At 31.2% G+C, this 97,293-nt stretch carries 90 protein-coding genes and 1 pseudogene; 38 read left to right on the top strand and 53 right to left on the bottom strand.

The window, feature by feature from the left end; all coding sequences use genetic code 11:
* From ITB9_RS10535 to ITB9_RS10525, 3 genes are all read left to right on the top strand, one after another.
* Positions 1–1,610 (top strand): gliding motility-associated C-terminal domain-containing protein (locus ITB9_RS10535; protein WP_054852189.1); only part of this gene is annotated, 1,610 nt, incomplete at its 5' end.
* A 52-nt stretch (positions 1,611–1,662) separates the two neighbouring features.
* On the top strand, positions 1,663–2,607 hold the full coding sequence (locus ITB9_RS10530; protein WP_028290288.1) for a type IX secretion system membrane protein PorP/SprF: 945 nt from the start codon (positions 1,663–1,665) through the stop codon (positions 2,605–2,607).
* Between the two features lie 18 nt (positions 2,608–2,625).
* The gene (locus tag ITB9_RS10525) at positions 2,626–4,575 is read left to right on the top strand and encodes an OmpA family protein (protein ID WP_054852188.1); all 1,950 of its coding nucleotides are present in this window, start codon (positions 2,626–2,628) and stop codon (positions 4,573–4,575) included.
* Positions 4,576–4,640: 65 nt separating this feature from the next.
* Here the strand turns inward: ITB9_RS10525 and ITB9_RS10520 are convergent, their stop codons facing one another.
* Entirely contained in the window at positions 4,641–5,339 is a 699-nt protein-coding gene (locus tag ITB9_RS10520; RefSeq protein WP_054852187.1) for a hypothetical protein, read from the bottom strand.
* A gap of 291 nt (positions 5,340–5,630) precedes the next feature.
* On the opposite strand from ITB9_RS10520, the gene ITB9_RS10515 reads away from it, so the two are divergent.
* Complete coding sequence (locus tag ITB9_RS10515) at positions 5,631–6,098, top strand: CBS domain-containing protein (RefSeq protein ID WP_054852186.1); 468 nt, start codon at positions 5,631–5,633, stop codon at positions 6,096–6,098.
* Positions 6,099–6,100: 2 nt separating this feature from the next.
* Here the strand turns inward: ITB9_RS10515 and ITB9_RS10510 are convergent, their stop codons facing one another.
* The 5 genes from ITB9_RS10510 to ITB9_RS10490 are packed head-to-tail and all read right to left on the bottom strand — an operon-like array spanning position 6,101 to position 9,334.
* Complete coding sequence (locus ITB9_RS10510; RefSeq protein ID WP_054852185.1) at positions 6,101–6,781, bottom strand: hypothetical protein; 681 nt, start codon at positions 6,779–6,781, stop codon at positions 6,101–6,103.
* 55 nt (positions 6,782–6,836) lie between these two features.
* Entirely contained in the window at positions 6,837–7,955 is a 1,119-nt protein-coding gene (locus tag ITB9_RS10505; protein ID WP_054852184.1) for a DUF2891 domain-containing protein, read from the bottom strand.
* Positions 7,956–7,959: 4 nt separating this feature from the next.
* Complete coding sequence (locus ITB9_RS10500; protein WP_028608154.1) at positions 7,960–8,307, bottom strand: hypothetical protein; 348 nt, start codon at positions 8,305–8,307, stop codon at positions 7,960–7,962.
* Entirely contained in the window at positions 8,304–8,840 is a 537-nt protein-coding gene (locus ITB9_RS10495) for a GNAT family N-acetyltransferase (protein ID WP_054852183.1), read from the bottom strand. The genes ITB9_RS10500 and ITB9_RS10495 overlap by 4 nt, the downstream gene beginning before the upstream one ends.
* Positions 8,841–8,842: 2 nt before the next feature.
* The gene (locus ITB9_RS10490; protein WP_054852182.1) at positions 8,843–9,334 is read right to left on the bottom strand and encodes a DUF6265 family protein; all 492 of its coding nucleotides are present in this window, start codon (positions 9,332–9,334) and stop codon (positions 8,843–8,845) included.
* 167 nt (positions 9,335–9,501) lie between these two features.
* On the opposite strand from ITB9_RS10490, the gene ITB9_RS10485 reads away from it, so the two are divergent.
* Positions 9,502–9,834, top strand: a complete 333-nt coding sequence (locus tag ITB9_RS10485; protein ID WP_028608156.1) for a single-stranded DNA-binding protein — start codon at positions 9,502–9,504, stop codon at positions 9,832–9,834.
* A 68-nt stretch (positions 9,835–9,902) separates the two neighbouring features.
* Here ITB9_RS10485 and ITB9_RS15635 read toward each other — a convergent pair whose 3' ends face one another.
* From ITB9_RS15635 to ITB9_RS10440, 11 genes are all read right to left on the bottom strand, one after another.
* A complete protein-coding gene (locus tag ITB9_RS15635; RefSeq protein WP_187294265.1) occupies positions 9,903–10,043 on the bottom strand; it encodes a hypothetical protein in 141 nt (46 codons plus the stop codon).
* Positions 10,044–10,055: 12 nt separating this feature from the next.
* Positions 10,056–10,268, bottom strand: a complete 213-nt coding sequence (locus tag ITB9_RS10480; RefSeq protein ID WP_054852181.1) for a hypothetical protein — start codon at positions 10,266–10,268, stop codon at positions 10,056–10,058.
* A gap of 23 nt (positions 10,269–10,291) precedes the next feature.
* Entirely contained in the window at positions 10,292–10,750 is a 459-nt protein-coding gene (locus tag ITB9_RS10475) for a PA2169 family four-helix-bundle protein (RefSeq protein WP_028608157.1), read from the bottom strand.
* 32 nt (positions 10,751–10,782) lie between these two features.
* Positions 10,783–11,253, bottom strand: a complete 471-nt coding sequence (locus ITB9_RS10470; protein WP_028290276.1) for an outer membrane beta-barrel protein — start codon at positions 11,251–11,253, stop codon at positions 10,783–10,785.
* A 53-nt stretch (positions 11,254–11,306) separates the two neighbouring features.
* Positions 11,307–11,459 (bottom strand): lmo0937 family membrane protein, encoded by a 153-nt coding sequence (locus tag ITB9_RS15485; protein ID WP_116823882.1) that lies wholly within the window; start codon positions 11,457–11,459, stop codon positions 11,307–11,309.
* A 27-nt stretch (positions 11,460–11,486) separates the two neighbouring features.
* The gene (locus ITB9_RS10465) at positions 11,487–11,927 is read right to left on the bottom strand and encodes a hypothetical protein (RefSeq protein WP_054852180.1); all 441 of its coding nucleotides are present in this window, start codon (positions 11,925–11,927) and stop codon (positions 11,487–11,489) included.
* A gap of 12 nt (positions 11,928–11,939) precedes the next feature.
* Complete coding sequence (locus ITB9_RS10460) at positions 11,940–12,518, bottom strand: hypothetical protein (RefSeq protein ID WP_054852179.1); 579 nt, start codon at positions 12,516–12,518, stop codon at positions 11,940–11,942.
* Between the two features lie 248 nt (positions 12,519–12,766).
* Positions 12,767–14,551, bottom strand: coding sequence for a CHASE3 domain-containing protein (locus ITB9_RS10455; RefSeq protein ID WP_054852178.1), 1,785 nt, complete (start codon positions 14,549–14,551; stop codon positions 12,767–12,769).
* Positions 14,552–14,554: 3 nt separating this feature from the next.
* Complete coding sequence (locus ITB9_RS10450; RefSeq protein ID WP_054852177.1) at positions 14,555–15,001, bottom strand: response regulator; 447 nt, start codon at positions 14,999–15,001, stop codon at positions 14,555–14,557.
* Between the two features lie 4 nt (positions 15,002–15,005).
* Positions 15,006–15,569 (bottom strand): AraC family transcriptional regulator, encoded by a 564-nt coding sequence (locus ITB9_RS10445; RefSeq protein WP_028290271.1) that lies wholly within the window; start codon positions 15,567–15,569, stop codon positions 15,006–15,008.
* Positions 15,570–15,627: 58 nt separating this feature from the next.
* Positions 15,628–15,978 carry a hypothetical protein gene (locus tag ITB9_RS10440; RefSeq protein WP_148638429.1) on the bottom strand — a complete coding sequence of 117 codons (351 nt, stop codon included), beginning with the start codon at positions 15,976–15,978 and terminating at the stop codon, positions 15,628–15,630.
* Between the two features lie 240 nt (positions 15,979–16,218).
* Between ITB9_RS10440 and ITB9_RS10435 the strand changes: the two genes are divergently transcribed.
* Entirely contained in the window at positions 16,219–17,388 is a 1,170-nt protein-coding gene (locus ITB9_RS10435; RefSeq protein WP_054852175.1) for a DUF3095 domain-containing protein, read from the top strand.
* On the opposite strand, the gene ITB9_RS10430 is transcribed toward ITB9_RS10435, so the two are convergent.
* The gene (locus ITB9_RS10430) at positions 17,374–17,832 is read right to left on the bottom strand and encodes a hypothetical protein (protein ID WP_054852174.1); all 459 of its coding nucleotides are present in this window, start codon (positions 17,830–17,832) and stop codon (positions 17,374–17,376) included. The genes ITB9_RS10435 and ITB9_RS10430 overlap by 15 nt on opposite strands.
* 79 nt (positions 17,833–17,911) lie before the next feature.
* Complete coding sequence (locus tag ITB9_RS10425) at positions 17,912–18,883, bottom strand: endonuclease/exonuclease/phosphatase family protein (RefSeq protein WP_054852173.1); 972 nt, start codon at positions 18,881–18,883, stop codon at positions 17,912–17,914.
* Positions 18,884–18,957: 74 nt separating this feature from the next.
* Between ITB9_RS10425 and hflX the strand changes: the two genes are divergently transcribed.
* Positions 18,958–20,187: a GTPase HflX gene (gene hflX, locus ITB9_RS10420; RefSeq protein WP_028290265.1), complete on the top strand. Its 1,230-nt coding sequence runs from the start codon at positions 18,958–18,960 to the stop codon at positions 20,185–20,187.
* A gap of 214 nt (positions 20,188–20,401) precedes the next feature.
* Here hflX and ITB9_RS10415 read toward each other — a convergent pair whose 3' ends face one another.
* The 18 genes from ITB9_RS10415 to ITB9_RS10330 all read right to left on the bottom strand — a co-directional run bounded on the left by ITB9_RS10415 (position 20,402) and on the right by ITB9_RS10330 (position 37,251).
* Positions 20,402–21,340, bottom strand: a complete 939-nt coding sequence (locus tag ITB9_RS10415; protein ID WP_054852172.1) for a DUF3078 domain-containing protein — start codon at positions 21,338–21,340, stop codon at positions 20,402–20,404.
* A 116-nt stretch (positions 21,341–21,456) separates the two neighbouring features.
* Positions 21,457–21,960 carry a DUF2480 family protein gene (locus tag ITB9_RS10410; protein ID WP_054852171.1) on the bottom strand — a complete coding sequence of 168 codons (504 nt, stop codon included), beginning with the start codon at positions 21,958–21,960 and terminating at the stop codon, positions 21,457–21,459.
* 20 nt (positions 21,961–21,980) lie between these two features.
* Positions 21,981–23,816, bottom strand: coding sequence for an ABC transporter ATP-binding protein (locus ITB9_RS10405; protein ID WP_054852170.1), 1,836 nt, complete (start codon positions 23,814–23,816; stop codon positions 21,981–21,983).
* A 15-nt stretch (positions 23,817–23,831) separates the two neighbouring features.
* Positions 23,832–24,158 (bottom strand): DUF59 domain-containing protein, encoded by a 327-nt coding sequence (locus ITB9_RS10400; protein WP_028290261.1) that lies wholly within the window; start codon positions 24,156–24,158, stop codon positions 23,832–23,834.
* 36 nt (positions 24,159–24,194) lie between these two features.
* Positions 24,195–24,620, bottom strand: coding sequence for a SufE family protein (locus tag ITB9_RS10395; protein WP_028290260.1), 426 nt, complete (start codon positions 24,618–24,620; stop codon positions 24,195–24,197).
* Between the two features lie 83 nt (positions 24,621–24,703).
* Entirely contained in the window at positions 24,704–25,516 is an 813-nt protein-coding gene (locus tag ITB9_RS10390; RefSeq protein WP_054852169.1) for an META domain-containing protein, read from the bottom strand.
* Between the two features lie 54 nt (positions 25,517–25,570).
* Positions 25,571–26,785 carry an aminotransferase class V-fold PLP-dependent enzyme gene (locus tag ITB9_RS10385; protein WP_054852168.1) on the bottom strand — a complete coding sequence of 405 codons (1,215 nt, stop codon included), beginning with the start codon at positions 26,783–26,785 and terminating at the stop codon, positions 25,571–25,573.
* A 3-nt stretch (positions 26,786–26,788) separates the two neighbouring features.
* Positions 26,789–27,109: a hypothetical protein gene (locus ITB9_RS10380; RefSeq protein WP_028608167.1), complete on the bottom strand. Its 321-nt coding sequence runs from the start codon at positions 27,107–27,109 to the stop codon at positions 26,789–26,791.
* 5 nt (positions 27,110–27,114) lie between these two features.
* Positions 27,115–28,428, bottom strand: coding sequence for a Fe-S cluster assembly protein SufD (gene sufD / locus ITB9_RS10375; RefSeq protein ID WP_054852167.1), 1,314 nt, complete (start codon positions 28,426–28,428; stop codon positions 27,115–27,117).
* Positions 28,429–28,556: 128 nt separating this feature from the next.
* Positions 28,557–29,309, bottom strand: coding sequence for a Fe-S cluster assembly ATPase SufC (gene sufC / locus ITB9_RS10370; RefSeq protein WP_028290256.1), 753 nt, complete (start codon positions 29,307–29,309; stop codon positions 28,557–28,559).
* Positions 29,310–29,314: 5 nt separating this feature from the next.
* Complete coding sequence (locus tag ITB9_RS10365; RefSeq protein ID WP_054852166.1) at positions 29,315–29,662, bottom strand: hypothetical protein; 348 nt, start codon at positions 29,660–29,662, stop codon at positions 29,315–29,317.
* Between the two features lie 6 nt (positions 29,663–29,668).
* Complete coding sequence (locus tag ITB9_RS10360) at positions 29,669–30,541, bottom strand: N-acyl homoserine lactonase family protein (protein ID WP_028290254.1); 873 nt, start codon at positions 30,539–30,541, stop codon at positions 29,669–29,671.
* 17 nt (positions 30,542–30,558) lie between these two features.
* Positions 30,559–32,007 (bottom strand): Fe-S cluster assembly protein SufB, encoded by a 1,449-nt coding sequence (sufB, locus tag ITB9_RS10355; protein WP_054852165.1) that lies wholly within the window; start codon positions 32,005–32,007, stop codon positions 30,559–30,561.
* A gap of 19 nt (positions 32,008–32,026) precedes the next feature.
* Positions 32,027–32,356 (bottom strand): iron-sulfur cluster assembly accessory protein, encoded by a 330-nt coding sequence (locus ITB9_RS10350; protein WP_028290252.1) that lies wholly within the window; start codon positions 32,354–32,356, stop codon positions 32,027–32,029.
* A gap of 105 nt (positions 32,357–32,461) precedes the next feature.
* Complete coding sequence (locus ITB9_RS10345) at positions 32,462–33,535, bottom strand: cytochrome-c peroxidase (RefSeq protein ID WP_054852164.1); 1,074 nt, start codon at positions 33,533–33,535, stop codon at positions 32,462–32,464.
* A 2-nt stretch (positions 33,536–33,537) separates the two neighbouring features.
* Positions 33,538–34,302 (bottom strand): MbnP family protein, encoded by a 765-nt coding sequence (locus ITB9_RS10340; RefSeq protein ID WP_054852163.1) that lies wholly within the window; start codon positions 34,300–34,302, stop codon positions 33,538–33,540.
* Complete coding sequence (locus tag ITB9_RS10335) at positions 34,302–35,657, bottom strand: hypothetical protein (RefSeq protein WP_054852162.1); 1,356 nt, start codon at positions 35,655–35,657, stop codon at positions 34,302–34,304. Before ITB9_RS10335 ends, ITB9_RS10340 begins: the two co-directional genes overlap by 1 nt.
* Positions 35,658–35,697: 40 nt before the next feature.
* On the bottom strand, positions 35,698–37,251 hold the full coding sequence (locus ITB9_RS10330; protein ID WP_054852161.1) for a choice-of-anchor B family protein: 1,554 nt from the start codon (positions 37,249–37,251) through the stop codon (positions 35,698–35,700).
* A gap of 180 nt (positions 37,252–37,431) precedes the next feature.
* Here ITB9_RS10330 and thiL point away from each other — a divergent pair, with 180 nt between their 5' ends.
* Complete coding sequence (gene thiL / locus ITB9_RS10325) at positions 37,432–38,481, top strand: thiamine-phosphate kinase (protein WP_054852160.1); 1,050 nt, start codon at positions 37,432–37,434, stop codon at positions 38,479–38,481.
* On the opposite strand, the gene ITB9_RS10320 is transcribed toward thiL, so the two are convergent.
* Both ITB9_RS10320 and ITB9_RS10315 read right to left on the bottom strand, forming a co-directional pair.
* A complete protein-coding gene (locus ITB9_RS10320; protein ID WP_051431161.1) occupies positions 38,478–38,753 on the bottom strand; it encodes a hypothetical protein in 276 nt (91 codons plus the stop codon). The two genes, thiL and ITB9_RS10320, sit on opposite strands and share 4 nt — an antisense overlap.
* A 101-nt stretch (positions 38,754–38,854) precedes the next feature.
* Positions 38,855–39,628 (bottom strand): alpha/beta fold hydrolase, encoded by a 774-nt coding sequence (locus ITB9_RS10315; protein WP_054852159.1) that lies wholly within the window; start codon positions 39,626–39,628, stop codon positions 38,855–38,857.
* 96 nt (positions 39,629–39,724) lie between these two features.
* Here ITB9_RS10315 and ITB9_RS10310 point away from each other — a divergent pair, with 96 nt between their 5' ends.
* The 3 genes from ITB9_RS10310 to ITB9_RS10300 are packed head-to-tail and all read left to right on the top strand — an operon-like array spanning position 39,725 to position 42,970.
* Positions 39,725–41,272, top strand: a complete 1,548-nt coding sequence (locus ITB9_RS10310; protein ID WP_054852158.1) for a serine hydrolase — start codon at positions 39,725–39,727, stop codon at positions 41,270–41,272.
* A gap of 2 nt (positions 41,273–41,274) precedes the next feature.
* Entirely contained in the window at positions 41,275–42,561 is a 1,287-nt protein-coding gene (brnQ, locus tag ITB9_RS10305) for a branched-chain amino acid transport system II carrier protein (protein ID WP_054852157.1), read from the top strand.
* A gap of 55 nt (positions 42,562–42,616) precedes the next feature.
* On the top strand, positions 42,617–42,970 hold the full coding sequence (locus tag ITB9_RS10300; protein WP_054852156.1) for a hypothetical protein: 354 nt from the start codon (positions 42,617–42,619) through the stop codon (positions 42,968–42,970).
* On the opposite strand, the gene ITB9_RS10295 is transcribed toward ITB9_RS10300, so the two are convergent.
* Complete coding sequence (locus ITB9_RS10295; protein ID WP_028290242.1) at positions 42,971–43,627, bottom strand: hypothetical protein; 657 nt, start codon at positions 43,625–43,627, stop codon at positions 42,971–42,973.
* Between the two features lie 112 nt (positions 43,628–43,739).
* On the opposite strand from ITB9_RS10295, the gene ITB9_RS10290 reads away from it, so the two are divergent.
* Entirely contained in the window at positions 43,740–45,068 is a 1,329-nt protein-coding gene (locus tag ITB9_RS10290; RefSeq protein ID WP_054852155.1) for an aspartate kinase, read from the top strand.
* 55 nt (positions 45,069–45,123) lie between these two features.
* Here the strand turns inward: ITB9_RS10290 and ITB9_RS10285 are convergent, their stop codons facing one another.
* Together ITB9_RS10285 and ITB9_RS10280 are read right to left on the bottom strand one after the other, a co-directional pair.
* Positions 45,124–45,774, bottom strand: a complete 651-nt coding sequence (locus ITB9_RS10285; protein WP_054852154.1) for a peroxiredoxin-like family protein — start codon at positions 45,772–45,774, stop codon at positions 45,124–45,126.
* A 73-nt stretch (positions 45,775–45,847) separates the two neighbouring features.
* Positions 45,848–47,143, bottom strand: coding sequence for an aminopeptidase P family protein (locus tag ITB9_RS10280; RefSeq protein WP_054852153.1), 1,296 nt, complete (start codon positions 47,141–47,143; stop codon positions 45,848–45,850).
* Between the two features lie 218 nt (positions 47,144–47,361).
* On the opposite strand from ITB9_RS10280, the gene ITB9_RS10275 reads away from it, so the two are divergent.
* From ITB9_RS10275 to ITB9_RS10240, 8 genes and pseudogenes are all read left to right on the top strand, one after another.
* Entirely contained in the window at positions 47,362–50,169 is a 2,808-nt protein-coding gene (locus ITB9_RS10275) for a sialidase family protein (protein ID WP_054852152.1), read from the top strand.
* Positions 50,170–50,282: 113 nt separating this feature from the next.
* A complete protein-coding gene (locus tag ITB9_RS10270) occupies positions 50,283–51,542 on the top strand; it encodes a hypothetical protein (RefSeq protein ID WP_054852151.1) in 1,260 nt (419 codons plus the stop codon).
* 106 nt (positions 51,543–51,648) lie between these two features.
* Complete coding sequence (locus ITB9_RS10265; protein WP_054852150.1) at positions 51,649–52,323, top strand: succinate dehydrogenase cytochrome b subunit; 675 nt, start codon at positions 51,649–51,651, stop codon at positions 52,321–52,323.
* A gap of 16 nt (positions 52,324–52,339) precedes the next feature.
* The gene (locus ITB9_RS10260; protein WP_054852149.1) at positions 52,340–54,352 is read left to right on the top strand and encodes a fumarate reductase/succinate dehydrogenase flavoprotein subunit; all 2,013 of its coding nucleotides are present in this window, start codon (positions 52,340–52,342) and stop codon (positions 54,350–54,352) included.
* An 11-nt stretch (positions 54,353–54,363) separates the two neighbouring features.
* Positions 54,364–55,110 carry a succinate dehydrogenase/fumarate reductase iron-sulfur subunit gene (locus ITB9_RS10255; RefSeq protein WP_054852148.1) on the top strand — a complete coding sequence of 249 codons (747 nt, stop codon included), beginning with the start codon at positions 54,364–54,366 and terminating at the stop codon, positions 55,108–55,110.
* A gap of 88 nt (positions 55,111–55,198) precedes the next feature.
* Entirely contained in the window at positions 55,199–55,816 is a 618-nt protein-coding gene (locus ITB9_RS10250; RefSeq protein ID WP_054852147.1) for a TMEM175 family protein, read from the top strand.
* A 194-nt stretch (positions 55,817–56,010) separates the two neighbouring features.
* Positions 56,011–56,430 (top strand): annotated as a pseudogene (locus ITB9_RS15480) (succinate dehydrogenase/fumarate reductase iron-sulfur subunit); the annotation flags it as partial.
* Positions 56,431–56,542: 112 nt separating this feature from the next.
* On the top strand, positions 56,543–57,475 hold the full coding sequence (locus ITB9_RS10240; RefSeq protein ID WP_082396162.1) for a M20/M25/M40 family metallo-hydrolase: 933 nt from the start codon (positions 56,543–56,545) through the stop codon (positions 57,473–57,475).
* Between the two features lie 46 nt (positions 57,476–57,521).
* Here the strand turns inward: ITB9_RS10240 and ITB9_RS10235 are convergent, their stop codons facing one another.
* Entirely contained in the window at positions 57,522–58,727 is a 1,206-nt protein-coding gene (locus tag ITB9_RS10235; protein ID WP_317193483.1) for a vanadium-dependent haloperoxidase, read from the bottom strand.
* Positions 58,728–58,867: 140 nt separating this feature from the next.
* A complete protein-coding gene (locus ITB9_RS10230) occupies positions 58,868–62,122 on the bottom strand; it encodes a CRTAC1 family protein (RefSeq protein ID WP_054852145.1) in 3,255 nt (1,084 codons plus the stop codon).
* A 133-nt stretch (positions 62,123–62,255) separates the two neighbouring features.
* Between ITB9_RS10230 and ITB9_RS10225 the strand changes: the two genes are divergently transcribed.
* The gene (locus ITB9_RS10225) at positions 62,256–63,950 is read left to right on the top strand and encodes a DNA mismatch repair protein MutS (RefSeq protein WP_261975612.1); all 1,695 of its coding nucleotides are present in this window, start codon (positions 62,256–62,258) and stop codon (positions 63,948–63,950) included.
* On the opposite strand, the gene ITB9_RS10220 is transcribed toward ITB9_RS10225, so the two are convergent.
* On the bottom strand, positions 63,947–64,582 hold the full coding sequence (locus ITB9_RS10220; protein WP_054852143.1) for a hypothetical protein: 636 nt from the start codon (positions 64,580–64,582) through the stop codon (positions 63,947–63,949). The genes ITB9_RS10225 and ITB9_RS10220 overlap by 4 nt on opposite strands.
* A 319-nt stretch (positions 64,583–64,901) precedes the next feature.
* Complete coding sequence (locus ITB9_RS10215) at positions 64,902–65,795, bottom strand: thioredoxin family protein (RefSeq protein ID WP_028290232.1); 894 nt, start codon at positions 65,793–65,795, stop codon at positions 64,902–64,904.
* Positions 65,796–65,980: 185 nt separating this feature from the next.
* Here ITB9_RS10215 and ITB9_RS10210 point away from each other — a divergent pair, with 185 nt between their 5' ends.
* From ITB9_RS10210 to ITB9_RS10195, 4 genes are read left to right on the top strand one after another with little or no spacing between them, the layout of a single operon-like run.
* Positions 65,981–66,952, top strand: coding sequence for a sensor histidine kinase (locus ITB9_RS10210; RefSeq protein WP_028290231.1), 972 nt, complete (start codon positions 65,981–65,983; stop codon positions 66,950–66,952).
* Positions 66,949–67,635, top strand: a complete 687-nt coding sequence (locus tag ITB9_RS10205; RefSeq protein ID WP_028290230.1) for a LytTR family DNA-binding domain-containing protein — start codon at positions 66,949–66,951, stop codon at positions 67,633–67,635. The genes ITB9_RS10210 and ITB9_RS10205 overlap by 4 nt, the downstream gene beginning before the upstream one ends.
* Before the next feature lie 57 nt (positions 67,636–67,692).
* Positions 67,693–68,295 (top strand): hypothetical protein, encoded by a 603-nt coding sequence (locus ITB9_RS15630; protein ID WP_054852142.1) that lies wholly within the window; start codon positions 67,693–67,695, stop codon positions 68,293–68,295.
* 3 nt (positions 68,296–68,298) lie between these two features.
* Positions 68,299–69,078 (top strand): nitrilase family protein, encoded by a 780-nt coding sequence (locus tag ITB9_RS10195; protein ID WP_054852141.1) that lies wholly within the window; start codon positions 68,299–68,301, stop codon positions 69,076–69,078.
* Here ITB9_RS10195 and ITB9_RS10190 read toward each other — a convergent pair.
* Together ITB9_RS10190 and ITB9_RS10185 are read right to left on the bottom strand one after the other, a co-directional pair.
* A complete protein-coding gene (locus tag ITB9_RS10190; RefSeq protein WP_054852140.1) occupies positions 69,065–70,678 on the bottom strand; it encodes an Ig-like domain-containing protein in 1,614 nt (537 codons plus the stop codon). The two genes, ITB9_RS10195 and ITB9_RS10190, sit on opposite strands and share 14 nt — an antisense overlap.
* Before the next feature lie 57 nt (positions 70,679–70,735).
* Positions 70,736–71,422, bottom strand: coding sequence for a ComF family protein (locus ITB9_RS10185; protein ID WP_028608193.1), 687 nt, complete (start codon positions 71,420–71,422; stop codon positions 70,736–70,738).
* Between the two features lie 174 nt (positions 71,423–71,596).
* Here ITB9_RS10185 and ITB9_RS10180 point away from each other — a divergent pair, with 174 nt between their 5' ends.
* From ITB9_RS10180 to ITB9_RS10170, 3 genes are all read left to right on the top strand, one after another.
* Positions 71,597–72,544 (top strand): hypothetical protein, encoded by a 948-nt coding sequence (locus tag ITB9_RS10180; protein ID WP_187294264.1) that lies wholly within the window; start codon positions 71,597–71,599, stop codon positions 72,542–72,544.
* 113 nt (positions 72,545–72,657) lie between these two features.
* Positions 72,658–73,215 (top strand): class I SAM-dependent methyltransferase, encoded by a 558-nt coding sequence (locus ITB9_RS10175; RefSeq protein WP_028290225.1) that lies wholly within the window; start codon positions 72,658–72,660, stop codon positions 73,213–73,215.
* 48 nt (positions 73,216–73,263) lie between these two features.
* Positions 73,264–74,805, top strand: a complete 1,542-nt coding sequence (locus tag ITB9_RS10170) for a glycine--tRNA ligase (protein ID WP_054852138.1) — start codon at positions 73,264–73,266, stop codon at positions 74,803–74,805.
* Between the two features lie 65 nt (positions 74,806–74,870).
* On the opposite strand, the gene ITB9_RS10165 is transcribed toward ITB9_RS10170, so the two are convergent.
* Positions 74,871–78,314 carry a hypothetical protein gene (locus ITB9_RS10165; protein WP_054852137.1) on the bottom strand — a complete coding sequence of 1,148 codons (3,444 nt, stop codon included), beginning with the start codon at positions 78,312–78,314 and terminating at the stop codon, positions 74,871–74,873.
* A 174-nt stretch (positions 78,315–78,488) separates the two neighbouring features.
* Between ITB9_RS10165 and ITB9_RS10160 the strand changes: the two genes are divergently transcribed.
* From ITB9_RS10160 to ITB9_RS10135, 6 genes are all read left to right on the top strand, one after another.
* The gene (locus ITB9_RS10160) at positions 78,489–79,250 is read left to right on the top strand and encodes an exodeoxyribonuclease III (protein ID WP_054852136.1); all 762 of its coding nucleotides are present in this window, start codon (positions 78,489–78,491) and stop codon (positions 79,248–79,250) included.
* A gap of 17 nt (positions 79,251–79,267) precedes the next feature.
* Positions 79,268–80,221 carry an OmpA family protein gene (locus tag ITB9_RS10155; protein ID WP_054852135.1) on the top strand — a complete coding sequence of 318 codons (954 nt, stop codon included), beginning with the start codon at positions 79,268–79,270 and terminating at the stop codon, positions 80,219–80,221.
* 180 nt (positions 80,222–80,401) lie between these two features.
* On the top strand, positions 80,402–81,436 hold the full coding sequence (locus ITB9_RS10150; protein ID WP_054852134.1) for an NADP(H)-dependent aldo-keto reductase: 1,035 nt from the start codon (positions 80,402–80,404) through the stop codon (positions 81,434–81,436).
* 139 nt (positions 81,437–81,575) lie between these two features.
* Entirely contained in the window at positions 81,576–86,345 is a 4,770-nt protein-coding gene (locus ITB9_RS10145) for a gliding motility-associated C-terminal domain-containing protein (RefSeq protein ID WP_054852133.1), read from the top strand.
* Positions 86,346–86,372: 27 nt separating this feature from the next.
* Positions 86,373–87,278 carry a type IX secretion system membrane protein PorP/SprF gene (locus ITB9_RS10140; RefSeq protein ID WP_054852132.1) on the top strand — a complete coding sequence of 302 codons (906 nt, stop codon included), beginning with the start codon at positions 86,373–86,375 and terminating at the stop codon, positions 87,276–87,278.
* A 21-nt stretch (positions 87,279–87,299) separates the two neighbouring features.
* Entirely contained in the window at positions 87,300–89,207 is a 1,908-nt protein-coding gene (locus ITB9_RS10135) for an OmpA family protein (RefSeq protein WP_054852131.1), read from the top strand.
* Between the two features lie 226 nt (positions 89,208–89,433).
* Here ITB9_RS10135 and ITB9_RS10130 read toward each other — a convergent pair whose 3' ends face one another.
* Together ITB9_RS10130 and ITB9_RS10125 are read right to left on the bottom strand one after the other, a co-directional pair.
* The gene (locus tag ITB9_RS10130) at positions 89,434–90,978 is read right to left on the bottom strand and encodes an Rne/Rng family ribonuclease (protein WP_028290716.1); all 1,545 of its coding nucleotides are present in this window, start codon (positions 90,976–90,978) and stop codon (positions 89,434–89,436) included.
* Positions 90,979–91,322: 344 nt separating this feature from the next.
* Complete coding sequence (locus ITB9_RS10125; protein WP_028283181.1) at positions 91,323–91,613, bottom strand: HU family DNA-binding protein; 291 nt, start codon at positions 91,611–91,613, stop codon at positions 91,323–91,325.
* A 137-nt stretch (positions 91,614–91,750) separates the two neighbouring features.
* Between ITB9_RS10125 and mutY the strand changes: the two genes are divergently transcribed.
* The 4 genes from mutY to gldD all read left to right on the top strand — a co-directional run bounded on the left by mutY (position 91,751) and on the right by gldD (position 95,256).
* Positions 91,751–92,791 carry an A/G-specific adenine glycosylase gene (mutY, locus tag ITB9_RS10120; protein ID WP_054852130.1) on the top strand — a complete coding sequence of 347 codons (1,041 nt, stop codon included), beginning with the start codon at positions 91,751–91,753 and terminating at the stop codon, positions 92,789–92,791.
* A 92-nt stretch (positions 92,792–92,883) separates the two neighbouring features.
* Positions 92,884–93,327 (top strand): single-stranded DNA-binding protein, encoded by a 444-nt coding sequence (locus ITB9_RS10115; RefSeq protein WP_054852129.1) that lies wholly within the window; start codon positions 92,884–92,886, stop codon positions 93,325–93,327.
* Between the two features lie 9 nt (positions 93,328–93,336).
* On the top strand, positions 93,337–94,641 hold the full coding sequence (locus tag ITB9_RS10110; protein ID WP_054852128.1) for a gliding motility-associated protein GldE: 1,305 nt from the start codon (positions 93,337–93,339) through the stop codon (positions 94,639–94,641).
* Between the two features lie 36 nt (positions 94,642–94,677).
* Positions 94,678–95,256, top strand: a complete 579-nt coding sequence (gldD, locus tag ITB9_RS10105; protein WP_054852127.1) for a gliding motility lipoprotein GldD — start codon at positions 94,678–94,680, stop codon at positions 95,254–95,256.
* Positions 95,257–96,278: 1,022 nt separating this feature from the next.
* Here gldD and ITB9_RS10100 read toward each other — a convergent pair.
* Both ITB9_RS10100 and ITB9_RS10095 read right to left on the bottom strand, forming a co-directional pair.
* Positions 96,279–96,719 (bottom strand): hypothetical protein, encoded by a 441-nt coding sequence (locus tag ITB9_RS10100; RefSeq protein WP_054852126.1) that lies wholly within the window; start codon positions 96,717–96,719, stop codon positions 96,279–96,281.
* Between the two features lie 48 nt (positions 96,720–96,767).
* Positions 96,768–97,293 (bottom strand): IS3 family transposase (locus ITB9_RS10095; protein ID WP_148638427.1); only part of this gene is annotated, 526 nt, incomplete at its 5' end.

The following is a 97,293-nucleotide window of genomic DNA, read 5'->3' as shown; positions in this document are numbered from 1 at the left end:
CAGATCCGTGCGACTTTATCATTGCAGATGTAACAGGTAGTCAAGATGGTATTTGGTCAGACGCTGATTGTGATGGTGATGGTGTAACTAATGGAGATGAAATCTTAAGTGGTACAGACCCTAATGATGCTTGTGATTATTTGATTTCAATACAAGATGTTAATAATGTAAGTACTATGTGGCTGCTTATGGATTGTGATGGTGATGGTGTAACTAATGGAGACGAGATTTTAGACGGTACAAATCCTCAAGATTCATGTGACTATTTAGTCGCTAGTCAAGATTTAAGCATTGTGACGTCTTTATGGAATAATTCAGATTGTGATGGTGATGGTGTTATAAATGGTACAGAAATAATTGATGGAACTAATCCACTAGATCCATGTGATTTTGAACCAACAAGTCAAATAGGTTCAACTTCAGGAGATTGGTTGGTTGCAGACTGTGATGGTGATGGTGTAACTAACGAAGATGAATTGTTTGATGGTACTGATATAAACGATCCATGTGATTTTATTTTAGATAACCAAACAGTTTTGACATCTACAACTTGGAATATGCTTGATTGTGATGGTGATGGAGTTATAAACAATCAAGAAATATTAGACGGAACAGATCCATTAGATCCATGTGATTTTGATCCTGATAGTCAAAATATTGCCATAATTACAATGAATTTTGATGATTTAGATTGTGATGGAGATGGGGTTACAAATGGAGATGAAATAGATAATGGAACTAATCCTAATGATGCTTGTGATTTTGTATTAGAAAATCAAACAGAAACACCATCTACAGAATGGGATAATCTAGACTGTGATGGAGATGGAGTGATTAATTTAGATGAAGTTATAGATGGGACAAACCCACTAGATCCATGTAGTTTAATTGTATCCAGTCAAATAGTGACAACAAGTTCAATATTTAATGATTCCGATTGTGATGGAGATGGTGTTACAAATGGAGATGAGATTTTAGACGGTACTAATCCGTTTGATATCTGCGATTTTAATGTTAGCAGTCAAACTTCAGATTACACAGAAGAATGGGAAGATATTGATTGTGATGGAGATGGAGTAAATAACGGTCAAGAAATTGAAGATGGTACAGATCCAGCAAATGCATGTGATTATGATTATAATAGTCAAGATATTTCTATTGTCACAGATAATTGGTTAAATGCAGATTGTGATTGTGATGGCGAAGGTGATGGGTTTGTAAACGGAGATGAATTAGAAGATAGTAATGATAATGGAATACCAGATTATGCAGAGTGTAATAATGGAGAACCTTCAAATCCAAATGGTATTAATGTTTTTGATATTATGACACCAAATGGAGATGGACTTAACGATGTGTTTGTAATTAGTGGTATAGAACAATTTCCAACAAATACATTAAAGATTTATAACCGTTGGGGAGTTAAGGTATATGATGTAGACGGTTATGGATCTGAAGGAAGATTATTTAGAGGAACTTCTGAAGGACGAGTTACTGTTAAAAAAGACGAAAAACTTCCTGTAGGAACATATTATTACGTGTTGATCTATGTAAATAATTCAGGAGAGTCTATAGAGAAAGCTGGACCATTATACATTAACAGAAAATAAATTATCTAATATCAGTAACTCTTTAGAGTTACTGATTAAAATTCATACACAAATGAAAAACTATTTCATAATTATTTTAGGCTTACTAGGATTAGGATTTTATTCTAACCAAAGTTATGGTCAACAAGATGCTCAATACACCCAATACATGTATAACACTTTAAGTGTAAACCCTGCATATGCAGGATCAAGAGATGTATTAAGTTTTATTGGTTTGTATAGAACACAATGGGTTGGATTAGATGGTGCACCAGATACGTTTACAGCCTCATTGCATTCGCCAGTAGGTGAAAAGGTAGGATTAGGACTTAATATAACACAAGACGAGATTTTTATAACTAGCGAGACTTATATCGATTTGTCATTTAGTTATACCTTAAATTTAGGAGATGATTCTAAATTAGCTTTAGGAGTAAAAGGTGGAGGTCACTTTTTAAATATTGATACAAATAAACTAAACACAGGAGCTTTCAATCCTGGTGATTCAGAGTCAGAGATAAATATAGATAATAAGTTTTCACCTCAATTTGGTTTAGGCGTTTACTATTATACAGACAAGTTTTATTTAGGCTTGAGTGCACCAAATATATTAGAAACAGAACATTTTGATGAGAATGCAGCAAATAACAATTCTTTTGCTACAGCTACAGAGCGTGTTAATTTTTACATTATGGCAGGACGCACTTATGATTTAAATCCAGACTTAAAGTTTAAACCGTCAACATTAGTCAAGTTTGTAGATGGAGCACCATTACAAGTGGATTTGTCAGCTAATTTTTTAATAAAAGAGAAGTTAACATTAGGTGCTGCCTACCGTTGGAGTGCAGCATTAAGTGCTATGGCAGGATTTCAGGTTTCTGATCAGATAATGTTGGGAGTTGCTTATGATCGTGAGACAACAGAATTAAAACAGTATAATGATGGTTCTTATGAGGTGTTTTTAAGATTCGAATTATTTAAAAGAAATAACCGTATGATCTCTCCAAGATTCTTCTAATTCAAAAAAATAATTAACATGAAAAAAATAATTACAATAGTTATTAGCTTATTTTTTCTTTCAATAAATATTTTATTAGCCCAAGAGAAAAAGGCAGAAAAAGAAGGTAATAAAGAATTTGAAAATCTTGCATTTATAGAAGCTAGAGACTCTTATTTGAAAGCAGCTAATAATGGTTACAAATCCGATGAGTTATTAAAAAAATTAGGAGATTCTTATTATTTTAATGCCGACTATAAAAATGCTTCAAAGTGGTATGGTCAGTTATTTTACTCAGCAGATAGCATTCAGCCGGAATACATGTATCGCTATGCATTATCGTTAAAGAGTGATAAGCGTTATTTAGCTTCAGATGAAGTAATGGAAATGTTTTATGCAAGTAAAGGAGAAGACTATCGAGCTAATTTGTTTATAAACGAAAGAAATTACTTAGAGGAAATAGAGATGCAATCTGGTAGGTTTGAGATAATTAATGTGCCATTTAACTCTGCATTGTCAGACTTTGCACCTTCTTATTACCAAGGAAGTTTAATTTACTCATCAAACAGAGAAGAACGCGGAGCAACAAAACGTGTTCACGATTGGAATGAACAACCATTTTTGGAGCTTTATAAACTAAATAGTACAGAGGTTTTAAAGCCAACTAGTTCAAAGTTTAGTAGTAAAATTAATTCAATTTATCACGAGTCTACCGCTATCTTCACAAAAGATGCATTAACCATGTATTTTACTAGAAATAATTATACAAATGAAGATTATAAGCAGGATGATCAAGGCACAAACCGATTAAAGTTATACAGAGCAACACGAATAGACAGAGGTAGCACAGAATGGGATGTAGTTGAGTTACCGTTTAATAGTGATCAATACTCAGTAGCACATCCAGCACTTAGCCCTGATGAGAAGACCTTGTATTTTGCAAGTGACATGCCAGGAACAAAAGGATTGTCAGATTTATACAAAGTAGCTATAAAAGACAGTGTATTTGGACCAATAGAAAGTTTAGGTGATATTATAAATACAGAAGGAAGAGAAACTTTCCCTTTTGTAAGTGAGGATAATAAATTATACTTCTCTTCAGATGGACATGTAGGACTAGGCGGATTAGATGTTTTTGTATCAGAATTTAATGAAGATGAAACATTAGGAGACGTATTTAATTTAGGACGTCCAATAAATGGAACCGAAGATGATTTTACATTTATAATGGACAGTAAAACAGGTTTAGGTTATTTTGCTTCAAATAGAGAAGGTGGAGTAGGAGATGATGATATCTATAGTTTTAAGATGTACAAACCATTAATAAGTCGATGTCAACAAGCCATAACAGGCGTAGTGTTAGAAAAAAACAATGAGCTACCAATAGCAGAAGCAACGGTATATTTATTAGATGAAGAAAATAAAGTTATTGCAGAAAAATTATCAGGACCAGATGGTAGTTTTGAGTTTGATTTGGACTGTAGTCAAATTTATTCAATACGATCAACTAAAGCAAGTTATTCACCTGCAGAGAAGGTATTTAATACTCCAAGTAGAACAGGTACAGTAGAGAGAACATTACAAATGCGTCCATCCGAAGATATACCAGCTCCATTAGGAACAGATATTGCTCCTTTATTAGGAATAAATATTATTTACTTTGATTTAGATAAGTCATTTATCCGAAAAGATGCAGAGGTTGAGTTAAGAAAAGTAATAGACTTTATGAATGTGTATTCAAAAGTTAACATAGATGTACGTTCACACACAGATAGTCGTAATACTAGTGCTTACAATATAGATTTGTCAAACAGACGTGCAAAAGCAACAATAGACTATTTAGTAAATGTAGGAGGTATTAACAGGTCAAGATTAACAGGTGAAGGCTATGGAGAGACTCAATTACGAAACAGATGTAGTGATGGTGTAAAGTGTAGTGAGTCAGAACACCAATTAAACAGACGTAGTGAATTTATAATAGTCAAATAATTATGAAGTTTTAAATAAAAAAAGCTTCCAAATTTGGAAGGCTTTTTTATACTTTAAGCTAATGTTTAATTTTTAGTTTCGTTAGATTCTACAGGTTGCGACAATGCATTTTTAGCTATTAAAGCCATGTTAAATTGAGGTTCTATAGCTAACGCTTTATCTAAAATTGAAACTGCAGCTGCTTTATTAGTTTCTTTGTTTTCGTTAAATTTAATTAAAGCTTCTACATAATAAAAAGCTGCTTTTAAAGGTACTTTGTATGGTTGTTGTGTTTCGTAAAAAGTTTTTCCTTGATTATCCTTAACTGTTTTTAATCCTAAATCAACATATTTTTTTGCTTCTGTAAGATTTGTTAGATTTAAGTTTATTTCAGCTATTTCGTAAGCCACTTGAGCATTTTGGTATTTATCATGAAGTGCAACATAAAATGGAAGCGCAGCTTTTAGGTTACCAATAGTTTTTAATGCAACAGCTTTTACCTCTAAGGCAATATCAGAGTCGTTAGTTTTTTGTTCTATACCAATAGTATTAAGTGCTTGTGTAAACTTTCCATCATTAAGATAAATATAAGCTAAGGTATCTTTTCTTGCTTCAGATGGCTTTAAAACATTTAAATGTGTTAATGCATTAATAATCCCTTGAACGTCACCTTGCGCTTTCATTTGTTTATAATAGGCTTCGTAGTGAGAAGACAAAGCATCGTTATTTTGTGCTATTGCATTAAAGCTAATACTTAAAACAAGTATGTAAAATATGTTTTTCATTTTTATGATTTTAATTGGATCAAAATTATAAAAATATTTTGGTGTAAAATCTTAAAACATTAATAATTAATTATTTACTGAAACAGTAGTTTTTCTAGTTTCAAAAACGTTTTAAAATCATGATTTTAAAATAATATTTACACATTTATTTGTGGTTTAAAGAGAGTTGTTATTTATCAAAACATGATAATTTTAATTAAGGATAAGTATCTTGTTAATAATGATGTTATTAGTTTTTTTAGGATAACTAATTAAAAATCAGTAACTTTAAAATGGATAAAACAAACAACTATGGGAATTAAAAGTTTTGAAGGATCAAGAAAAGGACAACAACAAGTGATAAATAATCAATCTTTAAAAGTCAGTGATTATATGACTAAAGATTTAATTACCTTTAAAACCACGCAAAGTGTAGAAGAGGTTATTGATACTTTAATTAAACATAAAATTTCAGGTGGACCAGTCGTTAATGATAATTATGAGTTAATAGGTATTATATCCGAAGGCGATTGTATTAAGCAAATTAGCGAAAGTAGATATTATAATATGCCATCAGATAATAATAGTGTAGAAAAACACATGGTTAAAAATGTTGAAACTATTGATGGTAATCTTGATGTATTTGATGCAGCCAAAAAATTTTTAGACTCTAAACGTAGACGATTTCCAATAGTTAAAGACGGAAAATTAGTGGGTCAAATCAGTCAAAAAGATATCCTTAAAGCAGCTATGCAATTAAAAGGTCATAACTGGAAATAACATTAAACACGTCCATGTTTAGTTCTTAATGCATCTGGACTATCTGTAATTATAATTTTGTTTTTGTCTTTAGATGTCAACGACGCAATACTACTATAGTTGTAACCAGCAACAGGGTTTTCAAGCTTACTCCACTTAACTAGTCCAGCAACTGTTATACGTTCACCAACCTCTACAATAGCTTCTGTATAACGCAGTGATTTATTCATGCCAAAAATGCCTTCTGTTTCAATATTGTAAGATTCTAAAAGGGATCTAAATTTAGGTGAAGGATCATTAAAAGTACCACTATTAGCTTTGTTATCTATTACTAAGTAATCTTTATAGCTAGTAGGAAAAACAATTAGACGTTCACTTGATTGCTCGATAAAAAAATCTTGAATTTTAATCTCATTAACAACCGTTTTCCAATGCGAGTTTTTTCCATTGTTTACTTTTTTCTGGATAGTAATTTTATAAAATACACACTTACGTTTGCTTAGTGGTGCAATTAAAGGCGCATCAATATTTAAAGCTATACCTTCAATTTTAGCAAATTTGTTGTTTTGTAAACTTCCTATTTTGCTAAATGGCAATGCTTTTAATCGTCTTAAAATAATAGCTTTATGATTAAAAAAGTATATTAAAATGCCAATAGTTATGACAATACAAAGTATTACAATTATAATCATAGGTGGTTTCATAAAATTAAATTAATTTAAGGTTGTTAAAATATAAGTCTAACAACTTTAAAATACGTTACATGTTTTGCTGTCCTGTTTGTAAAGCATATAAGGCAAAAGAAGCTAACCAATGGGCTCCAGCATACTCACCAGAATCCATTTTAGAATAACTTGCATTAAAATGAGTATTAGCCAATGTCAACATTTTTTTGTTATTTAATGTTTGTCCTATTTGGTTTAAACACCAAGCACGACTAAAATTTAAACCATCCAAATGTGCCATTTTCCCATCTGTTTTATCAACAACTTCAACAGTACTTATATAGTTTGATGGTTGATCCCTAAAACCAGGCAAAAATTGGTCTAACCATGAAATATAGTCTGTTTTTGGTAGCACCTTAGCCATTAAAGAAGCTTCTTGTAAACAAGGTGATAAAAAGTCAAAACCACCAGGTTCCCAAGTAATAGGGCAACCCTTATCTTTTAAGTAAAATAATTTAGCCTGTTTAATTATAACTTGCTTCAATTTAGGGCTATATTTTTTAGCATAATCCAACGCAAAACTCATCCCAAAAGCAGTATTTGGATGTTCACCAACACGAATAGGGTAATTTAATTTATTAAAAAAATCAATGCATTTTTCTTCAATAAGTTGTGTTAATGGTTCTAGATTTTTGGCTAGAGTAGTACCTTCAGTAGTATTCCAATCTTTAAGACTTTCAGATAATTTAAGTAACCAAGCCCAACCGTAAGTACGTTCAAAAGTTTTGTTGTACTGATCATCAAAATATTCAATTTCTTTTAAAATATTAGACTCGGTAATACTTGTTTTAAGTTTTTTTAAAACGTCCTCGCGATGCTTAAACTCTGGAAACGATTTTAAAATATTTACCAAAGTCCAATGACCATGTACAGAGCTGTGCCAATCAAAGCAACCATAAAAAGCAGGATGTAACGCTTGAGGTGTTTTTAAATAACTACCATCACCAAGTACCTGATTAAGTTTGTTAGGATACTCTTGATCCACACAATTGTATGCAAAAGTGTATAAATAATTCGCTTTTTTTCCGTCAAGCGGAATAGGAGCCACTTGGATTGCAATGGTATCTTTTTTTACCGAAGCTTTGCCACTAGACTTGGTGTTTTTTGTACAACCCAAACTTAAGCCTATTAGTAGTAAATAAAAATATTTCATAATATTATTGTCGTTTTACAAGTGCATAAAAATCGTTATCCAAAGGTAAATATCCTTGGTCGTAAACAAAGTAATATATTGTACCAGCTTTTGTAGTGTAAATGCTTGTAAAATAATTAAAATCAAAACCTTTGGATTCTAATTTAGTCTTAGTTGTTTTGGTTTTTTGTTCAGGATTTAGACTTTCTAAAATTCGCCAATTTTTACGTAAGCGGTTATTAATATTTCTAATTAAGTTTTTTCCGTCTTTATTAACTTTATTGTTAAAGCTGTTGCGACAACCATCACTACAAAACTTTTTATCTATTCGACCAACTATTTTGTCTCCACATTCAGGACAAGTTTTATTCATAAATTAGGGTTTTTTAAGGCGTACCAACGTAAGTTTAATTGTTCTTGTTTAAAATAAAAGTCTTCAATATAATTTAAACCTATTTTTAAAAGCGCGTTATGTGACGCTTGATTGTAAACTTCAGTAGTTGCAAAAATTTCAGATAATTTCATAGTGTTAAAAGCATAATCTAGACTAGCTTTTCCAGACTCTGTAGCATAACCTTTGTTCCAAAAGCGCTCAATTAATCTGTAGCCAATGTCATAATACCTGGTAAAACCATTCATGTTATATTCTGTATTTAATCGTATGCCAGACCAACCTACAAAGTCTCCAGAAGCTTTTTCTATAACAGCAAATCTTCCAATACCACGATTTTGATATTGTTGTAAAATACTATCTAAAATTATTTTAGATTCTGCTTTTGTTTTAATAGGTTTATTACCTAAATATTTATGGACATTTGGGTTAGAATCTAACTCAAACATACCTTCTAAATCACTACTTCTAAGTTCGCGAAGCAGTAATCTTTCAGTTTCAATATTAATATTCATGTTTACTTTTTGTAGTTAAATTTAATCTCTTCAGTATTTCCGTTATCCTCTACAACTACATAAATATTGATTTCAGAATCACTTATTTTTTCAAAAGTAAACTGATCAAAATACACTCTGTTATCTTCAATTTTGACCAATTTAGCATCAACAGTTTCGTCCTTTTCTTCCCAACCCTTAAAATCATTACCAAAATGTTTTAACTGAAAAATTAATGTGTTATCTACTTCTCTTATTCCACCAAGTTCATAAAAAACAACTTTTCCATTACTAACTAATTTAAAACTAAACATCATAGAGTAACCAAGTGGTGGACTCCAGATTTCTTCTGTAATTCCGCCAAAAGCTTCACCTTTCCAGTGACCTTGGATCCAAGAAACTTGTGATAAATTGGCTTTAGGTGAAGATATAGTCTCATCAAATTTTATAGTATTATTCTGTGCAAAGCTTGTTAAATAAATAACTAATGCTAATAGTGTAAGTGATTGTTTCATAGCACGCTGGTTTAAGTTTTAAAGATACACTATTTCCGTTTACAAACGACAACAAACGTTTACAATCGACATTAAATGCGTAACAACCGACTAAAAGTTGGTTAATAAATCATCTTTGCAGTGTTGAATAGAACTAATGACATTCAATAATATAAAAAACTTATCTTATGAATACGTTAAGAAACAAAGTACAATTAATTGGAAATCTTGGACAAGATCCTGAAATTATTAATTTAGAATCTGGTAAAAAATTAGCTCGATTTACATTAGCTACAAACGAAAGTTATAAAAACTCTAAAGGCGAAAAAATTACAGATACACAATGGCATCAAGTTGTAGCTTGGGGAAAAACTGCTGATATTGTAGAAAAGTATGTTTTAAAAGGAAAGGAAATTGCTGTAGAGGGAAAGCTTACGACTAGAAGATGGGAAGATAAAGATGGTATGAAGCGTTATACTACCGAAGTGGTTTGCAATGAGTTGTTAATGCTTGGAAAGTAGACAGTACTTTATAAAAATAAAAAGGCTCGCAAATAATTGCGAGCCTTTTTTGTGTAAAAAAATTGTAATTAATCAACCGCATCTTCAACATCATCTGCAGCGCTCTCTACAGCGTCTTCTACTTTTTTTCCTGTGGTTTCTTCTCTACATCCTGTTAACGTAATTGCTAAACAGAACATAATAATACCTGTATATGCTATTTTTCTCATGGTTTTTTGGTTTTAAGATTTGTCTTTAATTTTAATTTCGTCGTCAGTAATTTTAACTTTTTTAGTTTCGGTTTCCAACTTTACTTTATCGTCTTTAACTTGTATTTTTGCACCATCATCTTTCATGTCTTGTATAACTTCTTTTTTGTTGTTATCTTCTCTACAAGCAATAAAAGTAGTGGTTAAAACGGTTAAGGCTAAAACTGTAAATATTATCTTTTTCATAGTAATTTTTATTAAGTTTTAGATTAGCCTATGATGTCTTCTAGTCTTTTAACAGTGTTTAGAGCTGATTTTACAGTGGTTAATTGTGATTGTACGATAGTCTGAATTTCTGTATCAGTATTAAAATTTTTTAATTGGTCTTCATATTCTTTAATACTAGCTTTTTCACCTCTAATGCATTCTTCCATTAAAGCTTCATCTGTATCTGCAGATAATGTAGATTTAATATTAATCCAACCTCTGTGTAAATCTCCTTTGATTGTTCCAGATGCTTTAGGCTCTGCGTTATGTTTTCTAATTTGATAATCTAGTTCTGTAGCAAAAGTGTTACGTTGTAATGCTTTTTGTTGTAACCAGTTTTTTAATGGTTCGTTATCTGTTTTAGTCATAACTTGTTTATAACCTGCTTCTGCATCGTAATTTTTTTGTAATAAATCTTGTAATGAGCTTACTACTTCTTGGTTTGATTGTGTCGTTTTCATAGTGTGTTTTTTAGTGGTTTGTAATTGTTTTTTTAGAATCTGTAACGTATACCTAATGCAATGTCAAAATCGACATCGTCACTGTAATCGTCATCAAATCCAATTTCTGGTCTAAAATCTAGAGATAGTTGCAAAGGGATATCAAAATTATATTCGATACCAATATCACCTGCAAGTAAAGCAAATGTTCCGTCAACTTCATTGGCATCATAAGATCCAAATCCTGCTCCAGCACCAACGTACCAGTTAAAATTATTGTCAATTGGCATAACCCATTGGTAAAGTCCCACGATTTTAACTACGTCAAAATTATTTGAGTCTCTCCAACCTAGGTCAAACTCTAGTCTATTGTTATCGTTAAGATGTCTTTGGTAAGATATTTCGGCTCCAAGTCCATCATTATCACCTAATCTTAATCCTAGTGCATTTTTTGAAATGTCTTGTGCATTTACGCTAAATGCTGTAATGGTAATAGCTACAATTGATAATATTAATCTTTTCATGTTGGGTTTTAGTTTGTTTATTTTGTTTTTGTTGATGTTATGAGTCTAAATAATTAGACGCCTTTTCCTCCAATTAATCTTAATAATATTGCAATTACTGCAATGACTAATAATATGTGTATTAATCCACTTGCGCTGTAGACAAAAAATCCTAATGCCCAACCTATTACAAGTATTACTGCTATAATATAAAGTAGTCCTCTCATGGTGTTTTGTTTTTTATTGGTTAATAATTATTTGGTTGTTTTAAATGATTCGATAATCTTAGATTTTGGTACTTCTAGATTACCCATAAGTTTTACCATTTGTTTTGCTTGGTTTAATGTTTTTGATACTCCTGTAGCGTAACCACGATCTGTAACAACTCCCCAAGTATAAATACGCTCTCTTCCTTTGGCGTTACTTAAGTTGATGTTTGAAATCTTTTTCTCAATAATTTGAGACGATTTAGTTACCATTGCTATTTGTTGATTAGCTTCAGATAAATTATCTGCTGTACCAGTAAATACTCCTGATGTTGTTTTTACTGTCCATTGGTAAACTTGTTGTTTCACTTTGTTGTCAATAACCTCTGTTGGGTTGCTGTCAAAAAGTTGACTGTCTATGATGTCAAGTTCTGCTGCACTTGATAATGTTATAGTTGTTGCAAATAGTAAGGTGAATATAGTTTTCATAATATGTTTTTTTTAACTGTTAGTATTCAGGTTATTTAATATGTTATCAGCTTTATTCAAGCTTTTATTGATTTTAGAGTCTGTTTCTGACAAAATGTTTTGAAAGTCTTTGCTATTAGTTGTTTTTGACAGTTTTTCTAGCAAATACAATTGATTATCAATTTTAGCTCTAAGCTTTTTTAATGTTTGTATTTTGTAATTCAAATTATCTTGATCAATGGTTTGTTGCATTGTAACCTCAGTATAATTTGGTATTGAAATTAGTTTGTCACTTGCAACTTCGCTAAATTCTTTTGCAATGTTAATGTGAGTCTTTTCAATGGTTTTAACTAAGTCTGCAATACTATCTTTTGTAATTATTTGTTGTAAGGTTTTACTAAGTTTAATAACTTCATGATTATCTTTAGATAGCATTAATAAAAGCTTAGCTTCGTTTTTATTATTTGTTATTGATTTATTTTTTTGTTCTTGCTCTTGCTTTTCTTTATCCTTATTTTTAATTAATTCGTCACAAGAATTAAAACTTAAACCTATTGTTGTAATTACTAACAAGATTACAATTGTAAATCTTCTAGTTTTTAAATATTTCATTGTAAATAATTTGATGTTACAAAGATGCAACCGTTACTAAACTTTTGTGTTACATCATTTTTTGTATTGTTTATAGAATTTTCATACCTGTTTTAGTTTCTATTTAAATACAATGCAAAGTTGCGACATAACTACAGGTTTTGTGTTACATCATTTTTTTGTTTAGTTATATGATTTCTACTTAAGGAAAGTTTTTTGTATAAAAAAACCTTACGATAGTAAGGTTTTAGAAGTGTATTTGTATTTATTTAATCTATTGGTAAGTAAATTATAAAGGTTGCACCTATACCAGGTTTGCCTTTAGCAATTATATGTCCTTTATGATTTTCTATTATTTTTTTACATATAGATAATCCAATACCTGTTCCTGAATACTCGTCCTTGTTATGTAACCTGCTAAATAAAACAAATATTTGATCTGCGTACTCGTTATCAAATCCAATCCCATTATCTGTAAAAGTTATTTTATGATAAAAAGGTTTGGTTGGTTTTGTAATTTGAGGATCGTTATCTGCTTCTATTACTTGATGTGTAATATTAATTACAGGAGATCTTTTTTCTGACTTATATTTTATTGCATTACCAAGAAGGTTGACAAATAACTGCTGTATTTGAAATGGTATTACTGTCATGGAAGGAAATGCGTCTGAAGTAATAACTGCATCTTCGGCTGAAATGACTTCTGCCAAATCTTGTTTAGCTGCTTCTAGCAGTAAGTTTATATTAGACTCTTCAAATACTTTGTCTGCTTTATTAGACCTTGAAAACTGAAGTAAATCGTCTATTAATAATCGCATTCTAGTGGCTGCGTTTTGTATACGATCTATGTATCTAGTACCACGTTCTGATAATTTTTCGGCTTCTTCATCTTCTAGTCTAGATAAAAAAGTTTGAATTTTTCTTAATGGTTCTTGTAAATCATGACTAGCAACATAGTTAAAGGATGACAATTCTTGATTGTTTCTTTCTAACTCAAGGTTACGTTCTTCTAATGCTCTAAAACTTATTATTTCGTCTGTAATATCTGCTGTTGTACCAAGTAAAACGGTTTCTTCTTCATCATTTATTATAGATTTACCGTAGGCCTTAAGGTGTTTAATATTTCCGTTTTTATGTACTACACGATAATATATATAGGGAAGTTCGACATTTTTTTTCATGTCTTCTACCTGTTGACTTAACTGTTCTACATCTTCTGGATGTACATATTGCATGAAATTTTGGATGGTAGGCTCAAAAGATTGTGGTTGTTCACCTAATAATCTATATAAGTTGTCAGAAAATGTAAATACGTCATTATTTTGATCCCAAGTCCAACTACCATGTTTACTTACTATTTCTGATTGATTAGTCGATTCTTTAAAAATTTCTAGTTCTTCGTTAGTAATTTTAAGACGTTTAATGTTTTTGTAAATGCTATTATAAGCTAAATACATTAATATTAACGAACAAAGTAATAATGAAAACAATAGTAATGGTGTTGCCATAAGGTCGCTTCTGTACTCATCACTACGTTTGTTAAGTAGGTTGTTTTGTAATTTTATAACACCTTTAATTTGGTCTCTAATACTATCCATTAAAGTTTTACCATTCCTAAAATTAGATATAAAGTTAGGGTCTTCAATGTCATTTTTTGGTAAAGATCTATAGGATGTTTTAAAAGCTATAAGTCGTTTATTAATTAATGTATTAACATCAATTAATTTAGATTTTAATTGAGGTGTTTTTTTTGTTAACACCTTAAGTTCTGCAAAACTATTATTAATGCGGTTTCTTGCAGAAAGGTATGGCTCTAAAAAGACAGAGTCGTTAGTTATGATATAACCACGTTGTCCGGTTTCGGCATCTTTTAGGTAAGATAAAATCTGTTCTAGTTCTACATTGACTTTGTAAGTGTGAGTGATCATCTCTGATGATTTTGTAACCTCAGTAACACTTCTGTAAGTTAGCGCACCTACAACTAATATTACTAGTGCACTTATGTACAACATAGCTCTTAAAAAAGAGATATTATTTGATAGTGTTTTTATCATAGGTTAAAGACGTAGCAAAAAGTTATCTTTATTCATGTTGTTAGTGTGATATTGCCAGTTGATAGTGACTACTTCAGACAATACTTTTTTTAATTTTTTAAAGCTACTTGGTTTTTTTATATAGATGTTAGCACCTTGTACAAAGGTATTTTCAATATCTTCTTCTGACGCAGAGGTTGAGTATATTGCAATTGCTATATCTTTAAACTTAGGATCTTGCTTGATTTCTTGAAGACATTCTAAACCAGATTTTCTTGGCATGTTTAAATCTAAAAATAACACATTTGGTAGCGTTGCTTCAGAGCTGTTAAGGTAATCCATTAAGTACACACCATCATTAAAGGTTTGTACTTTTGTAGTCATTTTTAAATCCTCAAAAGCATCAGTAAAAAACATTCTGTCGTCCTCATCATCATCTGCTAATATTATATTAATATAGTCTTCTTGCATACTATTAATTATTTTGTTGGTTTAAATCTCTTCGTTTTGCAATAATACGCTGAAAAGCTGTTGGTGTTATACCTGTGGTATTTTTAAACTGCGTGCTTAAGTGTGCTACGCTAGAGTAGTTAAGTTTAAAAGCTATTTCGGTTAAACTTAAATCTTGTTTGATAACTAGTTGTTTAGCGTATTCTATTTTTTGAATAATGATAAAGTTTTCTATGGAAGTATAAGTGACTTCAGAAAATAAATTAGATAAATATCCATAACTGTGTCCTAAAGCTTCAGATAGATATACAGAGCTTTTTACGTTTACAACTGTATCTTCATTAAAAACCATATCTGTAATAGTGTCTTTAATTTTTTGAACTAAAATGCTTTTTTGATTTTCAACAATTTCAATGTTAAATGTATCTAATTCATTTTGTAAATCTTGTTGTTTTTCAGGAGTGATTTTTTCTAGTACTTCAATTTCTCCAAAACCTACATTTTTGTACTTAATATTATTGTTATTAAGTACTTGCTCTAAAACGGTTTGGCAAATGGCATTAAAATCAAATTTAAAAAATAATGTCATAATTAATCTTTAGTTGCAAAATAAAGATAATACTTAAGTATTAACTAATTAATTAAGATTACTTTTTAGTAATAATATCAATAATTTTTACTGTATTAGCAATTGTGTATTTTGTTAAATCTTTGTGTGCTGTTTGGTCCAAAATATAAATGTTTGAAGGGCTATTTATACTTACATTTTTGGTTTTGTTATTTATTTTAAAATGTGGCACTTTGACTTTAATGTCAAAGTAGCTATCACCAATTTTTAAATCTGTACTGTTATTATAAGCAGTATTTTGACTATTAATACTATTGTCGCTAATAGGTTTTAGTTTACTTACAATTTGTACATCATTATTTGTAGACATTATTATTAAAGGCGTCACACAAATTAAGGTAATTAGAAGTAATATTTTATTAGGTTTCATAGTATTGGTTTTAAATATAAACACATCTTTACTAACTAAATTAATAACCAACCAAAGTCATAGCTTTCAAGATGTGTTTGTATTGTTAAATAGTATGTTGCAAAATTAATGTAGCAGCTTGTGTGTCATGTTACATAATTTTGGAATGATGTTATATTATTTTATTTTCTTCTAGTTTTTAAAAACTGTAGAAGTATTACCTTTGAAGCCTGAGTATAGTCTTGTTTGCTCTTTGTTATTATGAAAAACGATTTAGATTTTTATAAAAATATTTATAAGAATAGGTTACCATTAACCGAACTTTTGAAAGATGAAAGCCTATTTTCTAGTGTTCCTAAAAATTGGTCAATTGTAATTACAGACATCCAAAATAGTACAGATGCAGTTGCAAAAGGGTTTCATAATAATGTAAATTTGTGTGCTACAGGTAGTATTATTACGGTTTTAAATACATTAAAGTCTATTGATAAATCTATTGAAATACCTTATTTTTTTGGAGGTGATGGTTCTACATTTATTATGCCTGATACTCTTGTTAAACCAATCATAAGTGCACTAAATAACTACAGTACACATATTGCTAAAACATTAAAACTTAATTTACGTGTTGGTTTTATTAAAGTAGAACAAGTGTACAATAACAATATAACTTTAAGAATAACTAAATTAAGACACAATAAATACCTAACAACACCAGTAATTTTAGGTAACGGAATTAAGTATGCAGAGCGTTTTATTAAAAATAGTTTTGAAGCAATACCTAATATAAAGGACCAAAATATAAAGCTTAATTTAGAAGGTATGGAATGTCGTTGGGACGAAATCCTACCAGATGAATCCTCTAAAAAAGTGATATGTTTATTGGTAAATTGCGATGATGAAAATAAGCAAGCTGAAATTTTTGGTACAATAATGAATGAGATTAACTACATTTTTGGTGACTTAGACAATCGAAATCCAATTTCAGCTTTAAAACTTAAATTAAATACCTCTCTTGATAAAATTAGAAAAGAGATGCATGTTAAGTTAGGTAAACATCAAAACAATTACTTAATAAATAATTGGCTAATTACCATTTTTGGAAAATATTATTTTAAGTTTTTTAAAGCAGGTAAAGCGTATGTATATAAAGTTAGTCAATTATCTGACACTATTATGTTGGATGGATCTATTAATACTGTTATTTCTGGAACTGAAAAACAAATTAATAGATTACAAATCCTTTTGGATGATCTAGAGTCTAATAAAAAAATAATTTACGGATTACATACAACACATGCGTCTATTATGTCATGTTATATTCAAGATAGAAAAGAAAAACATATCCATTTTGTAGACGGTACAGAAGGAGGTTATACAAGTGCTGCTATTTTTGTAAAACAAAAAATTAAAGACCTAGCTAATCTTTAATTGCGAGAAGTAAAAGGCTTGTTTAGTTTGTAGTAAATTATCCTTAAGTGTATTTAATAATTGGTATGAAGGCTTAGATAAAATTCCAGATTTAATTTCTTTATTAACTTCGTTTAAAAAGTAGTTATTAAGTGTCATGCACTCTTTTAAAATTAGTTGACTCTTATTTTTATGTAACTGACGTTTTAATCCAAACCACAATAATTTAATTTTAATAACCCAGTTTTTGCGCTGTTTTGTCCTAATATTTAAGGTTTTTAAAATGTTTAATGATTTGACTTTAAATGCTATAGTGTAATTTAGTTTATCGTCAATCCAAGTTTTTAAGTCTTCATCTTTAGTTTGTGATTTTAAATACTGAAATGCTAATTCAATATCATTACTAACCATAAATAAATTTTGGATTGCAGTACTACCTACTTCATATTTAATCAAGTCATTCATAACATTAGTTTTTAAAAAACAAAGTTATGCAAATAGCGTGCCTGTAATTTTATACGATTTTAGTTAACTGTTATATAATTTACTTTTTCTTTAAAATTAAATACACAGGAAAATGATCGCTATAACCACCTTTATAGCGTTTGCCAACGTAAGTCCTGTAAGGTGTGCCTTTATATTTACCATCAGATTGTTTTAAAAAATCAGGATCATAAATATCGGCTTTTACGTATCTAAAAGATTTGCTTCTACTTTTAAAAAAATTAGGAGTGATTAGTATTTGATCAAATAAATTCCATTCAAAATTATGACTAGTTGTCCCACGATCTATGGATAATAATGTTTCCATTGGATTGTATAACCCTTGATTATCCACTAATTGTTCAATACTTTTACTAGCAGGATCATCATTAAAATCACCCATGACAATTACTTTAGCGTCAGGTAAATTATCTTTTAATGTTGCAATTATAGACTGTAAATGTTTAGATGCTGTTAATCGTTTGTGTTCTGTTTCATTATTGCCAGTTCGTCTGGATGGCCAATGGTTTACTAAAAAATGAATTGTTTCGCCTAAAAACATACCACTAACCAATAAAATGTCTCTGGTATAATCAGGCGATCCATCGTCATTAGTAAAATTATAAGTAAACACATCAGAGCTAGTAACAGTAAACTTTTTACTATCATAAATAAAAGCAACATCAATACCACGTTCGTCTTTACTATTGTAGTGTACAAATTGGTAAGGGTATTCTTTTAAATGTTTAGATTTAATTAAATCTTGTATTACAGCTTCGTTTTCTACTTCAGCTAAACCAATAATGGCAGGATGACTATTGGTTTCTTTTCTTCCAATATTAGAGATGGCATAACCAATTTTTCGTAATTTATTGTTGTATCTTTTAATGGTCCAACGTTTTTCGGACGTAGGATTAAAATCTCTATCACGCGTTAGGTTGTCTTTATAAATATCAAATAAGTTTTCAATATTATAAAAAGCTACCGTTTGCTTGTTAGTTTTAGGTTTTAAGAAGTTAAAATTCAAGACCATCAATTTTTTTGAAGGTTAAAAATAGCGATTTTATTATGGATACAATTATGTAACTTTGTAGTATAATTAATTATATGTTAGAAAAAAAAGATATCGAGCTTGAAAAAGCAGTTTTAATTGGTGTAGTCACAAAAGAGCAAAACGAAGAGCAGTCAAAAGAGTATCTTGACGAGCTTGAGTTTTTAACCTTCACAGCAGGTGGAGAAGTTAAAAAGCGTTTTACTCAAAAAATGGAAATGCCTAATCCCAAAACTTATATTGGGACAGGTAAAATGGAGCAAGTACGACAATACATTGAAGATAACCATATTGGTACAGCTATTTTTGATGACGAGTTATCTTCATCTCAAGAGCGTAACATAAGTAAAATATTAAATGTAAAAGTATTAGATCGTACCAATCTAATTCTAGACATTTTTGCACAACGTGCACAAACCAGTTATGCAAGAACACAAGTAGAGTTAGCGCAATGCGAGTACCTTTTACCAAGACTTAGAGGTATGTGGACACACCTTGAGCGTCAAAAAGGAGGTATTGGTATGCGTGGACCTGGAGAAACCGAAATAGAAACAGATAGACGTATAGTACGCGATAGGATTTCGTTATTAAAAGCTAAAATCAAGACTATAGACAAGCAAATGTCTGTGCAACGTGGTAATCGTGGACAAATGGTACGTGTCGCACTAGTAGGATATACCAACGTAGGTAAATCCACCTTAATGAATACCGTAAGTAAGTCAGAAGTATTTGCCGAAAACAAGTTGTTTGCAACCCTTGACACAACCGTAAGAAAAGTAGTCATCCAAAATCTACCGTTTTTATTAACAGATACCGTTGGGTTTATACGTAAACTACCTACACAATTGGTAGATAGTTTTAAAAGTACATTGGACGAGGTTAGAGAGGCAGACCTGTTATTGCACGTCGTAGACATTTCTCACCCAAATTTTGAAGATCATATTGAGTCTGTAAACAAAGTGTTAGGCGAAATAAATAGTGCAGACAAACCTATAATAATGGTGTTTAATAAAATAGATGCCTATAAAGCCAAACCGTTTGATGACACAGACCTAATAGCAGAACGTTCTGAGGAGCATTACAGTCTAGCAGAATGGAAAAAAACATGGATGAGTCGTGTAGGTAAAGACAATGCTTTATTTATATCAGCATTAAACAAACGTAATTTAGAAGAGTTTAAAAAGCGTGTCTATGATGAGGTGAGAGACATACACGTGACGCGTTTTCCGTACAATCACTTTCTATATCCAGATTATGATTATGATAATTTAGGAGAAGAAGAGTAAGATAATTTGGGCGTTACCCTAAAGGGTCAGGCTGTCCGTTATATCTTTTTTGTACAATTATTTAATCATTATGTTTTAGAGTAAATCTAATATTAGTATTAAATAAAGGTATTTTAAATAAACATCAAAAAAGGATGCCACTTCCATCCTTAACGCATAAAAAAAGCACCTTTAAAAGGTGCTTTTTTTGTATAAAATAATGTAGTACTATTAATTAGAATTTATAATTTAAACCTAATAACCAGTAAGATTGTAATTTGTTATCTACGTTATCAAAAGTAGGTTCTGCAGTAGTAGAAGTAACATCGTACTGACCTAAAGCATAATTAAGAGCTTCTTGTTTGTTGCTTCTTAAACCAAAGTCAAAACCAACACCAATCATTTTCCATAAGTTGTAACCAAAACTGTTAATCCAAGTAAAGTTAGATAAGTCTCCATCTTCATAAGATTGGAAAGTAGAGAAGTTAGACTTAAAGCTAATTGCACCAATTTGTCTAGTATAATCTGCAACAATTTTAGCACCTAAAGATGATTGAAAAACAGCATCGTTTTTAGCAAACACAAAGTTGTAGTTTAATGGATGTGCAACAACTATTAAGTTTTCAATAGGTGTCCAAGTTAAACCAACACCAACATCTAAATATCCTGGATCATTAAAGTTATCTAAAATTGTAGTTCTGTATTCGGCTAATCCAGATACTGCTAAATTTTTAGCAATATTTCTTCCGTATAAAGAAGAGATGTTAAATACATCTGTAGTTGCTTCAAAATCCTCACTATCTGTAGGGTCGTTTTTATCATCTAATTTTACCCAACCTAAGTTTACATTTAAACTGTTTCTCCAGAAAAATTTGTCTTCTATTAAATTAGCAAAACCATTAACAGTAAATCCAATAGTACCAGAAGAATTGTCTACAGCAGATTGAGAGTACCAGTTGCTAAATTCAGAAATGCTTCCACCAATAGTACCAAAAGCACCTTTTCTCCATCCTGGAAGTGCATCTATTTGAGCTTGTAAAGCATTTGCTTCACCTTGTAAAGCATCAGCTGCTGCTTGTTTTTCTGCTTTTTGAGCTTGTAATTCTTCTTTTGTTTGAGCGTTTAAGGAAACCATTCCAAAAAATAAAGCTCCAATAAATAATACTTTTTTCATAAAATATAAGTCTTTAATAAAACGGTTACAAATATAAGGTTTAGTTACAATTTATCACAAAACTCATTTTGTTTTAAATATTTGTATATCAATACCTTAATTAGGATATTTAAATTTTATCGTTTATACAATGGAACAAAAGAACAAGCCTCTCCATACATGATATTTTTAGCATATGGTTTTAGCTTGTTTGTTATCATAACATAAGCGTTTATAGGCACTGGCTTGTTACTACAGCCTTTAATTATAACAGGTTTGTCTTGGTAAATTGTAGCATCGATATTGGTAATTATGTCTTGGTAAATTGCAGTCTCTAAATCCTCTAAAGTTCCGATATGGCACTTTTCGACAAACGGTTCTAAATTTACGGTCAACAACATAAAAGCCCAATCAGGTATAATAGCATCTACACTACAATGTATAGCAACATACTGGTTTTGGTATTGACTCCAGTCATGATTTTTTACATATTGTCTAAAATCTTTCTCCTTTAAAACCAATTCTTGAAATAACCAGTCTTTAATATCTAATTGTACACGTGCACCTTTTGGATAATAATCCTCAAGATCTATAGTTATCAGTTTACTATTTGCTACACGATTTATAATCTCTTCAGCCATAATTTAAAAATAAGTAATTTTTATTGGTATCCTTCTGCTTGTAGTTTAAATAAGTCAGCATATAATGACTGGTTAGCCATTAATTGGTCGTGTGTGCCCATTTCTAGCACGCGACCTTCATCTAACACCAAAATCTTGTCTGCTTGTCTTACAGTACTAAATCTGTGCGAAATAATAATGCTAGTTTTATCTTGTGTTAATCCTATAAATCTATCAAAGACATCACTTTCTGCTTTAGCATCTAATGCAGATGTTGGTTCATCTAATATCATAACCTTAGCATCTTTCATATAGGCTCTGGCTAATGCTACCTTTTGCCACTGTCCACCAGATAATTCTTGTCCTTTTGCAAAGCGCTTACCTAATTGTTGGTCGTATCCTTTTTTAAGTTCTGACACCACTTGATTAGCTAAACTTAATTCGGCAGCATTTTCAATTTTATCTTGATTGTCTATTTGGTCAATATCACCAATAGCAATATTTTCTCTTACAGTAAATTCGTATTTAAAAAAATCTTGAAAAATCACACCAAAAAACGTTTGGTATTCAGCTTTATTAAACCTGTTAATATTTATTCCGTCTAATAAAATTTCACCCGAAGTAGGCTCGTAAAAACGTAATAATAATTTAGTCAATGTTGTTTTTCCTGCTCCATTTTGGCCAACAAACGCTAGTTTTTCTCCAGCTTTTATTTTAAAACTAATCCCTTTTAGTATCTTATTATCAGATTCTGGATAAGAAAATATTACGTTTTTAAATTCAAAACCTTCTGTTATAGTTTTTGGTAATGGCATATCTTCTTTATGTTTTGGTGCAATAGATATGTCAATAAAATCAAAATAGTCTTTTAGGTATAATGCACTTTCTGATATACGTGTAAATTTAGAAAAGAAATCTTGTAGGTTTCTGGTTAACCTATTAAAAGCACCTGATAAAAACGTTAATTCTCCTAAAGTAATTACTCCAGATATGACGCGATATATAATAAAGACATACGCACCATAATAGCTAAGTGTCCCTAAAACATTAAATACAAAACCTAAAGCAGATCGTTTTATAGCTAGTTTTTTGTTTAGGTCGTAATATTCTTGGGACAAATTTTTAAAACGATTAACCACAAAATCTGTTAAACCAAACAGTTTAATTTCTTTAGCGGTTTTGTCATTTGCACCTATGTAACGTAAGTAATCCAATTCTCTACGTTCTGCAGTCCAACCTCTTGCTAAAGAGTATTGTTGTTGACTAAACCAAATTTCGTTTATAAATGAAGGTATGATACTTAATACTAAAAGTATGATTAGGTAAGGTTCAAAATAGACTAAACCAGCAACAAGGGTTGCAATAGATATTAAGCTTTGCACTTCACCAAGTGCATTGGACATTAAACCTACACGACTTGTAGTTTGTGTTCTGGCGCGTTCTAATTTATCATAAAACTCAGAGTCTTCTAATAGGCTAATGTCTATTTGATTGGTTTTTTTTATGATTCTTACAGAGGTGTCAATAGAGTAAGCATCACCTAATAAACTATCTGTTAATTGGATGGCACGACTGACTAAGTCAGACAATACAATTAAACCAAACTCTATAGCAACATACGTCCATAATTGGGTTAAGTCTGTACTCTCTGATTGTGTTTGTAGTATAATTTGATCAATAATAATTTTACCTATCCATAAAATTATGACAGGTAAAATGGCACCAATTAACCTACAAAACGCTGAACTTAAAAATAAGGTTTTGTTGGTGTTCCAGATTTCTTTAAAAAATCGTGGTATAAATATTAATGCGCTAAAAGATTTTTTTAAGCTAGTCTTGTTACCATCTTTTAACGATTTTGGAGTACGTCTAGCCATTTATAATCTTAGATTTTAAAGCATTCCAAGTTCTAATTTTGCTTCTTCGCTCATTAATTCTTGTGTCCATGGTGGATCAAAAGTAATTTCTACTTCTGCATCTTTAACTTCGTTTAAAGATTTAACCTTCTCTTCTACCTCTAAAGGTAGTGTTTCTGCAACTGGACAGTTTGGTGTTGTTAAGGTCATTAAGATTTTTACATCGTAGTCTTCGTTTACAAAAACATCGTAAATTAATCCTAACTCGTATATGTCTACAGGTATTTCTGGATCAAAAATAGTTTTTAAAACTTTTACTATTTTTTCACCTAACTCTGCTGTGTCTATTGTTGTTTCACTCATGTTACTGTGTGCTTTTAATTTCCGCGAAAGCGAAACTTATTGTATTTGTGTTTGGTATGCTATAGCATACATTTTTATTTGTTTTATCATGCTTACTAGACCGTTTGCTCTAGTTGGTGATAAATGTTCTTTTAAGCCAATTTGATCTATAAAATCTGTATTAGCGTCTAGGATATCTTTTGGATGTTGGTTAGAAAATGCTCTAACTAAAATTGCAATTATCCCTTTGGTTATAATAGCATCACTGTCTGCAGTAAAAGCTATTTTATCGTTATCTAACTCTGCATGAACCCAAACTTTACTTTGGCAGCCTTTAATAATGTTAGATTCTGTTTTGTATTCTGGAGCGATTAATGGTAATGATTTACCTAAATCAATCATGTATTGGTAACGCTCTTCCCAATCTTCAAACATTGAAAATTCGTCAATTATCTCGTCTTGTATTTCTTTAATAGTCTGCATTTTTCAATATGTTTTCAGTTACAAAATTAATCAATATGGATTGATTTATTACTAAAGAATTACTAAAGATATTTATAGTGTTATTAATCTTTAGTTTTTGTATTTTGTTTTGCTATACTATTTAGTTTTGTAACAAGTTCTGCTATTTCTTTTGGTGGATTTCCAGCATCAAAAGTTGGTGTTGAGTATTGTTGTCCGTCAACTGTTATGGTTACATTAGCTGCTGCTGCACCATCATATTGATGTGCTTTGCTAGGAGCCTCTAAATTAGTAATGGATTTTGGGTCTATACTTTCTGATAAGGTTTTTAAAGCATTCCAGTCATCTTTACTACACGATTGTACGTTTTCCTTCTCAGCTCTGTTAAACTGAGATGTTACGGTCTCTTTATTTACTTCAATTAAGGTATAACTTCCTCTGCTAGAGGCTGCATATCTAAAAGTTAAATTGCCCTCTTGTTTTTGAGATGTTTTGTCTATATCTGCTTTAGCAGTTATTAGTTCTTTTTTATTTTCAAGAAGTGTAACCTTATTATCTTCTAAAGTGTAATGTGTTGTGTTTTGTAAATTTTGAAGAAAGGTAGCTTCTGTATCATTATCTTGGCAAAACTTTTTTGTTGAAACTAATGGACCAAAGGATATGCTATTATTTGTAGTTATCGTATAAGTACCAGAAAATTGATTGCATCCCGAATAGCCTGATACACGTTTTGCCTCTGCATCAAAGTTTAAGCTTAAGTTTTTATCTGCTTTGTTGTGACTGTTTAAAGTCGACACAATAAAATTTCCGTTTAATGGCTGAGATTTCATATCTGTATTTAAACTAGTTGTTGCATCTTTTGCTGTACCACAACTGTTTAAAATTAATGAAAAAAGTATAATCGTAATTGTTTTCATAGAAGTAATATTTTGGTATTTGACAATAATATTACAAAAAAGAAGCCAAAGTTATTACGATAGCATCATTTTTGCTTTCTTGACACCTTGTACTAAAGCGTCTATTTCTTCTTTAGTATTATAAAATGCAAACGAAGCTCTTACAGTACCAGGAATTTTAAAATAATCCATTATTGGTTGAGCACAATGGTGTCCTGTACGCACTGCAATACCCATTTTGTCTAATAATGTCCCTACATCATAAGGATGAATGCCTTCTAGATTAAAAGAGATTACTGAAGTTTTATTTTTTGATGTACCATAAATTTTTAAACCTTCAATATCTTGTAATTGCTTTGTTCCGTAGTCTAGCAATTCATGTTCGTATTCTGCTATGTTATCAAAACCTACAGCATTCATGTAATCTAGAGCTGCTCCAAAAGCAATTCCACCACAAATATTAGGTGTACCTGCTTCAAATTTATGTGGTAATCCTGCGTATGTTGTTTTTTCAAAAGTGACTTGGTCAATCATTTCTCCACCACCCTGATAAGGTTCCATTTTATTTAGCCATTCTTCTTTACCATAAAGCATTCCAACACCTGTTGGTCCGCAAATTTTATGCGCAGAAGTCACATAAAAGTCAACATCCAATGCTTGCACATCAGGTTTGATATGTGGACTAGCTTGCGCTCCATCTATTAGTACCGCAGCATCAAATTTGTGCGCTTTATCAATGATGCTTTTTATTGGGTTAATGGTTCCTAAAGCATTTGATATATGGTTAACAAAGACTAATTTAGTTTTGTCATTTAGTAAGGCATCAAAAGCCTCCATATCTAGTTCTCCTTCAGGAGTCATTGGTATTACTTTAAGAATTGCTCCAGTTTTTTCACAAAGCATTTGCCAAGGGACAATGTTACTGTGATGCTCTAGAGCGGAAACAATTAATTGGTCTCCTTTTTTTAATATTGAAGTAAAGCCATTTGCAACTAAATTAATACTATGTGTTGTTCCTGAAGTAAAAATTACTTCATAAGCTTGTTTAGCATTAAAATGTTTTTGAATGGTATGTCTAGCAGCTTCATATTTATCTGTCGCTTCTTGACTTAATGCGTGCACACCTCTGTGTATATTGGCATTGTAATTACTGTAATAATCTACTATTACATCAATAACTTGCTGAGGTGTTTGTGATGTTGCTGCATTGTCAAAATACACTAATGGTTTACCATTTACTTGTCTATTAAGTATCGGGAAATCCTTGCGTATTTTGTTAATGTCAATCATAATTTATAGTTTAAACTCTGAAGCAATGCTATTAAATAGTGTTACAAAAGTATAAGCAGCAAATGCTACAGTTATTAAAAAAGCAATAATAACATGTGTTACTTTTATAATGTCTTTGGCTAAAACGTTAGTAACTGTTTTAAATATTAATATAGAAAGTATTATTATTAAGTAGGTTAATGACAAACCAACAAAAGTTAATAAAATACCATCAAAAAAACCGCCTTTAGTAAAATAGTATGTAGTCCCAGCTAATAATGCTATAGCTAGACATATACCAATTATTTTAAGGTAAGTCTTAGTTGAAATGCTTAATAAATCCATAGGTTTTATAAATCAAATCCTATGTTAACATTTAATTTAGTAGCGATTAGCTTTGTTATACGTTGTTTTAATTCTGGAATTTTAACCGATTTTAAAACATTGTTACTAAAAGCATACATTAATAATCCTCTAGCTTCCTTTTCTGGAATACCTCTAGATTTCATGTAAAATAATGCGCTTTCATCTAATTGTCCTATTGTACAACCATGAGAACATTTTACATCATCTGCAAAAATCTCAAGTTGAGGTTTAGAGTTTATTGTTGCTTTATCACTTAAAAGAATATTGTTATTTGACTGGAAAGCATTTGTTTTTTGAGCTTCCTTATTAACAATTACTTTACCATTAAAAACTCCTGTAGCACTATCGTTAAAAATTCCTTTATAATCTTGGTGACTTTCACAATTTGGCTCAATATGATGCACTAAAGTGTTATGGTCAACGTGTTGTTTATCTCCAATAATGGTAATACCATTTAATGTCGAGTCCATGTGCTCTCCATTTTGATAAAAGTTAAGATTGTTACGTGTTAACTTTCCACCAAAACTAAAGGTGTGTACAGAAACATGTGTTTCGCGTTTTTGTTCAACAAAAGTATTGTCTATTAACGAAGCGTTTTTGTTGTCGTTTTGTACTTTGTAGTAATCTACAATGGCACGTTTGTTTGCCACTATTTCTGTAACCGAGTTTGTTAAAACTGGATTATCAGTTAAGCTCTGGTGACGTTCTATGATTTGTACATGTGAATTTTCATCGACAACAATTAAGTTACGTGGCTGTAGCATTAAAGCTGCTTCATTACCAGTTGAAAAATGTACAATTTGTATTGGTTTTGCAACAACTTTATTTTTAGGAATATGAATATAAGCACCTTCCTTTGCAAAAGCTGTATTTAAAGATGAAATTCCATCTTTTGTAGCTACGCTATTAAAGTGATTTTCTATTATTAGTTGATATTTTGGTTTTGTTAATGCCGAAGACATTAAGCAAACATCTATACCATCATGAGTTGTTTCTGATAAATGAGAAGAATACTTACCATCAATAAATACAATTTTATAAGTATCTATATCATGAATAAAATATTTTTTAATTTCATTGTATTCTAAAGCACTATCTTGGTTAGGAAATATGCTATAGTCATGTTTTAAAACACTGTTAAGTGATGTATATTTCCAAGCTTCGTCCTTTTTAGTAGGAAACCCTTCCGCTTCAAAAGTTTTAATAGCTTCACTTCTAATATCATGTACTTTGCTATCGATATCATTTTGATTTTCGAATGCTATAAAAGACGATACTAATTTTTCTTTTAAACTCATATTTTAAGTCTTCAGTTTGCAGTTATTGTAAAACCTTGGTAACAGGTGTTTACAATAGCTTGTTACTGTATTTATTTTATTATTTAAACTATAATGTTCTGCGGTTTACACAGTATTTATAGTTAATGTTAAGCGTCAACTTCTTCTTTAATCCAGTCGTAACCTTTTTCTTCTAGTTCATGCGCTAGTTCTTTACCACCTGATTTTACAATTTTACCATTGTATAATACATGTACAAAATCTGGTACGATGTAGTCTAATAAACGTTGGTAATGTGTTATAACTATGACACCATTATCTTTGTTTTTTAGTTTGTTTACACCATTAGCAACAATACGTAAAGCATCAATATCTAAACCAGAGTCAGTCTCGTCAAGAATTGCTAATTTTGGCTCTAACATTGCCATTTGAAAAATCTCGTTACGCTTTTTTTCTCCTCCAGAAAACCCTTCGTTTAAAGATCTAGATAAAAATTTACGATCAATTTCTAAAAGTTCTGATTTTTCACGAATTAATTGAAGCATTTCTTTAGCAGGCATATCTTCAAGACCTTTTGCTTTTCTAGTTTCGTTGATAGCAGTTTTCATAAAGTTAGTGACACTAACTCCTGGAATTTCTACTGGATATTGAAACGATAAAAACACACCTTTATGTGCACGCTCTTCAGCAGCTAACTCTTCAATATCTTCACCTTCTAAAAGGATGTTACCATCGGTCACTTCATATTCTTCCTTACCTGCAATAACTGAAGCTAAAGTACTTTTTCCAGAACCATTTGGTCCCATTATAGCGTGTACTTCTCCAGCTTTTACCTCAAGGTTTATTCCTTTTAATATCGATTTGTCTTCAACACTTGCGTGTAGGTTATTTATCTTTAACATACTATTTATTTTCCTAGTTTGATAACGTCGTTTTTATTTTCCTTTAAAGCGCTTACGCTTATAACTTTATTTATTTTTAGCTTATATGGCCAACCTTCTTCATTTTCATCTTTAGGAATTAACTCTCCTAAAACTTCAATTTTAACCATATCTGTTGGTTCTTTTTGGAAGGCTTTTGCTTGTTCTGCAATTAGATTGACTTGGTCGTTTAAAACTACTCCATGAATATCATTACCAACCTGAAATACAGCTGCATCAGCATAATACACAAAGTCACCTTTATATTGTTCTCCTTGATCTGTTTTGCAACTAACAAATGCGATAAGTAATAATACAATAATTGCTTTTTTCATGATTAACTATTGGATTGGTTCTGGTGCGTGGTTTAAACTATTAAAATCTTTAATGGAGTGCTGAATAATAACTTTTGCTTTTTTGTTTTCAGCGAAAGTTTCAAAAACTTCCATCGATTGCTTTGTGTTTTCAGAACTGTGGTTAAAGCTTGGTACTATTTTGTTTGATCTATTTTCTTCAAAATGATATAAATCTCCTGTTAATAAAATTGGCCCCTCTTGTTCCAATTCTAAGAATAATGATTGATGACCTGGAGTGTGTCCTGGTGTTGACTTTATGATAACTTTTCCGTCATTAAATACATCAAAGTCTCCATTAATTTTTTTGATGTTTTTTAAATCTTTAATGGCATTATAATTATCAGGAGCTTCTTTTTGTTGTACTTCACTAGTTACAAAATCATATTCTAATTGTTGTACTAACCATGTTGCATGAGATAATTTTGATGCGGAACCAGAATGGTCAAAATGGGTGTGTGATAAAGCAATGTACTTAAAATCTTCGGTTGTTAAACCAATGGTTTTAAGTTGCTCGTCAAGCCCTTTTTGTCTTGATAAAGTAAACGCTCCATTTGGTGTTGTAAATGGTGCTCTTCCAATAAATCGTTCAGACAATCCAGCATCCCAAAGTAAATTGCCTTCTGGATGTTTGATTACAAAAAACATGTCTGCAAAAGTCTTACTTTCACCTTTATATAAATCGTCTTCCGAAAAAATCTCTAACGCATTAACTTGTACTGTTCCACCATCAAATACAAATAGTTGAATAGGTTCCGTTTGTTTTGCAGCAATATTATTAGTGTCTTCTAAACTTTTTTTAGAGTCTTTACAAGCTGTAAATGTTATTGCTAAAGTTAATAGTATAAGTATTTTTTTCATTGTATAATTAAAGTTGTTTAACCTACAGATCCTTCTAAAGATATTTCTAATAATTTTTGAGCCTCTACAGCAAACTCCATTGGTAACTTATTTAACACGTCTTTACTAAAACCGTTAACGATTAAAGCGATTGCCTTTTCTGTGTCAATACCACGTTGATTACAATAAAATATTTGGTCTTCACCAATTTTACTTGTAGTTGCCTCGTGTTCTATTTGTGCAGATTTATTTTTAGCTTCAATGTAAGGGAAGGTGTGTGCACCACACTCATTACCCATTAATAGACTGTCACATTGTGAAAAGTTTCTAGCATTAGTAGCACGACTACCAATATGTACTAAACCACGATATGAGTTTTGAGATTTTCCTGCAGAAATTCCTTTTGAAATAATAGTCGACTTGGTGTTTTTACCTAAGTGAATCATTTTTGTACCAGTATCTGCTTGTTGGTAGTTGTTTGTAACTGCTATCGAATAAAATTCTCCAATAGAGTTATCTCCTTTTAAGATACAACTTGGATACTTCCAAGTTACTGCACTACCTGTTTCTACTTGTGTCCAAGAGATTTTAGCGTTTTTCTCGCATAAACCACGTTTAGTTACAAAATTGTAAACACCACCTTTACCTTCTGCAGTTCCAGGAAACCAGTTTTGTACTGTACTATATTTAATCTCAGCATCATCTAAAGCTATAAGCTCTACAACAGCTGCGTGTAATTGATTTTCGTCACGACTTGGAGCAGTACAACCTTCTAGGTACGATACGTAGCTACCTTCATCTGCAATTAGTAAAGTACGTTCAAATTGTCCAGTACCACCTTGGTTAATTCTGAAATAAGTTGATAATTCCATTGGACATTTAACGCCTTTTGGAATATAACAGAACGATCCGTCACTAAATACTGCACTATTTAAAGCTGCATAAAAATTATCTGTTGTAGGTACAATGGTACCAATATATTTTTTGACTAATTCTGGATGCTCTTTAATCGCTTCAGAAATACTCATAAATATGATTCCTTTTTCAGAAAGCGTTTTTTTAAATGTTGTTGCAACAGAAACTGAATCTACAACAATATCCATTGCTATGTTATTCATCTTCTTTTGCTCATCAACAGAGATTCCTAATTTTTTGTACATCGCTAATAAATCAGGATCTACATCGTCTAATGTTTTGTTAGGGTCAACTGCTTTTGGAGCAGAGTAATAGGCTATAGACTGAAAGTCTGGTTTTTTGTAATTTACATTAGCCCAATCTGGTTCTTCCATTGTTTTCCATACTTTGAAGGCTTCTAACCTCCATTCCGTCATCCATTCTGGCTCTTCTTTTTTCATAGAAATAGCACGAACAATATCTTCATTTAAACCAATAGGAAATGTTTCAGATTCTATATCTGTAAAAAAACCGTATTCATATTCTTTGGTTTTTAATTCTTCTCTAAGGTCGTCCTCTGTATACTTTGACATATTTTGTCTTTAAGTTTAATTATAGTGAAAAAGATTCTCCGCAACCACAAGTACGGTTAGCGTTAGGGTTATTAAATACGAAACCTGTTCCGTTTAATCCTCCCGAATATTCTAGAGTTGTACCAATTAGATACAGAAAACTCTTTTTGTCAACAATAATTTTTATGTTATTGTCTTCAAACACTTTATCGTCGTCTGCTTTGGTTTTGTCAAATTTTAAATCATAAGACAAACCAGAACAACCACCACTTTTAACACCTACGCGAACATAGTCAGTGTTTGGGTTGAAGTCATCATCATTCATCAGCTCGATGACTTTCTTTTTAGCTGTGTCAGAAACTTTTATCATACCTGTTTATTAGATTTTATCTAAACGTCTTGCAAAGATACAACATCAGTCGCTTTTTTCCTTATCAACTAACATTATATTAGTATATGGTTTTATTGATTTTTCTTATTGTTGAATAAAGTCCGGATTATTTATAAAGCTAGGATCTGATAAAGTTAGTAAAAAAGCCTTAAGATCGGCTTTGTCTTCAGTAGTTAATTGGACGCCACCTTGGTTTACTTTTTTCATTAATGTGTCAATGGTATCAGAGTCCTGTAATCCAGTGCTGTAATGCTCAATGACATCCTCTAAGGTAGCAAATCTACCATCGTGCATATATGGAGCAGTGTAAGCTAAATTACGAAGTGAAGGTGATCTGAATTTTCCGTTATCGTTTGGGTTTCCTGATATTAAACCTAGTCCTAAGTCAGAAAAAGTGGCATCTAAACCATTGTTATGAAATTGATTATCCGTCCAAAGTGGATTGTTTGGATTGCCATGACAATGGAAACAGTCTCCTTTGTCTTCGCTCATAAAAATATTTAATCCGTTTTGCTCTTGAGGTGTTAATGCAATTTCTCCATTAGAAAATTTATCAAATTTTGAGTTTCCAGAAATTAAAGTACGTTCGAATTGTGCAATTGCTTTAGCGACTAATTGTTTTGTAATAACAGAAGTGCCAAAGGCTTGTTTAAAAAGCTTAGGATATTGCTCATGATTATTAAGTTTAGCTTCTACAGGTTCCCAACTATCATTGCCAAGTTCGTTGGTGTCAGTGACTGGTTCTAATGCTTGGTTTTCAAGGCCCAAAGCATGACCATCCCAAAAGTATTTGTCATCAAAATTCCATGCCAAATTAAATAAAGGCATGCTGTTTCTGGTTCCTAGTGTAGTTGTTACACCTTGGCTAAATTGATTTGGGTCAGAAAAAGCGTTTTGTGGTAAATGGCAACTAGCACATGCTTTAGTGCCATCTACAGATAAAATATTGTCAAAAAATAAACGCTTACCTAAAGCGACACCTTCAATAGTAAGTTTATTATTGATAGGGATTCTTGGATCTATCAATTTTTCTGTAAATAGGGTAGGGATTTCTAATTGATAGGGTATTGGTATATAATCTTCTTCTCGCGTTGTTGTTTCTGAAGAACATCCAGAAATAATAACTACAAAAAGGGTGAATATGAACCAATTTTTCATGATTATTGAGTTATTTCGCCTAAGTTAAAAATACTCATTATATTTTGTTGCATCATTTTTTGAGCATCATAGTTAGGCATTAATGGTGTGTCTAAAACGTTTAAATCCCAAGTATTTGGATTAGTAAATAACTCGGCAATATTCATATCTATATTAATTACAGTGTCACTATTAATTAAGATTGGTGTTTCAAATGCGATTTCTGTAAAATTTTGCTCAAACACACCTTCGCTGACTCTTGCTGTTCCGTTATGAAAATTAAAAGGAGATGCATCTGTCGTGTCAACATTATACATACCATCAAATTGTAAAAAATGATAGCCTCCACCAAGCATTTCTGGCCAATTCCATGAGGCTGTATTTAAGTCAGGGTAAGCACCATCAATATTATCTGTTTCATTAAAACCCCAAACAAATTTTAAGGTGTATGTTCCAGTAGGAATTGCATTGTTTTCTGGGCTAAAATTATAGGTGTTTGCTATAGCTAAATCTGTAAATTTATAACCGTCAAAAGTATAAGTCTCGTTGTTGGTATTTGTTAGCTCAAAGCGAGAGGTTAGGTATCTAAATCTATCTATGTTTATGGCTTCTCCATTTGCGTTTGTAACAGTTGTGGTTTGTAGGTTGTCATTGTTAATTTCAGCATCGTTCCAGTGATGGTTAAAGGTGAAATTTACTTTTGGTGATATAACAGTGTTATCGTCATTGTCTTCATTGCAAGTAAATAAAGTTATAGCTAGTATTAAAAGTGTGGTTATTTTTTTCATTATTTTATTTCTATTAAAAGAAGGTCTGTAAAACCCTTATTTTCGTTTATGTCTAAATCATTACTGCTTGATTCTCCAACTGCTATAATTTTACCATTACTGAGTTGAGTTACTCCGTAAGTAAAATCGACATTAGAACCACCTATGGTTTGTTGCCATATTAATTGACCTGATTGGTCTACTTTAAAGATCCAAGCGTCATTTTGGCCATTATTTGACGTTAAGTTACCTGAAGCACTTCTGGAGCTTCCACAGATAACAAAACCATTGTCGTTAGTTTTAGCAATTGCGCGACCAACATCAAAGTCTTCTCCTCCATATGTTTTTTCAGAAAGTATTTCGCCTTCAGGCGAAATTTTAATCATCCATACATCTGCAGCACCAAAGTTACTCGTAACATCTGTATCTTGACCACGAGTGTCGCCAAGAATAAAATAATTGCCATCCTGAGAGGCTATTATAGCTCTGGCTTCATCAATTTCTGTTGATCCAAATGATTTTTCCCATAATAAAGTTCCTGTGTTGGAGATTTTTACAATCCAAAAATCATAAGACCCTTTATTGTTACTGATGTCTGTGTCATCACTATCTGATGATCCAACTATAATAAAATTATTGTCATTAGTTTGAATGGCATCAAAAGCGCTATCTGTAAACAAGCCACCATAATATTTGCTCCATTGTACTTCTCCGGATGGGTTAAGTTTTAAAGCCCAGTAATCTCCTCCAGCATGAAGTGTTTGGCTGTTTCTAGAGTTGCCTTCTCCTCCTGAAGCTGTAACATCTAAAATACCAGTTATAAAATAACCGCTATCATTAGTTTGAAGTATGGATAATCCTGTATCAATACCAGAATATCCAAATGTTTTTTCCCATTGTAATTGACCTTGGTTGTCTAATTTTAATACCCAAAAATCCTCTTGACCATTGTTGTTAGAAACATCTCCATCAATGCTGTAAGTATGTCCAATAATAGCGTAACCACCATCTTGAGTTTGGATAATATCATTTCCTCTTTCGTCGTTAGTTCCTCCAAAAGTTTTTGACCATTCCAATTGAATATCTTGATTGTATTTTAAAACCCAAACATCATAACTTTCGTTGTTTTTTGTGGTTACATCTCCATCCATGGATTGTGTAAACCCTAAAATTACAAAGCCTCCATCTGATGTCTTTTTTACAGTTTGTCCACTTTCATTTTTAGAACCTCCTAAAGTGGTTACATTATCTACAATTCCTGCTGAAATGTTGTTGGGTGACGAATCTTGTGTTGGCAAAGTTTCGTCTTGACATGAAAATATGCTTAATATGGTTGATGATATTACAGTGGTAATTGTTAGTTTTAATTTATTCATTTTTAATCAATTACATGTTGGTAACTCATAATTTGAAATATTACTTTTTAACTACTAATTTTTTTGTTGTAGTGCTATTTATCTTAACAAGGTATATTCCGTTAGCTAAATGATCTGTATTTAAAACGAAGCTATTTTGGTCAATATTGTCCTTGAAATAAACCTTTTTACCTATCACGCTGTAAACTTCAATAGTTTTTATTTTTTTTGTTTTATTTGTGCTTATGGTAGTGCTAGAATTTGTAGGATTTGGTGCTAATGAAAAAGAGTTTTTTATAGAAAACTCTGGAGTGCTTAAAGGTGAGTTGCTAGGTCTAACTATAAACAAGCCACCTTCAATATCACTTATTATTATATTACCACTTTCAAAATAAGGATATGTACTCCATGCACCATTAAAATTAGCGCTATTACTAGAAGGATAGGTGTCAAAATAAGCGATTTCAGAATTTGAATTGTTAGAAGAAATAAGTGTCGGAATATCTAAAACACGTAATCCTGCTCTGTAATTAGCTAAGTAAAATTTATCTCCTTTAACATAGCCATTGTGGTCAATTGCTGCTAATGAAGATTCGTAAGTTGTTGCTAATACTGGATTATCTAAATCTAACAGGTCAAAAACGAAAGTTCTTGTTCCAAAACCAAAATTTTGCTCATCAGTTTCGTCTCCAAAAATAAAATACCTGTGGTCATCTGTAAACCAACCTTGATGTGCATAGCCAGGATTTGGATATGTGATTTCTGATATAAATTGAGGGTTTGATTTATCTGTTACATCTAAAATTACCACTCGGTCATTAGAGCCACCATTGCTGGCTAATAATATTTGTCTTCCAATATAGCTTGTTATTCCCGTAACTGTTGGGCTTGTGGCATTATTGTCTGATCCGTTGTAGGTAATAACCTGTGCGTCATGTGTGTAGCCTTTACCAGAATAGCTTCCCGAAATAGTAGGTGATTGTGGATTTGTAATGTCTACAAAAACAGGCCCACCACTGGCTGCTCCACCACAACCTACTAAATAAGCAACGCCTTCACTTTCATTAATGACTATGTTGTGACAGCTACCAATTGTAATTCCGTTATCACCATAAAAAACATTCACGTTACCGTCTAAAGGGTCACTGGTATAAGTTAAATCACTATTTGGTCCAGTGCGTAAATTAGTTAGATCAAATATTTGCATTCCATGACTCCCAACACCATCTGCTACTATAAAAGCATGATTGTTATATACTTTTACATCTCTCCAAAATGATGTGTTACCATTTGAAGTTTCAATTCGCCCTAAAAATACAGGATTGATTGGGTCACTTATATCTACAAAAGCAGTACTGTTAGTAGTGCCAACAATCGCATACTCTTTACCATCAAGTGGGTCTGTCCAGCCCCAAACATCGCTTCCTTCTTCATTACCTAAAGTTGTGGCTAGAGTAGTAATAGGTACTCGTGATAGTAAATCGTAACCATCACAAGGATAAGTAGTGTCAATACCATTAAGAGTATGTGTTACAAACCCATTAACACAAGGGTTTTGTGCTAGTGTTAATTGACCTATAAAAAGAGAAGTCACAATTAGTAGTTTTTTAAGCATCGATTTTGGGTTAAATTATTCTTAAAGATTAGTAACAAATTTAGCAGAATTAACGATAATTTACATTTTTTACGTGTTAAAATGCTTAATTTATAATAAGTATAACATAGAATGGTTAAAAAACTAACAATTTAAATGTATTTAGCTTATCTATTAAATTAAGCTTAGTATTTTTGCAGTATGATAGAAGATAAAAATCAACAACGTACAGACTTAAGTCAATTAGGGGAATTTGGTTTAATAGACCATTTGTCTAAAAGTTTTGAAATCAAACAGAAATCAACAATTAAGGCTATTGGTGATGATGCTGCTGTTTTGGAATTTGATAATAAACGAGTAGTTGTTACTACAGATTTTTTAGTTGAAGGTGTGCACTTTGATTTAAGCTATATGCCTTTAAAGCATTTAGGTTACAAAGCTGTAATTGTGAATCTATCTGATGTTTATGCTATGAATGCTGAAGCAACTCAAATTACAGTGTCTATTGCTGTGTCAAACCGTTTTCCTTTAGAAGCTATTGAAGAGTTGTATGCTGGAATTCAAACCGCTTGTAAATTATATGATATTGATTTAATTGGAGGTGATACTACGTCTTCAACTTCTGGATTAATCATATCTGTAACAGCAATTGGTCAAGTAGAAAAAGATAGTGAAGTATATAGAAGTGGCGCAAAGCCTAACGATTTGTTAGTTGTTTCTGGTGATTTAGGTGGTGCTTATTTAGGGTTACAAGTTTTAGAACGCGAAAAAGAAGTTTTTAAAGTTAACCCAAACAGTCAGCCAGACTTAGATGCTTACACTTATATTGTTGAGCGTCAATTAAAACCTGAAGCACGTAAGGATATCGTAAAATTATTGCATGAATTAGAGGTTAAACCAACTTCAATGATTGACATAAGTGATGGCTTGTCATCTGAGATTTTACACCTGTGTAAATCTAGTAAAGTAGGTTGCGATTTATATGAAAACAAGCTGCCATTAGATCCTCAGGTAATTTCTACAGCTGAAGAGTTTAGCATGGATAGCACTACTATTGCTTTAAGTGGAGGGGAAGATTACGAGTTGTTAATGACTATATCTCAAGAAGATTATCCTAAAATTAAAGCTAATCCAAACTTAACGGTTATTGGTTTTATAACAGAAGCTGCCTCTGGTGCACATCTAGTAACTAGAGGTGAGCAAAAAATTGAGCTTACAGCACAAGGTTGGAATAGTTTTGATAAAGATTAAGACGTCATTTTTAAAACTTTTGTATTCTGTTGTTTGGCGTAACGTACTAATTTGTTTTGGTGTATGCGCTCTAATACAGAGTTAATCTCTTTGTATTTAGGTGTCATTGCTGTTAATTGACCTGTGCTATCAGTGGTCATTTCTTTTTTACAATGGCTACATTGGTATTCGTTAACGTGATAAGTAATTTGTTTGCTTACTTGAAAGTTGTGTCCAAAGATTGAGCAGTATAACTTTCCTTTTTTTGTTGGTTTAGTTTGTACTAGATTCATAATTAGTTTTTTTGTCAGTTTTTGTATGTGGTTAAAAGCCTGACTAATAGGGATGCTCTAATTTATGAACTTATTTTTGAATAAACGACTAAAAGATTTAATTATTCGATGAAATGCACTATTTTTTGTAGGAATTCATCTTTATTTTCGATATATAGCATATGTCCACCATGTAAAAGCACAATATTTAAATCATTCATTCTCTTTAGTTTGGATAAGTCATTTGTTGATAAAATAGGATCATTAGTACCTGCAATTATTAATTTTTTGCAGTTTAACTTAGAGAAAACGGAGGTTTTATCAGTTCTAATTTTCATGCCTTCTTGTGTAGCAACATAACCTTGAAGAGGTGTTTTTAAGGCTTCGTTTTTTATTATTTCAATCTCTTTTTCAAATTGCTGTCGGTTGTTTTCGTAAAATAAATTACTAATTGACATGCTGACAAGGTTTTGGTAATTTGTTTTTGCGACTTGAATGGCTCTGTTTCGGAGTTTAATACGGTCTTGGCTATCTGCAAATGGAGTGGAGTTTAATAAACATAGTCCTTTTAACGCATCTGGCTTTTTTTCGGCGAAAGCCAAAGCAACATATCCACCTAGAGAATGCCCAATAATTGTTGAGGTTTTAATTTTTAAATGAAGTAAAACCGCATCTACTGCATCTGCAAAATTAGACATTGTGTGTATGTATCCTAAACAATCTGTTAAACCATGACCTAATAAATCTATAGTAATTACTTGATTGCTTTTAGAAAGTGTTGCAACGGTTTGTGTCCACATGCTACTATTTTCTAGAAAACCGTGGAGTAAAACCACAGTTTCACCTTGTCCATATACTGAGTAAGAAATTGATATGCCTTTATAACTTAAAATCATAGTTTGCAAAGATAGGTTATGTAGTGATTTTAGTGTGTGGTTTTGGTTGTGGATTTACTATATTTGGTATCCTTCATTTTAATTTTTAAAAGAAATATGAAATTTGCACCTATCCTTTATGTTATTGCTTGTCTAAGTTGTTTTACTTTAAGTGCTCAGGTTGAAGAGCAGAAATTAGATCAGCTTATTGAAAATACTTTGAAAACTTTTGAGGTTCCTGGTATTTCTGTAGGTGTTATTAAAGACGGAAAAATTGTGTACGCCAAAGGTCATGGTGTGCGTGCACTGTCTAATAATAAACCAATGGATGATAATACTTTAGTTGGTGTGGCTTCTAACAGTAAAGGGTTTACTTGTTTTGCTTTAGCTATGTTAGTGGATCAAGGAAAACTTAGTTGGGACGATAAAGTTAGACAGCATATTCCGGAATTTAAATTAAAAGATGCTTGGGTTACAGAGCAGTTTACTGTTAGAGATTTAGTAACCCATAGAAGCGGAATGGGACTTGGTGCTGGTGACTTAATGTTTTTTCCGGAAGCAGATTTTAAGGTTGAAGATGTGATTAGTAATGTTGGTTATTTAGATGCTAAAAGCTCTTTTAGAAGTCAGTTTGCTTATAATAACAATATGTTTATTATTGCTGGAGAGGTTTTAAAGCGTGTTAGTGGTTTGTCTTGGGAAGAGTTTATTGAAACCAAAATAATGAAACCAGTAGGTATGTTAAATAGTAAAGCGTCTTATAATCGTGTTAGTGATAAATCAAATATTATTGAAGCACATACTTTTGCTGATGGTAAATTAAAACAAATACCACATGATTGGAGTCCAACAGCTAATCCTGCTGGAGGAATTGTAAGTAATGTTAATGATATGCTGACTTGGGCTGAGTTTTTAATGAATGATGCTGTGACTAAAAATGGTGAGCGTCTTTTATCTGAAGCTCAATTTTATGAGCTTTGGCAATTGCAAACACCTTTAAAAGTTAGTAAAAACGATAGTTATAATTCTAATTTTAAAGGTTATGGGTTAGGATGGTTTGTAACAGATGTTAAAGGAGGTTATAAACAAGTATATCATACAGGTGGTTTGTTGGGTACAGTGACTCAGTTTACTATGATTCCGGATTTGGATTTGGCAATTGTAGTATTAACTAACCAAATGAATGGTTCAGCGTTTACAACAATAACAAATACTATTAAGGATAGTTATTTGGGTTACAAAAACCGTAATTGGTTAGAAAAATTGGGTAAGAGTAATGCTGGTTGGTATAAATATAATGATAGTATTAAAACTGCAGTTTTTAATCAAGTTTCTAAAATGAAAAACAATAATGTCATAACTAAAGCCTCTATTATTACAGGTACATATAAAGATGCTTGGTTTGGTGATATTGTTTTATCAAAAAACGGAAACGACCTTGTAATTGAGTCTCAAAAATCTGCTACATTAAAAGGGAAGTTATTGCCTTATAATGCGACTACATTTGTTGTAAAATGGAATAACAGAAGTTATGATGCGGATTGTTTTATGCAATTTGTTTTTAATGAAAAAGGGCAAGCAGTAAGCGCAACTTTAAAGCCAATAGCTCCAATAACAGATTTTAGCTTTGATTTTGAAGATTTAAAACTAATTAAACAAGACTAATTTTGAATAATACAAAAGACCTTTTAATAACAAGCTTTGCTTTGTTCTCTCTTTTTTTTGGAGCTGGAAATTTATTGTTACCACCTTTATTAGGATATAATGCTGGCGAAGATTGGTTTTGGGTTACTTTAGGTTTTGTTATTACAGCTGTAGCAATCCCTATTATTGGTATTTATGCGCATGCTAAATTACAAGGTACTTTGTATGATTTTGGTAAAAAAGTATCTCCTCTTTTTAGTTTGGTGTATTGTATATTAATTTATGTTATTGCAGTAGCTATACCTTCTCCACGTACTGCAGCAGCGACACATGAGATTGCTATACATCCTAATTTTGGGACATCTCCGCTTTTAACAAGTAGTATTTATTTTGCTTTGGTTTTAGTTTTTGCGCTTAACCGTTCTAAAATACTTGATGTTATAGGTAAGTATTTAACCCCTTTTATTGTTTTAATATTACTATTAGTTATTGGTATAGGTTTGTTTAATGCACAAATGGATATTAGTAATTCTAGTTTTGATACACCAATAGTAGATGGGATTTTGGAAGGTTATCAAACTTTTGATGCTATTGCAGCAGTTGTAGTTGGCGCAGTAATTATAATTTCAATAAATATAAAATCTAATCAGTCTTTTGAGTATAAAAAAGACTTAATAAAAAAGTCAGGTGTTATTGCTGGTTTAGGTTTGTTTGTTATTTATGCAGGATTGATTGCTGTAGGAGCCTTTTACGGTTCAGAAATAGAATTAAATAGTGGACTAAGTAATGATGTCCAACGTGCGGACTTATTAATAGGTATTAGTTCTAAAGCTTTAGGTAGTTTTGGTTACAGTATTTTAAGTGTGTTAATTGCTTTAGCTTGTTTTACTACAGCTGTAGGTATAGTCACAGGAGCTGCAGATTATTTTAAAGGATTATTACATAACTCTCAAACCGTTTATATTATTACTGCAGTTTTAGCGTCTGTATTTGGAGTAATAGTAGGGCAATTGGATTTTAATGATATTATTGTAATTGCATTACCAGTATTGTTATTTATTTATCCAATTACTATTGTTTTAATTATATTAAATGCTATGCCTGACAAATACACTTCATCACTAGTCTTTAAAGTTGTTGTGTTGTTAACGTTTTTGTTTAGTATAACTGATGTTTTAGGGTTTTTAAGCCCTTCAGATACATTATCTACTATTGTTGACTATATTCCATTTGCTAAGCATAGTTTAGGATGGGTTTTACCTGCTTGTATTGGCTTAATTTTAACTAATTTGAAAACTCAAAAATCTTGATTTTTTTAAGTTGATTTGTTAATTTTGTGACATTCATTTATTTTAAATTTAAGCTATGAAAAATTTTATTTTCACTTTAGTATTTTCAGTTTTTACCTTCATATCTTTTGGTCAAAACACTCCAAAAGTTGGTGATCAACTAGTTGTTAAATCACCTAAAGCAGAAAGTTACAAATATGTAGATTTTCCTAAGTTAAATATTTTAGTAAAACGTGGTCAGTTAGCAAGTTATAATCCTGTTATAGATCAGGTTGTGGTTGTAGATCAAGTCATAGAACTAAATTATAATACCACAACTGTTGTTTTAAAAATGAAAGATGAATCTAAATTTTTCAATCTTTATAAAACAGTAAAAGCAAATTATAACAAAGCAATCGAATCAGGTGAATTGGTTGTACTTAAACAATAATTAGTTTTTTAAGTTTTTAATAACTGAAAATGCTTTGTCTACGACATGGTCTTCTACTAAAACAGTAAACTCGTTTGTAGTAGATACTACTTCATAAATTGGTATGTTTTCCCAAGCCAAACGTTTAAATATCTGATAGTATAATCCCGATATCTTTGAGTTGTCCTTTGGTAAACGCACACTTATTGCAGATAAGCTTTCTTGTAATCCAATTTGATGTTCGTTAGCAAAACATTTAGTAACAACTTTCTTTTCCGAACTTGATATAATTATATTGCTTTCATAAATACCTCGTGTAAAAGCGTAAAAAATATCCTTATCAGTTTCGACTTGCTCTAAAATTTTAGTGTGACTCTGTATTAATGTTTCAGAATTCTGAAATGTAAAATCACTCAAGTTAGAGCGTACAGTAATGTCTCCTAATTTTTGCAATGTGCTTTTTAGTTTTAGCGAGTGTCGTAACGTATTAGGTGTGTTGTATCGTCTTAATGCCATCATGATGGCTCCAGACTTAACAGGTTTACGCAACATAGCACTAATTGGAGCGTTAAGTTCTTCTGCTAACGCAGAGTAGTTAATAATACTTCGGGATAGTGCTTCTTCTAGAAAAGGTTGGGTAATTAATATGTCTTCAACACAAGAGGCTATTGTTTTCATAAACGCATTTTTGTTAATTATTTAACAATTTGTGTAAAAGTAGTACAATTTTTTCATTTTTATGGGTTTCAGTGTGTTGCTGACTAATTTTGTGCTATAAAAAAGAAATAATATGTTGGTATTAAAATTTGGAGGTACATCTGTTGGGTCAATAAAAAACATGATTAATGTTAAAAATATAATTAATGATGGACAAAAAAAAATAGTCGTACTATCTGCAATGTCAGGAACAACAAACACTTTAGTTAGTCTGTCTGAAGATATTAAAAACGGTAATTTTGATCAAGCTTTGGCTACCATTACTTCACTTAGAGCAAATTATGATACTACGATAAAAGCATTAATAACTAACCCAGAAATATATAAATCTGTTTTTGTTTACGTTAGTAATGTGTTTAATACATTAGAAGCTTCTATTAATAAACTTCACACGACTTTACTTTATAATCAAATTGTCGCTCAAGGCGAATTGCTGTCTACTTACATTTTTAACGCTTACTTACAGCAAGAAAACATTAATGCAACATTATTGCCTGCTTTAGATTTTATGCGGATTGATAAAACTAATGAACCAGATAATTTTTACATTCAACAAAATTTAGATAGAGTTATTGCTGAAAAACCTGATGCTCAAATTTATATCACTCAAGGTTTTATATGTCGAAATGCTGAAGGAGAAGTAAGTAATTTACAACGTGGAGGAAGCGATTATACAGCAACCATAATTGGAGCTGTTGTTAAAGCAGAAGAAGTACAGATTTGGACTGATATAGACGGTTTTCATAACAACGATCCTAGATATGTTGATAATACACAGGCAATATCTAATTTGTCTTTTGATGAGTCTGCAGAGTTGGCTTATTTTGGAGCTAAAATATTGCATCCTCAAACCGTAATGCCAGTGAGTGCTTTTGATATTCCTGTACGATTAAAAAATACCATGTCACCAGATGCACATGGTACGTTAATAACTAATCAAGTACATGGTGAAGGCATAAAAGCAATAGCAGCTAAAGATGGTATAACAGCAATAAAAATTAAGTCTGTAAGGATGTTATTGGCTCATGGGTTTTTAAAGAAAGTTTTTGAGATTTTTGAGCGTTATGAAACCTCAATAGATATGATTACAACCTCAGAAATTGCTGTCTCATTAACTATTGATGACACGACACATCTAGAAGCTATTGTTGAAGAGTTAGAGCGTTTTGCTTTAGTCGAGGTTGATGATTATATGAGCATAGTTTGTTTAGTTGGTAACGCAATTATTTATCACGCAGATACACCAAATTTATTTCAAGTTTTACAAGATGTTAATGTAAGAATGATCTCTTATGGAGGAAGTAATAATAATATTTCCTTATTAATTAATACTAGTGATAAATTAGAAACATTACAAAAACTACAGCGTTATGTTTTTGAAAACGGTAGTGTATTGGTGTAAAATAAAAAAGCGAACTTATTAAGTTCGCTTTTCTATTAAAAATTAAATGTATTTTTTACGATAGCTTTTTTAAAGCTTCAATAATTTCTTCAGGTTCTGAGCGTGTTCTGTAATCTACATTTACATAGTTCCATTTTACTAAGCCATCTTGACCTATTATAAAAGTTGCAGGAATAGGTAAAACACTACCGTTGCCATTATTGATTTTTTTCAAATCAAGGTTTCTGTCTACTCGCATGTGGTCCATTAAAAAATCTGGTACTTTCCATGCTACACCATAACTTGAAGCTACTTTTGCATCCTGATCAGATAAAATAATAAAGTCCATATTGTTTATGTCGTTTTCAGTCAATGATCCATCAGGTACTTCAGGGCTTATAGCAACCAATGTCGCACCTAAAGCATAAATATCCTTTAATCTAGCTTGTAACGCTCTAAGTTGTAAATTACAATAAGGACACCAACTACCACGATAAAAAGTAACAACAACTGGACCTTGATTTAATAAATTTGATAAACTAGTTTGGTCGCCTTTAGGATCTGGAAGATTAAATTCAGGAGCTTTTGTGTTTATCTTTAAAGCATCTTTGCCTTGTTCAAAAGCTTTTGCTTGTTTTATAATGTCATCAACACCTTTCATAAATTCAGGATTGTTTTTTCTTCCTGATTCAATTTTTGCATCTGTTTGCTCTTTAAGTGTCTTCATCTTGTATTTAAATTGTGGTAATTATAAAATTTAAAAAGCGAGCTTTGAGGCTCGCTTTTCAATGTAAATTATATTATGACTTATTCATTAGCTCTTCAATTTCTTCTACTTCAATAGGTATATTACGCATTAAATTAAATGGTTCTCCTGTTTTTTGGATAACCACATCATCTTCTAGTCTAATACCAAATCCTTCATCAGGAATATAAATTCCAGGTTCAACTGTAAAAACATTATTAGCTTGCATTGGTTCTGTTAAAATACCATAGTCATGCGTGTCTAATCCCATATGGTGAGACGTACCATGCATAAAGTATTTTTTATAAGCAGGCCAATCTGGATTTTCGTTTTGTACATCTGCTTTATCTAATAGGCCCAATCCTAAAAGTTCACTAGTCATTAATTTACCAACTTCTACGTGGTAATCTTTCCAAATAGTTCCAGGAACTAACATTTTGGTAGCTGCATTTTTAACTCTTAAAACAGCGTTGTAAACCTCTTTTTGTCTGTCGTTAAAACGTCCAGAAACAGGTATGGTACGTGTCATGTCACTTGCATAATTAGCATATTCTGCTCCTGCATCAATTAAAATTAAATCGCCAGCTTTACACTCTTGATTGTTTTCTATATAATGCAATACATTAGCGTTGTTACCAGAACCTACAATTGGTGTGTATGAAAAACCTTTAGAACGGTTATTTAAAAATTCATGCATAAACTCGGCTTCAATATTATATTCCATAACGCCAGGTTTAACAAAATTTAAAACACGTCTAAATCCTTTGTTTGTAATCTCGCAAGCGGTTTGGATTAAGTCTAATTCTATTTGATCTTTTACAGATCTTAAACGTTGTAAAATTGGGTTGCTTTTAGCAACACTATGTGCAGGATATTTGTCTTTTAGCCATTTGCTAAAACGATCTTCTCTGGTTTCAGTTTCTACATTGGCTCTGTAATGTTCGTTGGTGTTGATGTAAACCGTTTCGGCTTGTGTCATCATTTCAAATACTACTTTTTCTAGGTCTTGTAGCCAGTATACGGTTTCAATTCCGCTAGTTTTTAACGCAGCTTCTTTAGTTAATTTTTCACCTTCCCAAACAGCAATGTGCTCATTGGTTTCTTTTAAAAATAAAACTTCTCTGTTTTTTGGGTTTGGACAATCAGGAAACAAGACTAAAACGCTTTCTTCTTGGTCAACACCACTTAGGTAAAAGATGTCTCTGTGTTGTTGAAAAGGCATTGTGCTGTCTGCACTAATTGGGTAAATATCGTTTGAATTAAAAAAAGCAATACTTTTTGGCTTCATTTGAGAAGCAAAGTTTTTACGGTTTTTTATAAAAAGAGCGGGGTCTATTTGGTGATATTTCATAAGGAAAAATATAGTTTTTTTATTTTCACAGTAGTGAAAAAAACATTGATAAAATGAAGTTATAAAATTTTCCGTCAAGCGGAAATTATAATCAGTCGTAAAAATAAGAACTTTAAAATACATAAGTTATAAAAGCATCTTAAAATCTATCTTGATTTAATTATTTGCTTGTTACTATTTACTTTTATCTGTATCTTCAAACCTTATAAAATTCAACTATGAAATTAAGATTTATTTTATCCCTATTTATCGTATTTTCTGTTAATGCGCAACAGGATTTACTAACCCAAAAAGCACAATTGCAATCTAACTCCATTGTTAAAAATGTAGCTTTTCAAAACATTGGCCCAACAGTCATGAGTGGTCGTGTTGTTGATTTAGCTGTTAATCCTGAAAAACCATCAGAGTTTTATGTTGGTTATGCCTCAGGAGGTTTGTGGTATACTACAAATAATGGAACAACTTTTAGTCCAGTTATGGATGTTACACAAACCCAAAATATTGGCGATATTGCTGTAGACTGGAAAACCGGAACTATTTGGGTTGGTACTGGAGAAAATAATGCATCAAGATCTTCATACGCTGGAGTTGGTATGTTTAAATCTACTGATAATGGTCAAAATTGGCAATTTGTAGGGTTACCAAACTCGCAACATATTGGACGTATTTTAATAAATCCTAATAATGTAGATGAAGTAACTGTTGGTGTTACTGGTGCTTTGTACTCTAAATCAGAAGATAGAGGTGTGTATAAAACTAAAGATGGAGGTCAAACTTGGTCTAAAACTTTATTTATTGATGACGCTAGCGGAATAATAGATATGCAACATGCACCAAATGATTATAATACGATGTTTGCAACGTCTTGGACAAAAGACAGAAAAGCATGGAATTTTGATGGAAGCGGAAATAATTCGGCAATATATAAAAGTACAGATGCTGGAGATACTTGGGTTAAGGTGTCTACAGAAAAAAGTGGCTTTCCAACTGGTGAAGGTGTTGGTCGTATTGGATTAGCTGTTTACAATACTAATATTATTTATGCCATACATGATAGTCAATTTAGAAGACCGTCAAGCGGAAAAAAAGAGAAAAGAAGAGGGCTTCAAAAAGACGATTTTAAAAAGATGAGTACTTCTGAATTTTTAAGTTTAGAAGATAAAAAGTTAAATAGTTTTTTGAAAATGAATGGTTTTCAGGAAAAATATAGATCAGAAAATGTGAAGCAAATGGTACGTAGCGGAAACGTTAAGCCTATTGATCTAGCTCATTATTTAGAAGATGCTAATTCTATGCTATTTGATACACCAGTTATTGGAGCGGAAGTTTATAAAAGTACTGATGGTGGATTAACATGGTCAAAAACACATAAAGATTATTTAGATGATTTATATTACAGTTATGGCTATTATTTTGGCCATATATATGTGTCGCCATCAGATCAAAATGATATTTATGTCTATGGTGTGCCAATTTTAAAATCTAAAGATGGAGGTCAAACGTTTACATCTATTAGTGCCGAGAATGTACATGCAGATCATCATGCGCTTTGGATTAATCCACAAAACCCTAACCATTTAATTAATGGTAATGATGGTGGAGTTAATATTACTTATGACGATGGCGAAAATTGGATAAAAAATAACTCGCCTTCAGTTGGACAATTTTATGCAATAAATGTAGATAATCAAAAACCTTATCGCGTTTATGGAGGTTTACAAGATAATGGTGTTTGGGTAGGTGCTAATAATGTTAAAGAAAATAAAGCTTGGCATCAATCAGGTCAATATCCTTGGGAATCAATAATGGGTGGAGATGGTATGCAAATCCAAATAGATAATCGTAATTCGGATATTGTTTATACAGGTTATCAATTTGGTAATTATTATAGGATTGATAGAGGCACAGGAGATCGAAAGTATATTCAACCTAAACATGAGTTGGGTGAAAAACCTTATCGTTTTAATTGGCAAACACCAATCCTTTTGTCAAAACATAATCAAGATATTCTATATTTAGGTGGTAATAAATTAATGAGGTCTTTGGATAAAGGTGATACTTGGACAGCGATTAGTCAAGATTTAACTCAAGGTGGTAAAAAAGGAAACGTAGCTTATGGAACAATAACAACTATAAGCGAATCTCCTTTTGAGTTTGGTTTAATGTATGTTGGAAGTGATGACGGTGTAATAAGTGTTACCAAAAATCAAGGCGCAACTTGGGAAGATATTTCGACAAACTTACCAAATGATTTATGGGTAAGTCGTGTAGTAGCTTCTAGACATAAAAAAGAGCGTGTTTACGTTACATTAAATGGTTACAGATTTGATAACTTTAATACCTACGTATTTAAGAGTGATAATTACGGGCAAACATGGGAGTCTATTAGTGCAAATATCCCTACATCACCTGTTAATGTTATTGTTGAAGATGAATTTAAAGACAGTATTTTATACCTAGGTACAGACAATGGTGCTTATGTTAGTTTTGATAATGGAGAACGATGGGAAGCGTTTTCTAAAAATTTGCCAGCTGTAGCTGTTCATGATATTAAAACTCAAAAAGAAAGTAATGATTTGTTGTTAGGGACTCATGGTCGAGGCATTTATAAAACTAATATAGCTTCATTACAAGCTTATAATTCGACTATTAAGTCAAGTAATATTACAATTTTTGACTTAAATAAAATTAGATATTCATCTCGTTGGGGAAATTCTTGGAGTAAATGGATGCAGCCTTTCCAACCTAGTACAACTATTCAATTATTTAGTAATACTTCAGGTGAAAAAGAGGTTGAAATCCTTTCAGAAAACAATAAAAAAATACAAAGCTTCAAAGTTAATTTAGATAAAGGGTTTAATTATATTGACTATGATTTAACATTGTCTGAAAAAGGTCGTAAAACGTTAATGAAAGACAATGTAACTTTGGATATAAATAAAGCTAAAAATGACAAGTATTATATTCCTAAAGGAAATTATAAAATAAAAATTGATGGACTAGAAAAGGCTTTTGTAGTAGAGTAGTTTAAGCTATTCCAAGTTAAAAAAATGGTGTTTTATTTTTTTAAGGTGTAACAATTTAAATAAACTATTATCTATATTATGTATTTATCAATTGTTAACCTTAAAAAAGTAAAATGAAAAATCTACTAATCTTAGCCATATTATTAATTGTTTTCCAATCATGTACTAAAACCAAGCAAGATTATTTAAAAGAAAATAGGTTTGATCTAAATAGTGCCTCTTTTAACTTTCCTCAAGACAATTTTAAAATTTTAGGTTTTGGTGGTTATCATGGTAGTGCTAAAACCGAAGAAGTAGAACTGTTACTTTTAGAGGATTTATTAAATGCTAAAACTATTAAATATTATCTTCCTGAAACGGATTTTAGTATTGCTCACTATTTTAATAAATTTTTAAAAACAGGAGATACATTACTCCTAAAAGATTTGGTGATAAATTCTGGTATCAGAGTCAAACAAGAGCGTACCATCCAGATGTATAACAAATGGAAAGCTTTAAAAAAGTTAAACGATAGTTTTGACGAAAAAGATAGGCTTATCGTTGTTGGTGTAGATTATCAAATTAATTATAAATACGCTTCAAGACATATACTAGAACTTGTAAATAATACAGATCAATCTTTACCATACATACAAGATATACAAAATATGGTTGATATAGATACGACTAGTTATTCTAGAGGAGACCTTAGTTTTGCATATCATAAACTAAAAGCTTTAACCGATGACTATGAATTAAATAAAGCATTGTATACAAATAAAATTAGTGATGTTAAGGTGTTTGAACATATCATTACAAATTTTAAAACTACGGTTGGTAACTCAACACCAGAAAGAGAACAGGTCATGTATGATAATTATTTAAAGTTAAGTAAGTTTTATGATTTTAAAAATAATCCACAGTTTTTAAGAATGGGTTTTTCTCACATTTGTAAATCAAGAGAAGGAGCAGAAGGTTATCCTTATTTCTTTACAAGGTTAGTAGAAAATGAAATCTATAAAACAGAAGATGTTATTTCGGTTATGGCTTACTTTACAGATAGTGAAGTTGTTTGGGATGAATTGTATAATGAAAATGGAGATTATAAAGGATTTACAACTGAAGCTGGTTTTGGTATTGGAGATTATGAAAAAGAATATTTTAGAGGTATTCAAAACTTAAAACAGACTAAGTTGTCGGACAAGACCTTATTTAGACTTAATGCTACAAACACACTTTATGCAGATCACAATCCTGATTTGATTGATGTAATAATGACGGATGAAAAGTCCAATACTGAAGCAGTTAAAGGACAGTCTACCGTAGATTTTATTGATTATGCTGTGCTAATATCCAATTCTGAGGCTAGTACACCAATTTATGAAATGAAATAAAATAGCATACTTATACTCATTCTAAATAGTACAAAAAAGATGTAAAATTTGTTAGTATATCGCTTGTGGCTTATCTTTGTATAACAAATAATTAACTACAATTATAATGAGCGGAATTTTAAATTCTTCAATAGGAAGAAAGTTTGCTATGGCACTTTCGGCACTCTTTCTAATGATTTTTATTTTACAACACTTTGCAATTAACATCCTTTCTGTGATTAGTCCAGATGCTTTTAATGAAGCATCACATTTCATGGGTACGTTTTGGGCTGTGCAATATTTATTACAACCAGTTTTAATAATTGGTGTAATATTCCATTTTGTAATGGGATTTGTTTTAGAAATAAAAAACAATAAGGCAAGAGCGATTAGCTATGCAAAAAACAATGGAGCAGCAAACTCTAGTTGGATGAGTAGAAACATGATCTGGAGTGGAGGTTTCATTTTAGTGTTTTTGGTTATTCACTTTATCGATTTCTGGATTCCAGAAATAAATACCAAATATATTGTTGGTGATATGTCAGGTACTTTACCTAGTGGTGAATTTAGATACCACGAAGAGTTAGTACATAAATTTAAAGACTTATGGCGTGTAGCGTTGTATTGCGTAGGATTTGTTTTCTTAGCACTACACTTGTTACATGGTTTCAATTCTGCTTTTCAATCAGTTGGAGCAAATAATAAATACACAAAGGGTTTAAAAGGATTTAGTAAAGTTTATGCAATTGGTGTTCCTGCAGGATTCATCTTCATTGCTATTTTTCACTTTTTAAACCACTAAAAAATACAGAGATATTATGGCATTAGATTCTAAAATACCTCAAGGTCCAATTGCAGACAAATGGACTAATTATAAAAATCATATCGACTTAGTTAATCCAGCAAATAAACGTAACATAGATGTTATTGTTGTTGGTACAGGATTAGCAGGTGGATCAGCAGCAGCTACTTTAGCAGAGCTTGGATATAACGTAAAAGCATTTTGCTTTCAAGATTCTCCAAGACGTGCGCATTCAATTGCAGCACAAGGAGGTATTAACGCAGCAAAAAACTATCAAGGTGATGGTGACTCAACTTATAGATTGTTTTATGATACTGTAAAAGGTGGAGATTACCGTTCTCGTGAAGCAAACGTTTATCGTTTAGCTGAGGTTTCAACAAATATTATTGACCAATGTGTTGCTCAAGGTGTACCTTTTGCACGTGAGTATGGTGGATTACTAGATAACCGTTCGTTTGGTGGAGTACTAGTATCACGTACGTTTTACGCAGCTGGACAAACAGGACAACAATTATTATTAGGAGCATATTCTGCTATGAACCGTCAAATCGGTCGTGGTAAAATCAAAATGTACAACCGTCACGAAATGTTAGACGTTGTTAAGGTTGATGGAAAAGCTCGTGGAATTATAACACGTAATTTAATTACTGGAGAAATCGAAAGACACTCAGCTCACGCTGTGGTTTTAGGTACTGGTGGTTATGGTAACGTGTTCTTCTTGTCAACAAACGCGATGGGAAGTAATGTAACAGCAGCTTGGAAAGCGCACAAACGTGGTGCTTATTTTGCTAATCCATGTTACACACAAATTCACCCAACATGTATTCCTGTTTCTGGAGATCATCAGTCTAAATTAACTTTGATGTCTGAGTCTTTACGTAACGATGGACGTATTTGGGTACCAAAACACATCAAAGATGTTGAGGCTATTAAAGCAGGAACATTAAAACCAAAAGATTTAGCAGAAGACGATAGAGATTATTACTTAGAGCGTCGTTATCCAGCTTTCGGAAACTTAGTGCCTCGTGATGTTGCCTCTCGTGCAGCAAAAGAGCGTTGTGATGCAGGTTATGGTGTTAATGCAACAGGTGAAGCTGTATTCTTAGATTTTGCTTCGGCAATTCAACGTTACGGTAAAGAAGCTGCACACGTTAAAGGATTAAATGAAAATGATACTGCTCTTGTGACTAAATTAGGACAAGAAATTATCAAAAATAAATACGGAAACTTATTCCAAATGTATGAGAAGATCGTAGATCAAGATCCATACAACACACCAATGATGATTTATCCAGCAGTTCACTATACAATGGGAGGAATTTGGGTAGATTATAACTTAATGACTAGTGTACCTGGTTTATATGCTATTGGAGAAGCAAACTTCTCTGATCATGGTGCAAACAGACTTGGTGCTTCAGCATTAATGCAAGGTTTAGCAGATGGTTATTTTGTCTTACCGTATACAATTGGTGACTATTTATCTGATGATATTCGTACTGGTCCAATTTCAACTGAAACAAAAGAATTTGAAGAGGCTGAAAAAGAAGTTCGTGAAAGAATTGAGTTTTTTGTAAATAACGAAGGGTCCCATTCTGTTGATTATTTCCATAAGAAATTAGGGAAAATCATGTGGAACAAAGTTGGTATGTCTAGAAATGTTCAAGGTTTAACTGAAGCTATTTCTGAAATTAAAGCTTTAAGAGAAGAGTTTTGGAAAGACGTTAGAGTACCAGGAACTAACGAAGAGTTTAACGAAGAACTTGCAAAAGCAGGTCGTGTAGCTGACTTCCTTGAATTAGGAGAGTTATTTGCTAAAGATGCACTAAACAGAGAAGAATCTTGTGGTGGGCACTTTAGAGAAGACTCTGTAGAGTTAGATGGAGAACAAAAAGGAGAAGCATTACGTGATGATGAAAATTACGCATACGTCGCCGCTTGGGAATATAAAGGAGAACCTAGTGATGCTGTTTTACATAAAGAGCAACTAGAGTTTAATGATATTGAATTAAAACAAAGAAGTTATAAATAAGGGGAGCTATGATGAATTTAACACTTAAAATTTGGCGTCAAAAAAACGCAAGTGATAAAGGGAAAATGGTTGATTATCCAATCAGTAACATATCTCCAGATATGTCTTTTCTTGAAATGTTAGACGTTTTAAATAACGAATTAATTGAAAAAGGAGAAGAACCTGTTTCATTTGACCATGATTGTCGTGAAGGTATCTGTGGTTCTTGCTCATTATATATTAATGGTGAAGCTCACGGTCCAGATCGTTTAATAACTACGTGTCAATTACACATGCGTACCTTTAAAGACGGTGAAACTATAACTATTGAACCATGGAGAGCAACTGCTTTTCCTGTTATTAAAGATTTAGTTGTAGATAGAACTGCTTTTGATCGTATACAACATGCAGGAGGATTTATTTCTGTAAATACGTCTGGAAACACTATTGATGCAAATGCTATACCAGTTAACAAACAAGATGCAGATGATGCTTTTTCAGCAGCTACTTGTATTGGTTGTGGAGCATGTGTTGCGTCTTGTAAAAACTCTTCAGCAATGCTATTTGTTGGAGCTAAGGTGTCTCAATTTGCTTTATTGCCACAAGGACAAGTAGAAGCAACAGATCGTGTATTAAACATGGTTAAGCAAATGGATGAAGAAGGTTTTGGTAACTGTACAAATACAGGTGCATGTGAAGTTGAGTGTCCTAAAGGAATTTCTTTAGAAAACATTGCTCGTATGAATACTGAATTCTTAAAAGCATCTTTAAAAGGATAATATTCATATCTCTTATACAATAGAAAAATGCTCAAAAGAAAATTTTGAGCATTTTTTATTTTTTCAATTTCTTAAATCAACTACAACTATGAATCACCTTATTTTTGATAAAAAACGTGTAATCAGTTTTAGTGATGCTATTTTCTCTATAGCTATTACTCTATTAGTTTTAGAAATAAGTATTCCTTCTTATAAATTGATAGAACAACATGGTACTTGGGTAGTTTTACAAAGTAAAATACCTAGCTTTATTGGTTTGGTTGTAAGTTTTTTTGTTATTGCTTTATATTGGGTTACTCATATGAGAATTACCAAATATGTATCAACAGTAAATAATAAACTATTATGGCTCAATATATTTCTTCTTTTGTTTATTGTTTTACTTCCTTTTTCTACTGCTTTTTATGTTGGTAGTTTTAATTTAACTGGACCGTTTATCTTTTATTGTTTTAATCTATCTTCTATAGCTCTTATTAATTATTTAATGATTAAGTATATCATAAAAAAAGAAAATGGTCAAACGGGTTTAAAAAATACTATAGGTAAATGGGAAAAAGCAAGAGCTATGAATAGCTTTTGGGTTTGGATTTTTTCAGGAATAATGGCTTTTATATTCCCTACTACATCTAGATATCTTTTTTTGCTAATATTTCTAATTAATCCATTAATTAATCGTGTTTATATAAAAAAAGGCCTAGATATTTAGTCTTAAGTAACAGTTTTTTAATTATGATAAAATTAACTTGACAGTTTATAACATTATAATGAGCTGTATAAAACACAAAAAAATCTATTTAAATCAAATTAATTGATGGTTAAATTACTTGTCTGTATAGATTTTTTTTAGAAGGTATGAGCATAATTACTACGAAAAACCCTTTAAATAAAAAATAATCTACAGTAAAAGATTTAATTGTTGATAGAAGTGCTTTTGATCGTGTACAACATGCAGGTGGATTTATATCTGTAAACACATCTGGAAACACTATTGATGCAAATGCAACTCCAGTAAATAAAGCTGATGCTGATAAAGCTTTTGAAGCAACAACTTGTATTGGTTGTGGTGCTTGTGTAGCAACTTGTAAAAACTCTTCAGCAATGTTATTTGATGGAGCTAGTGTATCTCAATTTGCTTTATTACCACAAGGTAAATTAGAAGCTACAGATCGTGTTTTAAACATGGTAAAACAAATGGATGAAGAAGGTTTTGTTAATTGTACTAATACTACAGCTTGTGAGGTTGAATGATCTAAAGGAATTTCTTTAAAGAACATTACACGTGTGAATCGTGAGTACCTTGGCGCAAGCCTAAAAGGATAAGCCTATACTGTATAGCAGTAAATTAAATATTTAAAAACCCATGCAACATAGCTTGGGTTTTTTAGTTACATTTATATTAAATTCAAAGATTATGAGACTCTTTTATATTCTAATGTCAGTACTTTTAGTAAGTTGTAAAACAGATACATCTACTAATAAAATATTTAAAAATACAACGCCTTTAGATATCGTTAAAGACTCTATTACTGGTTATTTCTTTAATACAGAAATACTTTTAGAAGACGTCAAAAACTTATCTTCTGATACTTTTGAAGGAAGAAGAACAGGGACCAAAGGTGCAGCCTTAGCAAAAAATTACGTCATTGATCACTTCACGTCACTAGGCGTAAAACCATTAAATAACACTTTTGAGCAGTCCTTTAGTTTTTCTGATAAAAAAATATATAATGCTGTTAATATTTTAGGTGTCATAAATGGACGAGAAAAAACCGACAAATACATTGTTATATCAGCACATTATGATCATGAAGGTATTAAAAATGGTAAAATTTATAATGGAGCAGATGATGATGCTTCTGGTGTTAGTGCTTTATTTGCTTTTGCGGAATATTTTGCTAAAAATCCACCTAAACATAACGTTATCTTTGCAGCTTTTGATGCTGAAGAATTAGGTTTAAAAGGGGCTTATCATTTTGTTGAAAACAACATTTTAACAAAACGACGCAATATAGTATTAAACTTAAATATGGATATGATTAGCCGAAGTGAAAAACAACAGCTATTTGCTGTAGGAACTAGTCATTACCCAATTTTAAAACCTACAATTGCTAATTTTAAAGATATTGGAGTAGTGGATTTGTTAATTGATCATGAAGGATTAACAAAAGCTGATGATTGGTCTTTTGCAAGTGATCATGCTGCGTTTCATAAAGCAAAAATCCCTTTTGTGTATTTTGGAGTTGCTGATCATGAAGATTATCATGAGCCAACAGATGATTTTGAAAATATTGATCAACAGTTTTATAAAGATGCAGTTCAAACTATAATTTCTATATTTACTCAATTTGATAATTTAGATTTATAATTATAACTTCTCAAACATCTATGTGAATGTTTTGCAAATAATTTGATTATTTGTTTTTAAATGTAACAGAATTATTTATGTAATGTCCAATTTTTTTACCCTGTTCAAGGCCTAATTTTACAGCAGACATATAGTGAATACCTCCGTAAAACCTGCTTAATGCTGCTTCATTTGCAGCGTCTCTAAATGATGAAAATGTTCTAACTCCTAATCCATAAGGTAATTCTGTAGTATCATCAAACTTAAAATTATCACCAAAAATTTTGGTTAATATTTCAGAGGCTGCACCAGAAACTACAGAGTGACCACTGGTATATTCTGGAAAGGGTGGTGTCTGCAATAATGGTAACCAATTATCGTCTATATAATTATTAATTAAAGTTTCTGGTCGAACTAAATTGCTTCTATATTTTTCATCCCAGCAACTTATAAAAGCATCGTTAATAGCTATAGCTGTTTTCGTGTAAGCATAAATGGTTTTTTCAAAACTGCTATTAGACTCTTTACAAGCTATTTTACATATTCCTATCCAGTGTGCACCTGGTGTTATTTTTTTTTCAGCAAACATAAAATGTCCTTTATTAACAGAAACGTAGGGATTACAATCCCAAAATTTGGCAATATTCAATTTTTCAGAGGTGTTACCTTCTTTTATAATTTTATTTCCAATATTATAAACACCTATTAACTCTTTATAAAAATCACTAGATTTTTCAAAAGATGGTGTTGGTGGCTTTTCAGGCTTAAACTGATCAGCAGATTTCATAATTAATGGTCTGATTTTATTCCAGTGTGGTTCTATTCCAGGCATAAAAGCCGGTGGAGTTGGGACCCAACTAAAAGGGTCTTTTGTTAACACGTTGTGAATAGGCATATTTCTTGTTTCGATGTATTTATCATCATTCATCCATAGTTTTACGTGATTAGCTACTTCTTTTCCAAACATTTTAGCCTCATTAAATTCATCTTTATTAATGTTAATCCAATTGCTATACAAGCTGTCTTTGTAAGTTATAAGCTTTTGTTTGGAAAAAACTAACTCTTCACTTACTTCCATGTAAGCAATTAATGCTGCTAATTTTTTATTTAAAGTGTTGTTTAACTTTATTTTTGGAAGTGTTTTGAATTCGTTTAATTGCTTAGATAAGGTTTTATAACTTTTATTGTTGTAGCTTAAAACCTCATAAGCTGCTATATTAGGATATACATAAATTCTGCTTGCAACAGGAGGTGAAAATACATCGTGTATCATTATTTTAGTAAGTTGATCCACTGTATTATGTATATGATTTGTTGTTATGTTTATTGATGCTTTTTTTTCTTTACATGAAATAAAAATCAAATTTAACAAAATGATAACTCTAATATGTTTGCGCATAATAATGAAAATATTTATCTAAATGTGTATGTTTTAATAGCTTCATTATTAGTAAGAACAAAAAATAAATTTTTGTTTTTCATTTTAATGACACCGGTTTGTTTTACTTGACCGTTAAATGCATCTACACCATAATTTGATAATTGATTTATTTGATTATCTGTTTCTAAAAACATGCCTTTTAATGCTAAATAGGCGCCATGATATGTCCCTGTTTTGTTAGAATTACCACTTACAACTAATCCCTTTTTATTATTTATTGTTATTTCTGCAAACGAATTTATTGGAGCTAATTGTAATTGATAATTAAACTCAATAAATGTATTGAAATTACCATTATTATTTTGAATATAACCTGATGATAAAGTTTCAACTTTATAAATTTTTCCTTTTTTCAAAGATTCATATGTTAAAACATCTTCTATCGGTTTAGATGAAAAATCTTTATAGTTTATAAATCTTTTACTTATAATATTCATTTGTGAGGCTAATTCGTCTTTCGAGTTTACTGGATAATAATTATTGTCTTTTTTGTAGGCTAAAACAGTTTCTTTAGTACCATTTGAGTCAAAATCTGAATAGTAAAGTTTTAATGGTGCATCAGATGAGACTTCATTAAAGCGGGTATTTTCACCCCAGTTACCAAGTAATATATCTAAATCCCCATCATCATCAATGTCAAAAGTAGTTATAGATTGCCAAAGTCCATTTAAATGGTTTGGAATGTCTAAGGGTTTTAAATTTCCTTTGTTATTGATATATATTTTTGGAGAATCCCATTCTGAAGCGATAAGTAGATCTTTAATACCATCGTTATTTATATCGCTCCAAGTTGCAGCAGTAGCTTTAATATTTAGGTTGAATTCTTTATCTTTTGAAAAATTACCTTTACCATCATTTATTAAAATATAAGCGGTTGGTTTGTCACCATAACTATTGGGATTAGATAAATTACCTATAAATAAGTCTTGATCTCCATCTTGGTCGTAATCGTAAGCGACTACACTGGAAGTGTTATTAAAGTTATTTGGTATTGTGTTGTTAGATTTTTCAAAACTGTTATTATTGTTAATATATAGACGATCGTTTTCAAAATTCTTTCTTCTGAGTAATTCTATACCAGAACCAACGTATAAGTCTAAATCGGAGTCTCCGTCCGCGTCAAAGAAGGTGGCTACATTATCTTCATACAGTAAATCTTGTTCGATATGAGTAATTTTTTTTTCTTTAAAACTAAAACCATTATTTAAAAAAAGCTTTGCTTTTTTACCAGAAGCATTACCTATAAAAAAATCTTCAAACCCATTGTTGTCTATGTCGGCAATAGCAACAGCTGGTCCCTGAATCGAAACCCTATTTGGTATTAATCTTTCATGAAAGAAATCATCGTAATTATCTTCTGAATGAACAAAATCAAGGATGTTTTCTCTTTTAAAAAAGTTTTTTTCTTTTTTGTTAATGTAAGAATATGGTGTTGTATCAATTTTGTAGTCAACAGTTAGATTGGTGTTTATAGAAACATCATTAATTTTTTGTACTTTGTTATTTGGCCAAATAATGTGTAAAGAGTCAATTACATTTTTTTCTAATCCAAAATGTAACTTCCCTTCTCCAGCAGATAAAAAACCTCTAGTTTTATATAATTGTTTGAACTGTTTTATGCCATTAGAATATACAATTGCTTTGGTTCCTAATCCCTCTTTATTTGATGGTTTGTAATTAAACTTTATTGATAAATAGTTATTGCTATTATCAGTAGTGTTTTTGAGAATAGTAGCTTTTTCGTTCAAATTGTTTGTTACAATATCTAAATCTCCATCTAAATCTAAGTCTAAGTATATAGCTCCATTTGAGAAAGATGGTTTGTCTTCAATCCATTTTCCAGTTTTATCTTCAAAAGACTGGCTATTGCCTTTAAAAATTCTATTTGAAGAAGCTCCGCTGGGCATCTTGTCCAAAGATTTATATAGCCATTTTAAGCTATTATCACTACCATATTGCTTAAAAGTACTAGAAACGTATTTTCTAAAGTCTAGATTGTTTGGGCGCCTTAATATACCATTACTAATAAACAAATCTTGAAACCCATCATTGTCAAAATCAGCAAAAAGGGGACCCCAACTCCAGTCCGTATCTTCTATGTGATTATATGATGCTGTTTCTATAAAGTAAGATCCATTATTATTAATTTGAAGCATATTTCTTGATATTTGATCCTTATAACCAAGTTTTTTAAGCTGTTTTTGCATATTGTACATAGCATCATCCCCTTCAGTTTGTTTTATTATAGATTCTTTTTCTGGTAACATATCTAATGTGATAATGTCTAAGAATCCGTCTCCATTAATATCAGCAGAATCACTTCCCATAGAAAATCTACTAATTGTAGAAAATGCTTCGGACATTTTTTCTGTAAAAGTACCATCTTGATTATTTAAGTAATAATAATCATCTTCATGAAAATCATTACAGACATAAATGTCATCCCAACCGTCATTATTAAAATCACCAATAGAAGCACTCAACCCATAGCCATTTGGACCACCAAAAATATTAGAAGTTTCACTTACGTCTGTAAATTTTCCATTTGTGTTTTTTAATAATACATCACCTACTAAACCTACTCTTTTTTTTCTATGTGATGCGGGTCCATAAGATAGGTTTGTATGTACAGCGTGATTTACAATATATACGTCTAAATCATCATCCTTATCATAATCAAAAAAATATGATTGAGTAGAATAACCTTTAAAATCTAAACCATAATCTTTAGCTTTTTCTGTAAATGTTCCGTTTCCATTATTAATAAAAAGCTCATTACGTCCTTCGAAATCTAGTATTCCAGATACAGAGCACAAATAAATATCCATAAATCCATCATTATTAATGTCTACCATTGTAGCTCCTGTATTCCAGTCAGAAAGTGATTCGATATTTGCTTTTTTAGTAATGTCTTCAAACTTAAAATTTCCTTTATTAAGGTATAATTTATTCTCACCCTGATTGGATACAAAATACAAATCGGTTAATCCATCATTATTTATATCTCCTGCACAAAGCCCATTTCCATTATAAAAGTAGATGTAATTAATAATACTGTGGTTAGCATCTTCTTTTAATTGATTTGTGAATTTAACACCTGTATTTTCTGGAGACAGTACTTTAAAAAGGTGTTTTTTGGGTGATATATTTTCTTTTATTTGTTTATTGCAACTGAAAATTAAAAAAATTAAAAATAGTATTTTATGAAATATGCACTTATTTAACATTATTATTGCTTATAGTTTATTTAACAAATATATAACATTATTTATTTTTTCATAATTTATGGTAAAATCAAGTGAATTTTATAAAGTTAATATTGAAAGTTTAGCTGGTCAAGTTACTGTGCTTCACAAAAAAATGATTAGACTAAGCGTCTCTAGGTTAGTTGTGTTTTTTTTAACCTTTTTATTAATGTATTATACATTTAAAGACTGGTTATATTTTACTTTAGTTATAATTTGTGGTGTAACTATTTTTGGATTTATAGTTGCTAACTATACTAAGATTAAAAGATCGTATAAATTAACTGAAGAATTACTTAAGATTAATGAAACCGAATTAAAAATTAATTCTGGAGAGTTTCATGACAGACCACAAGGTTTAAAGTATCAAGATCCATTGCATAATTATGCTTTAGATATTGATTTATTTGGTAAAGGCAGTTTTTTTCAATTTATAAATCGTACTGCGACACAAGAAGGTTCTGATAGTTTAGCTAATAATTTAAAAGCTAATAATGTCATGGCTATTAACGGAAGGCAAAATGCTATAAAAGAATTAGCCTCTAAAGCAGATTGGAGACAGAATTTTCAAGCTAATGCTAGTTTAATACAAGTAGATACTAAAGCAAAAACTATACTTGAGTTTTTAAAATCTCACCAAAGTATATTGCCAAAATTTTTTAAGTTGTTACCCTTAGTAATTTCAGTATTATCAATTTTAATTGTGGGTTTATCTGTTGCAAAAATTATTCCTGCAGCAATCATTGGTTATTGGTTGTTTGTTGGTTTGTCTATTACAGGTCGTTTTGTAAAAAAAGTAAATGTGTTAAGTACAAACACAGATAAGATGAGAGATATCTTTCGTCAATACGCTTCACTTTTAAATGCAATTGAAAATGAAACATTCACATCCAAATTATTAATTGACAAACAGGCTAAAATTCAATTAAAAAATAAAAAGGCCTCACAAATTATTAAAGAGCTTTCAAAAGCAATGGATGCTTTGGATAACAGAAATAATTTAATTTCTGCAATTTTTGGGAATGGCTATTTCTTAACAGATTTAAAACACACTTACACCATCGAAAGATGGCTAGAAAACTATAAAGATAAAGTTGAAGATTGGTTTGAAGTAGTTACTTTTTTTGATGCTTATAACAGTTTAGGTAACTATGCGTTTAACAATCAAGATTATGTTTATCCACAAATTGTTGATAATAATACTGAGACAAGTGTCTTGCAGTTAGGGCATCCATTGCTTAAAAGTAACAAACGGATTGATAATGATTTTAAAATTCAAGATCGACAATTTTTTATTATAACAGGAGCAAATATGGCTGGTAAAAGTACCTTTTTGCGTACTGTTTCTTTACATATTGTAATGGCTAATATTGGTTTGCCTGTTTGTGCAAAAAAATCTATTTACAATCCTGTTAAATTAATTACAAGCATGCGTACTAGCGATAGTTTAACAGATGATAGTAGTTATTTCTTTTCAGAATTAACACGCTTAAAATATATTGTAGATGCGATTAAGCAGGATGATTACTTTATTATTTTAGATGAAATCCTTAAAGGAACAAATAGTAAAGACAAAGCTATTGGGTCACGTAAGTTTGTAGAAAAATTAGTGGCTAGCCATGCAACAGGTATTATTGCAACACACGATTTAAGTCTTTGTGAAATTGAAGCACAATTAGAAGAGGTTAAAAACTATTATTTTGATGCTCAAATTATTAATGACGAATTGTATTTTGATTACACCTTTAAAAAAGGAATTTGTCAAAACATGAATGCTAGTTTCTTATTGAAGAAGATGGAGATTGTTTAATTTGTAGGAATTACCAAAGCCTCATTAAATATCCATTTTTTAATCAAATCATCGTTTGTTGTAATTTCAGCAAAAACATATAAATTAGATCTAAAACATGGTGAGGTTTCAGCCAATTCAATTACTACTTTATTATCGCAGTAACTAGAGTGCAAAAAGTAAATGTCTTTGTCCTTTATTAATACATAACCAACGTGATTGTCTAAACCAACAAAGTAAATGCCATCTGTATAAACAACGTTTAGTTTTTCTTTTAACTGAGAAAATGTTTTGTTAGAAAATATTTTAAGCTTCTTTTTAGGCTGTAAAGCTATTGCTTCATGCAGTCCAGCTTGTTGTGCCATTTTATATCGATTTAGGTTAAAATTTAAGTGTTTTAGAGTGGTAGAGACAAAATAACCACAAGCTATTAATCCATCATTTGGTACGCTTGTGTGACCATTAAAATCCCACGAGGTACCATACCAATGTGGTATTATATCATTTATTAATTTATAATATAAGTAATTAGAAGCACTATCAATAGCTTTGTTTTTATTGTTAGCATACAAGGTTTTAAAATAGGTTTTAGTGCTTTTTATTTTTGATATTATAGTCTTGTAATCATCTTTAGCCTTAAAATTAATATTCATCTTTACGCTATCAATGCCAGTGTAATAGTCTTCAGTTTTTTTACTTTGTAATTTAGTGTCTTCAGTAGTAATTAATGAGATACTTTCGGTTTTAGGTTTCTTACAACTTATAAAAATTAGAAATAATAATATTAAATGACTGTAATTTTTGATAGTTTAAAGGTGTTGGTTAGCAATGTTATAACTTTAAAATAGCATTGTTTATTGTAAATAAATAACCTCACAAACTTAATAATTTGTGAGGTGTGAAGTATGGCGAGTTTTAAAGCTATTTAATTGTTTTTTTTAAGATGTGAATAATTTACTTGTTACAATAGACTTATAATTGTTTGGTTTTAATTTTAGCTAGCATTTCAATTGCATTTTTATCATCTGGTTTCAAACTTAAAACCTTATTATAATTTATTTTGGCTTCTTCATAATTACTTGTCAGGTAAAATGCTTCACCTAAACTATCATAAACATTTGGGTTGTATGGAAACATTTTTGTGTTTAAATCAAAAATATATAAAGCTTTAGTATATTGTTTATCTTTTAAATGCCAATAACCTAAAGTGTTTAGCTCTTTGCTTCCTTCTGAGTACTCTGGAAAATAACTCAAAAATTGATTTTCTAACGTCATCAAATCTTCTATTGGTGTTGTGTTTAGATTATTAAAAGTGATATTAGCAACATAATATTTAGGCAAGTAACGTTTATTGCTTATTATATTATTAATGTCATTTTCAAAAGTTTCAATAGGATGTTCTACAATTCTATTAATTTCTTTTCCGTCTTTGTAAAAAATAATAGTTGGTACACGATGGATGTTATAACCTTTTTCTTCTCCATTTGGTCCTTTTTTATAGCTGTCTTTTGTGTTATCTAATGCAAAGACCTCTAATTGTTCCATGTTAAATTCTGCAGACTCTAATACTTTGTAAAAACGCGGAATTTCCTTTTTGCTATCTCCACACCAAGTGCCTAAAAACACTTTAATAGTATAATCATTTAACTTTGTTTTAAAAGTTTGTACTAATTTGTCATTGACTATGTAATTGTCATAATTACTATTAAACCATGTTTTGTAACCTTCTTTTTGGAGTCCCTTTTTATTAATTTTACCTAATAATTTAGGTTGTCCTTTAGCGTCTAATACTTCATGGTTTAAATTTTGAGCATTTAAAATTAAAGAACAAAAAAGAAAGAGTGTTGTAGTTAAAATAGATTTCATAATATTGATTTTAAGATTGTTTAGAGTTAAAATTATATTGATAATTTCAAGAGTTCTAATTTTTTTAACCAACAACCATTTTAAAAGTATAAACAGCAAAAAAAAGTTGTTTGTATAGCTTTTAAGGGCTTTTATACTTTGTTTTTTGATGGTTTTAGCTTTTTGGTTTATTTTGATGATTAATTATGATAGACCTTAAAAAACATACATCACAAATACTGGTTCACATTCTTGGTTGGATGGTATTTATCTTTGTGTCATTATATATCTTTTCTAGATATTATTGGGCCGAAAACCCGTTTTTACAATATTTGTCCATTTTAGGAGTCATTGTATATACAAACCATTTTATATTATTACCATATTTTGTAAAACGAAAATGGTACGCCTTTTATGGATTGCTATTTATAGCAATTTCGTTTTTTGCAACACAATTATATTGCAATGCTTTTGCACAATGTGGTTGTTCTATAATGAAATGTTTAAGCGACTACCTTTGGCAAACGTTGGTTCCGTTAATTTTTTTCTCATTTATATGGATGTTATTTCGTTTTTTAGACGAAAAAAATCAAAAAGAAATTTTAGAGAAACAGCATGTTGAAATGGAATTGAAGTTTTTGAAATCTCAAATCAACCCTCATGTTTTGTTTAATAATTTAAATACAATTTATTCGTATTCAATTGAAAAACCAGACCAAACACCAGAGCTAATTTTGATGTTATCAGACAATCTAAAACATGTGTTGTATGAAAGTAATTCTGAATATGTAGATTTAGAAAAAGAGCTACAGTTTTTAGATAACTATATTAAATTTCAGAAAATTAGAACCGAAGGTGTAAAGCAAATAAAATATCATACAACTATTGAAAATATAAACAGTAAAATTGCTCCTTTATTGTTAATTACCATTATTGAAAATGCTTTTAAACATAGTGTAGTTAATAGTAATATTGATGTAAGTATTACCGAAACAGATAAACAATTAATTTGCGTTTGTACTAATGCTTTTAAAAGTAAATTATCAAATCAAAATCAAGCTAAAATAGGATTAAACAATCTTAAAAAAAGACTGTTGCTATTATACCCAAATAAACATCAACTGTCAATAACAAGCACACAGCAATTTGTTGTTACTTTAAAATTAGATTTATCATGACTTGTATAATTATTGAAGATGAAATACCTGCACAAAATTTACTAAAAAAATATATAAGTAAATTACCAGATATAAACTTAATAGCTGCATTTCAAACAGCTACACAAGCTCATGATTTTTTTAAAAAACAGACTACAGATCTAGTCTTTTTAGATATTAATTTACCTGATATTTCTGGTTTAGATTTTATTAAAACCATTAAAAGTCCACCAGCTATAATAATGACTACAGCTTATTCTGAATATGCTGTTAGTAGTTTTGAACTAGATACTATTGTAGATTACTTGGTTAAACCTTACAGTTTTGATCGCTTTTTAAAAGCTATTCAAAAAGCAGCAATCAGAAGTAGTAGCTTTAATACTCAAGAACAGGAGGATTTAATGTTTTTAAATGTAGATAAAACGCTTCATAAAATTGTTTTTGAAGATGTTTTATATCTAGAATCCGATCGTAATTATATTACTGTAATAACAAAAACACAAAAATTATCTTATATAGATTCACTTAAAAACTGGATACAAAAATTACCAGAACAAGATTTTATTCAAATTCATAAATCATTCATTATCAATACTAAATATGTTGATAAAATTTCTGGAAACGAAGTGTTTATAAACACACAACGCTTACCAATTGGTCGTACATTTAAACCAGAATTACTTAAAAAATTAAGAATTGTTTAATTTGGACTAATCTTTGAGTAATTATAAATGTATATTTAATTTTAAATAAATTTTTAGATGAAATCAAAACAAATCTTATTCTCGTTAGCATTTTTAATTGCAGCTAGCGTTACCATTGCTCAAGAAGTCAATCATGATAACCAAGTTTATGTTGTCAAAAACAAAAAAATAACCTTAAATGGTGAAGATGTTTCAAATACTTTTACAGAAGCTCAAACTACACAAATTTTAGATTTAGCTAAGGTTAAAAATAACGAAATTAAAGCAGTTAAATTTGCAGAAAAAGAAGCTAAGCGAAAAGAGAAACAAGCCGAAAAAGAAATCAAGCAAAAAGAAAAGCAAGCTAAAGCTGAAGCTAAAGAGCTTAAGGCACAAGAAAAAGAGAGAAAAGCAGCCGCAAAGGAACGTAAAAAGGCGGAAAAAGCTAGGGAAAAGGCAGAAAAGGAGCAGAAAAAAGCTGAAAAAGCAATAGCTAAAAAAGAAAGTGCGAAAAAGGCTTTAGAAAAAGCAAATGACAAGTTTGAAAAAGAGACTAAAAAATTTAAGAAACTTGATTCTAAAGGTAAATTGTCTCCAAATGATAAAATTAAGTGGGAAAGTAAGTTAGAAAAATTACAGGAAAAAATTAATAAAGCAGAACAACGTTTAAATAAATTATAAACTGTGGAAGGCCTTTTAAATGTAGCAATATTACAGTCTGATTTGGTATGGCACAATCCTGAACAAAACAGACTAAATTTTGAAAGTAAAATTAAAAGTTTAACCAATAATGTGGATTTCATTGTATTACCAGAAATGTTTACTTCTGGTTTTACAATGTCTGCTGCTACTGTTGCAGAAACTATGGATGGAGCAACCATACAATGGATGCTAAATTTAGCAAAAAGTAAGCAAGCAGCAATTGTAGGTAGTTTGGTTATAACCCAAAACGATAAGTTTTATAATAGATTAGTTTTTGTACATCCTGATCAAACTCTAGAGTATTATGATAAACGACATACTTTTACCTTAGCAGGAGAGGACAAAGTATATACTGAAGGACAGCAACAATTAATTGTAAATTATAAAGGTTTTAAAATAAAACCGTTGGTTTGTTATGACTTACGCTTTCCTGTTTGGGCTAGATTACAAGACGATTATGATGTCTTGTTATATGTTGCCAATTGGCCTGAAAAACGCATAAAGGCATGGGATACTTTGTTACAAGCAAGAGCTATTGAAAATATGAGTTATTGTATTGGTGTTAATAGAGTGGGTTTAGATGCAAATAATTATAACTATCCAGGACATTCAGCAGCTTATACAGCGTTAGGTGATTTACTAACTAATTTACCAAACAATAAAGAAGGAGTGCAACAAATAGTGTTAACTAAATCACATATTACTGTGACCAGAGATAAGCTAAAATTTTTAGATGATAAAGATACTTTTAGTCTAAAGTAAAATCAACAATAACTTCCCATCCTGATCTAATTTCTGCTACTTTTTTACTGTAGCTAACACGTTCTGCTTGTCTGTTTTGTAAAAAGCTACCAGGATCAAAAACGCCATTTTTATTACTATCAAAAATGACTCTTAAATAGTATTCGCCTGGTTTAAGAAAGAAAAAATCTAAAGGTCGTGCTTCGGTCGTATATTGTTCATACTTTACTTCTCCTTTTTTATCTACAAACTGAACTATTAATGGGTATTCAGCATTTTTAATAATCACTCTAGCACTACCTAAACTTGCTTCTTTTTCAGTTCTTAATGTGTAATTTAAAGTATCATTAGTCGCTTCAAAAAAATCAGTTATGGTATTTGGTAATAACTGTACTTTATAACCATGATCTTGTGTTTTTTCAAACTGTAACTCTACAGTGTTTTGTAAGGTGTCAAGCTTACTAGTAAAAGCAATGTTTACAGAGTCTTTGTCAATAATCTTAATTTGTTTTTCATCAAATTTAGTAATTGGTATATTGGACCATAATTTTAATGGCTCATACATACCAATAGTGCTAGTTGGACTTGACTTTACTAGTAATGAATCTTTTTTATTGTCCTTAATTCTAACAGTAAAAGTGTCTATGATTTTACGATTTGTTACCTTAAATACTAACGAGTCTACTTCTAGTTTAGGTTTGTAATAGTAGTTTAAACTATCGGTTTCCTGATCTTTAATATATTTATATTCAAAGTCTTCAGGGACATTGGATAGTATATCAATTTTCATTTTTTTGTAATCCTTCCCTTGAAAACCAAATGCTATTTTTTCACCAGAAATTAGCCTAGCATTTTCAGCTTTATAGTCTAAATTTTCTTTAAACAGTTTTAATTTGTAAAAAGGGGTTGCGTCATTTGATACAGTAATAAAATCTTCATAAAATCCAATTTTATCACTTTTTTGTTCAAAAGTAATATTACTATTATTATCTTTTATTGCAACCAACTTGTATTTTCCAGCTTTTAAGTTTTCTAATTTGAAATTAGTGGTACTGTCCAGTGTGTTGGTTATATATTTTGGGTTTTCTTTATAAACAATGCTGTCTGTGTAGGTTGTGTCAGCTTCATATAAATTAACAGATATAAACGGATCTGTTTCTCTTTCTAAAGCATCCATTACACTTCCTTTAACTGATAGAGAATCTATGTAATCTCCTGTTGAGAATACATATCTATAATAAGGATATGGATTTCCTTCATTATTATCTACAATACTATTTCCAAAATTTATAGCAAATGTTGTGTTTGGAGGTAGTGTATCAAAAATCTTGATTTTTATATACTTACTTGCAGTACCTAGAGGTGTGATTTCTGGTTTGGTTTTCATTGGAGGAGATATAACAAGTTGTTTTGTTAAATCTTTAGTTTTAACATATTCGTTAAAATATATCCTGATTTCATTGCTTTTAAAATTTTTAGAAAAGTTTGGTGGCGTAGAGTATTCAATCTCAGGAGGAGTAATATCCTTCTCGCCTCCAGAAATGGTTCCTCTGTTAGCACAATTAATAAATGTAAGTGCTAAAACACTATAAAAACAAAAATTTAAAAGACGATTTTGCATATAATTTTTAATGAAGTTACAAATTAACAACATATTTATGTTTTAACGAAAAATGCTTTAAGCTATTGCCATAGTTGCAATACTAATTTTAATGTTTTCGGCTTTATTTAATTCTATAATACAGGCTTCTAAAGTGTTTCCTGTGGTAATTACATCGTCAACTAAAAGAATATGTTTGTTTTGTAATAGTTGTGGTTTGGTAATAGCAAAAGCTTCGTTGTTTAATTGCCAACGTTCTAATCTGCTTTTTGTAGCTTGAGATTGATTGCTATTTGTTATCTTAATTAATAATTGGTCGTTAAATTCAGCTTTTAAAGCTTTAGCAATATTTTGACCAAATTTAGTAACTTGATTATAGCCTCTTTTTTTTAGTTTTTTAGGATGTAATGGTACTGGTATTACTAAATCAATATTGTTTTTGTAAAGCTGGTTTGATTTTAATTCTTCCCCAAGCCAAAGCCCAAAAAAATTACTGACCTCTTCATTTTTACCATATTTTAATTGATGTAATAATTGCTGTACGATACCTTTTTTTTCAAATCTTAGTAACGCAGTAGCAGCTTCTATTTTTGCACGACCATAAAACACCTTTTTAACAAAAGGATTGTTATCCAAATGAAAATTTGTTGTTGGTAAACGATGTCTACAGTCTACACATATGAAATGTTCGTTGTCTGATAATTGGTTTTTGCAGGCTGAACAGACCTGAGGGAAAAATAAATCCAATAAAGCATTCTTATTCATAAAATACTATTTTTTAGATTTAATAATTGTTAAATCTGTGTAAAATTTATGTAAATTAACCTGTTTATTTGCATTAAATATTGTTTTGACAGTGTTTTTATTCAAGTTATCGAAAAAATATTAGTTATACAGATATTAAAAATATTTTTGCTTTGTTAAATTTTCCCAAATTGATTGAACGCCTATTTAATGGGTGTTTTAGTAACTAACAGATATATGATAATTTTCCCTCATACCTACCATTATAGGTTAATCATTGGTTCGCTATTTGTCGCCTTCATTGCATTAGGTGTTTATAGTTACGTAAGTGTCTCTAAGTTAGATGAATATAATAGTTATATCTCTCAAGAAAAAAAACTGCTAGAAAACGAATTATCAGAAATGATAATACGTTATGAAAATATTAGAACCGAAGACGAAATTTTAAAAGAAAGATTAACCCAATCTAAGGTCAGAATCATTCGTATATTAGACTCGGTTAAAGCTGTTGCTCCAAGTGCATCGTTATTATCTTACTATAGAGCAGAAATTAAAGATTTACAGGATGAAAAAGATGAGGTTTTAGACTTGTTAGCCAAATCTCAAGAAGAAAATAAACGCTTACAATTAGCCGCATTAGAAGCTAAATTAAATTTTCAATCTATAAAAAACACAACCAAAAATTTAAAAGTAAAAAATAAAGATTTAGCAGTAGTTAATACAGCGTTGTCAAACAAAATTGATAATGCTAGCTTTTTAGAAATAGAACAATTAGAGGCTCAGGCTGTAAAGCGAATTACAAAAAAACGAATTGTTAGTACTGAAAAATATAAAAAAGCAAATAAACTACATGTTGCATTTACAGTATCTAAAAACAAATTTGTAGATGAAGGAGATAAATATTTATACCTGCAAATATTAAGTCCTAGTAATAATATAGTTGCAGATGAAGGTTCTGTTAATTTTGGTAAAGAGTCTTTAATATACACAAAAAAAATAAAAGTAGCCTATAATAAAGAAGACGTTGAAGTTGAAACTATAGTTACCACAGACAAAGACCAACCCTTTACTAAAGGTATTTATTTTGTTAATGTATTTAATGATAACAAAAGGTTAGGTAGCACTTCTATAACATTAAAATAAAGTTAAAAAACGATTCTGTTTTAACAAAACAATTTTAAAGGGTATAATTTTACTAGTAAGCGATTAAATAATTATCTTATATTCGTTAAAAATTTTACTAAACCACTCTTTTTTTGAACAAAATCAATTTTTTAAAAGAATCAATCAAAAGTTTAAAAACTTCAGGAACATTATTTCCTAGTTCAAGATTTTTAGCTTCAAAATTGCTTAGTGCAATTGATTTTGAAAACGCAAAGCTAATAGTAGAGTTTGGTCCAGGTAATGGTATTATAACCAAACAGATTTTACAGCGCTTAAATCCTAACGCAAAACTAATCACATTTGAAATTAATGATAAGTTTTATAACGCGTTATTAAAAATTGATGATCCAAGGCTTATTGTTACTAATCAATCTGCAGATCAAGTCATGGATGTAATCAAGCAATATGGTTTTGATAATACAGATTACATAGTGTCTAGCTTACCATTAACCAATATACCTAAGCCAATAACCAATTCTATTTTAAACAGTGCCTATGCTTGTTTAAAACCACAAGGTTATTTCTTCCAGTTTCAATATAGCTTAACATATTACAATACTTTAAAGCAAATATTTAATGGTAAAGTCCATTTAGGTTTTGAGGCTTTAAACCTTCCGCCAGCTTTTGTTTACACTTGTCAAAAAGACTAATCATTTTTTGGTTGTACACTTTTATTTATCGTTTATCTTTGTACTATTATGGCAAACAACGACGATCAATTTAAAAAAGTAATCTCTCATGCAAAAGAGTATGGTTACGTATTCCAAAGTAGTGAAATCTACGATGGACTAAGTGCAGTATATGATTATGCTCAAAATGGAGCAGAGTTAAAGAAAAACATACGCGACTATTGGTGGAAAGCAATGGTGCAAATGAATGATAACATTGTTGGTATTGATGCAGCAATATTTATGCATCCAACCACATGGAAAGCATCAGGTCACGTAGATGCTTTTAGCGATCCTTTAATAGATAATAAAGATTCTAAAAAAAGGTACAGAGCAGATGTTTTAGTCGAAGATTATTGTGCTAAAATTGAAACTAAAATTGAAAAGGAAGTTAAAAAAGCTGAAAAACGTTTTGGCGAAGCTTTTAATAAAGAAGAATTTTTAGCAACAAATGGTCGTGTTTTAGGTTATCAAGAAAAAATTGATACTATTTTAAAACGATTAGGAAAATCTCTTGAAGCTGAAGATTTAGCAGATGTTAAAGCATTAATTGAAGAGTTAGAAATAGCTTGTCCTTTATCAGGAAGCAGAAACTGGACAGATGTTAAGCAATTTAACCTAATGTTTGGTACAAAATTAGGTGCATCTGCCGAAACAGCAATGGACTTGTATTTACGTCCAGAGACAGCTCAAGGTATATTTGTTAACTTTTTAAATGTTCAAAAAACAGGACGAATGAAAATCCCGTTTGGTATAGCACAAACAGGAAAAGCCTTTAGAAATGAGATTGTTGCAAGACAATTTATTTTTAGAATGCGTGAGTTTGAGCAAATGGAAATGCAATTTTTTATTAAACCAGGCACACAAAAAGAATGGTTTGATTACTGGAAAGAAACAAGACTAAAATGGCATAAATCACTTGGTTTAGGAGAAGAAAACTACCGTTTTCATGATCATGAAAAATTAGCACATTACGCTGATGCAGCAACTGATATCGAGTTTAAATTCCCGTTTGGTTTTAAAGAGTTAGAAGGTATTCACTCGCGTACAGATTTTGATTTAAAACAACACGAGGAGTTTTCTGGTAAAAAACTACAGTATTTTGATCACGAAGAAAAAGCAAGCTATACACCATACGTCTTAGAAACCTCAATTGGTTTGGATCGTATGTTTTTAGCTGTGTTTTCAAAAGCTTTAGTTGAAGAAGAATTAGAAAACAATACCACAAGAACAGTACTTAAATTACCAGCGGTTTTAGCACCTGTAAAAGCAGCTATTTTTCCTTTAGTAAAAAAGGATGGATTGCCAGAAGTAGCTAAACAAATTGTTGAAGATTTAAAATGGGATTTTAATGTGTTTTATGACGAGAAAGATGCGGTAGGTAAACGTTATAGACGTCAGGATGCAAACGGAACACCGTTTTGTATTACTGTTGATCATGATACTTTAGAAGACAACACAGTTACCATTCGTCACAGAGATACAATGGATCAAAAACGTGTTAAAATTGAAGAACTTCGTGATATTATCAAAAAAGAAGTAGACGTTAAAGAGTGGTTAATGAAAATGTAATTAACGCTTTAAATATTTTATATAAAACGCTCAACTATTCAGTTGAGCGTTTTTTTTTGTAGGTTTTAAAAATAGGCTTTTAGTTGTACATTTCCAGTGTGTATTGTAGTACTAGTTTCTGTTTTACGACCAAAATAAGTCAAATTTAAATCTAAAAATTTGGTTAGTTTTTTTTGTGCTAATAGTGACCAAGTAAAGTTTTTTCCTGGTTGTAAGCCTTCTAACATTTGGTAGGCCACAGGGCTGTTTTCGTTTCCATCAAAAGCGTTATTAAAAACATTAAACTCTCCAGAAACAGCTCCTATTTGTGCATTATTTTTTGGAGAAAAAGCAAAGGATAATCCGTATTTGTTCTGATCTAAAGTTTCTAAGTTATTAATAGTGTTTTCCTTCTTTGTTATCTGGTAAAACACATCAAACTGTACATTATCATTAAGTAAATAAGATAATTTAGGATTTAAGCGTTTGGTGTCTATATCAAAGTTTTTACTGCTAAAATTTTCGCTATTGCTAAACTGTTCTTCTAAAGCAGAGGTTATAGTGACTAACCAGCTGTTTTTGATTTTATGTATAAAATTAATTTGATGGCTTTTTAAGTTGTTTTCTATAAATCCAAAACTTAATGTGTTTTCGCTACTGTTCCATAAATACGTGTAAGATGTTGTATAGCGTTGCTTGCCACGATTAAAAAATAATATATTTCTAAAATTTAAAGTTAATCCTAATTGGTTGTCTTTGTCTGCACTAAAAGGGTTTAAATCAAAATCAGCATTAGTTCTTTGTATTTTTCTATCAATTAAATAACTAGACTGATTATAAAACTTAGAAAAAAAATGTTTGGTCTTGTGCTCTGTATTGACCCAATTAATTGGGTTTAAAGTCAAGGTCTGGCTTAGTCTATTTTGATGCGTTTTAATATAGACTTGATTGGGTAATAAAACTCGAATATAATCTCCTTGATCTTGGAACTGAGCAATTTCAAATTCTTCAAGCTCCTGAATACCATTTTGGTTATAATCAATCCAAGTGTACGCACCTTGTCCAGATTCTACCTGTACATAGGTAAAGTCTTGTTGTGGTAATGTCCCTGAGTTGGTTTCAAAAGCTGTATTCCAAAGTATTCCGTTTTTTAAAAAACGTTGACTAAATAATAATCTGGAGTTTAATGAGTTTTCATTGTTCTGGTCTTCATCTTCATTTTTTAAAGTTCTGTAATTGACATATAAAGACAAATTGGTTTTTTGGTTTTTAATTAATCTAGAGTCTAAATAATAGGTGTTAGAGTTATTGACTCGATCTAGGTTTCCATTTCTTAAACTATCATTAACACGATATTTGTATCCAACTTCAGCATAAATATTTGTACTGTCTCCAATTCCTGTAAAAGCTTCGTAAGCAGTAAAACGCTGAGTCAGATCTGTAAATGCTTTAGTTTCATTAATACGTTCTTTATTTTCTTCAGCCGAAAAACCAACACCAATCCATTGTTTATCTAAATCATAAATACTACGATTATAGGTCCTGAAAAATTGTGAGGAGTTTTGGCTTCCTTTAGCTTTTAATATATTAGTATTAGTTGATAATTGTAATTTACCAATATTAATATTAGCATTTATATTGTGCTTGCTTCCAGAAAAATTTTCAGAATAATTTAAGTGCTGAAAACTATAGTTTGCGTAACCTTTTTTTAAATGAAAACTTTTCAGGCCAACCGATACTAAGGCTTGATTACCAAGATTAGTATTTAATAGTTCAGAATTGGTTTGACTTAAATTCCAATCGCGATTAAATTCAGGTTCGTATAGACGTTGTATGGTTTTAAAATCTTGCTGTATATAATCTGTGTCTAATACTGCAGCTAAGCTCCATGTGCTATCATTTTTAATAAGATTTTGCTCAACTGTTAATTTACCAGCAAATCCATTATTATTGTTATCGTCAAGGTTTGAAAATAAATTTAGGTCGTTTTTACTACCTGCAATTTCAAAACCAATTTTTGTTTTATTTGATGGTTGATACACACCATTTACAGTAGCTATTTGTAATAAGGTTGGCGCAGCAAGTTGTACAATTGGAGCGTAATTACCTTGAGGTACACCTGAAATTGGTTGCACATATTGATAAATATTATTAATAGCATTACTAGAAGTTATAATATAATCGCCTTGATTATCTCCAACCAACGTAAAGGTGACTCCAAACAATGTGTCATCTGGATTGTTTGAAAACACATAAACGTCTTGTCCATTAACACTCTCTTTTTTATATAAAATTCTGTTTTCGTTATACGTTTCTGGGACTTCTGATGAGGCAACCATTAGTTGATTATCATCTCCTGCAGTATTTAATATAGAAACTTGTTCTTCAGATAAATTTTGTTGAAGCGGATTGTTTTTAGAGTCACTTTCAGAGTATACAGAAGCGCTAATATTTAATTTTTCACTGTTATGACTACCTCCTGCAAAAGCTACTATTCTAGAATAATCACGTTCCGAGTACTGAAAATTTACACTAATTCTCATCTCTGATGTTACAGGATAAGTGGCATTAAAAATAATTTCGCCAGCATTATAATCTATGATGTAGTCTTCGTTTTCACCACGTTTTAAAGCGACACCATTTACATATACAGTTTCACTACCTGAAACAATAAGTACAAATAATTCGCCATTTGGTCCTTGTAGTTTATAAGGACCTTGATTTCCTTCTTGAGCAGTAAATTGGTAATTACTAAATTGTCCTCTAACTAATGCACCAGAAGCAAAAACATTGGTCTGTTGACTTTCGTCACCAAAATTAGCTTTAACCTGTAACCCTTGTACACGTTTACTAAAAGAAGCAAAGTAGGATTGCTCATTAATTAGGTCTATATCTCCTGCACGAATAGACCATTGGTCAGAGAATAATTCTAAAAAAACTTGATCAAACTCGTCCAAACGTTGTGAATAGCCACTTTCTTGTAATGGTATATTGGCATCTTGTATGCTTGCTCTAAGAGATACTTTGTCGTTTAGTTTACCAGTTATCTGTAAGTCAAGCTCGCTATTTAAAACCGAGTTTTGATTGTTTCCAATTGTAACACCACGACTAATACTTCCTGAAGTTGTTAAGCCATCAAAAGGTGTGTAAGTTTGTTTGTTATTTGGTTGTCTTAACTGTATTATCTTGCTAAGATTATCTGTGTTTTCAACAATGATACTTTTATCAAATTGTTTATAGGTTTTTGTTATAAACTCAGGATAATTCTGGTAGCTAATTATGATGCTATCACTTTCTATTGGTTTTAAAAAAGTAAGTGTAGATTTTGCGTAATCTACCTTATAGTAAGAGGAGTTTATTGTGTTTCCTGATTTGGTTTCAACTTTAAAACCATTTTGTTTTATGCTAACACTATCAATTTGTATACTAATGTTTGTAGCAACTGTCTTTCGGTTTGACCCATTAGCTTGTTCTTGCGCAAACGCAAAAATTCCGAAGAAAAACAGAAAACAGGTTAAAGTTAGTTTCATCTACAAGTATAACACCATAATTACTATATTATTTTGTTAATATTTTTTCAGTAAAAACAGAGTGATTTATCTTGTAAAAGTAAACCATTATTTAATTTAGCCGAAACAAATATTTTAAGCTTTAAACAATCTTGTAATAAAGGTTGTTTTAATTAAAACAATAAACAAACACTCATGAAAATTATCTCATACAACGTAAACGGAATCAGAGCTGCAATCAATAAAGGATTTATAGATTGGCTACAAAGTGCCAATCCAGATGTTGTTTGTTTACAAGAGATAAAAGCAATGGAAGAGCAGTTGGATTTAAATTTATTTAAAGACGCTGGTTACCATTATAATTATTGGTTTAGTGCTCAAAAAAAAGGCTATAGTGGTGTTGCAGTGTTGTGTAAAACAAAACCCAATCATGTAGAGTATGGTACAGGAATAGAGTCTATGGATTTTGAAGGACGTAACATTCGTGTTGATTTTGATGGACTTTCAGTCATGAGTATGTATTTACCATCAGGTACCAACGCAGCAAGATTAGAGCATAAATTTGAATACATGGATTTAATCCATAATTACCTAAACGATCTTACTAAAACATTACCAAATCTAGTAGTTTGTGGTGATTATAATATCTGTCATGAAGCTATAGATATCCATAATCCAAAAATGAAAGGTGTTTCAGGTTTTTTACCAGAAGAGCGCGAGTGGCTTGGTAATTTTATAGACTCAGGATTTATAGATTCGTTTAGATACTTAAATCCAGAGCGTCAAGAATATTCATGGTGGAGCTATCGTGCAAATGCCAGAGCTAATAATAAAGGTTGGCGTTTAGATTACGCAATGGTTAGCCAACCACTACAGCAAAATATTAAAAGGGCAGTTATATTACCAGAAGCAAAACACAGCGATCACTGTCCTATTTTAGTCGAAATAAAATCTTAAACCCCAAATAAATAAAAATGAAAAACAGAGTAACAATCATCCTATTAGTATTAATTGCAACCAGTTGCGTCTCTCCAAAAGTTTACAAAGAGTTAGAAAGTAGCTATGCAGAATTAAAAAAAGAAAACCGAAATCTAAAAGATGAAAATGCCGATTTATTACTACAAAAAAATCAAGCATTAAACGACTTGGCACAATTGCAATCTAAATATGATGACGCAGTAAATCGTCGTGATCAATTAGAATCCGATTATACTGTTGCAAAAAATAAATATGATACATTAAAAGCCTCTTATGATGCATTGGATGCAAATAGTAGTTCTGCAATAGCAGCAAACACAAAAAAAAATCGAGAACTATTAGCGCAATTAGAGGCTAAAGAACAAGCGTTAGCAACCGAAAACACAAGACTAGCACAACTTAAAAAAGAGTTAGAGTCACGCTCACAACGTGTAGCAGATCTAGAAAGTGTTATAGCAGCAAAAGAAGCCGAAATGACAGCCTTAAAAAACGCTATATCTAGTGCATTAACAGACTTTGAAGGTAAAGGATTAACTGTTGAGCAACGTAATGGTAAAGTGTATGTATCCATGGAAAACAAACTATTATTCCAATCAGGTAGTTGGGCAGTTGGGACACAAGGTCGCAAAGCAGTAAAACAACTTGGTACAGTATTAGGAGATAATCCAGAAATATCAGTGTTAATAGAAGGTCATACAGACAATGCACCATATTCGCCAAAAGGTAACATAAGCAATAACTGGGATTTATCTACCAAACGTGCTACTGCAATAGTAAATATACTACAAGAAAACAGTAACATAAAAGCCGATAATTTAACAGCAGCAGGACGTGGAGAGTATGCACCAATAGCCACAAATACTACAGCAGAAGGAAAAGCTAAAAACCGTCGTATAGAGGTGATATTAACACCAAAACTAGATAAAATTACCAATCTTTTAAATAATTAATTGGGCGTTACCACAAGGGTCAGGCTATCCGTTATATCTTTTTTTGCCATATATGGCAGCAAAAAAAGGATGCCACTACTATCCTTAACGCATAATTAGACACACATAAAAAAGACCTTTAGTTACAAATAATAACTAAAGGTCTTTTTATATTTGTTAAATAACCAAAATTTCAAATCGATGAAATACACAACACTACCAAATACAGATATAAAAGTTAGTAAAATTTGTTTAGGCACAATGACCTTCGGAAATCAAAATACCGAAGCACAAGGTCATGCACAATTAGACTATGCAGTACAACAAGGTGTTAATTTTATTGACACAGCCGAGTTGTACCCAGTACCAGCAACAGCAGAAACATCTGGTAGAACAAGTCAGATTATAGGATCTTGGTTAAAGCATCAAAAAAGAGAAGATTTAGTAATAGCTTCTAAAATTGCAGGAACAGGAGATTATACAGCACACATACGTACAACAGGTTTTGCAGCTAATGCTATAAAAGAAGCTGTAGATTTAGAGCTTAAAAGGCTACAAACAGATTATATAGATTTATATCAATTACATTGGCCAGAACGTCAAACTAATACCTTTGGTGTTAGGGACTATAGTCACAATCCTAATGATCCTTGGGAAGATAATTTTAAAGAAGTTTTAGAAACCTTAAATGATATTAAAAAACAAGGTAAAATAAGAGAGGTTGGTTTGTCAAACGAAAAAGCTTGGGGAACAATGCGTTATCTAGAAGAGTCTAAAAACAATAATCTGCCAAGACCAGTTACGATTCAAAACGCCTACTCGCTAATAAATCGTGTTTTTGAAGGTGATTTAGCAGAGGTCTCATTAAGAGAGAATATAGGTTTATTGGTATATTCTCCTATGGCATTTGGCGTACTTTCTGGAAAATATATCAAAGGTACACAAGGTGAAAACTCAAGATTAAACTTATTTCCAAGGTTTGCAAGATACAGTAGTGAGCAATCAACTTTAGCAACAAAAAAGTATTTGGAATTAGCAGAAAAGCACAATTTGTCTCTAGCTCAAATGGCTTTAGCCTTCGTAAATGAACAGCCATTCGTGACCTCAAATATCATTGGAGCAACTAGCCTAAATCAGCTAAAAGAGAACATAGATTCTATAAATTTAACATTAAGTAAAGATATATTGCAAGCTATTGATGCAATTCATTGCGTTATTCCAAATCCTGCACCATAAGCAATGTAAGCATTTACTTCACTTTTAACACAATTTACCGATGAAAATTGCTTTTTGTCTATAATAATATTTTTAACAGTTTTACAACACGTTTTTTTTATAGTTTAGGAAATTAATTAACTAACGATTTCTCAAAATAATGAAAAAAACTACGTTCTTTTTAGCGTTGCTATTCCTATTAGTTGGGTGGCAAGCTAACTCACAAATTTATTTACAAGAAAGCTTTGATACTTCAATACCTGCTTCATGGACAATAACTGATGCAGGAGATGCGACAGGTGATTCATGGACCTCAGGTCAACAAGGTACAAGTAGTCTAGATGGCACCAATGCAGCTCTAGTTGATAGTGATGCAGCAGGTAGCGGAACACTTTTACAAGAGACTCTAACAACACCTGTGTTTGATGCTTCAGCAGCTACAACATTATTTCTAGATTTTGATCAATACTTCAGAAATATTGGTTCTGACACCGGAACTGTTGAAGTTTGGGACGGAACCGCTTGGGTTGCTGTATTAACTCAAACTGCAAGTGCAGGAGGTTTTAGTAGTCCTGATCAGCAACATATAGATATTACTGCTTATGCTAATGCAGCAATGCAAGTAAGGTTTATATATGATGATGCAAGTAGTTGGGCTTGGTATTGGTTAGTAGATAATGTTGTTGTATATAATGCAACATGCCCTAATCCTTCAGCATTAACTGTTGATGATTTAACTGCGACATCAGTTGATTTATCATGGACAGCTGGTGGTACAGAAACTGCTTGGGAAATTGTTGTGCAGCCTTCTGGAACAGGAGTGCCAACAGGTTCAGGCACAGGGACAACCACTAACACACCTTACAGTGACAATACATTAAGTCCAGCAACAGATTATGAAGTCTATGTGAGATCAGACTGCTCTGGTGATTTTAGTGTATGGTCAGGTCCAATTTCATTTACTACAGATTGTGATATATTTACTCCAGATTATTTACAAGATTTTACTACAATTCCGGCTAATTGTTGGGAAGTGGCAGATAGTGGAGATGCAACAACAGGACCTACTGATATTGGTACATCATCATGGACTACTGATGGGTATTTAAATAATGGTACTACTGGCGCCTATAAAATTAATCTTTGGGTAGCATCAAAAAGTGATTGGTTATTAACTCCAGAATTTGATTTAACAGGAGGCCCTTTTCAAGTTGAATTTGATTTAGGAGTAATGACATTTGGAAGTACTACTACAGCAGGCACTCTAGGGTCTGATGATATTGTTGAGTTAATGATAACAACAGATTCTGGTACGACTTGGACTGTATTACAATCATTTGACGCTTCAACAGTATTTACGTCTGCTGGCATGCATGTGGTTGAAAATTTATCGACATATTCAGGAGCAACTGCTCAGTTTAGTATAAGAGCATCAGAAGGTGTTATTGATGACCCAACCGACAATGATGTTTTTGTAGATAATTTTCAAGTAAGATCTGTGCCTTCTTGTTCAGACCCTTTATCTATAGTAGCAATAGCAACAGGAGATACAACTGCGGACATCACTTGGGGTGCTGGTGGAACAGAAACAGAATGGCAAGTTTGGGTACAAACTGCTGGAACAGGAGAACCTACAACAGATGGAGTAGTTACTACAGTTAATAATCCTTATTCTGTAATAAACTTAACGCCAAGTACTGCTTATGAAGTATACGTTAGATCTAATTGCGGAGTAGATGGATATAGTGCTTGGGTTGGACCTGTTAACTTTACAACACTAAATACACCTCCTCCAGCTCCTGTAGGAGTAGCTTGTGCTACAGGTAGCTCCACATTTATATTTACTGAAGATTTTGGTAATGATACTAATTACGTGCCATCAGGATGGACAGGTACTGCATTTACAGATACTAATGGAGATTGGGATATCACTACAGAAAGTGCTAATTCATCTTCAACAGGACCAGACATTACATGGGACGGCAATCCAGGAACCCATTTAGAATATGAAGGTTCTGGTAATACAACAAATGTAGCCTCTGCAATTACACCTGCAATAGATTTATCTTCAGCATTGGATGGAGCAGAGTTGTCATTCTACATGCATGCTTTTGGTGGTGATATGGGAACATTAAATATTGGTGTAAGCACTTCACAAACTGGACCTTTTACCTCTGAATATATTTGGACAGGTGATTATCAATCTACAGCAGATGAAGCTTGGGTGCCAATTGGTGTAAATTTAGATGCCTATTTAGGGCAAGTTATATATATTGAAATTAGCTATGTTGGAACAGGTGATACCTGGGAAAGTGATATGGCTATTGATCAAGTACGTGTTGAAGCTTGCGGGACATTTTGTATTGCTCCAACTGCTATTACAGTAACATCTATTACAGAAACATCAGCAGATATTTCTTGGACACCAAGTGGTTCTGAAACAGAATGGAATTATGTACTACAACCTGCTGGAACTGGTGTCCCAACTTCAGGAACAACTGTTACAACTACAACAGTTTCAGAAACAGGATTAAATCCAGCAACAGATTATGAGGTTTACGTTCAGTCTATTTGTGGTACTGATACAAGTACTTGGGCTGGACCATTTAATTTTTCAACATTACTTCAATTTAACTTCACTTTTGATTGTGCTACAGATGGACCTCAAACAATTGATTATTGTTATGATAGTAGTGATACAAATGTGTTTACATTTTCTTCTACAGATGGAACACCTTTAAACTTAACTATTAATGCAGGTCAAGTTGAAAATAATTTTGATGAAGTTGTTGTATTAGATTCTGATGGAATTACTAATTTAAATGCGGTTACACCTTATGGTAATGCAGGTCAAATTGGAGGATTAACCTTTCAATCTACAGGAGATACAATTTCATTTGCAATAGAATCTGATGGAAGTGTTAGTTGTCAAAGTAGTGGATATACTTCTGTAAACTTAACAGTTACATGTGCTACATGTATCAATCCAACAGCAACTTTTGTTGTGGTTGACGATTGTGATAATGGGGATCAATTTTTAGTTGATGTTGACATCACTTCATTAGGTGATGCAACGTCTTTATTAATTGAGGATAATCAAGGTACGACTCCTGTTAGTGTTACTACAACAGGTGTTCAGCAATTTGGACCTTATCCATTTAATGTTGATGTTCAGTTTACAGTTTCAAATGAGCAAGACGCTAACTGTATAATTAATAGTGATTTAATTTCACTCGCAGCTTGTCCTCCAGTAAACGACAATCCATGTAATGCGACAGTCGCCTCAGTAAATGCAGATGAAACTTGTACAATAGTTAATGCTGGTACTTTGTTAGAAGCTACAGATTCTGGTGTGCCAAGTGGGTCCTGTTCTACTAGTACAGATGATGACGTTTGGTATGAATTTACTGCTTTAGGTGACCAACAAATCATTCAAATTCAAAATGTTGTTGGAGGGTTTAATGTTGATCATGCAGTCTACGAGGGTACAGATTGTAACAATTTAACAGAACTTTACTGTACAACAGATGATAACAGTTTGACGCCATCTTTAACCGTTGGTAATACTTATTATATTAGAGTGTTTTCTGCAGGAACAACAGCAACTACAATAACTTTTGACCTATGTATTCAAACATTGGGTGTGCCAACTTATTGTACAGATGCATTGCCAATATGTGCTGATCCTACAATTTTCTATCCTAGTATAGTAGGAGATCAAGTTGCTCCACCTTATATTGATTACGATTGTTTAGGAAGTCAACCAGATCCACAATGGAATACAATTCAATTTGATGATCCAGGAGATTATGTTTTCCAATTAGCACAAACAAATGCTAGTGGAACAGGTTTAGATATAGACTTTTTAGTTTGGGGACCATTTACAGGGCAAGACTCTGGATGTTTTGAATTATTGCCTTCAAGTATTGCAGACTGTAGTTTTTCTGCTACAGCAACTGAAACAATCACATTATCTAATGTGCCAGCTAACTCAACTTATATTATATTAATAACCAACTATTCTCAAGAGTCTGGTACCTATGTTTTTACTCAAGAATCAGGTCCTTTAGATGGAACTAATTGTGATGTTGTTTGCGACGTTGCATTAGATTATGATGGTATTGCAATTGAGCAAGGTGCTACTGCAGCAGAAGGTTATAGCGATGATATTAATTTATGTGGATATACATCTGTTACTTTAACAGCAGAAACTGCTTATGCTGTAGATAGTTATGATTGGTATGTAAATAATATTTACCAAGATGGAGTTACAGGACCGACATTTGAAGCAACAGAATCTGGGCAGTACATGGTTATTGTTGGAGGTGGAATTTGTGATGATTTTACATCATCATTAATAACAACAATTAATTTCTTAGATAGTTCAACAGCAAATCAAGCTTCTGATTTAGAGGTTTGTGATAACGGTTCAGGTAGTGGTGTTTTTGATTTAGAAAGCCAAACAGAAACAATTTTGGGAGCACAAGATCCAGCTGAATTTATTGTTACTTATCATGAAACTTTATCTGATGCACAATTAGGTGTCGATGCTATAATTTCTGAGTATACAGCTACTCATGGTACTACTGTTTTTGTCAGAGTTGAGGATGTTGATGCAGTAGGATCTAATTCTGGTTGTGCTTCAACTAATACTAGTTTTAATTTATTATTAGAAACTTGTATTATACCTCAAGGTATTTCACCAAATAATGATGGGTATAATGATGCTTTTGATTTAAGTAGTTTTGATGTTCAAAGTTTAGAGATTTTTAATCGTAATGGACGTAAAGTATACTCTAAAACCAATTATACAAACCAATGGGAAGGACAATCTGACAGTGGAGATATGCTACCAGTAGGAACATATTACTATGTTATGAAGTACCAAGGTACCAAAACAAAAGCCGCATGGGTATATTTAAACAGATAAACTAACTAGAAAACAAAAAAACAACAGATGAAAAAAATAGTATATATTGTATTCCTAGTGTTTATAGGTGTACAAGCCCAACAAGACCCACAATATACACAGTATATGTATAACATGAATGTGGTAAACCCAGCCTATGCAGGCTCTACAGAAAGTGTATCAATAGGTGCACTTTACAGAAGTCAATGGGTTGGTTTAGAAGGTGCACCAACAACAGGTACTCTAGCTATACATTCTCCAGTAGGAAGCAATGTAGGATTAGGTTTCTCTTTAATTAGTGATGAAGTTGGACCTGTACAAGAAACCAATGCTTATGTAGATTTCTCGTACACAATACCAGTAGGAAACACAACTAAATTGGCTTTTGGATTAAAAGCAGGAGCAACCTTTCATGATATTGGATTAACAGGATTAGAACTTACAGATCCAGACGATCCATTTTTCTCAGAGAATATAAATGAGACGACACCAAATATTGGAGCAGGATTATATTTTTATAAGCCAAGTAAGTATTACATTTCAGCCTCTATGCCAAACATATTAAGTTCGGTACATTTAGATGCTAATGGTTACAAAATAGGATCAGAAACACAACACTTTTTTGGAGCAGCAGGATACGTATTTGATTTATCAGAAAACTTTAAGCTAAAGCCACACGCTTTAGCTAAAGTTGCTTTTGATGCACCAGTAAGTTTTGATGTCAATTTAAACCTGTTTATGTATGATGTTGTAGAAGTAGGAGCAGGTTACCGTTTAGATGATTCTTTTAGTGGTATGATTAACTTTTTAGTTGCACCAAATTTAAGAATAGGTTATGCTTATGACAGTATCCAATCACAATTAGATGTTGTAACCAATTCTTCACATGAGATTTTTATCAATTTTGATATTAATTTACCAAGAAAAGTATCACGTTCACCACGTTATTTCTAATCCATTAAGTTAACCAAGACAATGAAAAAAATACAACTATTTATATGCGCTATCTTATTAAGCAGCACTTGTGTGTTTGCTCAAAGTGATGCGACCAAAAAAGCCGATAAATATTTTCAAAAATTAGAATTTGTAGATGCAATAAAGGGCTACAATAATTTAGTAGAAAAAGGTGAAGGAAACGCTTATGTGTACTCTCAATTAGCCGAAGCAAACTATAACACTTTTAATACTGTTGAAGCCGAGAAATGGTATGCAAAAGCATTGGAAACAGGAGCTTCAGAACCAGAAATGCTTTACAAGTATTCTGAAATGCTAAAAGCTAACGGTAAATATGATGCTTCAAATACACAGATGAAAAAGTTTGCCTCTATGTATCCTAGCAATGATAAGGCAGTTGCCTACAATGCTAATCCTAATTATTTAGATGATATTTTAAAAACGGAAGAAAAATTTACAGCTAAAAATTTAGATATTAATACTGCAGCTTCAGATTTTGGAGGTACTTTTAAAAATGGAGTTCTTTATATTACATCTTCTAGAAATGACTCTAGACGTAATTACGGTTGGAATGATCAACCATATTTGGATATTTATCAATTAAACAAGTCTGAAGATGGTAGTTTTTCTGAAGCAAATTTAATTTCAGGTAAGATAAATACAAAACACCATGAAGGTGTTGTTTCTGTTACACCTGATGGTAATACGTTATATTTTTCTAGAGAAAGTTTTTTTGAGAATATGTATGAAAAGCTAGAGGATGATAATACAAAAATTAGTGTTTTACAGTTGTTTAAAGCTACTAAAGATGGTGATTCTTGGACTAATGTTCAGTCATTAAACATTAATACAAATAGTTATTCTGTTAAAAACCCTTCTGTTAGTAAGGATGGTAAAACATTATATTTTGCTTCTGACAAACCAGGTGGTTTTGGTAAATATGATATTTACAAAGCAACCATTCAATCTGATGGTATGCTTGGCGAACCTGAAAATTTAGGTGATAAAATTAATACTTCAGGTCAAGAAATGTTCCCATATGCTGGAGACGATGAGTATTTTTATTTCTCTTCTAATGGTCATTTAGGTTTAGGTAATTTAGATGTTTTTTATACTGAATATTCAGGTAATACTGTTGTGAAGAATATTGGAGCTCCAATAAATAGTAAAGCAGACGATTTTGCTTTTACTATAGATGAAGATAAAAATGGTTACGTTTCTTCTAATCGTGAAGGAGGTAAAGGAAGTGATGATATTTATGCTATCAAAGAAATTAAGCCTTTATGTCAAGTTGATATGATCGTTACAGTTGAAAACGCTGAAACAGGAGAGGTTTTACCAAATTCTACAGTAACTTTATATGATTCTACAGGTTCTGTTTTAGCTACACAAACAACAAATGCAGCAGGTGTTGCTACATTTACTACTGATTGTGAGATAGAGACTACTCTTAAAATTACTAAACCTGAATTTGAAGATAATTCTGTTACAGTTAGCGGTACTAGAGATGAAAAACAAAATGTAAGTGTAGACTTAACACCTATCAAGAAAATTATTATAGCTGATAAAGTGGTGTTAGATCCAATTTATTTTGAATTTGATAAATCTGATATCACACCTCAGGGAGCTTTAGAATTAGACAAGTTAGTTTTAGTGATGACTAAGTATCCAGAAATGGTAATTTATGCTACTTCTCATACAGATAGTAGAGGTAAGGATAGTTACAATTTAAGTTTATCAGATAGAAGAGCTAAGTCTACTGTAGCTTATGTTGTATCAAAAGGAATTGATCAAAGTAGAATAAGTGGTGATGGAAAAGGAGAGACAGAACATTTAGTGGATTGTAAATCTAAATGTACAGAAGAAGAGCACCAATTAAACCGTAGATCTGAGTTTACTATAGTTAGTGGAGGACCAGAACAACAATAAATTATAGATTTAACAACCAAACCAAAAACCAAAAAAATAGCCTTACAAATTGTAAGGCTATTTTATTTTTAGTATTCTTTAAATTAAATTTAATATCACTTAAATTCAATTGTCTATCTATCGTTCAAAAATAATTTAAAGTAGCTTAAATAGTTTAATTTGATGTTTAAAACTAGTTTTTTAGGCATAAAAAAAAGCCTAACTATTATATAGTAGGCTTTTTTTATTATTTAATTTGTTTACCATTTTTGTCAAAAAAATGATATTCAAGGTATGTGTAAGCATCTCTTGGTTGTATTTTTACCCATTTTTTGTGTTCAACAAACCATTTTGAACGTATAGATGGAAAACCTTTGGTTAAAAAGGCTGCTATAAAAGGATGTGTGTTTAAGGTCACCTTCTTATAGTCTTTTTTTAATAATTGTTCTAAGTCATGAGTTATTTTAGGCACAATATTAATTGGCGCTTCGACTTCTTCTCCATTAAAACTGTTAGGATTTTCCTCTCTGGTTTTAATATTCATTTCTGGTCTTACTCTTTGACGTGTAATTTGAATCAATCCAAACTTACTAGGAGGTAGTATTTTGTGTTTGGCACGATCATCTTTCATTTCGTCACGAAGATGATTAAATAGTTTTTTTCTGTGTTCAGCAGTATTTAAATCAATAAAGTCCACTACAATTATTCCACCCATGTCTCTAAGTCTTAATTGTCTAGCAACTTCTGTTGCAGATATAAGGTTGACTTCTAGAGCGGTGTCTTCTTGTGAGTTTGATTTATTTGATCTATTACCACTGTTTACATCAATAACGTGAAGTGCTTCGGTATGTTCTATAACAAGGTAAGCACCTTTAGCCATAGACACTGTTTTTCCAAATGCAGTTTTAATTTGTCTTTCAATCCCAAATTTTTCAAAAATCGGAACATTAGACTGATGTAATTTTACAATTGATTCTTTTTTTGGTGCAATTTTTTGCACATAATCTTTTACCTGTACATGTAACGCTTCATCATCTACGTGAATCCCAGTAAAAGTGTCATTAAATATATCTCTTAACATTGAAGAGGCTTTATTTAATTCGCCTAATACCTTGGTAGGATGGTGCGCTTTATGTAATTTTTTACACATTGCAGTCCAGCGACTTAGCAAATTTTGTAAATCTTTGTCTAGTTCGGCTACTTTTTTGCCTTCTGCTACTGTACGTACAATAACTCCAAAACCTTGAGGAGTAATACTTCTCACTAATCGTTTTAAACGCTCTTTTTCTTCTTTACTTTCTATTTTTTGAGAAATAGAAATACGGTCAGAAAAAGGTACTAAAACAATATATCTACCAGCAATAGATAGCTCTGAGCTAATTCTTGGGCCTTTTGTAGATATAGGTTCTTTTACTATTTGTACTAAAATAGACTGATTTGATTTTAAGACGTCATTAATTTTTCCGCCTTTATCAATATCTTTTTCAAATGGGTAATTTTTTAAAGAAAAATCTTTTAGTTTACCTGTGCTTACACTTTTTGTGAATTTTAAAACTGAAGATATTTTTGGTCCTAAATCATGATAATGCAAAAAAGCATCTTTTTCATAACCTACATTAACAAATGCAGCATTTAAGCCAGGAACAGCTTTTCTTATTTTGGCGATAAACACATCACCAACTGAAAAGTTGTTCCCATCTTCTTCTTTATGTAATTCAATTAATTTTCCATCTTTTAATAAGGCAAAATCAACAGCATCTGGACTAGATCTAATAATTAATTCTTTATCCATTTAGGTTAATTTTTATCCATACTTTATAGTATAGATGGATTATACATTATATTATAACTTAAAATTAGTCATAATATTTCACAGGATTTTTAAATCCGGTTGAGTTTAATAATTACGCAAGGTTATACGAATTATAGATAAACTCTGTTTTCAAAGAACGATACTTCTAATAAACCAAAAAAGTAGTTAAAAAACTACTTTTCTGAATTATTTTTTCTTTTTGTGACGATTAGCGCGTCTACGTTTTTTACGCTTATGCGTTGCAACCTTGTGTCTTTTACGTTTCTTACCACTTGGCATAGGGTTAATGTTTTTAAATTAATAATTCGTTTATAATAATAAATTTACTTTACGTCTACGTTAGTTTTTACACCCTCTACAAATACTTTTGCAGGTTTAAACGCTGGTATGTTATGAGCAGGAATCTTGATAGTCGTATTTTTTGAAATATTTCTTCCTGTCTTTTCTGCTCTTGTTTTAATGATAAAGCTACCAAAACCTCTAAGGTATACATTATCACCACCTTCTAAAGATGTTTTAACTTCTTCCATGAAAGTCTCTACAGTTGCCTGAACATCTCCTTTTTCTATTCCTAATTTTTCAGAAATCTTTGTTACTAAATCAGCTTTAGTCATTTTCTTTTCTTGTTTGCGTTATTAATTTTTCTAAGGGTTGGCAAATATAGTCATTTAATATTCAATATTTCAAACCTAATTCATTAAAATTTAATGCGATAAACTTTACTTTTGCTTTTCTTACTTTTTTCTACTTAATGAACATTTCTAAACAACTAATTAATTGGTATACAGATAATAAACGAGATTTGCCTTGGCGAAACACCACAAACCCTTATTTTATTTGGCTTTCCGAAATCATTTTACAACAAACACAAGTCGTACAAGGTCGTCCTTATTATGATAGTTTTACCGCTACTTTTCCTACTGTTTTTGACTTAGCTAATGCCAAAGAACAAGAAGTGTTAAAATTATGGCAAGGACTAGGATATTACTCTAGAGCACGAAATTTACATGGTTCAGCCAAATATATTGTTAAAGAATTGGATGGAAAATTCCCTGATACCTTTGATCAAATTATAAAATTAAAAGGTGTAGGTGATTATACAGCTAGCGCAATAGCATCTATTTGTTTTAATCAAGTTACTGCTGTTGTGGATGGAAATGTATACAGAGCATTGTCTAGAATTTACGGAATTGATACACCTATTAATACAAGTAAAGGTTTTAAAGAATTTAAAACTTTAGCACAACAACTAATAGATCCTAAACAACCTGCAACTTTTAATCAGGCTATAATGGAGTTTGGTGCAAGATTGTGCAAACCCAAAAATCCAGATTGTAATAGTTGTCCTTTTAATACTATATGTGTAGCACTTCAAAAAAATATAATAAGTGATTTACCAGTCAAGCTGAAAACTGTAAAGGTTAAAAAAAAGTATTTTAATTTTATTGTAGCCTTGTCCAAAGACAATAAAACAATTTTAGAACAGCGTACAGGAAGTGGTATTTGGCAAAACTTATATCAATTTCCGTTAATTGAAACAGATAAAAGCGCATCACATACTATAATAGAGTCACAGGTTAAAAATCTTGATTTATTTAAAGGTCATAATATAACGTTGTCATTATATAATGATAAGGCAATTATTCATAAACTATCGCATCAACATTTATATACTAAGTTTTGGATTGTTAATTTAAATGACGATTTGGAGTCAGGTATATTGTTTGATGAAATAACAAATTATCCTGTTCCTATATTAATAGGTAATTTTATAGAAAAATTTAATTTTTAAAACCTTAACAGGTCTGACTTGGTTATTTTTTCTTAAATTTATTTACATTGACGTGTAAAGCTGTAATTTTGTATCAGTAAAACAATTAATTTATGTCAGGAACATTAAATAAAGTAATGCTAATTGGGCATTTGGGAGATGAAGTTAAAATGCACTATTTTGAAGGAGGTGGCTGTGTTGGACGTTTTCCGTTAGCTACTAACGAGACTTATGTTAGCAAACAAACCAATCAGCGTGTTACTAATACAGAATGGCATAATATAGTTGTCCGCAATAAAGGTGCAGAGGTGTGTGAAAAATACCTTACCAAAGGAGATAAAGTATATGTTGAAGGACGTATAAAAACCAGAAAATGGCAGGACGAGTCAGGTAATGACCGTTATAGTACAGAAATACAAGTATCCGATTTTACGTTTTTAAGTACAAAACGTGATCCAGAAGCAGCACCACAACCTAATACAACACAGCAAACCCAACAAAATACACAAAACGCATCGCCAAAACCTGCTTCCAGTGACGACGATCTTCCGTTTTAATAATTAATTATGGACCCAGAACCCACGAGTTTTTTAGCATTTATTCAAACAGATAACCTAAATATTATATTTGGATTTGTACTTTTAATAGTATTATTAATTTGTTCTGCAATGATATCTGGAGCAGAAGTAGCATTGTTTTCGTTAACAAAATCAGATTTAGAAGACGAAAACCTACAGGATAACAAACAAATACAAATATTATCTAAATTATTAGCTCGTCCCAAAAAACTATTAGCCACCATTTTAGTTGCAAATAACTTTATAAATATTGGTATAGTAATATTGTTTGCCTTTTTAGGTAATTATATGTTTGCTAATATTACTTCACCAGTAGCTAAATTTATACTAGAAGTGGTTGTAGTAACCTTTTTAATATTGCTTTTTGGCGAAATTTTACCCAAAATATATGCTAGTCGTAATAACTTAAAGTTTTCAACTTTTATGGCTTATCCATTACGCGTGTTAGATGTATTGTTTGCTCCTTTAAGTTTACCCATGAGAAGTATAACCTTAGGCATACATAATAGGTTAGGAAAACAAAAGTCAAATATTAGCGTAGACCAATTATCACAAGCCCTAGAGTTAACAAGCGAGTATGATACTACTAAAGAAGAACAAAAAATACTACAAGGTATTGTTAGCTTTGGTAATACAGATACAAAACAAGTCATGCAACCACGTATTGATGTATTTGCTTTAAACGTAGAACAGCCTTATGACCAAATTATACCAGATATAATAAGTAATGGTTATTCTAGAATACCTGTTTATAAAGAAAATATGGACACCATAATAGGTGTGCTGTACGTCAAAGACTTATTACCGTACATAGATCAGAAAAACTTTGACTGGACAGCTTTATTAAGAGAACCGTTTTTTGTTCCAGAAAATAAAAAATTGGATGATTTGATGGCAGAGTTCCAAGAGAAAAAAGTGCATTTAGCTATGGTGGTTGACGAGTATGGAGGAACCTCTGGATTAGTGTCTTTAGAGGATATTATTGAAGAAATTGTTGGAGATATTAGTGACGAGTTTGACGATGAGGATTTAATTTATTCCAAATTGGATGATAAAAACTATGTTTTTGAAGGAAAAACAGCTTTGAAAGACTTTTATAAAATTATAAAACTTGAAGACGATACTGTTTTTGAGGATAATAAAGGTGAAGCTGAAACAATAGCTGGTTTTATTCTAGAAAATTCTGGTGGTTTTCCTAAAAGAAACAGTAAAATAAATTTTGAAAACTACATGTTTACTATTGAAGCTTTAGATAAAAAACGCATCAAGAGAGTTAAAATAACATTACCATAAAAATATAAAGCTACATTAAGTTGCTTGGTCTTATCTATGAAAAACATAATTCTATTCTTATTAATTTTTGTTACATTAACTAGTTGTGGTAATGATCCATTACCAAAGCCAAAAGGCTATTTACGCTTAGAGTACCCTAAGGCAGAATATACTAGTTACAATAAGAGTTTACCATTTACTTTTGACAGAAATACCTTAAGTGATACCATCAAGTTTAAAAACTTACAAGATAATGTAACAAGTTTTGGTTTAAACATCGAGTATAAAAAATTAAAAGGAACCATTTACCTGACTTATAAAGCTATTGATGGTCAAGAACGATTGATTAAATACCTTAAAAATGCACAAAACTTTACACAAGAGCATACTAAAAAAGCTGATGTCATAGAGGAGGTTGTTTGGGAAAATCCAGAAAATAAAGTCTACGGAATGTTTTATGAAGTAGGAGGTAATGCAGCATCACAATCACAATTTTATATAACAGATAGTATCAATCATTTTTTAACAGGATCGCTTTATTTTTATGCAAAACCTAATTATGACTCGATATTACCAGCAGCAAATTACTTGCAAAAAGATATCAAACGCATTATGGAAAGTGTAAGGTGGCAATAAATAAGTTTTATTGTGTTTTACGATAGGTATTTGTGCCACACAGTCTATGTAAAGTGCTTTTTACTTGAGGCAAAATATTTAGGTCACATAATTCCATTGTTATATAGTCTCGTTCTGTTGTAATTTCGTTTCCTTATCTAACTTGATAACGATATTCTTTATTTAATATCAGTAATGTATGCAATATTTTATCGAATATTCACAGTAACATAGCTTCCTTCAGGTGTCGAAGTTTCTGGAAGTCCTAGATTCAATTTATTAAGATTTTTTTAGATTCATATTTTGTGGCTTGGTTTTATTCTTTTCGTTTAAAGTTGTTTCAATGTCTTATTTTTCGTGCACGTTTTTTGATTGATTTTAACAACTCAAAATAATTTCTAATGGACAAATAAAAATTCTAATTCTTTAAGGTTTGTTCAGCTTTAGTTGGTAAGCTTAAATTGTTCATAAGGTTTTGTGTGTGATTTCTTTATGTGTTTAAGCACTGAATTTAGCAAAAAAATCAAAGATAGAAAGTAATAGAGGACTATTAGTAAGTCGGCAAGAAGTTGGTCAATCAAATATGCAATCCTTAATGTTATGCGCTTAAATTATTATGTTGTTTATTAGTGTTAGTCTTTATTGACTAGTTATTCTTATATTTTAATGGTGCTATAACTATTCTATAATTACGTTATAACCATGCTATAACCACGCTATAACCTCTTTTAAAATATTGAATAAATTGTTGTTTTACAGGTGTTTATGTCTAAATGTGGTGTTGTGGCAAAATTGACCTGAATTATTACTTAATTAGGGCATTTTATTGCCTGTAGATATAATAGATTTTATCTAGTAATAGTCCTCAAATGGAATTGCAAAAAGTTAGTACTGATAGCAGCATATACAAAGCTATTAAAACAAGCTTTTACAATAACAAAATCAGGACTAACTTATGATAATAATTACAGAAGTGCTTTATTGAAAAATTAATGAGTTTTTACTTGTTTTTTTTATCACAGTACTTTGTTGTGTGTAGGCTTTTATTCCAGTCGAATATAAAATTGGTGCACTTCACCTTTTTCCTCATCAAACAGTACTGTAACTAATTCCGATTTAGATAATGAGATAATTTCTGCGTTACTTTCTCCCAAGTCATCTGTTCCTAATTCCTTTTTCCAATATTCATTATCAATGTCATAATGAATCATTAAATCTTTCTTGTCAGAGAATTTCCATTTTCCAGTTTCGTTCCAAACGCATTGATTAAAAATATACTTTCCGTTGGATAAATATTGAATCGTATCTCGACATTTTAATCCAGTGTATTCTTTTCCGTCTAATGTGCGGTTTATTTTGTTAACCCATTTACCAACAATTAATTCATTCCAATCAGTTTTTGACGAGTCTTTTTGACCAAATGCGAGATTCGCAAATAGAGCACAAAAGATTATAATTCCGATTTTTATTTTAAAGTTCCTCATTTTTTAGCTGTCTCGTCCTGAAATATGGCTACAGGTTAAAATTTATTTTTAAGCTGATAATTTATATACCATATTCGGTGTTTTATAACCTAAAGATAAGTGTAATCTTATTTCGTTGTATAAATTAATTGCATTTTTTGCAGCTCTCTTTGCGTGAGCTTTGTTATCAAAGGTTTGGTCGGGATAAAACTCATCTTTTAGAATTCCATTTATGCGTTCTGCCATAGCATTTTCGTAACAATGATTTTCTTCAGTCATACTAATATTTATCTTTTTTCTTTTAAGTATTTGTGTATATACATTGCTACAATATTGTATTCCTCTGTCTGAATGATGAATAAGTTGTTTAATGTTTTTAGCTTGATAAATGGCTTTGTTCAAAGCTCTTACACAGCCTTTTAATTCTAGGCTGTCACTAAGGTCGTAACCAGCGATTTTCCTGGAATGCATATCAGTTATTAAGGCTAAGTAACAAAAACCTTTTACTGTTCTAATATAAGTTATATCACTAACCCAAACTTGATTAGCTCTAGTAACCTCTAAGTCTTTTATGATGTTATTATACTTAAAAAAA

The organism is Olleya sp. ITB9 (assembly GCF_001315805.1).
Lineage (GTDB): Bacteria > Bacteroidota > Bacteroidia > Flavobacteriales > Flavobacteriaceae > Olleya > Olleya sediminilitoris.
The sequence above is the reverse complement of the archived record's forward strand: the minus strand, read 5'-3'. Positions and strand labels throughout refer to the sequence as shown.

Bases quoted from the DNA above. Each gene is read 5' to 3' on its own strand.
- ITB9_RS10530 (WP_028290288.1), top strand. From the start codon at position 1,663: ATGAAAAACTATTTCATAATTATTTTAGGCTTACTAGGATTAGGATTT.
- ITB9_RS10525 (WP_054852188.1), top strand. From the start codon at position 2,626: ATGAAAAAAATAATTACAATAGTTATTAGCTTATTTTTTCTTTCAATA.
- ITB9_RS10520 (WP_054852187.1), bottom strand. From the start codon at position 5,339: ATGAAAAACATATTTTACATACTTGTTTTAAGTATTAGCTTTAATGCA.
- ITB9_RS10515 (WP_054852186.1), top strand. From the start codon at position 5,631: ATGGGAATTAAAAGTTTTGAAGGATCAAGAAAAGGACAACAACAAGTG.
- ITB9_RS10510 (WP_054852185.1), bottom strand. From the start codon at position 6,781: ATGAAACCACCTATGATTATAATTGTAATACTTTGTATTGTCATAACT.
- ITB9_RS10505 (WP_054852184.1), bottom strand. From the start codon at position 7,955: ATGAAATATTTTTATTTACTACTAATAGGCTTAAGTTTGGGTTGTACA.
- ITB9_RS10500 (WP_028608154.1), bottom strand. From the start codon at position 8,307: ATGAATAAAACTTGTCCTGAATGTGGAGACAAAATAGTTGGTCGAATA.
- ITB9_RS10495 (WP_054852183.1), bottom strand. From the start codon at position 8,840: ATGAATATTAATATTGAAACTGAAAGATTACTGCTTCGCGAACTTAGA.
- ITB9_RS10490 (WP_054852182.1), bottom strand. From the start codon at position 9,334: ATGAAACAATCACTTACACTATTAGCATTAGTTATTTATTTAACAAGC.
- ITB9_RS10485 (WP_028608156.1), top strand. From the start codon at position 9,502: ATGAATACGTTAAGAAACAAAGTACAATTAATTGGAAATCTTGGACAA.
- ITB9_RS15635 (WP_187294265.1), bottom strand. From the start codon at position 10,043: ATGAGAAAAATAGCATATACAGGTATTATTATGTTCTGTTTAGCAATT.
- ITB9_RS10480 (WP_054852181.1), bottom strand. From the start codon at position 10,268: ATGAAAAAGATAATATTTACAGTTTTAGCCTTAACCGTTTTAACCACT.
- ITB9_RS10475 (WP_028608157.1), bottom strand. From the start codon at position 10,750: ATGAAAACGACACAATCAAACCAAGAAGTAGTAAGCTCATTACAAGAT.
- ITB9_RS10470 (WP_028290276.1), bottom strand. From the start codon at position 11,253: ATGAAAAGATTAATATTATCAATTGTAGCTATTACCATTACAGCATTT.
- ITB9_RS15485 (WP_116823882.1), bottom strand. From the start codon at position 11,459: ATGAGAGGACTACTTTATATTATAGCAGTAATACTTGTAATAGGTTGG.
- ITB9_RS10465 (WP_054852180.1), bottom strand. From the start codon at position 11,927: ATGAAAACTATATTCACCTTACTATTTGCAACAACTATAACATTATCA.
- ITB9_RS10460 (WP_054852179.1), bottom strand. From the start codon at position 12,518: ATGAAATATTTAAAAACTAGAAGATTTACAATTGTAATCTTGTTAGTA.
- ITB9_RS10455 (WP_054852178.1), bottom strand. From the start codon at position 14,551: ATGATAAAAACACTATCAAATAATATCTCTTTTTTAAGAGCTATGTTG.
- ITB9_RS10450 (WP_054852177.1), bottom strand. From the start codon at position 15,001: ATGCAAGAAGACTATATTAATATAATATTAGCAGATGATGATGAGGAC.
- ITB9_RS10445 (WP_028290271.1), bottom strand. From the start codon at position 15,569: ATGACATTATTTTTTAAATTTGATTTTAATGCCATTTGCCAAACCGTT.
- ITB9_RS10440 (WP_148638429.1), bottom strand. From the start codon at position 15,978: ATGAAACCTAATAAAATATTACTTCTAATTACCTTAATTTGTGTGACG.
- ITB9_RS10435 (WP_054852175.1), top strand. From the start codon at position 16,219: ATGAAAAACGATTTAGATTTTTATAAAAATATTTATAAGAATAGGTTA.
- ITB9_RS10430 (WP_054852174.1), bottom strand. From the start codon at position 17,832: ATGAATGACTTGATTAAATATGAAGTAGGTAGTACTGCAATCCAAAAT.
- ITB9_RS10425 (WP_054852173.1), bottom strand. From the start codon at position 18,883: ATGGTCTTGAATTTTAACTTCTTAAAACCTAAAACTAACAAGCAAACG.
- hflX (WP_028290265.1), top strand. From the start codon at position 18,958: ATGTTAGAAAAAAAAGATATCGAGCTTGAAAAAGCAGTTTTAATTGGT.
- ITB9_RS10415 (WP_054852172.1), bottom strand. From the start codon at position 21,340: ATGAAAAAAGTATTATTTATTGGAGCTTTATTTTTTGGAATGGTTTCC.
- ITB9_RS10410 (WP_054852171.1), bottom strand. From the start codon at position 21,960: ATGGCTGAAGAGATTATAAATCGTGTAGCAAATAGTAAACTGATAACT.
- ITB9_RS10405 (WP_054852170.1), bottom strand. From the start codon at position 23,816: ATGGCTAGACGTACTCCAAAATCGTTAAAAGATGGTAACAAGACTAGC.
- ITB9_RS10400 (WP_028290261.1), bottom strand. From the start codon at position 24,158: ATGAGTGAAACAACAATAGACACAGCAGAGTTAGGTGAAAAAATAGTA.
- ITB9_RS10395 (WP_028290260.1), bottom strand. From the start codon at position 24,620: ATGCAGACTATTAAAGAAATACAAGACGAGATAATTGACGAATTTTCA.
- ITB9_RS10390 (WP_054852169.1), bottom strand. From the start codon at position 25,516: ATGAAAACAATTACGATTATACTTTTTTCATTAATTTTAAACAGTTGT.
- ITB9_RS10385 (WP_054852168.1), bottom strand. From the start codon at position 26,785: ATGATTGACATTAACAAAATACGCAAGGATTTCCCGATACTTAATAGA.
- ITB9_RS10380 (WP_028608167.1), bottom strand. From the start codon at position 27,109: ATGGATTTATTAAGCATTTCAACTAAGACTTACCTTAAAATAATTGGT.
- sufD (WP_054852167.1), bottom strand. From the start codon at position 28,428: ATGAGTTTAAAAGAAAAATTAGTATCGTCTTTTATAGCATTCGAAAAT.
- sufC (WP_028290256.1), bottom strand. From the start codon at position 29,309: ATGTTAAAGATAAATAACCTACACGCAAGTGTTGAAGACAAATCGATA.
- ITB9_RS10365 (WP_054852166.1), bottom strand. From the start codon at position 29,662: ATGAAAAAAGCAATTATTGTATTATTACTTATCGCATTTGTTAGTTGC.
- ITB9_RS10360 (WP_028290254.1), bottom strand. From the start codon at position 30,541: ATGAAAAAAATACTTATACTATTAACTTTAGCAATAACATTTACAGCT.
- sufB (WP_054852165.1), bottom strand. From the start codon at position 32,007: ATGTCAAAGTATACAGAGGACGACCTTAGAGAAGAATTAAAAACCAAA.
- ITB9_RS10350 (WP_028290252.1), bottom strand. From the start codon at position 32,356: ATGATAAAAGTTTCTGACACAGCTAAAAAGAAAGTCATCGAGCTGATG.
- ITB9_RS10345 (WP_054852164.1), bottom strand. From the start codon at position 33,535: ATGAAAAATTGGTTCATATTCACCCTTTTTGTAGTTATTATTTCTGGA.
- ITB9_RS10340 (WP_054852163.1), bottom strand. From the start codon at position 34,302: ATGAAAAAAATAACCACACTTTTAATACTAGCTATAACTTTATTTACT.
- ITB9_RS10335 (WP_054852162.1), bottom strand. From the start codon at position 35,657: ATGAATAAATTAAAACTAACAATTACCACTGTAATATCATCAACCATA.
- ITB9_RS10330 (WP_054852161.1), bottom strand. From the start codon at position 37,251: ATGCTTAAAAAACTACTAATTGTGACTTCTCTTTTTATAGGTCAATTA.
- thiL (WP_054852160.1), top strand. From the start codon at position 37,432: ATGATAGAAGATAAAAATCAACAACGTACAGACTTAAGTCAATTAGGG.
- ITB9_RS10320 (WP_051431161.1), bottom strand. From the start codon at position 38,753: ATGAATCTAGTACAAACTAAACCAACAAAAAAAGGAAAGTTATACTGC.
- ITB9_RS10315 (WP_054852159.1), bottom strand. From the start codon at position 39,628: ATGATTTTAAGTTATAAAGGCATATCAATTTCTTACTCAGTATATGGA.
- ITB9_RS10310 (WP_054852158.1), top strand. From the start codon at position 39,725: ATGAAATTTGCACCTATCCTTTATGTTATTGCTTGTCTAAGTTGTTTT.
- ITB9_RS10300 (WP_054852156.1), top strand. From the start codon at position 42,617: ATGAAAAATTTTATTTTCACTTTAGTATTTTCAGTTTTTACCTTCATA.
- ITB9_RS10295 (WP_028290242.1), bottom strand. From the start codon at position 43,627: ATGAAAACAATAGCCTCTTGTGTTGAAGACATATTAATTACCCAACCT.
- ITB9_RS10290 (WP_054852155.1), top strand. From the start codon at position 43,740: ATGTTGGTATTAAAATTTGGAGGTACATCTGTTGGGTCAATAAAAAAC.
- ITB9_RS10285 (WP_054852154.1), bottom strand. From the start codon at position 45,774: ATGAAGACACTTAAAGAGCAAACAGATGCAAAAATTGAATCAGGAAGA.
- ITB9_RS10280 (WP_054852153.1), bottom strand. From the start codon at position 47,143: ATGAAATATCACCAAATAGACCCCGCTCTTTTTATAAAAAACCGTAAA.
- ITB9_RS10275 (WP_054852152.1), top strand. From the start codon at position 47,362: ATGAAATTAAGATTTATTTTATCCCTATTTATCGTATTTTCTGTTAAT.
- ITB9_RS10270 (WP_054852151.1), top strand. From the start codon at position 50,283: ATGAAAAATCTACTAATCTTAGCCATATTATTAATTGTTTTCCAATCA.
- ITB9_RS10265 (WP_054852150.1), top strand. From the start codon at position 51,649: ATGAGCGGAATTTTAAATTCTTCAATAGGAAGAAAGTTTGCTATGGCA.
- ITB9_RS10260 (WP_054852149.1), top strand. From the start codon at position 52,340: ATGGCATTAGATTCTAAAATACCTCAAGGTCCAATTGCAGACAAATGG.
- ITB9_RS10255 (WP_054852148.1), top strand. From the start codon at position 54,364: ATGAATTTAACACTTAAAATTTGGCGTCAAAAAAACGCAAGTGATAAA.
- ITB9_RS10250 (WP_054852147.1), top strand. From the start codon at position 55,199: ATGAATCACCTTATTTTTGATAAAAAACGTGTAATCAGTTTTAGTGAT.
- ITB9_RS10240 (WP_082396162.1), top strand. From the start codon at position 56,543: ATGTCAGTACTTTTAGTAAGTTGTAAAACAGATACATCTACTAATAAA.
- ITB9_RS10235 (WP_317193483.1), bottom strand. From the start codon at position 58,727: ATGATACACGATGTATTTTCACCTCCTGTTGCAAGCAGAATTTATGTA.
- ITB9_RS10230 (WP_054852145.1), bottom strand. From the start codon at position 62,122: ATGTTAAATAAGTGCATATTTCATAAAATACTATTTTTAATTTTTTTA.
- ITB9_RS10225 (WP_261975612.1), top strand. From the start codon at position 62,256: ATGATTAGACTAAGCGTCTCTAGGTTAGTTGTGTTTTTTTTAACCTTT.
- ITB9_RS10220 (WP_054852143.1), bottom strand. From the start codon at position 64,582: ATGAATATTAATTTTAAGGCTAAAGATGATTACAAGACTATAATATCA.
- ITB9_RS10215 (WP_028290232.1), bottom strand. From the start codon at position 65,795: ATGAAATCTATTTTAACTACAACACTCTTTCTTTTTTGTTCTTTAATT.
- ITB9_RS10210 (WP_028290231.1), top strand. From the start codon at position 65,981: ATGATAGACCTTAAAAAACATACATCACAAATACTGGTTCACATTCTT.
- ITB9_RS10205 (WP_028290230.1), top strand. From the start codon at position 66,949: ATGACTTGTATAATTATTGAAGATGAAATACCTGCACAAAATTTACTA.
- ITB9_RS15630 (WP_054852142.1), top strand. From the start codon at position 67,693: ATGAAATCAAAACAAATCTTATTCTCGTTAGCATTTTTAATTGCAGCT.
- ITB9_RS10190 (WP_054852140.1), bottom strand. From the start codon at position 70,678: ATGCAAAATCGTCTTTTAAATTTTTGTTTTTATAGTGTTTTAGCACTT.
- ITB9_RS10185 (WP_028608193.1), bottom strand. From the start codon at position 71,422: ATGAATAAGAATGCTTTATTGGATTTATTTTTCCCTCAGGTCTGTTCA.
- ITB9_RS10170 (WP_054852138.1), top strand. From the start codon at position 73,264: ATGGCAAACAACGACGATCAATTTAAAAAAGTAATCTCTCATGCAAAA.
- ITB9_RS10165 (WP_054852137.1), bottom strand. From the start codon at position 78,314: ATGAAACTAACTTTAACCTGTTTTCTGTTTTTCTTCGGAATTTTTGCG.
- ITB9_RS10160 (WP_054852136.1), top strand. From the start codon at position 78,489: ATGAAAATTATCTCATACAACGTAAACGGAATCAGAGCTGCAATCAAT.
- ITB9_RS10155 (WP_054852135.1), top strand. From the start codon at position 79,268: ATGAAAAACAGAGTAACAATCATCCTATTAGTATTAATTGCAACCAGT.
- ITB9_RS10150 (WP_054852134.1), top strand. From the start codon at position 80,402: ATGAAATACACAACACTACCAAATACAGATATAAAAGTTAGTAAAATT.
- ITB9_RS10145 (WP_054852133.1), top strand. From the start codon at position 81,576: ATGAAAAAAACTACGTTCTTTTTAGCGTTGCTATTCCTATTAGTTGGG.
- ITB9_RS10140 (WP_054852132.1), top strand. From the start codon at position 86,373: ATGAAAAAAATAGTATATATTGTATTCCTAGTGTTTATAGGTGTACAA.
- ITB9_RS10135 (WP_054852131.1), top strand. From the start codon at position 87,300: ATGAAAAAAATACAACTATTTATATGCGCTATCTTATTAAGCAGCACT.
- ITB9_RS10130 (WP_028290716.1), bottom strand. From the start codon at position 90,978: ATGGATAAAGAATTAATTATTAGATCTAGTCCAGATGCTGTTGATTTT.
- ITB9_RS10125 (WP_028283181.1), bottom strand. From the start codon at position 91,613: ATGACTAAAGCTGATTTAGTAACAAAGATTTCTGAAAAATTAGGAATA.
- mutY (WP_054852130.1), top strand. From the start codon at position 91,751: ATGAACATTTCTAAACAACTAATTAATTGGTATACAGATAATAAACGA.
- ITB9_RS10115 (WP_054852129.1), top strand. From the start codon at position 92,884: ATGTCAGGAACATTAAATAAAGTAATGCTAATTGGGCATTTGGGAGAT.
- ITB9_RS10110 (WP_054852128.1), top strand. From the start codon at position 93,337: ATGGACCCAGAACCCACGAGTTTTTTAGCATTTATTCAAACAGATAAC.
- gldD (WP_054852127.1), top strand. From the start codon at position 94,678: ATGAAAAACATAATTCTATTCTTATTAATTTTTGTTACATTAACTAGT.
- ITB9_RS10100 (WP_054852126.1), bottom strand. From the start codon at position 96,719: ATGAGGAACTTTAAAATAAAAATCGGAATTATAATCTTTTGTGCTCTA.